A 110845-nucleotide genomic window follows, 5' to 3' on the forward strand; every position below is an offset into this window, starting at 1 on the left:
CGCTCGTCGTCGCGGTGCTCTCGCGCTTCTTCCGCATCCGACTGAAGACGCAGTGGGGCTGGGTGACGTACACGGTGCTCGTCTCCCCCGTCGTGCTGGTTGTTCTCGGACTGGTCGAGGGGGTGGTCATCCGCTCCCCGCTGTTCGAGGGCGCCGCGGGGCTGTTTCTCGCGGTGTTCGTCGGCGTCCCGCTCGCGCTGGGGTTCACCATCGACCTGCTGTACGTTCCCCCGCCCGAGGAGTACGACCTCCCGGCGACGGAGTGAGGCCCCGCCCGACTACCCGTCAGACCGGTTGTCGCTCCGTCGCGCCTCGTCGATCCACGCGGGCGGCGCCGCCGCGGTGTCGTTCGTCGTCACGCGGAAGCGTTCGACCGTCCGCGCGGTGACGCGGCCGTCGCCGGAGCCGTACGTCGCGACGTAGCGCAGTTCGTACTCGCCGACGACGCCGTCGTCGGTGACGTACGCGACGACGCTGACGTCCTCTATCGGTCGCCGACCGGAGCGGGCGAGCCGGTCGTGCCGAGCGCTGAGCACGTACAGCCGCTCGGCGCCGACCGAGATCGTATCGGAGAGCCGGAGGTTCGTCCCGTCGAACGCGGCGAACAACACTCCCTCGCCGCTGTCGTCGACGCTCGCGACCGCCGGCGGCTGGCCCGGGACGACCTGGTAGCTGACGGCGCCGTCGTCGTCGACCGTCCGGAGGGCGGTGACGCTCCCGTTGGTCCAGAACGCGAACGCGCGGATCGGCGGGGTGGTCTCCCCGGGCGGGGAGCCGCGTTGCACGTAATCGAATCCGAGTCTGTCGCCGGCACTCTCGGTGACGCTGCGGCGCGTCGAGAGCACGGTGCCGTTCGCGGCGGTGACGGTTCGTCGGAACCGAACGGTCGAGTTCACGCCGCGCAGCGCCCGGTCGTGGGCGGTCGCGAGCGTCGCCACGTCGACGCCGGTGACGGCCACGCCCGGCGGGTAGTCGGGCTCGGGAGTCGGCGTCGGCGAGGCCGTCGGCGTGTTCGCGAGCGCGGGGTTCACGGTCCGGCCGCCCGCGCCGCCGCCGGGCGCGGCGCCGCAGCCGGCGAGGACGACGGCGACGGCGAGGACGAGCGCGGCGGCGGCGCGGTGCATTACCGTCGGCACGTGCGCGGGGCGGATAAGTCCGGGCGTGCCAGCGACCGGCGACCCGTGCCGACCACGACGCCCCGGATTGTCAGCCGGACGCGCTGTCGGCGTCGCCGTCGCCGCCGGTTCCCGTCCCGCCGTCGGCAGTCGCGTTCGCCAGCGCGCGATCGACCCACTCCGGCCGGGGGACGGTCGTCGATCCGACGGCGGTTGTCCGGAGTTCGACCCTGACGACGCCGGGGTCGCCGCCGAGGAACACCTCGTACCGGAGCGTCAGCGACCGAACGACGCCGTCGGCGCCGATGCGCGCGCGGAGACGGACCTTCCGTCGGTCGGGGAGCCCGGCGCGTTCGAGCCGGCCCGCCGTGGCTCGAAGGACGGTCACGCTCCCGGCGTCGGTCGGCTCGGTGCCGGCGTAGACAGGGTCGGTGTCGAGGAAGGCGGCGTACAGCCAGGCACCGCCGGTCGGGTCGAGCCCCGCCGGAACCCCCGGGTCGTTCGGGTGTCCCTCCAGGCGAACGGCGCCCTCCCAGCCGACGCGACGACTCGCGGCGGCGGTGGCGTTGGTCCAGTGACTCGACGTGAGGCGGTCGTCGCCGCGGAGGCGTTCGACCGTCGACAGCGTCCGCGAGCCGGACACGAGCACGCGGGCGCGGCTCCGCTCGACGGTGCCGTTCGGTCCGGAGACGGTCCGTGTGATCGTGACGGTCCACGAGTCGTTCGCCAGCGCCGCGCGGTGGGCGTCGATGACGCGCTCGATGTCGACCCCGTCGCGGTCGACGCCGGCAGGGAACCCGCCCGGGGGCGTCGACGCCGCCGTCGGCGTGTTCGCGAGTGCGGGGTTCACGGTCCGCCCGTCGCCGTCGCCGCCGGGCGCGGCGCCGCAGCCGGCGAGCACGAGGAGGAGCGCGAGCGCGACGGCCGCGGGGCCGCGGCGCCGGCGGACCGAGCCACGCTCGCAGGCGAACACGCCAGTACCACGGGTCGAGTGGGCAAAAACGAAGGGGTGGGTGGCGTCGCCGGGATCGCCCCGATCCTCGCGCGGTCGCCTCAGTCACGGTCGCCGTCGCGGTGCGCGTCGACGAGCCGCGCGACGGCGTCCTCGACGGCATCGATCACCGCCTCGGGGGAGCGACCGGCGTCGACGCGGACGAACCGCTCGGGCTCGGCGTCGATGAGCCGCTCGTAGTTCGACTGCACCTCCGCCAGGAAGGCGGTTCGCTCGTACTTGTCGGTCGCGCCGGCGCGCGCGGCGGCGGTCTCCGGGTCGACGTCGAGGTAGATGGTCGCGTCGGGCTCGCGCGTGAACGCCCCGTGGACGCCGCGGATATACTCCAGGGGCCGGGCGAGGTCGGCGTCGGCGAGCATCGCCGCCTGGTACGCGTACCGGGAGTCCGTGTAGCGGTCGGAGATCACGAGATCGCCGTCGGCCAGCGCGGGGCGGATCACGCGCGAGAGATGATCGGCGTGGTCGGCGATGTAGAGGAACAACTCGGCCAGCGGGTCAGCGTCCTCCTTGGCGATTGACCGGTAGACGGCGTCGCCGTACCACGAGTCGGTCGGCTCGCGGGTGAACGTCGCCTCGGGGTACGCCGGCCGGAGCGCCTCCCAGGCGGTGGTCTTCCCGCTCCCGTCGAGCCCTTCGAGCGTGAGGAGCATCTGTCGGTCGTGACTGGTCCCGCCGGGGATTTACCGCTACCGCTTGCGCGCGACCCGCCGGTCGCCGTGCGGCCCCGTAGCGGTCCGGCTCCACGTCATTCCCGCGGCATCCGATGTCGCCTGTCGCGTCGCGTCACACGACGTACGTCGTCACGAGGAGGAAGACGCCGGCGGCGACGGCCGCGATCAGCGCCACCCGCCACGCGATGCTGAGGACGATCCGGCCGACGAACAGGACGACCAGAAACCCCATCAGCGCGAGGAACACGGTTCCCAAGGTCGAGTCGAGCGGTCCGGGAAGTTGCAGGAGCGCGGTCGAGGCGGCGAGCGTGAGGGTCTCCAGGGCGAGCATGCCACCGCCTTCTCACCCGACTGTGGTATCCCTTTCCCTCACGTGTCGGACAATCGAAACGAACTGCGATGTCGACTCCGCGGTGCCGGGCGTCGAGGGCGTCCTCCGCGTCTGTGCCTCTCACGATCCCGGAACACCGATGCCGTCCCCCGGTTCCGCGGTCGTCCCCGCACGTGATCACTTTCACTCCGGTCTGAACACGCTTATACTGCCGCTCGTATAACGTCGATACGGACCCGATCAGACCCGTTCAGACTCACACCGGTAAGCTGCGCCTACATCAAGCGAGTTTGAACTAGCACAAACCGACCGGAACCCACGCCGTTTATTTGCGTGGCTCCGGTACCGAACGTCCGTCCGAACCTACAATGAAACGCCACGACACCCACACCCACGTCTGCCGATTCGGCGGTCTTACCGAGGAGGAACGCGACGAATGAGTCGCGCCGACCTCGACGCCGACGAGCTCGAACTGCCGATCAAACGAACCGAGGGCGACACGCTCGAAGACCGCCTCACCTCCAACGCCTACGACAACATCCTGCCCGCCCGCTACCTCCGCAAGGACGCGGACGGCAACCCCGACGAGACGCAGGAGGAGCTGTTCGAGCGCGTCGGCCGTAACGTCGCGCTCGCGGAGGCGGTCTACGAGGCCGACGAGCCGGTCACCGTCACGCCCGCCCAACTCAAGCCCGACCACCCCCGGCGGGACGAACTCGCCGAGGAGGTCTTCGGGAAGGGCGTCACCGCCACCGACGAGGGCTCCGAGACCGAGCTGACCGTCTACAACGTCAACAAGTTCGCCTACGAGACGGTCGTCCCCGAGCTCCCCGACGACGTGCGCGACCACGTCGAGGAGACCGCCGACGAGTTCCAAGAGCTGATGGAGCGGCTCTCCTTCATGCCGAACTCGCCGACGCTGATGAACGCCGGCGACGAACTCCAGCAGCTCTCCGCGTGTTTCGTCGACTCGCCGGACGACGACATCGACGACATCCACCAGACCGCCAAGGAGGCCGCGCAGGTCTTCCAGTCCGGCGGCGGGATGGGGTACGCGTTCTGGAAGCTCCGCCCGTACGGCGACGCGGTCGGTAGTACCGGAGGGATCGCCTCCGGACCGATCACGTTCATGCGGACCTTCGACCAGATGTGCGAGACGATCGCGCAGGGCGGCGCCCGACGCGGCGCCCAGATGGGCGTCATGCGCGTCTCGCACCCGGACGTGATCCAGTTCATCCACGCGAAGAACAAGGACGTGAGCCTCGCGAACACGCTCCGGCTCAACGACCCCGACGACTTCACGCACACGTCGTTCGCGGACGCGCTGGACGAGGCGCGCGAGCTCATCGACGACGACGGCAAGGTGCCCAAGCACCTCCGCAACGCCGTCGAGGGTCACCTCTCGAACTTCAACATCTCCGTCGGCGTCACCGACGACTTCATGAAGGCGCTCCAGAACGGTGAAGAGTTCACGTTCACTAACCCCCGAACCGAGGAGCCCCACGTCGCCACCCCCGAGACGAAGGAACTGTACGAGATGTTCGGCCTCGGCGAGCACGTCGAGGTCGGCGAGACCCTGTCGGTGCCGGCCGCGGACCTGTGGGAGCACATCGTCGAGGGTGCCCACGAGAACGGCGAGCCCGGCGTCGTCTACCTCGAACGGATCAACAAGCTCCACAGCTTCGACGTCGAAGAAAATCCCGAGCACAGAATTCTTGCAACAAATCCCTGTGGCGAGCAGCCGTTGGAAGAGTACGAGGCCTGTAACCTCGGGCACATCAACCTCTCCACGCTCGCGGACCTGGACGCGCCCGACTGGCGCGTCTGGTCGGCCGAGCACGGCGACGAGTACGACTCTGAGTCCGCGGCCGTCGAGGCGTTCCTCGAGGACGCCATCGACTGGGCGGAGTTCGACTACCGCATCGAGATGGGGACGCGCTTCCTCGAGAACGTCGTCACCATGTCGGACTTCCCGGTGCCGAAGATCGAGGAGAAGGTCCGCGACATGCGGAAGATCGGCCTCGGCGTGATGGGCCTGGCGCAGCTGTACATCCAGCTCGGCGTCCGCTACGGCTCCGAGACCGGCAACCTGATCGCCGAGGAGCTGATGACCCACATCAACCACGGGTCGAAGGCCGCCAGCCACGACCTCGCGGAGGAGCGCGGGGTCTTCAACGACTGGGAGGACTCGAAGTACGCCGATCCCGTCCGCTACGCCGACTGGTTCGAGCAGTACGTCGGCGAGGACCCCGAAGACTGGGCGGATGGCTACCCGATCCGCAACCACAACACGACGACCATCGCCCCGACGGGCACCACGTCGATGGTGGGCAACACCACCGGCGGCTGCGAGCCCATCTACAACGTCGCCTACTACAAGAACGTCTCCGACGACGTGCAGGGCGACGAGATGCTCGTCGAGTTCGACGACTACTTCCTGCGCACGCTGGAGGCGAACGACATCGACGTCGACGCCGTGAAAGCGGAGGCACAGGAGCAGATGGCGAGCAACGAGTTCGACGGCGTCGACGGGCTGGAGACCGTCCCGGACGCCATCGGTGAGCTGTTCGTCGTCACCGGCGACCTCACTGCGAAGGACCACGCGGGCGTGCAGGTCGCCTGCCAGACGGGCGTCGACTCGGCCATCTCGAAGACGGTCAACGCGCCGAACGACTCCACGCTCGAGGACGCACAGGAGGTCTTCGAGTACATCTACGAGCACGGCGGCAAGGGCGTCACCTACTACCGCGACGGCACCCGCTCGAAACAGGTGCTCACCACCCGCGCCGACAACACGGAGTTCGCCGACGAGAGCGAGGCCGCCGAGGCGCTCGTCGAGCAGATCACCGACGTGTTCGGCGGCATCGAGGGCTTCCTCGACAACGAAGACGTGCAGGCCGCCCTCGACGAGGAGGTCTCCGAGCTGCTGGAGGCCGCCGACGAGCGGACCATCAACATCGACTACACCGAGAAGCGCGCCCGTCCGGACTCCCTGCGCGGGGTCACCCAGCTCATCGAGACCGGCTACGGGAAGATGTACATCACCATCAACGAGGACCCCGAGACCGGCGAGCCGTTCGAGCTGTTCGCCAACATCGGCCACTCGGGCGGCTTCACGAACTCCTTCACGGAGTCGCTGGCGAAGGTCATCTCGACGGCGCTGCGCTCGGGCGTCGACCCGCGCGAGATCGTCGACGAGCTGCAGGGCACCCGCAGCCCCAAGATCGCCTGGGACAAGGGCGAGCAGATCCAGTCGATCCCGGACGCGATCGGCACGGCGATGCGCCGCTACCTCGACGACGAGGTGGAGAAGGGCTACCCCGAGCAGACGAGCCTCGACGAGGTCGGCACCGACGCCGACGCCGTCTCCGGCCCCGAGGCCGACGGCGGCGCCGCAGTCGACGCGAGCGCGGACGCGACCGCGCCCGGGCCCGAGGACGCCGGCGACGTCGAGCAGACGACCGACGCGGTGGACGAACTCATCGCCAACGGCGAGTCGCCCGAATGTCCCGACTGCGGCAGCATGACGCTGTACTACTCCGAGGGCTGCAAAACCTGCGAGAGTTGCGGGTGGAGCGAGTGCTGAGTGAGCGTTAAGCCGGGATTAAGCGCCAACCCTTCCGATATTCTCTTTCGCGCGTCGCTGGAGACCGAGCAACTGCTATTCTCGTCCGGCGCGTACCGATCGGGCACGCCTACCGCGGAGACAAATGGTGTCGAGACGTACTACGAGCGCCGCGGCGACGGCCCGCCGGTCGTGTTCGTCCACGGGGCGGCCGTCGACCACACGCAGTGGGCGCCGCAGTTCGACGCGCTCGGCCTCCACCGACCCGTCGTCTGCGGGCTGTCGATGGGCGGGTGCATCGCGATGACGTACGCCGCGCGGTACCCCGACGGGCTGTCGGGACTCGTGCTCGCGGACACCTTCGGTCCGGTGCCGCTCACCCTCGGCGAGCGCCTCCAGCGCGCGGCGCTTCGGCTCACGGTCCCGCCCGCGCGGCTGCTCGGATACCAGCGCGTCGAGCGCGCGATGGTGTGGCTCCAGGAACGCGTCTCCGGCGAGGGCGTCGGCGGCGACTACGACCGGATCGAGGCGATCCGGGAGTCCGGGCCGCTGCTGGCGACCGAGGAGTTGGCGAAGGTGATCCGGGCGCTGTCGACGTTCCACCGGACCGAACTCGACTACGCGGGAATCGCCGTCCCGACGCTCCTGCTGTACGGCGAACACGAGGCGACGTTCGTCCGCCGGCAGATGCACAGCCTCGCGGTGGTGCTTCCGCACGCGACCCTGCTGGTCGTCCCGGACGCAGGCCACGCGTCGAACCTCGACAACGAGGCGTTCGTCGACGGCGCAATTCGCGGTCACCTCCGGCGCCTGTGGCCCGAACACGACCCGAGCCACGAGGGCGCGGCTCCGCCGCCGTCGAGGCCGGACGCCGGCGACTGAGCCGCCTGCGGCCACGACGGGACGCGCGGTCGCTTCGGTCGAACCGACCCGGCTCTCGGGCGCGGTCAAACGTTCGGCGTCGACGGCCGCTGCCGGGGCGAGTCGGCTGCGGAGTCGACGACGGGGAACCGCACGACGACCGTGGTTCCCCTGTCCGTGTCGTCGACGGTCACCGACCCGCCAGACGCCTCGACGATCCGGCTGATCAGCCACAGCCCCAGGCCGTTGGCCTCGTCGAGCGACCGCTCGTCTCCCACGAGGACCGCCCGGTCGACCGCGGAGAGCCCCGGCCCGTCGTCGGCGACGCGGAGGTCGACGGTCGAGCCGTCGTCGGCGACCTCGACGCGCACGTCGAGGAAAGGAGAGTCGGCGTCGGCGTGTTCGATCGCGTTCTCAATCAGGTTGTCGACGGCCGACGGGAACACCGAGACGGCGGCGATCGTGACCGGCGACTCCGGAATCCGCACGTCGAGCCGCACCTCGGGGTGTTCGGCCCTGACCTGCTCTACCCGTTGGCGAACCACGGTCGCCAGGTCGAACCGCCGTACGGCCGGTTCACCGTCCGCGAGCGTCTCGGCGAGCGCGGCCTGTTCGGTCACCTCGATCATCCCGTCGGTTCGCGCGGACAGCACGTCCAGTGCGTCCCGCACGGCCGGCGAGGCGTCCTCGTCGAGTTCCTCCCGAAGCAGGCGCAGGTAGCCGTCGATCACCGAGATGTCATTCCGGAGGTCGTGCCGCAACACCCGGTTGAGCACCTCGACGCGCCGCTCGGCCGCCCGGCGCTCGGTGATGTCCCTGAACACGAGCACGGTCGCGTTCGTGCCCTCGAGCGACCCAACCGAGGTGGTGAACGTCCGGCGCACGGACGCGCTCGCGTCGTCGGCACCGGTCGGCGTCCCCCGCGCCGGCTCCGTCGTCGCGTCGTCCGACCCGGAGGATCCGACCGACCTCGCGGGCTCGTCCACGTCCAGCGCGACGGTCACGTCGTCCGTACCGCGGCCCGGACAACGCCTGACTACCTCGACGAGGTCCGGCTGCGACCGGAACACCTTCTTGACCGGGCGGCCGATGGGGTCCCGGTCTGCGAACAGCCGCGCGGCCGCCGCGTTCGCCGCCCGAACCGTCCCGTCGCCGTCGACGATCACCACCGGGTCGGAGAGGTGGGCAACGATGTGGTCTTGTGCGACCGCGATCGAGTCGAGGAGCCGATAGCGGGTGATCGCGACGCCGGTGAGGACCGTGGTCACCGAGAACAGCACCGGCGTGAAGTCGATCGGCGGGCCGCTGGCGGGCCGGGCCGCGATGCTCGCCACGCCGGCGATCATCGGCAGCAGACCGGCCCCGAAGACCGCGAGACGGCGCGACCGGGTGACCCCGGTCGAGCGACGCCAGCTGCGCGCGAGCCGCCAGAGGACGTACGTGTTCACCGCGAACGACCACAGGAGGAACAGCCCGAACCCGATCCCGGGCGTCACCGTCGACCGGACAACCTCACCCGTGGTGAGCGTCACGTCGGCGTAGATCAGTTTGTGGGCGGGGTTCGAGACCGCGAGCAGGGCGAACGCCAGCGGGACGCCGGAGACGACCGGGATCCGCCGGCGCGTGAGCCAGCGGTCGTCCCCGGCGACCGCGAACGCGAAGACCGGCCACGACGCCCCGACGAGCCCCGTCCCCAGCCAGAGGAGGTCGTTGAACGCGAGGATCACCGGGAGGGTCGACGCCCGCAGCTGGAGCGCGTACGACCACGACCACAGCGTCGCGCCGAGAGACAAGCCGAGGAAGCCGACGACCTCCGGCCCGCCGAGCGACACCGGCCGCCGCCACAGCACGAGCAGCAGCATGCCCGCCGAGGCGGCGCCGCCGAGCACCAGCAGCGGGACGACAACGGAGATGAGTGTCATGTGAGTCGAGGTACGTCAGTCGGTTCGAAGGTGTCCGTCGAAGCGGTTCCCGATGGCGTGGTGACGTATACACCTCTCTCACGGGTGCCGAATTTAAAAATAACGTCCGATCCCGCCCCGCCACCCGCCCGGGGGCGGCAAACGAGACCGAGCGCGACCGTGTCGGCGACGACGCCGGCGATGGCGTCGGCGAAGGCTGTCCGTCGAAGCCGACAGCAACATCTGTTCGGGTGCGGCAGTTTATCAGGGCGGACGCCGACCCCGAGGTATGAGCAAGCAGGAGCCGTCGGAGCGCGACCGCGCCGACGACGCCGGCGACGACGCCGCGGACGCGGACGCGTTCGCCGGCGAGAAAGACGAGTCCCTTCGAAGTCGCGAGGTGACGGCGGGCGCCGAGCGCGCCCCGCACCGCGCGATGTTCCGCGCGATGGGGTACGACGATCAGGACCTCTCCTCGCCGATGGTCGGGATCCCGAACCCCGCAGCCGACATCACGCCGTGTAACGTCCACCTCGACGACGTGGCCGACGCCGCCCGAGAGGGGATCGAGGACGCGGAGGGGATGCCCATCGAGTTCGGGACGGTCACCATCTCCGACGCCATCTCGATGGGGACCGAGGGGATGAAAGCGAGCCTCGTCTCCCGCGAGGTGATCGCCGACTCGGTGGAGTTGGTCTCGTTCGGCGAGCGCATGGACGCGCTCGTGACGGTCGCGGGCTGCGACAAAAATCTCCCAGGCATGCTGATGGCGTCGATTCGGACTGACCTGCCGTCGGTGTTCCTGTACGGCGGGTCGATCAAGCCCGGCGAGCACGAGGGCCGCGACGTGACCGTCCAGAACGTCTTCGAGGGCGTCGGCACCTACGCCGAGGGCGACATGAGCGCCGAGGAACTCGACGACATGGAGCGCCACGCCTGCCCCGGCGCGGGCTCGTGCGGCGGGATGTTCACCGCGAACACGATGGCGAGCATCTCGGAGGCGCTCGGAATGGCGCCGCTGGGCTCCGCCTCGCCGATGGCCGAGTCGGAGGAGCGCTACGACGTGGCCGAGCACGCGGGCGAACTCGCGCTGGAGTGCGTCCGCGAGGACCGCCGCCCCTCGGACATCCTCTCGAAAGAGTCGTTCGAGAACGCCATCGCGGTGCAGGTGGCGATGGGCGGGTCGACGAACGCCGTGCTCCACTTGCTCGCGCTCGCCGCCGAGGCCGACATCGACTTGGAGATCACCGAGTTCGACAAGATCTCGCGGCGCACCCCCAAGATCGCGAACCTCCAGCCTGGCGGCACGCGCGTCATGCAGGACCTGGACGCCGTCGGGGGCGTCCCCGTCGTGATCCGCCGCCTGATCGAGGGCGGCTACATGCACGGCGACGCCATGACGGTGACCGGGCGGACGATGGCCGAGGAGATCGCCCGCTTGGAGGAGACGGGCCAGATCCCCGCGGACGACGACATCGACGCGGACTTCCTGTACAGCGTCGACGAGCCGTACAGCGAGGAGGGCGCGATCAAGATCCTGACCGGGAATCTCGCGCCCGACGGCGCCGTCCTGAAGGTGACCGGCGACGACGCGTTCCACCACGAGGGCCCCGCCCGCGTGTTCGAGGCCGAGGAAGACGCCATGGAGTACGTCCAGTCGGGCGAGATCGAGTCGGGCGACGTGATCGTCATTCGCAACGAGGGCCCCCGCGGCGGCCCCGGGATGCGCGAGATGCTCGGCGTCACCGCCGCCGTCGTCGGCGCGGGCCACGAGGACGACGTGGCGCTGCTCACGGACGGCCGCTTCTCGGGGGCCACGCGCGGGCCGATGGTCGGTCACGTCGCCCCCGAGGCCGTCGAGGGCGGCCCGATCGGCCTCGTCGAGGACGGCGACACGGTGACGGTGGACATCCCGAATCGCGACCTCTCGGTCGACGTGGGCGACGAGGAACTCGACGCGCGCGCGAACGCGTATGAGGCGCCGGAGCCGCAGTACGCCGGCGGCGTGTTCGCGAAGTTCGCTCGCGACTTCGGCAGCGCCGCCAACGGCGCCGTCACGAACCCGAAGGCGAAACGGGACTGATCGGTCGGGGGAATACCCGACGGTGCGGTCTTCGGTCGAACCACGATCGACCCGACGCACTCGCTGCTTGCCGTCCGACTCGCGGAACGATTCAAGTGGTAGAGGGCCGTACGAACGGTGTGTGCTCCGCAGGTGACCGATCCGGGCGGCCCGACGGGGCCGACCGACCAGCGTTGGGAGGCGGACCTCCTGAGAGGGGATCGTCCGGCGACGACCGGAGCGAGGGACGGACCCGCGCCGCCTCTCCGTCGGCCGGTGGCGCACGCGTGAGCGGTCGTGACCGCGGCGTCGAGTCCGCCATGCTGATCCCGGGATTGCTTTTGACGATCGCGCTCCAAGCGGTGTCCTGGATCGCCCTCGACTGGGGCGGAGTGATCGGGTTCGTCCCCGGGGTACTCTCGTCGGTGCTCGCGATCGGCGGCGGCTTCGCCCTCACCGCGCTGTACTTCAGACACTCGACGGTGGCTCCCGTCGTTAAGTGACCCCGGATCACTCCTCGCGCCCCGCTCGGCCGTCGCCGTGCAGCGTCTCGTGAACGCCGAGCACCACCGCCGGCACGACGATCATGAACAGGTGTTCCTCCAGCGGGATCCCAAGCAGCTCGATCCCCGTCCGCATCGGGATCGAGAACACGCCCACCTTCAGGGTGTACCAGTCCCAGACGTACGCGATCGGGTAGACGGCGGCCACGGTGCGCGCGGCGCGCCACTGCGCGGCCCTCCCTGCACGGACGAGCAGCACGGCCGCCGCCGCGCCGAACAGTGCCTCCGTCGCGAGGTAGGTGTACGGCCCGAACGTGGTCACGTCCGGGAGTGCGACGCCCGCGCCCGCCAACGGCCGGAAGAAGACGGCCACGAGCAGGCCCGCGAGGAACAGGTACGCGCCCCTGACGAGCAGCATCGTCGCCGTCGCCGCGTCCTTCCGAACCGCGACGGCGACGACGGCGCCGAACGCGAGACTGGCGGCGGGAGCGCTCGGCGGCAACACCCCGGTGAGCGTCAACGGGACGACCGCGAACACCCCGACCGCGAGGGCGCCGACCGCGAGTCGCCTGGCTCGCTCGGGACCGAGCGCGACGGCGACAGTTCGCTTGTCGATGGAGCGGTCGTAGTCGTAGTCTTGGGTGTCATCGACGATCTTCACGCCCGCGAGCGTGACGACGAGCACGAGCGTCAGCGCCAGCGGCGCGACTGCGAGTGACCCCGTCTGCGCCGCGTATCCCCCGAGGAGACACAGGCCGATGCCGACGGGGTAGCCGAGTGTCGTCGTCACCGGGTTCGTGTCGAACTGCGGGGCGTGGAGGTAGCCGATGAGCCACATCGGCACAGCGACGGCGACCGCGAGGGGCGCGGCCGCCGGTTCCGCGAGGAGGGCCACGCCTGCGAGGCACGCGAGGAAGCCGACGGTCGCGCCCGCGAGGCCGAGACGACAGCCGCGCTCGGTCATCGGGTGGTCGTCGTCCTCGCCGCGGCGGTGGAAGTCCACGTAGCCGTCCTTCACGTGGGCGGTGTAGACGGCGAAGAACGCCGCGCCAGCGTACACGAGCGCGACCGTCGGCTCGAAGTCCCCGGCCAACGCCGCGCCGAACAGCGCCGTCGCCACGGGCGGGAGCATGAACACGGGGTGGACCTGCGATGCGTACGCTCGCGCGACGGCCGCCGGGCCGCGCCCGTGCCGGGCGATTGCCATGAGGTGTCATGGTACTATTACAAAATAAAGCACCCGTCGGATCCCGCGCCTCGGCATTCGAGCGGTCGCGGTGAAGCAGACGGACAGAGGGGCGCTCGGTCAGCGCCGATCGCGGAGCAGGAGGGCGCCGGCGAGCAGGCCGAACGACCCGGCCGCGAGGATCGATTGCGGCGGGAACCGGCTGGACTGGCCCGAGAGATCGGGGTTCGGCGACGAATCGCACGTCTCTACGGTTCCCTCGGTCGCGTTGTCGTAGGTGACCGTGCAGGTCTGCCCGCCTGTACCGACGACCGCGCCGGAGACGGTGTAGGTTCCCGACGACCACTCGGCCTCGACGGGCTCGCTCGGGTCGTTGTCTTTGAACGCGGTTGCGGTCATCGTCGTGCCGTCGGCGTCATCTTCGGGCGCGAACGAGGTTCCCGTCCACTCCCACCGCACGAACGGCGTTCCGCCGTTGGGGCACTCAGTAGCGCCGGCACCGCCGGACCCGATCGCTTCGGCTCCTGGATCCTGCGTGCAGAGGATCACGAAGCTGATCGCGGACCGTCTGTCGGGCGTGTCTGTCGTTGTGGTGGTCGTTGTTGTAGTCGTAGTCGTAGTGGTCGTAGTCGTTATTGTCGGAGTTGGCGTCGCGGTCGGCGTCGGCGTGGGCGTCGGCGTTGCCGTGGGTGTCGGAGTTGGCGTGGGCGTCGCGGTAGGAGTCGGCGTCGGAGTTGCGGTTGGTGTAGCAGTCGGGGTTGCGGTCGGCGTCGCAGTGGGCGTAGCTGTAGGAGTGGGAGTCTTGGTGGGTTTCTCGGTCGGTGTCTCGGTCGGGGTATTCGTCGGTTTCTCAGTGGGTGTCGGCGTGGCTGGTGGTTCGGCTGTTTCAACCGCACACCGACCGTTGACGATGTAACCGGCGCCCGACTGGTTCTCGCCGTAGCCGGGCGCACCGATGAAGATGTCTTCGCGCTCGTCACCCGAGGTATCGTTGACGCCGGTGACGGTCCAGCCCGCGCGGTCGCCGGCGGACTCGCCGACGAACGTGGCGTCGGCCTTATCCAGACTGCGCGCTCCGTCTAGCTGCCCGCCGTACACGAGGTAGGCCGCGCCGGAGTTGTTCCCGGTCGAATCGTTGTACGGCGCCCCGACGAGGACGTCGTCGTAGTCGTCACAGTTCACGTCACCGGAACCGGCGGCCGCGACGTCCCAGCCGGCCTTGTCGCCGGCATCGACGCCTCGAAGCGTCACGCCTGCCTCGTCGAGGCGCTCGTCGTCGTCGATGGGACCTGCGACGAGGTAGGCGGCGCCGGAGTTGTTCCCGGACGAGTCGCTGTACGGCGCGTCGACGATGATGTCGTCGTAGCCGTCAGCGTCCGTGTCGCCCGCGCTGGCGACCGACCAGCCGGCGTGGTCGCCCCGCGCGATGCCGGCGAGCCGGACGCCCTCGGTGACGGAGGCGTTCGAGTTGCCCTCTGCGTCGAGCACATAGGCCGCCCCCGCGCCCGGCCCGGTGGAGTTGTTCGAGGGCGCTCCGATCACCAGATCCGCGTCGTCGTCCCCGTCCGTATCGCCGGCGCTCGCCACGTCGAACCCCGCGAGGTCGCCCGCGCCTGCGCCGCCGAACGTCCGATCGGCCACGTCCGCGAGCGTGTCCGGCTCCGCTGGCGGCTGGATGCCGTCCGCGAGCGTGTTGCTAACGAGATAGACCACCCCGGCGTTCGTACCCCGCTAATTGTCGTTGCGCGGCGCCCCTACCAGCAGCGCGTCGACATCGGCAGCCGCACCGGTGCCGTCGTCGCTATCGCTGTCCGCCTCCGTGACGGGGAGCGACGCGACCGGGAACCCGACCATGTCCCCTTCGCCGACACCGGTCAGTATCGCGTCAGCCTCGGCCAAGAGATTGGCCGTCCCGGAGCGTTCGGTCTCGTTCGACAGCAGCAGGTACACCGCGCCGACGTCCTCGGCCGCGCTGTCGTTCTCGGGTGCGCCGACGGCGATGTCGCCGTCGCCGTCGAACTCGCCGGCAGTAACCGCGAAGCCGGCCCGATCACCGGCGACGCCGAGGAGGCGTGCGTCAGCCTCGCTCACGTTCAGCGTTCCCTCGGGGACGGGCCCGTAAAACACGTACGCCGCTCCACTGTCGTTCCCGTTCGTGTCGTTCGAGGGTGCCTCGATGAGGAGGTCCGTCTGGCCGTCGCCGTTCAGATCAGCCTCACCGCGGGCCGCGTACGCGAGCGAATCGTTCCTCGCCCCGACGAACTTCGTGGCTCGCCCCGACGAACTTCGTGGCTCGCCCCGACGAACTTCGTGGCCGCGTCGCCCACGTTGATCGTTCCTCGCAGTGGTCCGGTCTGGCTCAGCCCGCGAGCGTCGGTCCGTCCCGGCGTCGACACCGCGCTCGATGACGGGCCCGCTCCCGAGTCGGCCTCGCCGATCGATTCTGAACCGTGTGTCACGTTCGAAGCGGCGTCCGTTGCCGCGGTCGACCCCGCGTCGGGTGTCGTGACCCCGCTGCCGAACGTCACCACGGCGCCGACGTTACCGATCATCAGCAACGAGAGCACCACGGCGAGCATCGCGCGTCGCTGTCGAACGTCCTCCAGTGTCATACCGGAGGGTCGCTACCGATTTAAATTGTTATATTTGAGCTGTTATTTATCTAGTACGGATATGTTTCGGCACCTGCGCTAGTAGTGTCCTGAAACAAATGATTCTCGCTGCGGACGCCTTACCTCGACCGACGGCTCTGGACGGTCTTCGCGGCAGTAGGGAGTTCTTTGAGACCGTAGTATACGAATGGTGTCATTTTCCAACGGGTACCTCGCCCAATTCCGAGCGAGACGCGACCGTGCTCGATAAGCGGCGGTCAGGGACGGTACCGTACGAGACCCGGGAAATCGAACCACTTTCGCTTTCTACCGTACTGGTTCCGGGGTGAACCGCCAGTAATCGGCAGGCAACAGTTTGAGAAGTGGGACCGCCGAGTGGGTAACCCGCCTTCTTCAACTACAATCCAACTAAGTTCAAGCTCTGAAAATGCAGTTTCTATCATAGGCCCGCCTCCCTGATCTCATCCCGACGGCGAGCCAGCTCCTCGTCGAGATTCGGTTTGTCGTAGTACGCTCTGATCGTATCCGGCAGCGCGTCGACACGCCCTGCGACCTTCTGGATCCGAACCCCCCGATTCCGAAGGTCAGTGATCCGTCCCGTCCGAATCGGATGCGGACTCAACGCCGACGGGCACTTGCTCTCGTGACCGTGCTCCAAGTACAGGCACGTCGCCGGATCCTCGTCGTGCGGACAGCCGCCCCGGAAACACGGGTGCGTGAGATTGTACGAAGTCCGCCGGAACGTCGACGAAGTCGGCCGGCCGAACTTCGACGTGAACAACGGCGAGCGGCCAAAATCGTCCTCAACGTCTTTCCGGTGCTCACGAATGTAGTCGCGAAGCACCTCGACCGTCGTCTCGTTGAGAACGTTCAATCGCTCGCCCGTGAGGCCGTTCTTCAGCCGCGTCTCCGACTCCTCACGACTGACGAACTGAACCGTGCCCTCCTCCGGATCGAAGTCCTCGACATCCAGCGCCCGAAGCCCAGAGATCCGCGCGCCCGTATCCCACATCGTGAGGAACAGGGCGTGATCTCGTGTCGCGTACCGGAACTTCTCAAGGTGATCGAGGATCGCGTGAACGCGCTCCCGGCTGATCATCAAGTCGCTCGACACCTCCCCCTTCGTAAGCGAGGGGATGTGAGCCGAGAACTTCTCGACGAGCGCCGGCTCGACGGCCTCGAGCGCGACGCCGTAGCTCATGAACTGCCGGACCGTCCGGAGTTCGTTCTTCATCGACGTGTTGTTCAGCGCCGTCGCGCGGTGGTCCCTGTACGCCTTGATGTCGCGACCGTCGACGACGTTCAGGTTCAGGATATCCTCCGACTCCAGCCACTGAACGAACTGCCGGACGCGACGCCTGTACGAGTGAGCAGTACTCCCCGACGTGTCCGACTCGATCACGTCGAGCCACTCCTCCATCGCCTGTCGCGGCGTGATCGGTTGGAGGTCTCCCCGGCCAACCGACGATGCGTCGAAACTCATCGCGACCCCTCGAAGCGACCGCTCTCGTCTCGAAGCACGTCGCGATCTCCGTGGCGCTCCGCGGCGGCACCGGATGGTTCGACCGACTTCGGACGATGCGGACACCGTCCGTCAGCCACACCGTAGGAGCGACCCTTCCACCTGCAGTGGCCCAACTCCCGACCGTCGGGGGTGATCGTAATCCACCGCCGACAGACGCGGCACTTGATGTCGCCACGTCGCTTCGGGGGTGACGACTCACGCAACAGGTGTGCCGGGAGATCGTCGAGGACCTCGCCAGGGGAGCGCGGAACGGTGCTCACTGCTTCTCACCCTCCTCGTGGCGCGGCAGAACGTACGCGGAGTGTCCCGTCGTCTCGCGGTGGCTCTTCACCTTCGTCTCGGCGGCGGGTTCGCCGCGGAACCCACCGAGGCGACCGCACGCGTCGTCGCACCAGGCGACGTACTCGACTTCGTCGGGATCGGGTTCGCCGCCGTCAGCGACGAGCCGCTCGCACGACGCCCGGCAACCTTTCACCGCCGCGATCTCGGCGGCCACGTCGCGGAACCACTCGCGGGCGAACTCGGCTGTGCCCGCGGAGCCGATCGCGATCGACACCTCGAACGCACGCCGCGCCGACTTACGCTCCTCGCGCAGCTCGGCGAGATCGTCGTCGACCACGTCAGATCACCTCGTAGTCCGCGGCGCCGCACTCGCCGCACCAGGCCATGTACACCACGTCGAGGCGGTCGCCCGGCTCGCACGGGTCTTCCCGCACGACAGGACGGCACGCGCTGTACTCCTGCCCGTCACAGCCGTCCGCGTGCAGGTCGTGCAGCAGGCCGCGGAACTCGGAGCCGTTTCGACTCACCGCTCGTCACCTCCGTCACCGTCGACGAACAGGTCGTCAAGCGTTCCCTCGTCGTCGGTGTCGGTCGGTTCGACGCCGAGGTCTGCCGTGTAGGTCTCGATCTCGTCGACGAGGAGGTCGAGCGCCTCCTCGATCGAGTCCTTCGAGCGGATGGACCCGTGACGCGTCGTGATCGACGAGACGAGGTTCTGGTAGATCGCGTCGTCCTCTTTGAGGACCTCGATGCCCTGCGCGAGCCGGCGGTACTTCGCGGCCTTCTGGAACGCCGCGGAGTTCAGCACCGCCTCGATTTCCTCCTCGGACAGCTCCTCGACCGAGAAATCGCTCACGCCGACTCACCTCCGGTGCGACGACAGTTTGCGCGGTGGCGCGCGATCCCGAGCGGGGTGCGCCGCTTCGCGCCGCACTCGCACTCGAAGCCGCCGTCGACGGCGCGGTGTTCCAGGCGCCCGCCGTCGGCGATCGCGCGTCTTGACTCCTCGGCGTCCTCGAACTCCTCGAGGCGGTACGACCCGACCCGGCAGCCGCACGGGGTGGCGCGGTGGTCGTCCGGGCCGCGCGTCGTGATGAACAGGACCAGCTCGCCGCACTTCGGACAGTACCGCAGTCTGTCGGCGTTCACGCGGAGTCACCCCCGACGACTGCGTCGGCGAGCAGGTCGATCCGTTCGCGGAGCAGGTGGTAGCCGACCTCGGTCAGTTCGTACTCGTTCGTGCGCTTGTCGAGTTCGGACTTCTCGATCAGCCCGTACTCGGCGAGGTCGTCGAGCGCCGGGTAAAGCCGGCCGTGATTGATCTCTGTTTCGTAGAGGTCCTGCAGGACGCGTTTGATCGCAAGCCCGTAGGACGTCTCCTCGTCGCCCTGAAGCCGGGCGATAGCGTAGAGGACGTTCCCCTCGAACGCGGTGAGGTCGGTCCATCGCGGGTAGTTACTCTCGGTACACTTTTTCGACTGCGTGGATTGACTAGACATTGCTCTGGTCGTGTTGTGGAGCGCGCGCTCTGCGCGTGGTCTGCGGGCGATTCAGGGTGACCCTCGCCGCGACGCCCTCGTCTTTGGAAGGGTGAGGGGCGTCGCGGTTGGTCAGGTCACTCGCGGGACGAGAGACTCGTCGAGGAGGCGGCGGTGCGTCCGGTCGTGCGGGGCCTTCAAGTCGCCCCGGCGTGCATTTCGACATGGGTCTCGTACCTGGATTACGGGACCACACGCGGACTGGTGCTCTAACACCGAGTCCGCTTCTCACGACACCGCGTTCGGCAGCGGCGCGTGTTCGTCCCGTAACAGGTCCTGTGAACGGGGGCCACTTAGTTGTACTGCTCAAAGCAGTTGGAGCACTCAATCCATTATTTCGGTGATACTTTGTCGGAGAGGGATTACCGGACTTGTAATGGCTGGCCGGAAGGAAACGGTGTCCGACGAGGAGATCTTGCAGATATTCCTCAACTCCGGTGAGCACATCATGACCACCAGAGAGGTGTCTGATGCTCTCGGATTCTCTCTTGAAGGTACCCGAAATCGTCTTTACCCCCTTGCTGACCAAGGACTTCTTGCTCAGAAGAAGGTCGGGAACAGCCCTGCGTGGTGGCTCACGGACGCTGGCCGGGAGTTTCTCGCCGAGTCGGAGTAGCTGTACGAGCACGCATCGTCAGCGTAGAGCGTTTCGGTGATAAGGCAGAGCCTTGGGCGGAGTGAAAGTAGAAGTTCACCCATTTGTAACTAGTCAATAAGATTCTATGGAACTATTTTAGTCCGCAAAGTCGCCTAACCGCTGATTCTGCTGGGTAAATCTGAAGATAGTTTTGTCTTCCTTGTAACCTCCCTGTGATCCGGTCCTCTTCGCGACAACTCTATCACACTCTTCCAAGTGCTGTAGAGCATCTCTACAATGGCTCTTTACCAGATCCGTGCTCGTATAGGCGTATTCAATCAGATACTCGTAACTGTGTTCCATTCCTTCAAATTCTTCGTAGAGATGATCAGCAAACTCTACTGACTTCTGGTCGTCCTCATTACCTCCATTCGTAGCATCGAACAGTGTCATCTGTTCATTTTCATACTTGTAGTGGTCCGGACCAAGGTACGCAAATAGATCGCTGTCACCCTCGTTGAACATGACGTCTTTCATAGCTCTGAGTCCACGGAAGTGGTTCGAGGCAAAAATCAGGTAGTAGACGGTGACATTCTTATCTGGATGCTTCATTTGGAACGGAAAGACGTACTCAACTCCTGCTTCTTCCCGTAGTTGTGAAACGTACAGATGCAGTAGTTCCTTCTCTTGGTCCCTTCTATCTTCTATGTCTCTGATATATTTCCAACTATCACTACCAAATGCACGTGTAATTGTATCTGCCTTTTCGTCGTCATTCACGAATCTACGAATCTTGTCCACCATGAAATTGAAGAATACTTCATCTCCCGAGTCGCGGATGTTCATAATCTCTGATATAGTTTGGAAAGGAGTTCCCTTGTACCCAAATGGGTCAATGAAAACAAGACTCGGGAGGTGTCGGTACTTACTACTGGTCAGAATATCCAGAGCAATGTCTTCGAATTTCCCATTATAGAACTCGGTGCCAATCTTGTCCGGATTTCCACAATTCTGTTTCTCTTCATTCACTTCCTGTTTCAGGACTTCAAAATTTGTAGGATTTAGCTCATTAAGTGTACAATGAAATTTATCAATTTGGTCTAAATGCCTATTGGCCACGTCAATTGCCAGAAGGGGAGATCCAGGTTCACCGTCTTTGTACCGTCCTCTTCCCGCAAATCCGTCGAAGTAGTGAACTTCCGGATTCGTACTACCTAGGATTCTGGTCCATATAACGAGATATTTCCGGAGAATCCGATGCTTCACTTCCGTATGTTCCCTCATCTCCCATTTTTCAATGTTATCATCATCTAATGGCATAGAAAGATTGCTTAGAGATGACAATCGGTCCCACCTACATTACTTTGCCGACTAGTTAGAATTGAACCACCATTCTCCGAGCGAACGATTATAGGAACTGTGCGAATATGGTGGCAACAATGAAGAATAATAGGTCTGCCAACCGTGGTTTGACACTGCGCAGATCCGGTTCAGAGAGTGGCGATAGTTCCGGATATTCGCTATTTGGGGATGAAGGGAAACATCTCGATGAAGTATCTGGGTTACCTCAATTGAAAGATCTGAGAGAGATGAGCCGAGACTACGGTGAGGCCTTAGAAAGGGTAGATATATTGAATTCTGATCTGAGTTGTTCCAGTTGTTCAGATGAGATTCAGGACAGATTCAGTGCGACTTCAGACAGTCATCTTTTGTGCTGGGACTGTGCGATGGAGCGTGTTGAAGAAGTTGATCAACGGGGTGTGACTCACACAACTGATCCCACCAAGGCTGTCTTGTCGAACTCTGCCCTCCACCACAAGAATCTCTGCAACTACGTTATCAACGTCGCAACCGGCTGTACCCACGGTTGCAAATTCTGCTACGTCCCCAGTACGCCGAACATCAAGACTCGCGGTAAGATGCTCAAGGAGCAAGCAGGAGTGGAAAGCGGACAGAAAGAGTGGGGCAGCTATCTCCTCTACCGCGACGACCTTCCAGAACGCCTCGCTCGGAAACTCGACCGCAAGCGGAAGTGGGAGGAAACCGAAGATGGCCGCGGCGTCGTGATGATCTCCAGCGGAACGGACTGCTATCAGGATCGCCGCGCCGCTCAGATCACCCGAGAGTGCGTCATCGAGCTAGTCAACCACGGACGTCCGGTTCGTATCCTCACGCGGAGCCCGGCAGTAGTCCGCGATATCGACGTCTTCCAGGCGGCCGACGGCTACGTTACCGTCGGGTCCTCGATCCCTTGCCTCGACGACGAGTTGGTCCGGTCCATCGAGCCAGGAGCGCCCGCGCCGACGGCCCGCCTGAACGCCCTCGAAGAGATCAGTAACGCCGGAGTCCCGGTCTACGTCTCGATGTCGCCAACCTATCCGACACAGGATCGGGAGGACCTCCGAGCACTGCTCACCGAGTTCAAGGAACGACTCGACCCGGACGTGGTGTTCCACGAGCCGATCAACCCCCGTGGCGGGAACTTCCAGATGACCGTCCAAGCCGCGCGCGATGCCGGACAGACAGAACTCGCGGACGAACTCGACAAGCTCCGCGACCGTGAGAACTGGATCGAGTACTCGAAAGAGCAGCTCCTCGCGGTTCGCGATATCGGCGAGGACATCGGCGTCCCAATCCATCTGTGGCCAGACAAGGAGTTCATCAAGCACGCTGGGGAAGATTCGGAGTTCTTCCGTCAGGAGCGGGAGAAGATGGACTCACCGGAGGATTACCCGAAGCCTCCGGCTCCCGTCTAACGGTTCGGTTGGCTACTTCCACTTCCACCGTGGATGGCGGAGTTCTATTTATGTAGAGCGTGTAGCAAACGGTAGAGATGAGCGTGCGCCTTGACACGAAGCGCGACCCTGACGGCGGGTGGTACGACCGCTACGTCGAACTCGTCGACGATGAGGGTCGCGTCGTCAAGGAGTTCGGAAAGAACCCGACGCTCAACGAGCTCCGCGAGGCAGAGCGCGAATACGGCGAGCGAATCAACCTCTGGCAGCAGGGCCTGATTTGTTCCGATTGCGGGAACCAGATCAACGAGCGATTTAGTGCCGACCTCGAGGGGAATCTACTCTGTTGGGATTGCGCTTCTGAGGAGGATAGTTCAGACCAGTCCGGTCTCCGAGTCAATGCGGACCCAACGAAATCGGTCCTCAGCGAGTCCAAGCTCTACGAAAAGAGCCTCTGCGACTACGTGATCAACGTCGCGACAGGATGCCGTCACGGCTGCAAGTTCTGCTATGTACCGAGTACCCCTGCTATCCAGAACAGAGAGGAGATGCTGGGAGACAAGGCCGGCGTCGAGGACGGACAACAAGAGTGGGGTAGCTACCTCCTCTATCGCGACGATCTCCCAGAGCGACTGAACGAAGGGCTGCAGGACAATCCGTGGGAAGATTGGGACAAGACTGACCGAGGTCGTGGCGTCGTGATGCTCTCAAGCGGAACCGACTGCTACCAGGACAAACGGGCAGCACAGATCACGAGATCGTGTGTTCACGAACTCGTCAGTAACGACGTTCCCGTACGGATTCTGACTCGCAGCCCGAATCTGCTCCGAGATATGGACTTGTTCCGCAAGGCAGGAGAGTACGTCACAGTCGGCATGTCGATACCGTCTTTCGACGACGAGTTGGTACGAGCGATGGAACCGAATGCCCCGCCACCAATGCAGCGTTGGAAGGCGCTTGAGAAGCTCTCGAAGAATCAAGTACGCCGATTCGTATCCTTCTCACCGACGTACCCAACGATGGACGAAGAGGAGATCCACGAGGCGCTTTCGTGGTTCTCCGCTCTCGGCCCGGAAGTCGTGTTCCATGAACCGATCAATCCTCGCGGAGCCAACTTCGAGATGTGCGTCGAGGCAGCTGAGAATGCCGGGCGGCAGCAACTCGCCGACGATCTACGCTCGATGGAGGATGAAAGCATCTGGAAGGAATATGCCTTAGAGCATATCAAACTGGTCAGAGACTGCGCCCGGCGGTTCGACAATATCCAAATACATTCGTGGCCAAGTAGGGACTTGGTTCGAGCAACCAAGGGCGAGACGCGGAGTTGGCTGCTTACACTTCGTGAGGAGGTCTCACCAGAGCAACACCCTCAATAATTGATAATTCAACGCACACCAAAGAAGTGAGCACACACAATTCGGGATTTAGAGGAGTCAAGCCCTTTATTTATGGATACTCTCGAATCAGAGCGACCAGATATTGACGCACGCCTGCGCCAGTTCCTTCGTCCGCGTGTCAATGTTCTCCCCAGACCACTCGTCGTAGTCTTCCCCAACCGCCTTCGTCATCTCGTACTCGGACGTTGAGTACACGTCCTTCTTGTTCTCGAAGGGGTCCGCGCCGATCGACGCGTTTCGGTCAGGTTCGAGCAGCGTGAGATTGCCCAGTCGGTCACGGACCTGAGTGAACTCTCCTTCGGTCATGTCCAACTGTACGGGCCACGCGCTGTACTTCTTCGCGCTGAACGCGGCGCGAGGCGCGATGTGTTCTCGCTCCGGCTCCGAGAAATCGACCTGTGACCCGTCGTAATAGTCCTCTTCGATACGGATCAGCATGTACTTCGTCTGGTCGTTCAGCCGCATCCGCTTGTTCTCCAAGCTCGTCCGGAATTCGCCGTCGCTCGGCCATCGATCGGTGAACAAATCACGGAGTTCATCTGCGACTTCACTCTCATCGTCGAAGCACTCCGAGCAGGCTCGCGAGTAGATCCGGTCGATCTCGCCACCAGTCGGGTAGTTCGCCGCCTTCCAGCGGATGACGAACGCCTCGAGGACTCGTAGGGCTTCCATCACCCGGTTCGCGGAATCGAGCTCGTCGATGATCCGCAGGAGGATAGTGCGGGCTTGGGTGATGCTGAGCATCTCGAGGTCGTCCAGCTTGTCGTTCACTGCCGCGTTCCCGTTGGAATCGTACTTACTGACGGAGTGGTCGATGAGATCCGAGTAGATCGACGCGCTCCGCAACATGTCGGCGACGTACTCCTCAAGAGAGATACCTGCCTTGTCCAGTTTGTTATCGACGATATCTTGGAAGGTGTCGTAGAGCTTGTAGTCCGAAACGTCACCGTCGTGGTCGGGCTCCGAAGCCGACATGATGTAGTGCCGGAAGAACCGACTCGGTTTGGAAAGCTTTGGTACGATCTGCTCAACGATCGCCTCCCAGTCGTCACGAATCCGATCGTAATCGATGGAGGGATCCGTTGCCGCCGTGCTGAACACGTAGTTCTTCATCAAGTCGACTGCGGAGAGTTCGAGGCCACGATCGTTGAGTGTCTCGAACAGCCTGAAGGCCGACTGCTCACCGTCGGTCGTTATCGAGACTGCGGTGACGCTCCGGAGCAGTTTATTGCGTATCTCGTTGATCTCCTCGGCATCCAAGCTATCCATCTTGTTTGCGTAGAATTGGAAGCCTTCTTTCAGGTTCGAGTCACTCACTTTGTCGAACCGTTGATCGAGGACCGCCCGGTAATCGTCGTTATCGAACTTACTCAAGCTTAGATTGGGATATCGAGCGGTATCGATATCCTCCTGCCAGAGGTATTTGTCGTTTATTGAGTCCGCTTGTTTCTCCAGATCCTCGTTGAGGTACTTCTGGCGCATCACTGCTAGGATCAACGAGATCGTCGTCAGCCGTTGCTGACCGTCGACCACCTCTAATTGGTCGAGGTCGTTGAGACCTTGGCTGCGTTCGATGAGTACGATCGAACCTACAAAATGAGTGTCTCCTTCTTCGATCGCTTGGATGTCGGACCACAGCGCAGCCCACTGTTCTTCGTTCCATGCGTACCGCCGCTGGTAGTCGGGAACGGTGTACCGATATTGCCGCGTGAGGATACTCTCGATCCGGTCTTCAGTGGCAGTCAACCCAATACCGCTACTCATTGATGGCTTGAAACAGTAATTTCACTAATATCATGCGATAACGAATTTGGTATTGAACGTCGGTGAGTCTTAACCAGAACTATTCATTCACCGCCTCCTCCACGATAGCGATCTCTTCGTCGGTCAGGCCGTAGAGTTCGTAGACAATCTCGTCGATTAGGTCGTCGGTGCGTTCGATCTGCTCCTCGAGTTCCTCGGCACGGGCCTTCGTCTCCTTGTAGCTCTCCAGTCCGTCGCGTACGTCGTCGACGTCCGGGAGCGTGAGCGCACGGAGCCGGTCGACGAGCGAGTTCGTCTTCGTCGCGGTCTCGCGGAAGTTCGCAAAGCCGCCAGCTTCGTCTACGGCGACCGGGACGAAGTGCTCGATCAGATCTGCCTCCATCTCGGTGAGGTCGGTGATGCGAAGCGCCGGCAGAGATTCGGTCTCGGTGTAGCCCCACTGATCGGTCTCGTAGGCGTCCTCGTCGTCGGGTTTGTACCGGGCAGTCAGGCTGATCTGGATCGTGCTGTCGGACTCACGGATTACGTCTACTTGACCAACACGGAGGTTCGGCTTCTGCTCAGCAGTTTCTTGCAGAATAGAGTCAGCTGCGTTCTGTGGGGGCTGAGTGAGGCCAATACCCGAGATTACTGGGCCGTCAGAGTACGTACCGAGGTGATCTAACAGGAAGAGGTTCAATGAATCTAGATCACTGTGAAGGTCGATCATCTCCTCGGCCAGCAGGGGTAAGATGTCGCCCGAATGGCCAAGGAGGTAGTCTCGATCGAAGACCTCTGTTACTTGAGATCCATTCATAAAATCGTCGTAATGAGACTCAAAGACACTCGGATCGAACGAATCTGTGTTTTTCTCTGGGGGTAGCGGGATCGAGAATGGATTTAGGTAGTCTGTCTTGAAAGTGAAATATCCTCCCCGGAGCGCGTATCCAGTGTTTTTGAGGAAGAACCACAAAACCTCAGTGTTGATGATCGGAAGCAGATACTTCTCATCAATGACGTCGTCCTCCGTTTTGACGCCGTAGACCTTCGTTTTATGATATAACCCATCTGGATCGTAAGTGAAGTTCGTCCCGTAGCTAATCTCTGGCGTTACGATTTTTTCTTCAGCAAATTCTGTGAGATTCTTCGGGTAGACGTAGTCGTACCAGCCTTCACGGTCCATCTTTCCGTTTTCACGGGCTCGAATCTTCGCTTCGTGCGCTTTGAGATATTCATAGAGTCGCGGATACGACTCACGAAGGGTATCCTCATCAACGAAATTTGTGACGAGTTCACCTCCTTCTTCGGTTAGCTTGTACGGGAATATTACGAAGTACTTCGGGTCGAGCGGCTCGTATCTATGTACGTCTTCGCCTTTTAATAAGGGCTTCAGCAGTTCCGCTTCAACAGTCCATTCTTCGCCATCTTCCTGGCTTCGGACTGTTATCAGATCTCCATTACGCTCCTCAATCTTTTCCAGCAGATAGATTGAATCCCCGCTCGTAACCAAGCCTTGGTATATGCGGTCCGTGACCTGTTCTAGGTTTGGTCCAGACTGATCGATTTTTCTAAGAATCGCTTCCGTCTCTGCATCACGGAAGATCCAAGGCGATTCGTTATACTCAGCAGGGATTTCCCGAAACACCGGCTTGCCACCCCCGACCAAGTCCTCGGGTTTGACTTCTGCGTATTTGAAACTCTCCTGCCCGCTCTTGGTCAAGAATACCATACAGGTATAGACTGAAGCTCCTTCGAAGACCTGTTCGTGCTCGAAAGAGACGATTTCGTAGAGTGAATTACGCTCTGAGAGGTACTTCCTAAGACCTGTTCCGAAGTCACTCTGGAAGAACTTATGAGGTTCAATGTACCCGAGCTTCCCTCGGTCTGAGAGCAACTGCTGACCCTTCTCTGTGAAATTCGCGTAGATATCGAAGTTCCCGGTAGCAGATTCGTACTTTTCAGTGAAGTATGATGCCTGCTTCGGTGTGTGCTCGCGGAGGGATTGAATTCTGATGTATGGAGGATTCCCAACGATCGCATTAAATCCAGCATCACTACGCCTCTCGCCATCTTCTCCGAAGAAAACCTCTGGATACTCTAGTTCCCAGTGGAAGAAGTTCTCCTCTTCCGCCATCGTCTGCGCTGTCTTGAACCAGTCCCCCTCGCGCAACTCATCCCACTCACCTTCGTCTTCGATCGCGCCGGCCATCACCTCATATACGTCCTCGAATCCCTCGTAAGCGTCGCTCGGGATGTCCAACCCAAACTGCTCCGCCGTATGCACGTTCGCCAACTCGAACAGCCGCCCGTACAGCGGGTCGTCGCGGATCTCCTCGTACAGATCCTCCATCGACTTGATGTCCTCGTACTGTTCGTTGTCGGTAGCGAGCAGGTCGGCCATGAGGTCCATCACGTGTTCGAGCGTGCGCTGACGGGCCTGGGCGGCGACCTGAAACAGCGTGATTTGTCCGTCCTCCTCGTCTCCGCCGTCGTCCGAGAGGGCCTCCGTGATATCCGACCCAACCAGTGAGTTCCCGTCCTTGAGGTGGTGGTCGAGGAACGCGAGCGGCTTCTCCTCCGCGAGCGTCTCAAGCCACATCGACAGCTTCGCCAGCTCGACGGCCATCCCGTTGATGTCGACACCGTAGATGCACTCGCGAGAGACGCGCCGCCGGACCTCCTGCTCGTCGAAGACGTCGGTCGTCTCGTCGACTTCACGGGCCCGCCGCGCAACGTGGTTCCCGAGGTAGCCTGTCGCCTTCGTGAGGAAGTGCCCCGACCCCATCGCCGGGTCAAGAACCGTGAGGTCCGTCACGCGTTCGATGAACGCCTCGACGTACCGCTCGGTCCCCTCGCGGATCCCGCGACTCGCGAGGTCCTGTTCGATGTCCTCGATCAGCGGGTCAATCGTCTCCTCGACGATGTACGTCACGACGTAGTCGGGCGTGTAGTACGCGCCTGTGGCCTTCCGCTCGCCGTCGTCGTTCACCACGTACAGTTCGCCCTCGTTGACCGTCTCGATCGCGTCGTCATCCACCTCGCTGGACAGTTTCCAAACCTGTCCGCCATCTTCGGCGACGGCAGCGTAGTCCTCCGGCGCGATCCGGAATTCGTGCTCAAGTAGCCCCTCGTAGATGGTTCCGAGGTGTCGCGTGTCCAAGTCGGCGTAGTCCGCCGGGACACGTCCGTCTTCGCTCTCAGAGTCGGTCGTCCCGACTTGGTAGATGACCTCGGCGATGTACCGGTTCGAGACCTCGTACTCCGTGAGGTACGCGTGCTCGTCGGGGTCGAACAGTCCCCCGTTGTACGGCGGGATGCTCAGGGCTTCCTCACCAGCGTCGACGAGACTGAACAGGTCCTCGAGTTGGCTCCACATCGAGGTCGAGTACTCGCTGTACTCGTCGAACCGCTTCCCCTCGTCCTCGACCTGGGTCACGATCTCTTGGCGGAGGACGTCGAGGCTGAAGTTCTCGTCGTACTCCTGTCGCTTCCCCGGGTCGTTGGGACTGATCAGACCGCGAGACTCGGCGTACAGTACGAACATCAGCCGATACAGCAGGACCAGCGATTGCTCCTTCAGTTCTTCTAGGGCCTCTTCGCGGTCTGAACCTGTCTTCGGATTGATGCCGAGATCGTTCGACTCGACGAAGCCCTCCCCGAGGATTCGGAGCGCGGTGAAGACGTTATCTTGGAGATCTTCGCCGAGTTCTTGCGCGGCCGTCTCGGACTCGTTCCAGACTTCGTCGAGGAACGAGGTTCCCGAGATCTCATGGAACGCCTCTGGCCGGAAGAATACGTAAAAGTATTTGAATTGCTCAAGACTCCCGGATTCGAGCAGCTCAGGAAGATCGACCTCGTAGTACGTCTCAGTCTGGTAGTCTTTGGTCCCGTAGAGTCGCCACTTCCGGCCGTTCGTCAGGATACCCCACCGGAGCTGGTCGGGCGTCCGTTCGAGGTAGTACTTGACTTGGTGGGACGCATCGCGGTACTGTCGCTGGACGCCGAATTCCTCGTCGAAGTCGGCATCCCACTGCTTGGCCTCCAGCAGCGAAGACGCTCGGGCGAACGTCGCGTTGTACATACCGTCCTGCTGCATCTCCATCGCTTCCCGGCGGGTCTCGGGCGAGTCGAATAGTACCCTGTCGATGCGGCCGTTCGTTTCTGGAAGGGGTGTTTCCTCAACTGTGTCGTGTCCGAGTCCCCGGAGAACCTTGTCTATCCACTGGCTCAGGAGGGTGCTCTCGTTGTAACCACCCACCAGCGATTTCTCGTCTTCCCACAGGGTTTGGAGTGCCTGGAACGCTGCTTCCGCTTCCTCGTCGCAGTCCCACGCGTCGCGGTCGGCGACACGCTCATCAAGATAGTAGCCGGAGAAGAGGCTCGAATTCCGGTATGGCTCCGGGCCGAGCGTAGCTTGACTCATTTGTTACTCTGTACCCGTTATTCTACATTCATGAATTGAGGGGGTTTACTCAATTGTCACTGGACTGTTGACCACCAGTGGACAATTCCTACAACTGTTACACGTGAATGGGGGATATCTCTCTGTTACTCCCCACGCCACTGATGCCGTGGGTGAGCCCAATCCCACGATCCAAGATCAACCCCGTCGAAGTACTCACCCAGCCCCGCATAGCGGATCTCCTCGGGAGCCTCCCGACGGAGATCGCCGACGCCGTCCGTATCGAACCGGGCTGCGACGACGTGGTTCCAGAAGTAATCCCAGTAGAGCGCGACCTCGCAGTCGTTGACGAGTCCGAGTAGTTCGAAGCGGCCTTCGTCGGCGTCGGTGAGGTGCCGGGTCATCGCGACCGCGTCGCTCGGTGACCGGCACTCGGCGAGCGTCCACGCCAGTTCGCCCTTGATGTGTGTGAATGCCCGGTTGTCTTCCGTCGTCGTCTTCGACATCGAGTGATCGACGGGGCGGGGAGATGATAGGGGCGAGCCATGGACGCGCGGTGGAAGTGGTCGGTGTGCAGTTCGTATATCGGCTGTTTCACTGCCCCCTACACCGGCTCTTCGCCGTGTACGTCGCGGTAGGGGCCGGCGGAAGTGATCAGCCGGACTTCGTCACGACTCAACAACTCGCGGTCCTTCGCGTCCCGAAGTTCGTGAAACACGCCGTCGACGCCCTTCTGGCGTGCGCACTCACAGCACCAGAAGTGGTTGTTCGTCGCTTCCCAGTTTCGGTGCCCTCGAGGACAGGTGTATCGCCACCGGTCGATCTGGTCGTCGAGGTTGATCTCGCGCATTCTACGTCGAGACGACGCACGAGTCCCACAAGAGGGCGAGCCATGGGCGGAGTGGAAGTGAAAGTGAAACCGACTCCCTACGCAGTCTCCGGGTCGAAGTTCATCAGCAGATTCTCACGCGCCACTTTCGTGCTTCCTGAAACGCCGTTTCCGAGGAATCGCTTCTCGTCGCGACCGACGAGGTGGAGTCCGTCGACGTTCTCCGGGAGTTCGTCATACGAGCAGATGCATCGACCGTCGAGCGTTTTGATCTGCTGGACGAGCTCCTCGTGGTCGATATCGGAAACTGGGTACGCGTCTTCTGACCCGACGTACGGCGGATCGCAGTAGAACACCGTCTCCGGCTGGTCGTACTTGTCGAACACCTCGCTCCAGTCGAGCGACTCGACGACGACGTCCTCGAATCGCTCGGCGAACTCGTGGAGCCGGTCGACCTTGTTCGAGTAGCTGAGCGCCTGGTTGCTGACCTTGCTCGTTCCGAACCCACCCGGGTCGCTGCACTTCGCCCCGAACTGCGAGTAGCGGAGGTAGAAGAACCGTCCTGCTCGCTCGACGTCGTCGAGGGGGCGGTACCCGCGGAAGAACAGTTCTGCCCACCGACCGTGGATCTCACGCGAGTACGGGACTGCTTCGAGCCACTCGACCAGCTCCGCTCGCTGCTCGCGTAGGGTTTCGAAGAAGTGGACGAGGTCGCCGTCCTTGTCGTTGTAGACCTCGACGGTACTCGTGCTCGGATCCTTGTTCACGAGGACGCCGGCGGCGCCGCCGAACACGGTAACGAAGCACTCGTGCTCTGGGACATGACTGAGGATCCACGAGGCGAATCGGGACTTTCCACCAGGGTACGGGAAAACCGCATCCGGCATCACGCGCACCTCGCTATCGAATCGGTAGCTGTGCTTGCGCTTTGGATTTCGTTGCCCCGTTGTCGTCGGCCACGTAGTGCCATACTCAGAGCCGCCCGACGCCCAAGGAAAGCAGTGAGCCTTGGGCGGAGTCAAAGTGAACGTGAGCGACTTCAATGGTGTGTGGTGGGGAACACCTCCTTGGAGGGAACCTCGAGGATCGGGGTTCTGGTACGACCGCACCGCGATCGCCCCGGAGATCACCCGATCCTCGAAACTGAACACTGACTCACCGCGCAAGCGACGCGCCGGTGTTCAGTTCGGCGTGATCTACTCCTCAGCGAGGACGTACGCGCCGTCGATCCCGGGATGCTCCTCGACGACACCCTCGACGAGCAGATCGCCGAGAGCGTGCTTCACGTGGACCTCGTCGTACTCGTCGGCAAGCGCGTCGACGAGTCGCTCCTTCGTTCGCGAACCCGGCTGTTCGAGGTTTTCGATGATCGCGTCGCGGACAGATCGGTCGGTCATGTTCAATTTTCACCAGAGTTCTTCGGCCTCGGCGTCGAGCTGTGTCCCCGCGTACTGCAGGTAGTCGTTCGCGCTCGACAGGTCGGCGTGGCCCATCGTCTGGCGGATGTACTGCGGCGTCGCCCCTCGTGCGGCGATGAGCGTCCCGTAGGTGTGCCGGAGGACGTGCGGCGTGACCTTCTTCCGGAGGTCGGTCTCGGCGGCGACACGTTTCACGCGGTTCGTCACGGTCTGGCGGGTCGCGTCGTACGCTTCGTGATACGAGAAGTAGTCGCGCAGCCGCCGCACTGTTCCGGGATGCTTCAGCGGGATCGTCCGCGCGGAGTGCTCGGTCTTGGGCGACCAGTCGCCTTCAGCGGGTGGCACGCGGAGGCGTTCGGCCTGCCAGTCGATCCAGTCGTCGCGGAGGTGCGCGAGTTCGTTCGCTCGGAGTCCGGTGTGAGCGAGCGTGTAGATCGTCACTTGGTGGTCGAGATCATGCTCGTCGGCGGTGTCGAGGAGGTCGTCGAGCTCGGGTTCGGTGAGTGGTTCTCTTGTCCACGCCATGACTGACAGTAAAACGAGTTTCCAGCGAGACGTAAATACGGCCCGTGCGGAGGGGGTGAGTACAGTCGGATTTGACAGTCCCCCGTCTCTGTAAAACCGGAGTGATGCATTCTTTTTCGGCCAGATACATTAGACGGTAATTGATCCTAATTATATGAACCGCTCTGATGGACTTGGGCCAATACCGGTTATTACATTTGTGGGTGGTGTTTCCGCGTTGGTTGCTGTCGTTTTGGCAACGGAGTATGGAGAAATCGGACTCTCAGGTCTCGATATTGTCGTCGGGATTTCACTAACCAGCGCACTGGTACTCTTGTATAGGAGGCAATCTATTCTACAACAGAATCAGAACGATCTACAGCGGACTCAAACTGAGGTACTGAAATCTCAGCGAAAGATGGAAGATGCCAAAATCAGGCCAGAATTAGTAGTCGAGGATTATAGTTTTAAAAATAATGACTACGTGAGCATATTAGTATCGAACTATGGCGATGGAATTGCTACTAATCTCAATTTATGGACCTGTTTTGCGATACCTGAGATGGATCTGGACTTGTGCAAGCCAACAGGTGTTACATTCTCTCGACAATCCGGTCGCAATTCTTCATTAGTCAGAGATGGTAGTGCAATTGAAAAGCAACAACCAACGGTTAAGTTCTCATCAGAGGCACGGCTACTCGACCCGTTTGATGACGACCGAGAAAAGAAACTTCGCCGAGTAGTTGAATCAGTTCTCAAAGATCAAAATACCGGTGACTCTACTAGGGTTTTCATAAAACTATTTCTCGAATATGAAGATATTCTCGGGAGAAAATACCTCATTCCAATTTTTGACCAAGGTGCTGCTAAGTACAAAGATTGTGGAAAGAATCTGAGTTCTGTTTCCATGGTAAGCTTGGACGGTACTGTTCGAGATTATGACTGGGGCGTCGAACAGGGATTCTTCCCTTCAATGAGAGAGATGGTAGAACAGGAAGTAAATACAGATCAAGGATGGGAAGACTGGTCAAAAATATGATCCAGTAAAATAGGGTCCATCGTCAGAACGTCTAAAATATTCAGTCCGCCGTCTGCGTCCGCCCGAACGCGTCCTGCTGCATGAGCCGCTGCGCGGCGAGTCGCTCGACGACCTCCGTCTCTTCGGCGTCGGGAACGATCCCGTCGTCGACGAGTCGAATCAGGTAGACGCGCCGCCCGAGCCGGTCAACCACGAGGTTCTGCTGCTCGGGAATCTCACCGTCGTCGAGGACACCGTCGCGTTCGAGTCCATCTTTCGGGAGCGTCACGAGCCCGCTGCCACTCCGTCGCTGCAGTGTTTGCATAGTCTATCCCACCTCACTATCGCATATAAACGGCCCGTGCGTACCCATAGCGACACCACGCGGTACCCGTTCTGCTGAGGTTCTAGTGCGGTGGTCAGGACAGCCGCAGTATCGGCCGCCCCTACCGGCCGAATCAAGAATGGGATCGGAAACCCCGCCGCCCGTCCCGGGTGGCACTGACGACGGTTTCGAGGAGCATCGTATCAAGCGTCCCCGCGAGCCGGGGCTCGACCTCACGGTCGGCGACGTGGCACGCGTCGACGAGCACGTCGACGATCTCGTCGGGAGGCGAGCGTGAGCGAGTGTCCGTGGCCCGGCTGCGACGAGCTGCCGACCGTGACCGTCGTCGAGCCGCCCGAAGGCGACGACGCGGTCGCGGCCGGTACGACCGGTGCGCCGGCCGGCCGCTACTGTCCCGAGCACGCCCAGCGCGTCCGCGACGGCGACGCGTGGGATCTCGACGAGACCGAGCGCAAGGTCGTCGAGACGGATGTCGAGTGGATCTCGGGCACTGAGACAGAGGTCGCCGATGACTGACGGCCAGGTCCGCGTCCGCGAGGGCGGCGAAGAAGCGGTCGTCGACGCGCCGTCGCTGAACGGTGCGATCGAGGTCGACCTCGATGCAGGGCCGACCGGCGGCTCGACGGTGTTCGTCCCGGCTGAGACGGCGACACTCCACCGCGAGGAGATGGACGCCGATGACGAGCCGAGCGAGGCGCGCACCGACGGCGGGGCGTCCGCCGTTACGGACCGCGTCACCGTCCGCGGGACGGGTCTCTCCGAGGACCACGCCTTCGCCGCCCTGGTCGCGGGGGTGGTGTGCCTCCTCGCTGGCGTGAGCGGCTCAGGTGCGGCCGCAGCAGGCGCGATCGTCGGCGGTCTCGGACTGATGTACCTCGGTGGTCGGGCGTACTTCACGCTCCGAGCGACGGGAGGCGATGATGCGTAACCGGCGCGACTCGTCACCGGCACAGACAGACGGACAGGGCGTTCTCCGGCCCGAACACGGGGATACCAACTGATGACTGACGACAACACAACCGGACTGCTGAGTCGAATCACACCCAACTCACTCAAGGGCGCCCTGCTGGCCGGGCTGCTCCTGCTGTCGGTCGCGGCGGGCGGCGTGGTCGCGGCGACCGAGCTGGCGGACAAGACCGTCTCGGTGAACGACGACACCGAGCGGGTGTACCTCGAAGTGACGAACACGTCGAGTGAGAACCTGAACTACACGGTGTACGGGATCGCCGACGGTATCACCACCCAGGAGTACAGCGGGCAGATCTCGGCGGCGGCGAACGACACGACGCGCAAAGAGTTCGCAGTCAATGCGACCACCTACGACTCCTACCGCGTGGTCGTGACCGAGAACGCGAACCTCTCGGGGAACGAGACTGCGGAGACCATCGAGATCGGCACGACCGTGAGCCAGTCGGCGACGAACGACAGTAGCGGCGGGGCGATCTTCGGCGGCGGTGGCGGCGGGCTGCTCACGCCACTGAACATCCTGCTGGGCGTGCTGGCGGTGGCGGCCGGGTGGCTGGTCGGCCTGTTCGACCCGATCAAAAAGCGGATCACGGGGTGACGCCGGATGGCAACCCTAAGTCTCGGTGACGGGTCGGGGACGGGCATCCTCTCGGGGATGGTCACGTACCTGAGCCAGCCAAACGCGAGCGCGGCCCGCGTGATCACGTCGGTGATCCTCGGAACGATCAGCGCGCCGTTTCTGGCGTTCGCGAACATCGTCCAGGCGATCGGGTCGTTCTTCGCGGCGCCGTTCCGCGGCGGCGGGGAGGCGATCTCGGCGCTCCTGTCGGCGTTGTTCACGGCGCCGGCTGACCTGGTCACCGCGAGCGCGACAGTGACACAGAACGCCCTTGAGACAGTGTTGGGCGAGTCGCTGGCTGGGTTCCTTGCGCTCCCGATCGCCGTCGGAGTGGTGATGCTGTCGCTGTACTTCGTCACGCTGTACCTGCGCGAGGACGAGACGGGTGACACGATCCCGGGCCTTCCGTTCGACGTGCCGACGGACTGGCTGGGCGCCGAGGAGGAGGCGACACCGGACGAATGACCGCACGACCGACCCCTACAGATGCGGGGGTGGTCGGGCGGTGAGCGACGGCTTTCTGAGTACGTTCCTGAACACGACCGACTCAGGCGGCAAGTACACGGTCGTGAACGCGGCGAACCCGGTCAACTGGACGCGGACAGCCCAGGCGATCGTCCTGTCGATCGTCGGTGGTGTGTATGCGGGGGTAACCACCGTCATCGATTCGATCGGGGATGCTGAGGTGCGCCTGATTGAGGCGGCGACCTCGTTCATCGGGTCGGTGTCGCTCGTCTCCGGTTCGGGGCCGATCGTCGAGGGGCCGGGCGGCGTCACAACCGATCTGGGCGCGACGGTCGCCAGCGAGGGCCTGCTGGGCGCGTTGTTCGGACCACTGCTGGAAGCGTTCACAGGCGCGTGGTCGTACAACGTCGCGCAGTTCGGCGTGTTCGCGCTCCCGATCAACGTCGGACTGACGCTCGTACTCGTGTACATCGTGGCCGTCGGCTCGAAGAAGGCAGGCGAGCGCCTGCTGGGGGGCTCGTGACATGGCGAGTTGGGAGCTCCCCGGCGGCGGGATCAGCTGGGGCGACGATTCTGACATGACCGACTCGACAACGGACTCGACGACAACGAGCACGAGCCTCGACAGCGTGAAGGGCGTGCTGCTGACGTTCGGGCGGAACCCGCTGGGGTTCATCCTGGGCGCGGTGCTACAGCCGATATTCGCGGGCCTGGATGCGGGCGTGCTCGCGATCCTCGACCTGCTGTCGACAGTGTACGAGGGCTCGGGACCGGGGACGGAGGGCCTGCTCGGCATCGCCGACGTGCCGGTCGTGCTCGCGGACCTGCTGATCGACGCGGGCGATCTGATCGGCGGCGGGCTGCTCACGGCGGTGCGGACGGTCGTCGAGGCCGTCGTCGGCCCGGCCGCCGACGGTGGCCCAGTCGGGCTGATCCTGCTGGCGCTCGCGTTCGTGGTAGCGTTGAACCTCTACACGGGCACGATCCGGAAACTCGTCCTGATCGCGATCGACGCGATCCCGGGCGGGGGAGGGCTGACGCGATGAGCGTTCGCGAGTGGGTCGCGAACCCGATCCGCGCGGGCACCGCGGCGGCCAGCTCGGTGCTGGCGATCTTCCACGCGGAGATCGTCGTGACGGTGCTGGCGTTCGGCTGGGCGAACCTTCAGCAGTGGTTCTACATGGCGAGTTTGCTCGTCGCGAGCCACCAGGCGTTCCCGGTTTCCCAGCAGCAGGCGAGTACGATCCTCGCCGTGTTGGGCGCTCTCCTCCTGCTGAAACTGCTCGTACGGGCGGCGAATCGCATCAAAACGAAACTGAACGACAACTCATGATCGACGACACGACAGGCGGACGGCGGACGGATCGCGCGCACAGTACTGCGGACGCACGCGGAGGTGAGGAGCCGTGCCGGGCGTGACGCTCGAAGTCGTGCTCGGGTGGGTGATCCTCGCGCAGGTGGGGTACATCCTGGGCGAGTACACGTCGGTGTTCAATCGGCTGTGGGGGACGATGCGCCTCGCAGGCGGCGGCATGAAACGGGCGAAGGGCAAGCCCGCCCGAGAGGGCGTGCTAGCGCTCGGGAGCTTCGGCGCCGGTCTCTGGGCTGGCGGGTTCGTCTGGGCGTGGGTCGGGTCGCTGCTGGGCGGGATCGCGCTCGGGCTCGGCGGCGGCGCCCTGCTGGGGCTCTCGCTGCAGCAGGCGGCAGTCGTGGCGCTGGTGTTCGTCGTCGCGGCGCTGGCGGCGAGCTCGGCGGCGGCCGACGACATGGAGGACGACGACTGAGTCATGCAGATCAACGTCTCGGATCGGGGCGCGCTCCTCCTGACGCTGCTCGCGGTCGCGGTGGTCGCGATCGTGGTCTATCCGGAGGCGACGCGCTCGATGATCGACGCGGTGCTCGGGGTGATCTCGGCGTGAAGCTCCCGACGGGCGACCGGTCGAAGGGGGCACTCGGCGGCGCGATCGCGGTTGGTGTAACCGAGATCTCGGTCGGACTGGATAGCGCGGCGGCCGCCGCGGGCGACGTGCTCCAGCGAGTGCTCGGGGGCCTGCCGTGGCTCGGTGACGCGGTCGCGACGGTGACTCCGCTGGCAATGCGGACTGCGGAGGTGGCGGTGTGAGCGATGAGATCTCACTGCGCGTTGAGCAGTCGCGCTCAAAACTGCCAGCGGCAGTCACGATCCCGACACTCGGGGGAATCGCGTTGGTGTCCTTCGCGGTCTCGCTCCACGAGCTGGCGTACAGCGCGCCGGTGTACACGCCGCTCGAAGGCGCCGCAGTGGTAACGTCGCTGTTCGGTGCTCTCGCAGCCGGGGTACTGGCGTACGCTGAAGCGTGGCACGCGGACGTGGGGCGACGATGAGCCAGTCGGCGATCACGCTGCGCGAGCGCTACCAGCTGTATCGAGACGGGTATGAGTTCAGGGACGTGCCCGATGACGCCGACCTAAGTAGGGTCGACGAGCTGTGGGGCGGACTCGCTGCTGCGCTGGCGGGTGCTGCTATCACGGCTGTTCCAGCCACGATCGCGCTGTTGCTCACAGCCTCGTTTAGCGATACGGTCCGAATGATCGTGATGACTCTCGCCGCAGGCGTTGTGCTGTTCAGCGACACGGCGGCGGCACCGGCACACGCGTTCGCCGATCACATCGCGGGCATCCCCGTCCGCACGGACACTCTGGATGAGGTGGACAGATGAAACGCGGTGTCGCGGTGGCTGTCACCGCGTTTCTCGTCGTGAGCGCAGTCGCGCCGGCCGTGGCGGCCGCCGTCGGTGCTCCGTCGGGCGGGTCGGCGACAGTCTCGACGAGCCCGATCGTCGCGCAGCAGTCGGCGAACAACTCGACGACGCCAACTGAACCGACGTGGGAACCGCCGGGGCCGTTCTCGTATCGCGAGCTGACGACGGGCGGCACCCACGACGCGGACGCGCCGCCCGCAGCGCGCTCGCTGGGGATGGGCGGCATCATCCTCCGGTACGTGCCGGTGAGCCCGCTGCAGACGAGCGCGCAGCCGCTCAAAAGCGGCCAGCGCCTCGAAACCGACTATATCCAGGCGTACACGGCGACGTACGGCGACGCAGTCGGCGAGTACCAGTTCGTCGTCGTGTTCTGGGAGAAACAGACGAAGCGCGTGAACGGCACGACCGTCTCGTACGCGGCGAACCAGTCGGTCCAGCGGATTTCTTTCCAGACCTCGGAAGGATATGCCACGAGCCAACTCAAGTTGCGGTCGCACTTCGAAGACTCGGTGCGGGCGACCGCGTGGATCGAGCACAACGGCGAGCGCGTCCAAGGCGCCCGGTGGCTGTTCAGCCACCGCTCGAACCCGCTGACGGCGTCGCCGGCGTACCCGATCAACGGGAAGGGCGACATCTGGCGGTGGGCGTCGGTGAACCTGATCCTGCCGGCGCTGGCGGGGACGCTCGTCTCCGGGGCGACGGCTCGGCACGTGCTCGACCGCGTGGTCGTGAGCGCGCAGAAAAGCGAGATCTTCTGGGGCGTGTCGCTGGCGCTCGTGATCGCGGCGGCGGTCGGCGTTGCCACGTGGCAGACGGCGGTCGTGCTGGCGAACGCACCGTTCGTCGTGGGGATCCTGATGGGCGCGGTCGCGTTCCCGGTGATGCTGTCGCTGCGGGACGCGGACGTGACGCAAGCAGGGTTCTTCCGGCGCGAGGTGCACAACGACGCGGTTTCGCCGGGCGGCGAGGGGCGTCCGGGGACGCGCCGCGTGTCGAACACGCTCAAGGACGTGATCGAGCACGACGACACGCTGTACGCGCCGGCGAAGTCGATCCGGTCGATGCTGGCACGCTATTGGGCGGCTCCGGCCTCGGTGCCGGTCGAGGAGATGCGCTCGTACGACAGCGGCGACGGCGACCTCGGGCGGCTGTTCGAGGTGGACCCGGAGTCGGACAAGGTGCTCAAGCACACACCCGCCCGCCTGACGTTCGCGCCGACGGTCCTCCGAGAGGTCGACGACGACGAGCTGGCGGACGCGCCAGAGGGCGGGATCGCCGCGGTGCCGAAGGCGATCTCGGTGCAACTGTCGAACCTCGCCACGCGCATCAACTGGCGGTTCGTGACGATCGCACTGGGCGGCGGGGCGGTCGTGTACGGGGTCGGCATGGCGGTGTTCAACGCACCGCTGATCGCCGGGGGCGCGGCGCTGCTTCCGGCGCTCGTCGGAGGCACCGAGGCGCGCGACGGGCGCCTCGACGTGGACTGGGGACCGACGCACTACGAGGACGTGCGGGCGATCGTCGCGACGGAGCGCGACGAGTACAAAGACCGGTCGACGTACGACGCGCTGCTGGAGGCGATCACGGAGATCGAGTTCGACCAGCACAAGCGCGCGCTGCAGTTCGCCGACAAACTGCGGTCGCAGGCGCAGGAACTGAGCGACGAGACACACGGCGGGCCGCCGGTCGCCGACGACGCGGCGTCGGAGCCGTCGACGGGGGTGGCCGATGACTGAGGCTGTCGGCGCGCTTGGCGACCCGGTGAGCGACGACGGGCACCACGCGCTGCAGTGGCTCGGCGACGGTGAGGAACAGTCACACCGGTCGTTCGCGGCGGCGCTGGACGGGCTGCGCGCCCAGCAGCGCCACCTGCAGCGCTCGCTGGAAGCCGGGTTCGCGAGTCGGCGCGAGGTGCTCGAATGGTCCCACGCGGTCGACGTGGTCGCGGCGGGCCAGACGCCAGACGAGTGGCACTTCGAGTTGCTGACCGACCGGTGGGAGGTGGCGTGCCTACTGGAAGACGACGACGCTCGCGCGGCGGTGTCGGCGGATGTGCCTGACGCCCGCGGGCGCCGGAGCGTCCGCCAGCGGGTCCGCAGTCGCGTGCTCACGCCGTCGTACCAACGTGCGCTGTCGACCCTCCGCGAGCGCGTGGGCGAGAACACGGACGAGGAGGGCGTTCAGAACGCGACGACGATGCGATGGGTCGGTGCCCGGCCGCGACTCCACCAGCGGGCGGTCGAGCAGCACCGGGCGCTGCGGACGGCACTGTCGGACGGCCGGATCACAGGGTACGCGGCGGTCGCGGACTGGGCGGAGGAGATCGTGCACGTGACCGAGGGCCACGTCGACGACGAGTTCGCGGCACGTGCGACCGCGCGGTCGGGTGACTGGTATCATGCCCTGGTGAACGGGCCGTCGGTCCGGCTGGAGTGGTTGCTCGCCCAGGAGGTCCTGCCGGCGATGAACGACCTGCTCGCGACGGTCGCGACGGATGCGAACGAGCGGGCGATGGACACGGTCCGGGTGCGGGAGGAGCCCCCGAGCGGATGACCCGGAGTCTCGATCTCGAGGAGCTGCGGTCGGCGCGTGCGAAAGAGCAGCAAAAGAGCACGCTCACCGACCTGCCGGAGGATCCGTCGCTGTTCGAGCGTGTCCAGGCGGCGGCTGTCGAGGACGATGTCGACGGCGAGGATCTTCAGAAACTGACGACCGAGTTCGTCGACGAGCGCCTGGGGAAGCTCACGAAGCTGGCATCGTTCGCGGCGGCAGACCTCCCGATATCGACGGACGGGATGACCGAGCGAGAGGAGGCCCTCGTTCGCGACCTCGAGGCGCTGCTGGTCGAGTACCGTGAGGAGGTCATCCCGGTCGAAGAACCGGACGCGCAACTGTCGGACTTCAGCGAGGTGGCCGATGCGTAGCGAGGGCGACTTCGTGGAGCAGTTCAGCGAGTACTTCCGCTGGGAGATCGGCGGCGACGTGGCGCTGCTGGCCCAGCAGTACCCGGATCGGCAGTCGCTGACGGTCGACTGGACGGACTTCGCGCGGTGGAACCCGCATATGGCCGAGGACGTTCTCGACCGGCCGGGCGACTATCACGAGTCGGTCGAGGAGGGGCTGCGGACGACGCCGCTCCCCGTCGATAACGCGCTGGGCAAGGTCACGGTCCGGTGGCAGAATCTCCCCGACTCGCACACGACATCGCCCGGTGAGTTCTCACCGACCGAGCGACAGGGCGACCTGCTCGCGCTCGAGGGCCAGGTCGCAAAGCGCACCCAAATGAAGCCGAGACTCGTCGAGGCGGCGTTCGAGTGCCAGCGCTGCGGGACGATGACGTACATCCTGCAGGAGATCGGCGGGTACCGCGAGCCGTTCGAGTGTCAGGGTTGCGAGAAGCAGGGGCCGTTCCGGGTCCACAAGGACGAGTCGACGTACCGCGACTACCAGAAGCTCCTCCTCGAGAACCCCGCCAGCGCCGCGTCGGGCGGCGATACGGCGGACATGGTGGTGCACCTACTGGGGGATCTCGCAGGCCACGCGTCGATCGAGGACTGCCAGGACATCGTGATCGTCGGCGAACTGGAGTTCCGCGGAGGCGGGCCGACGCCCGACCCGCAGGTCGAGGCGAACTCGATCGAGGCGAGCGCGACCGACGTCCACGACGTCGAGTTCTCCGAGGCCGAGCGCGACCTGTTCGAGCGGCTTCGCGAGCGTCCGGAGTCGTTCGACGTGGACGCGCCGAACCCGACGACTGCGGACGTGCTCATGGAAGCGGCGGCACCGAAGTTCGTCGCCGGGTCCCACCCACGCGACCGTCAGGTCGTCCGCGGGATCGTCATGCAGTTGGTCGGCGCGTCGACGTTCGACGCTTCCGACGGGAGCCACTACCGTGGCGACCTGCACGTCCTCCTCCCGGGCGACCCGGGGACGGGGAAATCGGTGCTGGCGAAGTGGGTCGCCGCGGTGGCGCCGCGGTCGGCGTTCGCCAGCGGCGAGCGCGTCAGCGGTCCGGGGCTCACGGCCGCTGCGGTGAAGGACGACTTCAGCGACGGTGGGTTCTCGATCGAGCCGGGCACGCTAGTGCGGGCGCACGGGGGGATCGCGGTCGTCGACGAGCTGGACAAGGCCGGCGAGGGCGCGATCTCGAAGATGCACTCGGCGCTGGCCGACCAGATCGTCCCGATCTCGCTGGCGGGCCAGTCGATGACGCTTCCCGCTGAGTGCGGGCTGCTGGGCGTCGCGAACCCGACGGGCGGCCACTTCACGGGCGGCGAGTCGCTCGTCGATGCGCTCCCGCTCGAGTCGCCGCTGCTGTCGCGGTTCGACCTGATCTTCCAGATGCGGTCGAAACAGGACCGCGACCACGTTCGGGAGCTGTCGGAGTCGATGATGCGGACGTGGGCGGCGGCGCTGAAAGACGAGCGCGGGGACGCCCTGGACGACGACGAACGCCAGGAGATCGAGGGCATCCTCTCGCTCGAGGAGTACCACGCGGTGCTCCTGCGCGCCCGGCAACTCGACCCGGTGCCGACCGAGGAGGCGATCGAGGCGCTGTCGGAGTGGTTCGCCGAGCAGAAGCTGGCGCTCCCGGACCGGTACGGAGATGCGCTGGCGAACGCGGACGGTGACTATGCCGGACCGCCGATGCCGGTCACGGCGCGGAAGCTGGGCGCTGCGCGGCGTGTCGCCCAGGCGAGCGCGCGGGCGAACCTGCGCGAGACGATGACGCTCGAAGACGTAGAGCACGCGAAAGAACTGGTGAGTCGGTCGCTCGGCGACCTCGATATCCCGATCGTGTACAACGGCGGGGTCGGGGGCGGAGCGGTGACGGCTCGCGACGAAACTGAACTCACAGGAGTTACATCATAATGTCACGAGGAGACGAAGATCCGGACGGAACAGGCTACGTGGAGGAGACGCTGCAGGGCGTCCCGATCGTGCGGGGATACCGCGCGCCACAGTACTACACGAGCGACGCGGAGGAGATGCGCACGCGGTTCAACGTGCCGACGTTCGACGCGGAAGCGTTCGGTCAGCGCGAGGGCGCGGCCGTGTCGGGCGTGTACCCGGACATGCTACTCCACGTCGAGGACCCGGCCGCCGAGGGTGTCCCGTCGACGGTGAACTCGCCGAAGGCGAGCCTCACGATGGTCGAGGCCCCGAAGGGGTCCGGAAAATCGACGCTGATCGACCAGTGGGCGGCCTACCAGATGGAAGAAAACGACGAGCGGATCGTCAGGAACGGGCGACAGCAGTCGTCAGACTGGCGGCGCGTCGCCGACTGGGCGACGATCTGGCTTCCCGAGGGCGTCGAGGTGAACGGCCGGTGGCTCGAGGCGACCGACGCGGCGCCACCCGACCCCGAGGAGATCGCGCGGGCGGTGCGCTACTACGAGGATGTCGGCGATCTCGTCGAGCAGCTGCAGGACTATCCACGTGGTACGTACAACGTCGTGTACCCGGATCCGTTCTTCCGCGGCTGCGAGCAGGCGCTCGCGCGCGCGGACACGACGGTGAAGCAGCCGGAGTTCGTGCCGAAATCGGAGCCGGACCCGACGCCGGCGACGCATTGGTGGTTCGGGTTCCTCGCCGAGCGCGTGCTGAACGGCCTGCGCGTGGACGCCGACGGCCAGCGCAACTGGATGACGGTTCACCTCGACGAGTTCGGGATGTTCGCCCCGGAGTCGGCGCCCGGCGGCGCGGAGGGCCATTACACGTACGAGTGCGTGAAGATCATGGCCGACATCGCGAAGGAATCCCGCAGCGCGGGCTGCTCGCTGATCGGCTACACGCACAACGAGGAGGACGTCCACAACCACTGGCTGAAAGAGTTCGACTACTGGGCGGAGCTGGCGAACGGCGAGCGGTCGAACCGGACGGTGAAATCGGAGGCGCCCAAGCCGTTCCGCGACATCCCGATGAACCACGACCTGCTGTCGTCGCGTCCCCGCGGGTACGGGCTCGTGTACAACGGCTCGCGGTTCTCGGAATTCCGCTGGACGGATCTCGGCTACCCGCTGGGGCTGCCGGAGTTTCAGTTCCGCCTGGGCGTCCCCGAGAGCGTCACGGTCTCCTCGGAAGCGAACGGAACGATGCTGACCGAGCAGATCTCGGTGGCGACCGACGAGAGCGGGTCGCCGACGCTGCTGCAGGAGTACCGCGCGGCCGGCGGCGCGGTCCACGAACTCCGGGTGCTCGCACCGGGCTCGGGCGTGATCGACGTGAGCGGCGAGCGGCCGGAGGTGATCGAGGCGCTCGCAAGTCCCTACGAGGGCGCGTTCCCGGAGCAGCCGGTCGACGAGACGGAGTCGGCGTTCCACATCGTGTACGAGCGCTCCGACGGCGTGTCGCTGGTGGCGGCGAAGATCCCGAAGGCTGCGGCGCTCGCGACGAACTCGGAGGTGCCGGCCGATGACTGATCAAACCCGTGGACCAGCACGCTGGTTGCTTTTTATCCCGGTGGCGCGGTCCGGGGCCGCGGCGGCCGCGCGGCGGCCGATCGGCGATAACTGGCAGAAATCGGATGTCAGGCACACGCGCGTTTCAGGAGACGAGGGTACAACCGGGGGGGAGGCTGAATCGGGTGTGGAGGTGGTCGCGTGAACCGCGACGACGTGCCGCTCGACGAAGGCCAGGTGAAGATCGTCGGCCTGATCGCGGCGTTGGTGGTCTCGGCGGCGCTCGGGCCGATGCTGTTCATGCCGTCGCCGGACGCGCCGGATCGCGCAGCGAACGCCTCAAGCGGGACGGTCGTGACGCCGACTCCCGCGCCTGCGGACACCGGCGACAGTGGCGGCCTCGAAGAACTGTCGACCGGTCGCTCACCGCCTGACGACCTCTCGCGGCTGGGCAACGTGCCGAAGTCGCACACGCAAGCCGGCGAGCAGGTGCCGACCCCGCCGGTCGCGGCGTCGGCAGGCGCTCAGACGCTGCGGGTCGAGGCGACGGTCGTCGACGGCGAACCCGCGCTGAACCTCACCGACACGCGCAACCACGACGGCCGGTGGGTGTCGGTGCCGACCGCGTGGTTCGAGCAGGTGTACGGGACCGTTCCTGAGGTCGCGCGCATCGCGAACAGCGAGTCGGGCGCGGTGTACACGGAGCCGGTGACAATCCGCGGCGGACAGGCGGTGTTCTGGACGCGCGGGTACTCGACGAACACGGTCACGTTCGGCGGGGAACTGCTGATCAGCGACGATCCCGCCGTCGACGGAACGACCCACACGTACGACATCACGAACCTGGCGAGCGCGTCGGAGCCGACAGGCACGCTGACAGGCGTGGTGAATACGGAGACGGAGTCGCACTCGGGCACCGGACTGGCGACGAACGATGTGCTCGGGCTGTCGGTGGCGGGGAACCTCGCCCCGTCGAACGCGGAAGTGACGTTTGAGGGCCGCGCGACGACGTTCGGCGAGGTGCGCGAGGGCTACGATGTGGCCTCGGGCTCGACGACGAGCGTGTCAGTCGCAGGCGACACGGCGCCGGTGAACGCGACGGTCACGTTCTACGGGAGCGGCTCATCGAGCAGCAACACGATCTCGGCGACGACGGTCGGCGACGGCCACCAGCAGTCGTTCGACGTGGAGGGGTCGCTGTCGCCGTCGGGCGAGTCGGTCGTGTTCCGCGGGGTGACGCAAACGGGCTCGACGTACACGCCCAGCGGGACGGGCGACGGCTCGATCACGGTTAACGGGAACGTAGCGCCGTACGGGCCGGCGAGCGGGTCGGAGCCGTCGATCCAGTTCACGGGTCGTGAGACGACGACCGCGCGGACGGTGAGCGTGACAAGTGTAAGCGACGGATCGACCACGTCGTTCACAATCGACGGGAACCTCGCGCCGACCGGCGAGTCTGTGACGTTCTCGGGAGAGACAACAACCTCAAGCGGGGATCAATCGTGGTCGGGCGTCGGAGACGGGCAGATCCTCAGCGTCTCAAACCCCGGGAATATCGAACCGACCGGTCCGGTGAGTTCCGAACCGGAGGTAGTGGTAACGGCACCTCAGAATAGACAGCCATTGTACGACCTCGGGGACGGAACGACCGAAGCGGATGGTTTCGTCTTCTATACGGGATACACCGAAGATTCTCAACACACTTTCGACGTGTCGACAACCGAGACGCTGTATTCGTTCACGGTTCCGGGGGTTGACAGCCTATCGAGTAGCTGTTCGGCGACGGTGTGGGTCAATACCGGCGATCTCGCCGACTCAACACCGATGGAGGGGACGAAACAAGGAACGTGGAATGTCGGGACAAACCCAACGTATGTGTTCCCGTCTCCGATCGACGTTTCCTCGGTGTCGACCGTCACGATCGAATTGGGGGAGTCGACGTGTAGCTATCGAGGTGCGCAAGACGACAGCGCCTCGTCCGCGTATTTCGCAACTACGGGGACGAAAGTCAATTCCTACTCGAACGCGATAATCAATCCTTCCCCAAGTTCGGTGATTGTTACCGCAGATACAGGTCAGACGGCCGACTTTGGGGCCGTCTCCGCTGGCACTTCCGAGTCGGAAGGGATCGATCTATCCGCGTCGACATTATCCCTCACCGTGCAAACGTCGACCGGGGTGGACATCGTCTTAACAAAAACTGATCGGACCGCGACAGAGGATCCAAGCATCGACGTAGACGGCGACGGCACCGCCGAAGCGTCGGTATCGGGGATCCTCACGGAAGGACAGACGGTGACTGACTCGTCAGTCGACGTATCGACAGGGTCGCACACGGCGACGACAACCACGAACACCGGATCTATCGTCTCGTGGGACTTCTCGTTCGACGAGCGCACGGCCACACAGAACCCGGCCGTCGACGTGACTGGCGACGGCACGACGGACGCGAGCTACTCGGGGATCCTCACCGGCGGCGAGTCGGTCACGGTGCCGCTGTCTGCGCTGTCGAGCGGCTCGACGACACTCGACACGTCGACGGCGGTCGGGCCGCAACCGTCGTGGACGGTCACCTACGACGCGCGGATCGCAACCGAAGATCCGTCACTCGCACTCGACGGCACGACGATCGCGAGCCATTCGGGCATCCTCGCGGACGGCGAGACGGTGACGCTTACGAACTTCGACGTGTCGACGGGGTCACACACGCTGACGCTGTCGACGGCGGGCGGGTCGGTGACGAGCTACGACCTGTCGCTGACGAACAACTCTGGCTCGAAGAACCCGCAGATCGACATCGGCGGCGACGGGTCGACGGACGCGATCTACGACGGGACGCTGCAGTCGGGTGAGACTGCGACTGTCTCCCTGCCGGGGCTCTCCGTCGGGTCGAACACGCTGGTGTTCGGCGGGAGTGGATCGGCGTACGACTACCGGATCGAGTTCGAGCGCGTCGAGCACGCCGAGACACCGTCGATCGACGTGACCGGCGACGGCACACCGGATGCACAGTACAACGGGACGCTGGCGCCGGGCGAGTCGGCGACCGTGTCGCTGGCGAATCTGTCCACGTCCTCAAGCGCGGCAGTCGTCTCGGTCGCGGACGGCGGCCGCGTCGACGCGACGCTCACGTTCACCGAGCGGACCGGTAGCGCGGGCGCCGGGCTGACGCTGAACGACGCGACGAACACAACCTCGGGTGTCCTCACGGCCGCCGAGACGCGGACGGTGACGTTCAACGTCTCGTCCGCGCTCGTGGAGGGGACGAACTCGCTGACGGTCGAGCTGGCCGACGAGGCACTGTCGGCGGACGCGCCGCAGATGTCGGTGGACGTAGAGTACGGCCACGAGATGACCGAGCGGAAGTCGGTCTCGTATCAAGCGGAGGGTCTCTCCGAGCGGTACAACGTCTCGTTCACGACGAGCGCGTATCGCAACGAGACGACGCTGACGATCGACCACGCGGAGACGGTCGTGTCGATGCGCTCGCTCGATTATCGCATCAACGAGTCGGGCGGCTGGGCTGCCGTCCCAGACGGGAACTACACGCTGACCGGCACCGAGCTGACGATCGACGCGGACGCGCTCACGCCGACGAGCGGCGTGCCGGAGGACACGACCATCGAGATCCGGTCGGTCGCCTCGAAGGTGCGAGCGCACAACGCCGAGATCACGGTGACGCGCACGACCGACATCGGGAGCGACCTGAACTCTCGCGTCCGGTTCGACACGTGGGGCTCGTCGTCGTGGCTGGGCGTGTCCAACACGTCCGAGGGCCAACTGCTCCACTACGCGGTCAACGAGTCGTACTCGGACGAGTCCGAGTACGCTGAGATCGACGGCGGCGGTGCCCAACGGCTGTACTTCCCGTACGCGAGCACGGGGAGCGAGGTCACACTGCGGACGCTCCCGGTGGCGCTGGGCGTCGATCACAACACCGTCGAGGTGACAGTCCCCGAATCGATCGCCAACGCGTCGAGCCCGCTGTTCTACCTACGCCCGGGGAGCGTAACGGGCGACCCGGTGACCGTCGAGTACGTCGGCGCCGACAGCGGCGTGTGGTACGGCGTCTTCGACGAGTCCGAGTCAGCGCGCCTCGACCGCGCGGAAGGTGGAGCGACGATGACGATCCCACGCGACGACGTGGGGCTGGTCGCCGTTCGCGAGAGCGTTGCGCCGGCGAAGGACACGAGCGGCGTCGGCGGTGGGATCTTCGCGGCGGTCCGCGGCGGGAACCTGCTCTCGCTGCTCGTGCTGTTTGGCGGCGTCGCCGGGCTCGTGATCGCCGGCCGGGCACCGAGTCGGGCACGGGCGAGCGTCGACGGCCTTGCGGGCGCGCTTGGCGGCTTAGTCGGGCGCATCCCTCGCGTCGGTGACACACTCGGCGACCTCGTCGAGCGCGGCGTCGAGACGGCTGGCAACGCCTATGTGAGCGTCGGGTCGAACAACCTGTTGACGGCGGCCGTCGGCGGTGCCGTGCTCGTGTCGGCGCTGCAGGTCGGCCTGATCGACCTGGGCGCGGAGACGGCGGCGATGCTGGGCCTCGCGGGGATCGCGGTCGCGACGCTGGTGCTACTCCGACAGTTCGACGCGTTCTCGCCGGGGCGGTGGATCGGCATCGTCGCGGTGTCGGCCGTGATCGCGCTGCAGGGCCTGGGCGAGGGCGACCTGCTGACGGCGCTGGTGAACTCGGATGCGTTCATCCTCGTGGTGTTGATCCTCGGGTACGCTGTGTACTCGCTGGTCCAAGAGTACCGCGCGAACAACAACCCGAACGACGACCGGCCGCAGATCGTCATCGACGCGGGTGGTGACAACCAGTGAGCATCGTGTTCGGGACGCTGGGCCAGTACCTCGGCCCGGAGGCGCTGGCGCTCGCGGGGATCGCCTACGGCGTGTACAAGTTCCGCCGGCTGCGGTCGCTGCTGGGCGGCGCGGTCGCGATCGCGGGGACGGCCGGGTCGCTGGCGATCGGCTCGCTCGTGACGATCGGCGTAGGGATATTGCTGGGGTGGTGGGACCCAAACCTCGCGCAGATCGCCGGCGACGTGACCGGCGCGGGCGGGGCCGCGTGGGACGTGCTCACCGGGCCGGTGTGGTCGTTCGTTGAGGAGTACGTATGAACGAGGTCGAACTGTGGCACTCTTGTCGCTGCTTGCTTCGGCGGCTATATATCGATCGAGACCGCGGCCGGCTCTCGACGCGGATCCGGGTCGCCCTCGGCGACCTCCATCTCGACGGCCCGTGGACGACCGAGGAAGTCGTTTTCGGCGAGAACGGAGGAAATCTGGCGAACAGTCCGTTCGCCAACTCCGATTTCGTCGACAACCACCTCGACAGTGAGTGACTCCGAGCGTCAGAACGCGACACTTCAGATCCGAACGGGTGCATCCTCTCAGCAGAAATTCAGGGATACGTGTAGCGGTCGACGACATCGCCGTCGGCATCGACCAGCGTCGCCGTATCGCCGCCGTTGTTCCAGATCGCGGTTTCGGAGCCCCAGTACAACTCGGTTGCCGTGTCCTCCCCGGAACCGGTGTAGATGTACAGTTGCTCGCCGTCCGAGAGTGTTACGCCGTCGGGGATCGTGTAGGTGTGGCCTGCCTCGTCGGAGAGTTGCCATCCTGAGAGGTCAACCGTCGGCCCTTCGTGTTCGATGACGACGTACTCGCCGTTCGGGTTCTCGTTGTCGTTCCCGTCGGCGTCGGCGTGGATGAACGCGATCTTCGTCTCCGGTTCCGGAGTCGGTGTTGCGGTTGGCGTCGCTGTTGGCGTTGGTGTTGCCGTCGGCGTTGGCACAGCGGTCGGTGGCGGCGTCGGAGATTCAGTAGGGGTCACCGTCGACCGGAGCGGTTCCGCCGTCTCAGGAATTGGTGTTGCCGTAGCCACCGGGACGTCGGATGTGTCCTCTGATCCAGCGTCCGAAGGTGCTGGTGGGAGTAGGTAGGACCCAGAGAGAAACAGCAGGAGGAAAACGATCGCCATCACCGGACCGCGCAGTTTCTCTTCGTCAGCACGGGGATTTCTGTCGAGCGACCAGATGTACTTGCGGACTGGGTTGAGGAGGACTCCTCCGGCGGCGACGAACAAGAGGCCGCCGACGATACCCCGCAATCCATCACCGAAGCGAGCGACGCCCCCCAGAACGAGCACCACCGCAAACGCCCACCGTGCCAATCTAAGTTTCCGACCCATTGGGTTCAGATACCACCCAAATGTCATTATTCTGCCTGTCCGGATATCGACGTTGCGGCGATTCTATTCTCCGGTGCCGTTGCGGAACAGTAAGGGAGTCGGGTCAGGTCGCCCCATGCGAGGCGGTCATTGGTGAGCAGTTGACGCCGGCGATCAAGGAGGAGGTCGCTCTCGGAAGGCGACGACTCACTTGGAGCACTCGAAGTGCTGGTAGCCGTGAAGGGATTCGAGAAGGAGACAGTGAAAAGCACTGCACGACTGATGGACCTTGATCCAGAAGCCCTCGAATCGGTGGCAGAACGGTTGATAGAGGCCAATTCGGGAGGTGAATTCGATGGAGAGTCAGTAGATACGATCGTATCTGGCGTCGAAGAGATGATCGGAGAGTAGTCACACGACCGCTTCCATCGGTTCCACGGAGGAACTGCGGACATACCGGACCTTCTCAGCGCCCCGGCCGCCTCGTCGGTCGAGGAACCCGTTCTCGGCGATCACGGTGAGGTGTTGGCGAACTGTCCGCTCGCCCGCACCAGTCTCCTCGACGATCTCCTCGACGGTGAACGGTTCCGACCGACGGAGTGCGACGATCCAGATCCGGTCGGTGATACTCGATTCGGGCATGAGCCGAGTGACGAAGCCCCGTCACTTAGTCGTGTCGCACATATCTGCAAAGCGTTGCGAAAATTCGCGCGCCGCCTGCGGCGGTGCGGGGGGTATTTTGTTGTCCCCCCGTAGGGGGGTGCCCTGAGGCACACTCCCTCAGGGGTGTTGCCCGCCCGCTGCGAATGCCGGCCCGCCACTCTTGTTGCGCTACTCGGAACTTATCTGCTACCGGACAGAAAACCAGCCGTTTCTGTCGCGCGACGGCGGAAAAAGGGGGTACTGGGTAGTGATGCCTCTCACGAGGACCGCTTCAGCCGGGGATCTCGAACTCGGGGCGCGCGTGCTCCTCGATGTCGATGTCGAAGCCGGCGATCTCGACGGCGGTCTGGATCTGTTCGGCGGACCACGTCGAGCCAGCGCGGATCATCCTCCGCACGTCCTCGACGGTCTCGTACACGTCCTGTCCCTCGAAGGTGCGCGCGAGGCGCTCGACGGCCTCCGAGCGGGCCTGCTGGGCGTCGTGCTGTAGCAGCGTGTTCGCCTCGGCGACGCGCTCGTTGCCGTAGTCGTCGTCCCAGCGGACGCGACCGGGGAAGTGACCGGGCGCGTTCCCCGAGTCCTTCCAGGCGCGGAACCCGTCCTGCACGACCTCGGCGGCGTTGACGGCGCTGGCGACACCTTCGTCGGGATGCGGGAGACACGAACCGAGCTGCAGTTCGGCACCGTCGTCAGCGACGCGGGCGCCCCACTTCTCGCGCCAGGACTCGAACACGTCGCCGGAGGGTCGCTCGTACGCGTCTGCTTCGAGGATCGACTCGGTGTGACGGAGACTGTGCTCGACGCTCGTTTTCACGTCGGTGACGGTACGCCCGATGATCTCCTCGAACTTCTCGCGGAGGTGCTGAGAGGCGAACGTGATCGTCCCCTGCTGGGACTCGACGGCGTCGCCCATCCGCTTGAGCCACCGGTACACGGTGGTCTCACTCGTTTCGCTCTCCTCGGCGAGGTCGTCGTAGTGAGCGCGGCCGCCGTCGGAGACGAGCTGCTCGGTGAGCGACTCGTCGGCGGGCGTCATGCGAGAGAACGCCCGCACGAGCATCGACTCCTGCGAGCGCTCGATCTGCGGCGTCGGGTCGTCGTGTAGGTCGAGATCGCGCGGCGTCTCCGCTGGCGAGAAGTGCCAGTCCTCGACGAACGTCGACGCGCTGTCGTTCGAAGATCCGAGTGAACTCGGCGCGATCGGGACGCCGGCCCAGGTGAGGATGTTGACGAGGCGTTCTTCGAGCTCCTCGACGAGCGCGTGCCGACGGTCCCATGCGACGGTCTCGCGGTTGATGCGGATGTCGGACATTTTCCGCTGAAACAGTAGCCCGAACTTTGGGTGGTACAGCGGGTCGTCGGGGTCGGAGTGCTTGTGCTCGGGGTCGTAGCACTTCGCCTGCGTGCCGAGTCCGTGACTGGGGATCATCGACGACGCGGCGTCGGCGTGAGAGACGAGGCGGAACATGGCGCCGCCGTTCTCACCGTTGTCCCAGAAGTACGCACCCTTCGAGGTGTCCTGCGTCGACAGCAGCATCGCGAGCTGGTGGAGGGCACCACCCATCCGCGTGAGCTTCTCACCGAGCGACCGCGAGAGCCGCACGTATCGCTCGTGGACGGAGACGTTACTCGTCGACAGCGGGCGCGTGAAGTACTCGCTCGACCAGTCGTCATCGAGCGCGTTCGCGAGCGCCTGGCAGGCGCACCGGAGCCAGTGCGGGTACTCGTCGAGTTCGAGATTTGAGCCCTGAATATTGACGTTGAATCCGGTGTCGGGCTGGTCCGCGTGGTCGAACGGCGACGAGATCGCGGCCCCGGTCTCGACGTGTGTCATGCCGGCGAAGCGTGGCCGGACGTGGAAGTGCGCCGACCGCTCGCCGGCACCCTCGACCTGAATCCGGGGCTGCCACATGGGCTTGTCCTGCGGGAGATCGAACTCTGCCCGGGGCGCGATCTTCCCCGCGTGGTTGCCGTCGTCGTCGGTGCCGTAGTACAGCGAGACCTCGACGGACTCGCGCGAGTCGTCGTCGGCCGGGTCGGCCTCGGAAACCGGGTGCGGCTCGACGCCGTCGAGCCACGGGAACCGCGCGTCGAAGGACGTGCCGCCGTCGAACGCGCGGATGAACCGACAGAGTGCCCAGTACGGCGCCATGTTGTCGGCGAGTGAGCCCTGCGTCGCGTAGTTCAGGTTGATGCGAGCCTCGTGAGGGCACGTCCGGATGATCCCCGCGTCGGGGTTCTGGCGCGTCGCCACGCTCACACACCTCCGTCGTCGCCGAGGAGCCGCCGACAGGACGGACACGCGTCGACGCCGGCAGCAGTACGTTCGACGCCGTCGACGGCACCACAGCCGCGACAGACGCCTTCACGGTCGCTCACCATTGGGCCACCCCGTCAACGCGTGCGAGCCCGTGCGGACGGGCCTCGACGACCTCGGCCTCCGTCCACGTCGACGGGACGCGGTCGACATCGCCGGAGCGGACCTCGTGGCGTACGTCGGTCCCAACGTCCTCGATCGCGGCGACGACGACGCGGTGCTCGACGACGGCGCCGCGCAGGTCGTAGCTCGTGTACGGCGACTCGGACCACTCGGCGATCACGAGTTCGTCGGGGCTCACCGCTGCTCACCTCCGCTGGCGGCCAGCCGCTGCTGCTCGGTCTCGCGGTGGATGTGGTCGGCCCGGAAGACGGTCGCGCGGCGCGAGAGCACGTCGAGGACCGACCCGGGAACGTCGCCGAAGACGAAGACGTGGGAGGCGAACGGTGCGCTCTCGTCACCGTCTCCGAACGCGAGTCGCGAGTCGAGCATCGCGACGGCGTCGGCGTGCTCAACGGCTAACTGCCACCAGTCGGTACTGCTGTCACCCTTCACGAGATAGCAGATCGACTCGACCGCGGGACGCTGTAGCTCGGAGACGACCTTCGGCGTCCACTCGTCCATCGCGGAGTACGGCGGGTTCAGCCACACGTCGCCGTGCCACGGCTGGGCGAGTCCGTCGTCCTCCTCGGTGAACGCCTCGTCGGCGATCGGAGAGCGCTCGGCGCCGGCAGCGGCGTCGAGGTCGAATCCGTCGACAGCCTCGGCCAGCGGACGGACGAACTCGGGCGGCGTCGACCACTCGTCGGTCTCCGAGCTGGTGAACGGATCGAGGACGTGGCGATCGTCGCCGTCGCCGTCGTCTCCGTCCGTGGGAACATCGACGAGCGTCGGATCGAACTCCGTTCCTCCGTCGGTGACGAGCCGGTGCTGTGTCTTCCGGTCGACGACGAGAACCACGTCGGGCTTTTGAACTCGCTGGAACAGGTGAACCGACTCGCGCTCAAAAGCGTCGTTCGCTTGGAGCCCTACGCTATTCCATCCGATGGACAGCACCCGACCCCCCGGCGCCGTGAGCTCGGCGAGAGTGGCGCGCGCCTTCCAGATACCGCCGGAGGGTCCGCGTCCGATCGTGTTTCCGTTGTAGTGCTCTTCCGCCTGTTCGGAGTCGAACGGCGGATCGAAGACGATCGTGTCGAACGACTCAGCCGACAGGTGTTCTTCGAGTTCCCGAACGTCGTGATGAGAATCCGCGTCGCGGCCGACGTCGAGGTCGTTACGGTGGACCTCGCCGTCGTGGTTGAGCTTCGTCTTCCCGGCGCACGCATTGAGAACGCGGCCCGAGAGCATCGACTCGACGACACGGCGAACCTGCGGCGCCTGGAACGTCCACGGGCCGAGCGCGATCGGCGTGCCGTCCGGGTGCTTCCCGCCGATCGTGTGGAGCGCGAACGGATACTGTCGGCCGTGCCGAAGACCCAGCTCGTCTTTACCACCGTCGGTGATCAGCGTTGACTGCTCGGTGTTCGCGGAGTCGACGCGATCGCCGAGCCACGACATCTGCTCGCCGATCCCCCCCAGATCCAACTCCTGGAAGGGGAAGGTGACGACGGGGTCGATCCCAGCGTGGAACGTCTCGCGGCCCCGGAGCGGGTCGACGTATGAGCGCCCTGCGAGCACGACGATCTCGTCGCCGGCCTCGGTGACGCCGAGCCACTCGATCAGTTCCATCCCGATGCGGTGCGCCAGCTCGTCGAGCGCGTCGCCGTCGAGGTCGTCGATGTGGGTCTCGTAGGGATCGAGTTCGGCGTCGGGCTCGACGAGGCCGTGCTCGGCCGAGAGGATCGCCCACTCGTCGCCGACGGTCTCGGCGTACTCGCGCTTCTTCGCGAAGTACGTCGACGTGTACAGATCGCGGGCCTCGGAGCGCTCGTCGCGCTTCGCGGCGCCGCAGCCGACAAGGACGTACTTAGTCATCCGACGGCACCTCCTGCTCGCCGAACGTCGCCAGCGACGGAGCATCGCCGGTGAGCGCTTCGTTGACGAGTGCCCGTGCGAGATTCACCGGGACGGCGTTCCCGATCTGAGCCGTCCGCGACGCCTTCGTGTCGCCGACGAACTCGTAGTCCGCGGGGAATCCCTGTGATGCGGCGAGTTCCCGCGGCTGCAGCATCCGGTAGCGGAGCCCGAGCCCGAGTGGCGAGAGGTCGGGAACGCACAGGGCGTGCCGGTCCTTCGTCGTGACCGTTGGGAGTGGCTCGTCGACGGGCGCGGAGTCGCTGTTGCCGTAGTACTCGACGAGGAACGGCGAGATGAGGTGGCCGTCGTGGTTGCTCGCCGTCACCGTGTGCAGCGGCCGGTCGTTGGCGACGTACGTCGCGTTCGTGTGTAGGCCACCGCGCGGCAGGTTTCGCGGCTTCACGAACGGCTGCGCCTCGATGAAGTGGACGGCGCCCCGCGTCGCGATCGTCGGCACCGGCTCGCGGTCGGCGTCGAGCGCCCGCGCATTCGACTGCTGACCCATCACCATGCGCGTGCCGCCGTCGACGGCGGCGGTCCCGGTCGATGAAACGAGGAACGGTTCGTCGCGATCGGCGAGCGCGTCTTCAAGATCGTCGACCGGAACGATATCGTCCTGCAGCCGCTCGATGTCGGCCGGCACGAGGTCGGCGACGACATCAGCGTACGCCGCCACCTCCTCGCTGCAGTGGTCGCGGAGTCCCTGCGCGATCCGCTGCATGGTATTGTTCGAGAGCGGCCGCGAACGCGTCCAGATCGAGGAACCGCGATCGGTCCAGTCGATGATCTCCGCGGCGGGCCGCCACGGAGCACGGTCGTCGTCGGGAGCCGGAGCGCGAGCGTGCGTCGGCTCGGGATGCGTGGCGCGGTGACCGCGGCGCGCGACGACGAACAACCGCCGGCGAGAAGTCGCGTCACCGTAGTCGGCCGCGTTCAGCACGTCGTGGCTGACCGAGTAGCCGAGCGAGTGGATCACGTCGACCCACGCCTCGAACGTCTCGCCGTTGCGGGTCGGTCGGCCGTCGTCGTCGATCGGTCCCCAACTACGGAGTTCGGGGACGTTCTCGACGAGGACAGCGTCGGGCTGCGTCTTCTGGATCCAGTCGACGACGTGCCACGGACTCGCCCGGCGCTGCTCGGAGACGGGTTTCCCGCCGCGCGCCGAGGAGAAGTGCGTACACTCGGGGCCGGCGACGAGCAGGTCCACGTCGTCGCCGCCGACGACGGCCGGCGGGTGCAGCTCCTCAACCTTCGCGTTGTGATGCTCGGCCCAGGGGTGGTTCCGCTTGTGTGTCGCGATCGCGTCGTCGTCGTGGTTGACCGCGATCAGACGCACGTCGTAACCGAGATCCTCGCACTCCAGCGCGAGGCCGTGGCTGAATCCACCCGCGCCACAGAACAGGTCGATCGCGGTGAGAGGTGCGTCGCTCACCGCGACTCACCTCCCTCGAAGTCAGCGGTCCAGGCGAGTTCGGCGACGGCGTACTCAACGGCACCGGGTTCGATCCCAACGAGCCGCCGTTCGAGCGCGGTCTCGAAGGACTCACGCCCGCCGACACGCCGCACGAGTTCAGCGTAGTACGGGCCCTCGATCGTAGCAAGCGGGGCGACACTGGTGATCTCGATGAACCACTCAAACTCGGCGTCGCGAAGCCCGACTTCGGTGCGGGTGTCGTCGCACATCGGCTCGTTGCGCTCGAAGCCGTCGGGGATCTCGAACGAGGGAATCGGGTGGCTGTCCTCGCGAGCAGCCTCACGAAGTTCACGACCGACGCCGACCGGCATGATCTCGGCGCTGCCACTCACCGTTGCTCACCCCCGTCGGTCTCGACGCGATCAGCGCCGTCGAAGACCTCGTGCCACCCTTCGACTTCGTCTGCAGGGTCGTATACGCGAGCGACGACTGTAGTCTCGATTGACCCGTCGTCGGCCACATCGATTCGTTCGAGCCTGTTCTCGCCGGTGTGGTCGTAGGTGTGGGAGAACTGCGTGCCGCACCCCCGACACACGAGCACGTCGTCGCGCTCGTAGTACAGGTCTCCGTGACAGTCGGGATCAGTGCATCCCTGAAACGCACCGTCGGAGTAGTCGTCCGCATCGGAAACGGTGACGAGCGGGATACTCACTGTCCGTCACCTCCGTCAGTCCGCGCTGCTCCGACGCGCGCGCCAGTGTTCCGGGCGGGCTGGTCAACAGGGTCGACGCGCGAGGTAACGGTCTTCCCGGCGGCGCTGCCGCGACTGATTCGCGGCATCGAATCGCAGGCGGGACAGCGGTGAACGTCGCCGTCTCCGTCGCCGAAGACGGCGGCGAAGCGCTCGGTGACGTGCGCGCCGCAGTTGCGGCAACCAGTATCGGCCCGGTCGGTGTCGAGTCGGGCCGTCACAGCCCCCACCCCGACGCCGTCTGGTGGCAGTTACACTGTGCCGGATGGTTTGTATCAGAAAGGTGATGGGACCGCCGAGATTCGAACTCAGGTCCTACGGACCCCATCCGCAGAGGATACCACTACCCTACGGTCCCGCACTCGGGTAAAAACGAGCGTCGGGGTTAAGCGCTTCGTTTCGGCGACCCGATTCAGTCATGCGATCGTGGCCCATCACGTCCCTCGACGGGGCGGTAGCCACGTGGTTTCGCGCTCGCCCTCGTGGTCGTCGCCACCGAGCTTGGGCGCCGCGCGCGCGACCCGAACAACGACGAGGAGCCACCCGACGGAGACGGCGACGACCGCCGCGGTGAGGCCGACGATCGACGCGATCCCGACGAGGTAGTGCTCGAACTCGTGGAGCGCCGGGCCGGCGGACGCGACGTACCACGCGAACGCCGCCGGCGGCCCGAGGGCAAACAGCGTGCCGAAGAGGCGTCTTGTCCAGCGGGCGAGCGGCGACAGCAGGGCAGCCGCGCGACCGGCGAGTTCGCGGAGGGCGCTCGTGCTCACAGCGGGGTCACCGTTCTCGTGGTTATCGACGACGTCGCGTAGGCGTTGCGGCGCCGTCGGCCGTCGACCGTGGCCCGTTCGATCGCCTCACTTGTCCAGCTCCCGTGGGACCACGAGGTCGCCGTCGTCGCGGACGGCCATACTCGCGACCGGCTTCCCCTCGTAGCCGGCCAGCCCCTCGGCGCGGCCGATGACGTAGCCGTCGTGTTCGCTCTCGACGGTCTCGACCACGTCGCCGTGGGGGGTCACCACGTCGGCGACGGCGTCGCCGGCCTCGACCGTCTCCCCGACGCCGACGCGGTGCCGGATCAGGCCCGCCCCCTCCAAGCGTGGGCCGACGAAGCGGCGCACGGGGTACTCGACCGGCGCGTCCGGCACGTCACCGCCCGCGCTCGCGTCCGCCTCGATCACGCCCGCAGGCGCCGACGCGAGCAGTCCGAACTCGACCGCGGCGGCGATGACGCCGGCGACGCCCGCCGCACGGGCGTCCTCCTCGACGACGCTGTGCCCGCCCAACTCGACGGTGACGGCGGGGACCCCAGCAGTGTTGAGCGCGGCGCCGGCGGTCGAGCGCTGGAGCGACTGTTCGACGTACTCCTCGGCGGGGTACTCGGTGAGAACGGGGAGCCCGAGCGTCGCCGCGAGCCGATCCAGATCCTCGGCCAGCGCCTCGGCCTCCGCTTCGGTGCGCTGCTTGCCGTACAGCACCCGGTCGCGGATAGTGAACGGCATCGATCCCACCTGCGCGGTGTGGCAGTCGACGAACAGGTCCGCGGAGTCCGACAGCACTTCGAACAGCCGGGTGTCGATCAGCTCCTGGGTCTCGGGTGGGCGAGATCCCTCGCGCTCGGTGTCCGGGAAGTAGCGGTTCGGGTCCTCGCCGCCGTAGTAGGAGGTCCGCTCGTTGCGGCGGAGGCCGGCCGGATTGACGACGGGGACGACGACGACGGCGCCCGCGAGGGCGCCGTCTCGGTTCGCGTTGGCGAACGCCGCGGCGGCGTCCTGTGCGACCGCGACGCCGGTCGCCTCGTCACCGTGGACGCCGCCGGTGACCCAGAAGACTGGGCCGCCGGTGGCGCCGTTGATCACGGCGACGGGGAGTCGCTCGCTCCCACCGGTCGGGAGGTTGGTCGCGTGGATCCAGCCGTCGGCACGCTCGCCGGGGGCGGCCCTCGCGGAGCCGACCTTGAGTGCATCGTCCATGCGCCTGGCTGGCGCCGCGGGTCGAAAAAGGTCCGAGCACCGGCAGGCGGTGCGGACGCTGGTCGGCCGCCGGACGCGAGACCCGGGCGCGCTCGTATTCAGACCAGTACGCGCTCCAACTCGACGACCTCGCCGGATCCCGCGTCGGGGTCGCCGACGAGGGTCCCGAGACACACCGCGGAGCCGTTTGGCGTGTAACACGCGAGCAGGTCGCCCTCGACGGGCGCGCGGGCGCCGACCTCGCCGCTCGCGAGTACGCCGGGCGCGTACACTGGCGCCCCGTTCGCGACCTGACGGGCGGCCGACTCGGCGATCGTGAGCGACGGGAGCCCGGTCAGCGCCTCCTCGGCCGGGCGCAGCACCGTCCGGATCAGCGATTCGTCCGGCTCGCCGTCTGCGGTGTCTTCACCGTCGGCGAAGGCGACGCCGTCGACGAGGTCGTGCAGGGTGTGGAGGTCGCGGTCGTCGAAGGGGTCGGTGGCGGTGCGCCGGAGGTGACCCATGTGGCCGCCGGTGCCGAGTGCGAGCCCCACGTCGTGACACAACTTCCGGACGTACGTCCCCGACTCACAGCGGATCTGCAAGAGCACCTGCCGCTCCGTGCGGTCGAGCACGTCGAGGTCGTACACCTCGCGGGTGCGCAGCTCCCGCTTGACGGCGGATTTTCGTGGCGGCTTCTGGTACACCTCGCCCTCGAACTCGCGCACGACGCGGTCGAGGTCGGTCGGGGCCGTGCCGTGGAGTTCCAGCACGGCGACGTACCCCTTTTCGCCCTTGAGGAACACCTGCGCCATCCGAGTCGCGTCGCCCGTCAGGGTGGGGAGACAGCCCGTGACCTTCGGGTCGAGCGTGCCCGAGTGGGCTGCGCGGTCGACGCCGAGGGCGTCGCGGACCCAGCCGGCGACCTGGTGGGCCGACGGCCCCGCGGGCTTGTCGAGGTTGACGACGCCGAACGCGCGGAGGTCGTCGACCGAACGCTGTTCGGGCGCCGGGCGCATGGTCAGAAGTCGTAGTCGACGCCCTCGACGGGGATCTTCCCCTCGTCGGTGTCGGGATCGTACGAGTCGATGGCGGTGGTGAGCATCCCGAGCATGCCCTCAGGCGACCAGCGGGCCGTGTTGTACACCAGGTCGTAGATGCTCAGGTTGTCGATGTGGATGTTGTAGTACTCGCGGTAGCGCTTCGCCTCGCTGCTCTCCCGGCGGCGCGTCTCCTCGATCACCTGATCGAGGGGCTTCTCCTCGCGGTCGGTGATCCGTTCGCAGCGGACATCGAGCGGCGCGTCGAGCCAGATGCGGAGATCCGCGTGGTCGCCCGCGAGCCACCCGGCCAGGCGTGACTCCAGCAGCACGTCGTCGCGCTCGACGGCGACATCGCGCAGGCGGCGGTCAAGGTCGCGGTCGATCTGGTCATCCTCCTCGGCGAGTTCGTTGAACTCGACGGGCGTCATGTCGCGCTCGGCGGCGAGTTCGCGGAAGATGTCGCCGCCGGAGACGTGTTCGAGGTCGAACGCCTCCGCGAGCGCGGCGGCGGTGGTGCTCTTCCCGCTTCCCGGCGGGCCGGAGACCGTTAGCAACATAGCGATACTCGGCCCGACGCGGTCAAAAAGGCGTCCATGTCTCTCGCGGTGTGTGGCGCGCTCGCGTGGGTCGCGACCGCCGCGAGTGGACGAACCGACGAACGACTCGTCGTCACCTCACCGCACGTCGCCCGCGTCGGGCGCGTCGCCGACCGAATCGGTGACCGCCGACTCGTCCTCGCTGCTCGACGCGCCCCGGCGCTCGCAAACCGCCTCCGGCGTGATCCGCTCGGCGTCCTCGCGGGCGCGCTCGAACCGCTCGCGGGCCCACGCGACGGCCTCGGCCGCATCGTTGACCGCGACGCCGCCGACGCCGGTGTCGGTGTAGACGACGATCCCGGCCTCGTCGTCGCCGTCGTCGTGCGCGGCGACCCAGAGCCCGAACGTGATCTCCAGCGGGGCACAGAAGAACTCGAAGGCGCCCTCGCGGAGGTCGGCCGCGAGTCGCTCCCCGCGGCGGTCGATCAGATGATCCAACACGGCGGGCGTGACGACCATCCGCGGCACCGCGCCGCCGGCGGTCGCCTCGTCGTCGAAGGTGTCGAGGTGGCCCGTCAGCGCCGCGGGCGCGACGCCGTACACCGCCTCCGCGTTTCGGACCGACTCGAAGAGCCGATCGACGACGCCGTCGGGAACGTTCGGGTCCGGCTCGCTGATCGACGCGCCGGCGAGGAACCGTCCGTCAAGCGGCGTCTCCTCCGGCAACGCGTCGAACAGTGGCTCGCCCCGCGCGAGGCCGTCGAGTCGGGCCCGGTAGCGGTCGTGCGCGTCGAGCGCGTTCCTCCCCAGGGTGGTCGCCCGGACGCCGCCGTCGGCCCGCTCGGCGAGCCCGGCGTCGGACAGTTCCCGGACGCTGCGATCGAGCGTCGTCCGCGGCACGCCGAGCTCGTCGACGAGCGTCCGTTTCCGGACGGGGCCGTCACGCAGCGCCGCGAGGATGTCGCGCCGCTTCGCGATCACCCCCGCGATCTCCGTCGCGTCGCCGGTCGTCATTCGTCGGCGAAACGGACGGCCGGCTGATGTGTGTTCCGCTTACCGGACCGTCCACCTGACGGTGGGAACGTCCCCGGACGGTGGAGTAATTACGGGGGGTCCAGTAGGGTCGATCGCCTCGGGGATCGGTCCCCGACTGCTCGGCCCTCCACGCAGCGGCGCCGGATCGCCTCCCCCTCAAGCACCCGACCCGCTGTCGCCGACGACCGCTCCGCCGTTCTCGCCGAGGCGCTCGTTCGCTCCCTGCGGTCGCTCACTCGCGCCTCGCTAGCCCCGCGAGGTGTCCCGCCTCCTCGACGACGATCTCCTCGCTCCCGAGGCGCGCGGCGTTCTCGCTCCCGGGGAGACAGAAGACGGGCACGCCGCCGGCGACGCCGGCGGTCGCGCGCGTCCCGACGACCATCGTCCCGATCTCCTCGCGGCTCATCGACCGGAACAGCTCCCCGAACCCCGGAAGCTCCTTGTCGAACAGCGGCGCCACCGCCTCGACGGTCACGTCGTCGGGGGTGACGCCCGTCCCGCCGGTCGTCACCACGCAGTCCACGTCGTCGCGGTCGACCAGCCGATCGACGGTTCCCTGCACCCCGTCGAACTCGTCGCCGATGACCTCGCGGACGACCACCTCGTCGCCGGCCGCCTCGACGGCCGCCCGGATCGCGTCGCCGGCGGGGTCGTCCTCGTGGCCCCGCGACGAGGAGACCGTCACCACCGCGTAGCCAAGGTGGTCGACATCGTGCGCGTGGTGCTCGTGGTCGTCGTGGGCGTGGGCGCCGCCGTCGTGGCCGCCGCTGTGGTCGTGGTGGTCGTGTTCGTGGCCGTCGCTGTGGTCGTGGTGGTCGTGTTCGTGGCCGCCGCTGTGGTCGTGACCGCCGTCGTTGCCGTGATCGCCGCCCCCGTGGTCGTGACGCTCGCTCATGCCGGCGTCTACCGCCCGCGATCGCTTCAACCCCGGGCACGCCGGTCAGGCGCTCGTGACGCCGTCGGCGACGAGCCGGACGCCGACGACGAGCCCGCCGAGCGCGAGGGCGACGAGGCCGCCGACGAGGAACCCGACGCCGGCGACCCACACGGCCACGGAGCCCATCCCCGAGGTGAGGAACGCGAGCCCGAACGCCAGCGCGACGCCAAACAACGAGGCGGCCGCGCCGCCGGCGACGAGCCGGTGCGTGCTCGACCGGTCCGCGAGGGGACCCACGCGGAGCCGGCCCTCGCCCGCGGGAAGCCCGTAGCCGACGACGCTGACGGTGCCGGCGACGGCGGTCCCGAGCAGGGCGAACGCGAACGCGAACCCCGAGGGGACGCCGTCTCCCGTCGCGGGGGGCGCCTGGAGCCCGAGCACGAACGCGGCGACGGCCACGTGCCCCGCGAGTCCGGCGGCGACGACGGCGACGCGGAGGGCGGCGAGGAAGGCAGGCCAGTTCACTGCCGACGCCCGTTCGCGACCGACGATGGGCTTTGTGGTGGCCGCCTACTCCGCCTCGTCGCCGTCCGGGTCGAACAGGTCCTCGATCCGGCACTCGAAGAACGCCGCGAGCGCGAACGCGAGTTCAAGCGACGGGTCGTATCGCCCCCGCTCGATGCTGTTGATCGTCTGGCGGGTGACGCCGACCTCCTCGGCCAGCCCCGCCTGGCTCAGCCCCCGCTCCTCGCGGCGGGCGCGCACGTCGTTGTTCATCGCGTCCAGCTGACCCACCCGTACGCGACCGCGAACACGACGAACAGCCCGACGTAGCCGTACAGCACGCCCTCGACGAACGGCGGCGCGTCGTAGACCCCGAGCGCGCCCAGCGTTCGCGCGCCGGAGGCGCCGAGGACGAGGACGACCGCGGCCGCGACGAGCGTCAGGGTGCTCGCACGACGCTCCAGTTCGGCGTCGCGCTCGTCGAACAGCTGCACGGGGCTGAACTGCCACACCGCGAGGAACCCGACGATTCCGACCCAGTAGGCCGCCTCGGCGGCGACGGGGTACGAGAGGAGCCTGAGCGCGACGTTCGCGGCCACGCCGAGGCCGACGGAGCCGAACAGCAGCCGCCGGTAGCGCCGACGCGTGGAGACGGTCGACGTCCCGCCGGGCCCGCCACCGGAACCGACGCCGATCCCGGTCATCGGCGTCCACCCGTCGGTGCCGAGTCGTCTCGCGCTCCTGTGCTTCCTGTCCATCGAGCTGCGGTCGTGTCGACCGTCATGTCTCACACCGAGCTGTAAAGCTCGCTTTACAGTAAAGGAAACTTTACACAACTACTTATAGCTGTCGCCACCGGCGCCGCCCGACGGATCGCCGTGAGGCAAGAGTTTACTCCCCACGCGTGGCAGGTGGGAACACGCATGCAGGCAGTCCAGTTCTCGGAGCACGGCGACCGCGACGTGATCGAGTACGGCGACTTCCCGGACCCCGACCCGGACCGCGGTGAGGTGCTCGTCGAGGTGAAGGCGGGGGCGCTCAACCACCTCGACATCTGGACCCGAAAGGGCCTCCCGGGGGTCGACTTGGAGATGCCGCACATCCCCGGCTCCGACGCCGCGGGCGTCGTCGTCGGGACGGGCGAGGGCGTCACCCGGTTCGAGGAGGGCGACCACGTCGCGGTCACCGCGGGCGTCTCCTGTGGCGACTGCGAGTTCTGTCGCCACGGCGAGGAGTCCCAGTGTGTCCGCTTCTCGATCATCGGCGAGCACCAGCGCGGCGTCCACTCCGAACTCGCGGCGGTGCCCGAGGGCAACCTCGTGGCGGTCCCGGACCACGTCGACTGGGAGGTCGCCGGCTCCGCGTCGCTGGTGTTCCAGACCGCCTGGCGGATGCTGCTCTCGCAGGGGGAGCTCGGTCCCAGCGAGTCGGTGCTCGTGCTCGGCGCCTCCGGCGGCGTCGGCCACGCGGCCGTCCAGATCGCCGACTACGTCGGGGCGGAGGTGTACGCGACCGCCTCGACCGAGGAGAAACTCAGCTACGCCGAGGACTGCGGCGCCGACCACGTCATCAACTACGAGGAGGACAACTTCGCTGGCGAGATCCGCGACATGACGGGGCGGCGCGGCGTCGACATGGTCGTCGACCACATCGGGGCAGCGACCTGGCACGATTCGCTCAAGTCGCTCGCGAAGGGCGGCCGGGTCGTCACCTGCGGAGCCACCACCGGGGGGCGCCCCGAGACGGACATCAACCGCATCTTCTGGAACCAGCTCAAGGTGATCGGCTCGACGATGGCGACCCCCGGCGAGGTCGACGACGTGCTCGAACTCGTCTGGGACGGCACCTTCGAGCCGCGGGTCCGCGAGACGCTTCCGATGAGCGAGGCCGCGCGTGCCCACGAGATGATCGAGAATCGAGAAGGCTTTGGCAAGGTGGTGGTACGTCCGGACAGTGAGCTCTGAGGAGTCGAACACAGGGGAAAGCCGCGTGGTCAACACCGGCGGCGGCTACGAGCGCGTTGACGCCGACGGGTCAAACGCGAACGCGGGTGCCGGCGACCCCGGGAACGCCGACGCCTCAGCCGGCGACCCCGAGCCCGGCGGGACCGCGGACGACGACCTCGGCCGCGCGGGCTGGGTCCTCGTCGCGGTCGTCGTGGTCGCGTTCCTTGTCGTTCCGGGGGCTATCTACCTCCGGCCGACGGCGCCGGGCGAACTCGGCTTCGGCTTCCTCGCGTCGATGCTCGTCCTGCCGTTCGTCCCGGCGCTGCTGTTGGGCGTGACGGCGGTGTGGAGCCTCGTCGCCGGCGGCAACCGATGACCGGCTCTGCGGCGTCCGCGCTCGACCGCGTCTCAGCGTGTCGGTATCCGTTTGATTCCCGTGTGCCCGTCTCGAACTGATTGACGACTCTCTCGCGAGCGACCTCCGAAGCGGGTGCGGCGACGCCCTTCGCGCCGTCGGCACCTGCGACGGCGACGGCTCCCGGGTCCACTCCCTCCGCGACGATGTCGACGCCCGACTCGACGCCGCCGACCTCGACGAGATTCGCGAGGTGCCGACGGACGCCGGTACGGGCGTTCTCGTGAGCGTCGACCGCGGCCTGGAGGGATCGGTCGACGCGGTCGTCGACCGGTGTCGGGCCGCGCTGGAGCAGCCGTCGCGGACGACCCCCGGTCCCGACGGCGGGCTGACACGGCCGGTACGCTTTGGCCCGCCGAGCGCGTACGACCGTGCGAGATGACCACTTCGCTCAGCGCGGCGACCGACCCCGACACGCTCCCGCGGGACGTTCCGGGCGAGGCCACGTTCGTCGAGGCGAACGGACGGACGTTCCACGTCGTCGAGGCCGGCCCCGAGGGCGGCGACCTCGTTCTCCTGCTCCACGGCTTCCCCGAGTTCTGGTACGGCTGGCACGATCAGATCCGACCGCTTGTCAACGAGGGCTACCGCGTCGTCGTCCCGGACCAGCGCGGCTACAACCGCAGCGAGCGTCCCGGTCGGGTCCGCGACTACCGGATCGAGGCGCTCTCGGCGGACGTGACCGGGCTAATCGACGCGTACGACCGCGAGACCGCGGCGGTCGTCGGTCACGACTGGGGCGGCGTCGTCGGCTGGTGGACGGCGCTGCACTCCCCCGGGCGGCTGTCGTCGTTCGTCGCCGTCAACGCCCCGCACCCGACGGTGATCCGGCAGACGCTGACGAGCGACCCGGCCCAACTGCTCCGCTCGGGGTACGCCGCGTTCTTCCAACTGCCGAAGGTGCCCGAGGCGCTGACGCGGGCGGCCAACTGGCGGCTCCCGGTGGCGATGATGCGCGAGTCGTCGATGCCGGGGACGTTCTCGACGCAGGATTTCGACCGGTACCGCGCCGCCTGGCGAAAGGAGGGCGCGTTCACTGCGATGCTGAACTGGTACCGCGCGGCCGCGCGCCGGCGACCCGAGCCGGAGGCCGACGAGGTCGCGGTTCCCACGCGGCTGATCTGGGGCGTCCACGACCAGTTCCTCAAACACCGGATGGCGTACGACTCGGTCGACCACTGTGCGGACGGCCGGATCACGAACATCCAGGAGGCGACCCACTGGGTCCACCACGAACAGCCGGTGAAGGTCGCGGACGTGATCTGTGACGAGCTGGCCTGATCGACGGCGACTACGAGTCGCCGTCTCGCTCGTCGCTGACACCGATCGCGACGCCGCCGCCGTCGTCCCAGCCCCGGCGTTCGCGGTCGCCGCGGCGGGACCCGTCGCCGCTCGCGTCGCCGCCGGTCTGGGTCACCGCGCCCGGCATCATCGCGCCGGCGGATCCGGATTCGTCGGCGCCCGGATCCGCGGCCTGACGCTCTTTCATGCTCTGGCGGGTGAACTGCGGCTGCGCGCGGATCCCGCGCTTGTTCTTCGTGAACGAGCGGTACAAGAAGAACACCATCGGCAGCGTGGCGACGATGATGACGACGGAGACGTACACGTCGACGAGCTCGCTGCCGAACGAGTAGATGATCGCCGCCGAGAGACCGCCCACGGCCGTCAGGATGGAGTAGGCGATGCGCTTGGCGAGTCGATCGAGCACGTCGTTGTCGTCTTCTAGCGTGACGTTGACGGCGAGGTCCTCGCGCTGAACGGTGTCGAGCACGTCGTCGAGCTTCGGCGGGACGGTGAACAGGGCCCGGGCGGTGTCGCGGGTCTGGTCTGCGGCGTCGCCGGCGAGCCGGCGGGCCGTGTCCTCCAGGTACCCCTCCTCGGAGAGGTATTCGGTGGCGACCTCGATGAAGTCGAAGTTCGGGTCGAGCGTCACGCAGACGCCCTCGACGACGGTGGCGACGCGGAGCACGAGCGCCATGTTCTGCGGGAGCCGAAGCGGGAAGTCGTAGATGGTCGACTCCACCTGCTCGATCACCTGCTGGACGCGGTACTGCTCGATGTCTTCCCCGCGCACGTCGGCGATGGCTAGTTCCATCACGTCGGCCATCACCTTCCGGTCGGCCTCCGGCGACAGCGTCCCCATCTCGACGAGCGCGTCGAGGATGGCGTCGATGTCCTGGTTGGCGACGGCGATGTAGAAGTCGATGATCTTCTCTTGGATGAACGGGTCGACCCGGCCGGACATCCCGAAGTCGTAGAAGATGATCTTTCCCTCCGGGGTGACCGAGAGGTTCCCCGGATGGGGGTCGGCGTGGAAGACGCCGTCCTCGGCGATCATCTGGAGGTACGCCCGCTGGAGCGTCGTCGCCAGTTCGGTGCGGTCGATCCCCATCGCGTCGAGGGCGGCCGTGTCGGAGATCTTCGTTCCCGGGATGTACTCCATCGTGAGCACGCGCGGGCCGGAGGCGGCCGCGACGGGCTCGGGGATCACGATCCGGTCGCTGTCCTCGAAGTTCGCCCGGATCTCCCGGAGCACGCGCTGCTCGCGCGAGTAGTCCATCTCCTGGTGGATCGTCTTGTCGAACTCCTCCGCGAGGTTGTCCAGCGAGAACGCCTGCCCCTGGCCGACGAACCGCGACAGCAGCGGCAGCGACCACTTGATGATCCGGAGGTCGGCCTCGACGAGCTCCTCGATCCCGGGGCGGCGGACCTTCACCGCGACCTCCTGTCCCTCGTAGGTGGCCACGTACACCTGCCCGAGGCTTGCCCCCGAGATGGGGTCGGTGTCGAACTCGTCGAACACCTCCTCGATGGGACCGAGTTCGTCTTCGATCACGTGCCTGGACTCCGCCCACGGTGCCGGCGGCACGTCGTCCTGCAGCGACGACAGCACCTCGATGTAGGAGGCCGGAAGCACGTCCGGCCGGGTCGAGAGGATCTGGCCGAGCTTGATGAACGTCGGGCCGAGCGTGAGCAGCGTATCGAGCAGCACCTCCGCCCGCTTGAGGCGCATCTCGTGGGTCACCTCGCGGGAGCCGCCGAGGACGACGAACCGCTTTCGATCGCGGAGGTACGCCCAGATCAGCGGCAGGAACCGGTAGACGACGAGGGGGAACCGTCGGTACGCGCGCAGTGAGACCAGCGTCACCACCCGGATTACGCGTCCGTGACGGTGATCTCGTGTTCGGGTGCGGCCGCGCGCTTGGGGAGACGCACCGAGAGCACGCCCCCGTCCATCTCCGCGTCGCTCCCCTCGTGGGTCGCGTCCGGCGGCAGGGGGACCTCCGCGTCGAGGAACAGGGGGCGGTCCTCCTCGATGTAGCTGAACTCGGACTCGGGCGCCTTCTCGCGGCGTGCCTCGATGTGGAGGCGTCCGCGTTCGAGGCTCACGTCGGTCGTCTCGGCGCTGGCGCCGGGCAGGTCGACGACGAGCATGTACGCGTCGTCGCTCTCCAGCAGGTCGGCGAACACCGGCTCGGGGAGATCTCTGAGCGCCTCGCGTAGCTTCGACATAAACGGTGTAAGGGACGGCGCGTCGAAAAAGGCCGCGGTGGCGGCGGCGGTCGTGCGTGTGTGTCTCTCCCGTGGATTTTTATGCGCGCGGCCGCTCCACCCGGGTATGACAGACGGGAGCACGGAGTCGGAGCCGGCGGACGCGGGCGACCCCGCGCTCGCGGCGATGGGCGCGACCGGGACGCCGGTGCGGGTCGAACCTGACGCGGCGGTCGTCTCTGTCCGGACCCCGGTGCCGCCGGACCTCCACGACGAGGCGACGCCGACGTTCCGCCCGGTCGCGGCGGCCCGAGCGGTCGGCGGCCGCCTCCGGCGGCTGGTCGGCCACGACGACCGATCGGACGCCGGTCGGAGCGACTAAACCGGCGTTTTGACCGGACCCGTCACGCCTCCGGGACCGGGACGAACGACTGGCGGCCTTTTTACTCCGGACGCGCAAGGACTGCGTATGAGCCACGACCGCACGCGCGCCGGATTCAAAGACCGGACCCGGGTCGCCGATGCACGCGAGCGACTGCTCTCGGTCGCCGACCCGCACGGCCGCACCGAGACGGTCCCGCTGACGGCCGCCGACGGGCGCGCCGTCGCCGAGGCGACGACGGCGCCGACGCCGGTGCCAGGGTACGACCGCGCCGCGATGGACGGCTGGGCCGTCCGCGCCGAGGACACGTTCGGCGCCTCCACCCGCTCGCCAGCCGTCCTGTTCGCCGAGGACGAGGAGGCCGGCCCCGAGGGCGCCGTCCGCGTCCACACCGGGAGTGAGCTCCCGCCGGGGGCGAACGCGGTGGTCAAAATCGAACGCGCCGACGAGGTGGGCGACGAGGTGGAGGTGTTCGACGCCGTCGCCGAGGGGGAGAACGTCGGCCCGACCGGCGAGGACGTGGCCGAGGGGCAGACGCTGTACGAGCCGCCGCACCGCCTCCGCCCCTCGGACCTGGGACTGCTGAAGTCGGTCGGCACGGACGAGGTCGCGGTCGCCGAGCGTCCCGGCGTCTCGGTGATCCCGACCGGTGAGGAGCTGGTGCAGGCCGACCCCGACCCCGGCGAGGTCATCGAGACCAACGGCCTCACGGTCTCTCGACTCGCCGAGCGCTGGGGCGCCGACGCCACCTACCGCGACATCGTCACCGACGACGAGGACGCCCTCCGCGAGGCCGTCGAGCGCGACCTCGACCACGACGCGATCGTCACCACCGGGGGATCCTCCGTCGGCGAGCGGGACCTGATCCCCGAGGTGATCGACGAGATCGGCGAGGTGCTGGTCCACGGCGTCGCCCTCAAGCCGGGCCACCCCGTCGCGCTGGGCGTCGTCGAGGAGACGCCCGTGATCATGCTGCCGGGCTATCCCGTCGCGTGCATCGTCAATGCCGTCCAGTTCCTCCGTCCCGTGGTCCGGGAACTCGGCTCGCTCCCGCACGACCCGCACCCGACGCGGCGGGCGACGCTGACGCGGAAGGTGTCCTCCGAGCCGGGTGTGCGGACGTTCGCCCGGGTGAAACTGGACCCGACCGACGGCCGCGGCGCCGACACGGACGGGGCGAGCGATATCGCCCGCGACGGCGACGGGCCCGCATTCGAGGCCACCCCGACGCGCGCCTCCGGGTCGGGGATGCTCTCGTCAGTCGCGCTGGCGGACGGCTGGGTCGTCGTCCCCGAGTCCCGGGAGGGACTCGACGCCGGCGAGGCCGTCGACGTGGAGCTGTGGGAGGTGACCGAATGAGCGACCGCCGGGAGTTCCGCGACCTCGCGGAGCCCGAGGAGGCCCGCGAGGCGATCGCCTCGCTCGATCTGGCGCCCGACCCGGAGACGGTCCCCCTGGAGGAGGCTCGCGGCCGCGTGCTCGCCGAGCGCGTCGACGCCGACTTGGACGTGCCCGGCTTCGACCGCGCGTCGATGGACGGCTACGCGGTGCGTGCGCGCGACACCTTCGGCGCTGACGAGGCCGACCCCGCGACGCTGGAGCTGGTCGGTGCGGTCCACGCCGGCGCCGAACCCGACGTGACCGTCGAGCGGGGCACCTGCGCCGAGATCTCTACTGGAGCGGTCATGCCCGACGGCGCGGATGCGGTCGTGATGGTTGAGCGGACCAGCGAGGTGGTCGCCGACGGCGAGGAGGACGCGGCCGCAGACGCGATCGCGATCCGTACCTCTGTCGCGCCCGGTGATCACGTCATGTTCGCGGGCGCCGACATCGCCGCCGGCGGCCGCGCGCTCGGGCCGGGCACGGAGGTCACGCCCCGCGAGATCGGCCTGCTGTCGGCGCTCGGCGTCGACGAGGTGCCGGTCCGCGGGAAGCCGACGGTCGGCATCGTCTCTACGGGCGACGAGCTCGTCCGGCCCGGGGAGGACCTCCACAGCGAGCGCGGACAGATCTACGACGTGAACAGCTACACCATCGCCGCGGGCGTCGAGGAGGCCGGCGGCGAGGCCGTCCTCTATCCACACGCCGGCGACGACTACGACGAGATGGAGCGCCTGCTCGTCGAGGCCAGCGAGGAGTGCGATCTGGTGCTCTCCTCGGGGTCGACCTCCGCCTCCGCCGTCGACGTGATCTACCGCGTCATCGAGGACAGGGGGGAGCTCCTGCTCCACGGCGTCTCGGTCAAGCCGGGGAAGCCGATGCTCGTCGGCGGAGTTGGCGACTCGGCGTACGTCGGCCTCCCGGGGTACCCCGTCTCGGCGCTGACTATTTTCCGCACGTTCGTCGCGCCCGCGATACGCCGGGCTGCGGGCAAGCCGGAGCCGCGCACCGCGACGGTGAGCGGTCGGATGGCCCAGCAGGAGCGCTACTCGGAGGGACGCATGCGACTGATGCCCGCGGGGCTGACGGAGGACGGTTCGGAGGACACGCTCGTGTACCCCGTCGACAAGGGGTCGGGCGCGACGACGAGCCTCGTCGAAGCCGACGGCGTCGTCGTCGTCCACCCGGACACCGAATACCTCGCCGCGGGCGAGGAGGTGGAGGTGCAGTTGTTCTCCCCGGAGGTGCGCGCGCCGACGCTGTTCGCCGTCGGTGAGGACGACCCCGCGCTCTCGCGCCTGCTCGACCGCGTCGACCGACCGCGCTATCTCGCGATCGGGTCCCGGGAGGGGCTGCGACGCCTGCGCGACGGCGTCCCCGACGCGGCCGTCGTCGCGGGCGATCCGGACCGCGACCCGGTCGCGTCGCTCGACCCCACCGGCGACGAGGAGGCGGTCCCCGCCGAGCCGATCGGCGAGTGGACGCGCGAGTGGGGGCTGATCGTCCCCGCCGGCAACCCTGAGGACGTGACCGGGCTCGCGGACTTGATCGACCGCGACCTCCGGTTCGTGAACCGCGACGGCAACGCGGGACTGCGGACCACGCTCGCGAACGCGCTGGCGGACGTGGCCGGAGAGCGCGGGACGACGCGCCGGGCGGTGACCGAGGCGATCGACGGGTTCGAGCGCGCGGTGCGCGCCCACGAGTCGCCGGCGCGGCGCGTGCTCGCCGGCGACGCGGACGCGGGGCTCGGCCTCCGGGCAACGGCCGAGCGACTTGACACCGGGTTCGTCCCGCTGGGCACCCAGCCGGTCCGCACGTACGCGAACCCCGACCGCGGCGACAAGCCCGGCGTCGTCGCGCTGCGCGAGGCGATCGACGAGGGAGACGACGTGTTCGACGCGCTCGCGGGCTACGGGCGCTGAGTCGGTCGAACGAAAAGCGACGAGCCGCGGTCGATCGGTGGCGATGCAGTCGGACGGCGGCCCTGCGGCGTTACGGCGTCGGCGCGGCCTTCTGGAGGGCGGTCTCGGCGATGTTTCCGCCGTAGTCGGCCGAGCGAGAGACGGAGTCGACGATGAGCCCGAGCAGTTGCGCGCGGGCGGGGTCGAGATCGCGCAGCTGTTCGTCTATCTCGCGGGCGCGCTGATCGACACCCAGCACCGCGCCGCGGGCGTCGTTCGCCTGCGTCGTCGCCTCGGCGCTGTCCTCGGCGAACAGCGCCTCCATCGCCAGGTCGACGACCTCGCGGGCGTCCTCGCCGAGCGCCTGCAGCGCCTCGATGAACTCCGCCGGGAGCACCTCCTGCACGCCTTCCTCCGGCGCCGGGACCGCTCCGCCCACCGCGTCGGCTTCCTCGCTCCCCAACAGTTCCAAGGAGAGGTGGGCGATCTTCGTCGCGTGGTCGGCGACCCGTTCGAGCTGTCGCGCGCTGGAGTGGTAGTCGAAGCACACCTCTCGCGAGAGGCCGATGTCCTCGGCGGCCTTCGGCGTGCGCAGCGTCGCGCGGAAGATGCGCGAGACGACCATGTACAGGCGATCGACGTCGTCGTCGCGCTGGATCACGTCCAGCGCCATGTCCTCGTCGCCCTCGGTGAGCGCGTCGACGGCGTCCTCGAGCATCGAGACGGCGATGAGCCGCATCCGGGTGACGGCGTTGTGGATCGACAGCTCCGAGGAGTCGAGCAGGTCGCGGATGACGACGCGGTCGCGCGTCTCCTCGAGCACCTCCAGCCCGACGAGGCTCTGGACAGAGTCGCGGATGGTGCGGCGCTGGTCGTTCGTGATCCGGGGGGCCTCCAGCGCGATGATGTCGAAGCCGGAGACGTACATCGTCATCACCGCGCGAGTGAGCTGATCGCCGGAGAGGTCGGCGATCTCGAGGGTTCCCTCCGTGCGCTCCTCCTCGCTCACCGGCGTGAGAAACAGGGAGTCGCCCTCGGGGTAGAACTCGACCTCGGTCCCCGCGCTGACGCCGTTATCCGTCGCCCACTCTTTGGGGATCGATACCGTGTACGTCGATCCGCCGGTCACCTGCACTTTCCGTGTCTCGACCATCGTCTCCGGATCGGCGCGTACGGATGTTAAATCTGCTGATGATCTATATACTTGAATTAAGAGAGCGCGATAGCGACCGCTCACTGCGCGTGCGCGGCCGACAGATAACCCTTTAGAGTCGACGAATACAGGCACCTGCCTGGGAGGAACACGGATAGCTCCCGGTTACCGCTCGTCCAATGGTGGTAAATAGGACTATATACTTATATTTTCTAAACCGATCGGACGCCGCGCGACCCGCCGGCGTGCGGTGGCGGCTACGGTTCTCCGTGATCCCGCTGGGTCGCCGCGTCGGAATCGTCGTCGACGAAGCCCTCGAGTTTGCCCGCGGCGGCGACGAGTCGCCCGAGGAGCGCGTCGATCAGCCACAGGACGATCGCTCCGCCGAGCGAGATCGCGAGCAGAGTGGGGAGATCCACGATCGAGCGCGTGTACCACGGGGACCGAGGTGAACGTTGATATGTGCCCTCTGGACCGCTCGGTAGCGGTGTTCGGTTCCGCGCGTCAGCGCGTGCGGGCGTCTCCCACGCGAGTGGTTAATATCGGTACATATCGATATAAAGCTGACAGTTCGCTATTGCTCGCCGCGTACCGATCGTACACGAACATACCGCTCATAGCAACGTCCTTTGAACAACCCTCCGTGAAACCACGTGATGTCAGGTGCAAGCACTCGGGCGGAGACTGGATTCAGGAGCGATTTCGACTTCACCACGTTGATCACCCTCGCGGGGATGACCGCGGTCATCTTCCTCGGCGGGCTGTTCATCACCGAGGCGGTCGGGGAGATCCCCCCGGACATCGATTTCAAGCCGTTCTTCATCGTGTACGCCATCATGTTCTTCGTCCCGTGGGGCACGCCGACCATCTCGGTCGCGGTCGGCGGCGGCCTCGGCGAAGCCATCGGTGACGTGATCGAGGGGTACGAGGTCGACGACCCCTTCGGGCTGGCCGGCTACGTCGTCGGCTTCACCGTCGCCGGCTACCTGATGAAGGACGCCGAGGGCGATGACTACGTCACGCTCTCGATCGCGGCGGTCGTGGGCGCGCTTGTTCAGATCCTCATCGAGGGGCTCGGCATCCTCGTCATCTCGGGCGAGTCACTCTCGGTGTACGCGACCGTCGTCGCCGGCAACACCGTCACCCACGGCATCGTCCTCGGGCTCATCCCGCTCATCCCGACGGTCGCGGCCCTCGAGGGACGCGTCGAGCGGTTCATGGGCGAGGCGGCGAAGTCGACCGCCGACTGATCTGACTGTCGGACCCGGACGACCGACCACCCTCCATCACCGAGCCATCACACGAAATCACCACCCGCCGTCCGCGTGGCGCGGAACGCGCCACGCGGCTGCCCTCTCGTTCATACGACCCACCCATGATCCACGCTGCGGACCTCAGATTACAGTACCCGACGAGAAGCGATCCGACCCTACAGGGCGTCTCGTTCACCGTCGACGACGGCGAGACGCTCGGCGTCGTCGGCGCCGTGGAGTCGGGCAAGACCTCGCTCTCGATGGCGCTCGCCGGCTTCGCGCCCACCGTGACCGGCGGAACCCTCGATGGCGAGTTGCAGGTCGCGGGAGCCGACCCGCGCGAGGACGACGACGACACCCGCCTCGGCATGGTGTTCGAAGACTACAGCTCTCAGCTGACACAGGTCCACGTCGTCGACGAGGTGATGGTCCCGCTGCTCTCGCGGGGGCTCGGCCGTGAGGCCGCCCGCGAGCGCGCGAGCGAGGTCCTCGATCGGGTTCGCCTGTCCGGCTACGAGGACCGCCGCACCTGGGAGCTGTCGGGCGGCGAACAGCAGCGCGTCGCCATCGCGGCCGCCCTCGCGATGGACGCCGAGGCGCTCGTGTTCGACACGGCCACGCGCGCGCTTGACCCCGCGGGGCGCGAGGAGGTGTCGAACATCGTCTCATCGCTGCGCGGGGAGAAGCCGCTGGTGTTGACGGTGACGGACCCGGCGGAACTGGTCGGCCTGTGCGACCGCGTGCTCGTGTTGAACGACGGCGAGCGCGAGGCGTTCGGCCCGGCCGAGGAGATCCTCAGAGACGCGGACCTCCTCGACCGCGTCGGCGTGCGGCCGCCGACGCCGCTGCGGGCGGCGCGCCGGCTCGGCATGGACGCCTCGCCGATCACCGTCGGCGAGTTCTCGAACGCCGTCGCCGACGGCGCGCGGATGAGCCGGGGACTGACGGACACGGGAACGAGCGAGCTGTCGGTGGAGGGAGCGTCCGGGAGCGACACCGACCTGATCGACGGTCCGGAGGCGAACGAAGCGGAGCCGACGAAACCCGCGGTCGACGGCGGCGCGACGGCAGACGGGGGCGAGAAGCCGCTGTTGTCAGTCGAGGACCTCCGGTTCAGCTACCGCGAGGAGCCCGCGATCGACGGGATCGACCTCTCGGTGGAGGCCGGCGAGGTCCACGCGCTGGTGGGCGGCAACGGCGCCGGCAAGAGCACGCTCGTGGAACTGATCGTCGGCCTGCTTGACCCCGACGAGGGGGAGATCCGGATCGACGGCGAGCCGACCGCGGGGCGGACGGCGGCGGCGGTCGGCGAGACGGTCGCGCTGTCGTTCCAGAACCCCGACGAACAGCTGAGCAAGCGGACCGTCGAGGAGGAGATCCGGTTCCCGCTGGAGGAGCGGCAGTACGACCGCGGCTGGCTCCCGTTCGGCGGCGAGCAGCGCTACGACGACTCCTACATCGACGAGCGCGTCGAGGCAGCCCGCGAGCGGACCGGTCTCGGCGAGGACCTCCTCGACGAGGACCCGACGTTCCTCCCGCAGGGGTACCGCCGGCTCGCGGCGATCGCCTCGGCGATCGCGCCGGACCCGGACGTGGTGATCCTCGACGAACCGGCCGCCGGGCTCGACGCCGAGGGGTACGACCTGATGGAGGAGGCGATCGCCCACCTCGCGGACGACGGGAAGGCGGTCTTGGTGATCGAACACGACATGGACTTCGTCAGCGAGGTCTCTGACCGGGTGACGCTGCTGAGCGACGGGACCGTGGCCGCCCGCGGACCCCCGTCGACGGTGTTCGACGCCTCCCGGTGGGACGAGCTCCGTGCCGAGCACATCAGACCACCCCGGGCCGCCGAGCTCGCCGAGTGTCTCGACGTCCGCGCGCTCACGCTCGACTCGCTCGTCGACCGGGCCGGCGGCGCGATGGAGGTGCACGAATGAGATCCGTCCCCGTCGTCTACAACGACTACGACACGTTCCTCCACCGCCGCGACCCGCGGGTGAAGCTGCTCGCGTTCGCGGCGCTGGTGCTTTTCCTGTACGTCGCGCCGACGTGGCACTGGATGATCGCCATGTTCGGCATCGGCGTCGGGCTCGCGATCGTCGCGCGTGTCAACCCCAAGTGGCTGCTCGCGCTCGCCGCCCTCCAGATCCCGAACATCCTGGGGTTCGTCGCCTTCCCGGCAATCGAGCGCGTGCTCGCGGGGAGGGGCGCCTTCGCGGGCGACTTCGGCTTCGGGCTGAAGCTGGCGTTCTCGTTCCCCGCCGCGCTGTTCGTCAGCGCGAGCCTGTTCACGACGATGCGCGAGACGGAGATCACCGACGGCCTCCGGGGACTGGGCGTCCCGGAGTTCGTCTGCTTCACCTTCGAGTACGCGTTCCTGCTGCTGTACACGGTCTTCGCCGATATCCTCCGGATCGCCGACGGGCTCAAACTCAAGGGCGTCGCCATCGAGACCCGCAACCCGCTGAGGATGGCCCGGAACCTGCCGAAGCTGGGGGTTCCGGCAATCATCACGGTGTTCCGTCGCTCGACCACGATGATGGCGGTGCTCCGGATGCGGGGGTACCCGCTCGACGACCTCCAGGAGTCGCGCACGCCGTTCAAGTTCGACTTCGGCGACGCCGCGCTGCTGGCGTTCGCGGTCGGCGTGCTCGCGGTCACGGCGGGCGTCAACTTCGGTCTCTGGCGGGTCCCCGTGCTCCCTGCCTCCTGATTCCCCCCGACACGTCTTCTCGCCTCATTTTCCTCTCTTCGCCTCGCCTCCTCTCGCCCTGAAACCGCGTCGACGCCGACGCTACGAAGAGTCGGTGTCCGCGACGACCGCCTCGTCGTCTTCCGTCCCGTCGACGGCTCCCGCCTCCGCGTCCGCGACGAGCGACCAGTCGTCCGGGAGGTACGCCGCGTGAAACAGTCGGTAGGCGATCAACAGCCCGCCCGTCGCGACCGCCAGCGCCCAGAACAGCCGGCCTTCTCCCGGGACCACCGATCCGGGGACGGCGACGACGAGAAACGTCGACAGCAGGAGCACGAACAGGGTCCAACTCGCGGCGAGGCGCGTCCGCGCCGTCGGCGTCAGCCGCGTCTCTCTGAGGCGGTCGATCCGAGCGACAGTGATGACGAGCATCGCGGCGACGACGAGTCCGATGCCGACCCACGTGACCGGAGTCAGCGAGGCGAACAGTCCGATCGCGACGATCACCAACCCGACCGTCCGTGCCGTCGACACTCGGCGCAACAGCCGCTCGCGTTCCATTGTGGATTGCTCGCCCGACTGCACGGATAAGTGCTCCGGGAATCCGACGCTCACGGTCGTTCTCGCGCCCGATACTCGCCCCGTCAGACTCATACGTCTATGTACGCGAATTGATCACATGCTCGGATCCACACCCTCACCGATGCTCGACGCCGCAGCCCCCGTGATGGTCGCCTTCCTCGTGTTCGCCGGTCTCGCATTCGGCGATCGAGTCGCGGCCGTCGTCTCGTCCATCGACACCGACGAGTCGCTCACCGACTGGGAGTCACAGTAGCAACGCAAACCCTTACCTCCCGGGACGCGGGAGTCGTGGGTATGCCACGGAAACAGTATCAAGAACGTCTCGAAGGCCTCCGCGAGGACGTGCTCTACATGAGCGAGATCGTCGCCGAACGGCTCCGCATGGGCATGAACGCCCTCGGTGACAAGGACGATGAGCTCGCCCGCCGCGTCATCGAGGAGGACGCAGAGGTGAACCAGCTGTATCTCGACCTCGAACAAGACTGCATCGACCTGCTCGCCCTCCAACAGCCGGTCGCCGGCGATCTCCGATTCATCGCGGCGTCGTTCAAGATCATCACCGACCTCGAGCGCATCGGCGACCTCGCGACGAATCTCGGCGAGTACACGCTTCAGGCCGAACGCGACGTGTTCCCGGACGTCGACGTGCAGCGAATCGGCGACGCGACCCTAGAGATGCTCGACGACGCGATGACCGCGTACGCGGAGGAGGACGTTGACGCCTGCTATGCGGTCGCCGACGCCGACGACGAGGTCGATAGGCTGTGCGAGGACGCCAGCGCCGCGGTGATGCGGGAACTACTCGAACGCGAGGGGGTCGACGCCGAGGATGTCGACGACATGATGGCGGATGTCTCCCGGCTCCTGCTCACCATCCGCGACCTCGAACGGGTGGGTGACCACGCGGTCAACATCGCCGCGCGGACGGTGTACATGGTCGAGAACGACGACGAGCTTATTTACTAACCGACCACTTTTCACGGGGGCCTCGCGCCCTCCGGGCGCTCGACCCCCGCCAAAACCCGTCGATGATCAAAAGGCCGCTCGCTCGGGCCTGCCGGCCCTCGCTCGCGGAACAATCGCTAGTGCGAACCGCAACCGCAGGCGACCAACTAATTGTGTCTCCCGAGAATGTTGTCAGAACTCTATTTCGGGTAGTTCCGGATGAAACAACTGCTCAATAAGGGCTGCCCACCCACCTTTTGCTGCGCTCGGAGCCTCCGGCTCCTCGCTTGCAAAATGTGGATCAAAAGCACTGCATCACCCCCTCAGCGCGGCGAAGCCGCGCTTCGAGGGTTCCTTGGCCCGCTCGCTCGCGGTGGGTGAACGACCTGTATCTATCGCTGACCGTCTCTCCTCCCAGAGCGATCCCAAGTAGAACAAATCGGAGGTCCGGACTGGGGGAAAGCATCCGCGAGCGGAGCGAGCGGTTCACCGGACCCGACCGAAGGGAGGGTCCGGCCTTTTGACATGAACGGGTTTTCGCCGAGCGGTTCCCGCAGCGCTCGCCGGAGGCGAGCGCGAGGATACCCGAGGCGAAAAGAGGTTCGTTATTGGAAACCGACTCGCCCGCCGCGGTCGGTGCGGAGGCTGTCGGTGCCGCCGCCCTTGAACTGCTCTTCGATGTCCGCGTAGTAGCTCATGATCTCGTCGGTGATGGTCGGCCGGACCGCCTCCATCGCCTGCTCGAAGTGGCGCATGTTCACGTCCTCGGCGTCGTCGTCTTCCCGAAGCGCCTGGATGGCGGCCTCCCGGGCGATCGACTCCAGATCCGAGCCGACGTAGCCCTCGGTTCGCTCGGCGAGTTCGCGGAGGCTCACGTCCGCCGACAGCGGCGTGTCGCCGGTGTGGATCTTGAGGATCTGCTCGCGCCCCTCCACGTCGGGCTGGCCGATCATCACGAGCCGGTCGAACCGGCCCGAGCGGATGAGCGCGGGGTCGATCATGTCCGGACGGTTCGTCGCGCCGATCACCATGACGTTCTCCATCTCCTCCAGCCCGTCGAGTTCGGTGAGGAGCTGGTTCACCACGCGCTCGGAGACGTTGTTCCCCATCTCCTGGCCGCGGCTCGGCGCCAGCGAGTCCAGCTCGTCGAAGAAGATGACCGTCGGAGCCACCTGCCGAGCCTTCCGGAACGTCTGGCGGATCGCCTTCTCGGACTCGCCGACCCACTTACTGAGCAGCTGCGGGCCGCGCACGGAGATGAAGTTTGCGTTCGTCTCGTTGGCGACGGCCTTCGCCATCAGCGTCTTCCCGGTGCCGGGCGGGCCGTACAGGAGCACGCCCTTCGGCGCCTCGACCCCCATCCGCTCGAACTTCTCCGGCGTCGTCAGCGGCCACTCGACGGCCTCCTTCACCTGCTGTTGGGCGTCGTCGAGCCCCCCCACGTCCTCCCAGGTGATCTTCGGCAGCTCGACGAGCACCTCCCGCATCGCCGAGGGCTCCACCTCGGCGAGCGCGCCCTGGAAGTCGTTGCGCTTGACGATCATCCGGTCGATGAGGCTCGGTGGGATGTCCTCCTCGTCCAGATCGATCTCCGGGAGGTACCGCCGCAGCGCCTTCATCGCGGCCTCTTTGGTCAGGCTCTCGATGTCGGCGCCGACGAAGCCGTGCGTCTCGTCGGCCAGGCGGTCGAGGTTCACGTCGTCCGACAGGGGCATTCCGCGGGTGTGGATCTGGAGGATCTCCTTGCGGCCGACCTCGTCGGGGACGCCGATCTCGATCTCGCGGTCGAATCGGCCCGGGCGCCGGAGGGCCGGGTCGACAGAGTCGACGCGGTTCGTTGCGGCGATGACGATCACCTGCCCGCGCGTCTCTAGGCCGTCCATCATCGTCAGCAACTGGGCGACGACGCGCCGTTCGACTTCGCCGGTCACGTCCTCGCGCTTGGGCGCGATCGAGTCCAGTTCGTCGATAAAGATGATCGACGGGGAGTCGTCTTTCGCGTCCTCGAAAATCTCACGGAGCTGTTGTTCGGACTCGCCGTAGTACTTCGAGATGATCTCTGGACCGGCGATGGAGAAGAACGACGCGCTGGTCTCGTTGGCGACGGCCTTCGCCAGAAGGGTCTTTCCGGTGCCGGGCGGGCCGTGGAGGAGGACGCCCTGGGGCGGCTCGATCCCCAGCTTCTTGAAGATCTGGGGGTGTTTCATCGGCAGTTCGACCATCTCGCGGACGCGCTGGATCTCCGACTGGAGGCCGCCGATATCTTCGTAGGTGATGCCGCCGCCGGTCTTCTCGAACCCGGAGATGGGCTCCTCGCGGAGTTCGACCTCGGTGTCCTCGGTGATGAGACAGACGCCCTCGGGGTCGGTGTCGACGGCGATGAGCGGGATCGCCTGCCCCGGCGAGCGCATGAACGGGTGGTTCGTGGAGGACATCACGGGGACGATGTCGCGCTCGACGACCGGCCGCTTGAGGATCTGACGCTTCACCATGCCGGCGGCGTCGGAGCCGAACTGCACCGACGCCTCCTCGGGCGGCGCGAGCGTCAGCGACTCGGCCTTCTTCGCTTCCGCCTTCCGGATAGTGACGCGCTCGCCGATGCCGACGTCGGCGTTCTGGCGCGTGAAGCCGTCGATGCGGACCGTGTCGGTGTTCCAGTCCTGCCGGTCGGCGCGCCAGACCTTCGCGGCGGTGGTCTCGGCGCCCTCGATCTCGATGATGTCGCCCGGGGAGAGCTTCAGGTGCAGCAGGGTGTCCGGGTCGAGGCGAGCGATTCCTCGGCCGGAGTCGTTCGGGTACGCCTTCGCGACTTCGAGTTGGACTTCATTCATGATGGGGTTGACTGGTGTTCGTTCGAAATACGTCCGTTCGGACGGCTGTTAAGCCCTCCGTTGCGCGCCGTGACGCCGGAACGTGAGAACTCCGGATCCGCGGCGCGGACGCAAGACGTGCTAATCACTTGCACGATACGGGGGCCGGCCTGAAAACACCACCGCCGACGGCGATCGATCCGGTCGGCCCACGGGTCGGGCGATCCCAGCGCTCCCGGGACCGTGGCGGTAGCCACTTCACCGCCCGCCGCGATCGGTCGACCATGCGAACGATCGCCTTCGACGGCCGGATGGGTGCCGCCGGCGACATGATTCTCGGCGCGCTCGTCGCCGCCGGCGCCGACCCCGACGTGCTCGCGCCCGTAGAGGACGCGCTCCCGGTGCGCTACGAGTTCGAGTCGACCGAGCGGAACGGCATCGCGAGCACACGCGCTCGGGTCAGACACCTCGGTGGAGACGGCGACGCTGGAGGCAACGCCGACGCCGGTGACCACGGTCACGGGGGACACAGCCACGGCGAGGGACACGGCCACAGCCACGATGACGGCCACAGCCACAACCACGGTGAGGACCATGATCACGAGCACACCGCCGAAGGACACGGCCCGCAGCGCACCTACGCGGAGGTCGTGGCGGTCGTCGAGGGGCTGGATCTCTCCGAGTCGGTCAGGGCGGATGCGCTCGCGACGTTCGAGATCCTCGGCGAGGCGGAGTCGTCGGTCCACGGCACCGACCTCGACGACACCCACTTCCACGAGGTCGGCGCCGACGACGCCATCGCGGACGTGGTCGGGGCGTGCCTGCTGTTCGAGGACCTCGACCCCGACCGCGTGGTGACGACGCCGCTCGCGACCGGGGGCGGCGAGGTCGACTTCAGCCACGGCGTCTACCCGGTTCCCGTCCCCGCCGTCGTCGAGATCGCCGAGCGCGCCGACTGGTCGCTGCGCGGCGGCCCCGTCGACGCGGAACTGCTCACGCCGACGGGCGCGGCGATCCTCGCACACCGCGCCGAGGGCGTCGAGCGACTCCCCTCGCTCCGCGTCGAGGGCTCTGGCTACGGCGCCGGCGGGTGGACGTTCCCCGACCGCCCGAACGTCCTGCGGGTCGTCGTCGGCGAGGACGAGCGATCGGGGCTCGCCCGCGACGACGTGGCCGTGTTGGAGACGAACCTCGACGACGCCGCGCCGGAGGTGCTCGGGGGTCTGCAGGAGACGCTCGCCGACGCGGGCGCACGCGACGTGTCGATCCTCCCGGCGACGATGAAGAAGTCGCGTCCCGGCCACCTCGTGAAAGTGATCTGCAAGCCCGAGGACGCCGACCGCGTCGCCCGACGCCTCGCCGAGGAGACCGGCACGCTCGGGATCCGCGAGGGGGGCGCGAGCCACCGCTGGACCGCCGACCGTTGCTTCGAGACGGTCGAACTGACACTGGGCGAGGCCGGCGACACACACGAGATCCCCGTGAAGATCGCCAGCGACGCTGACGGTGCCGTCTACGACGTGAGCGCCGAGTACGACGATGCGGCGGCCGCCGCACGCGAGGCCGGCCTCCCGGTTCGCGAGGTGCTCGGACGTGCGGAAGCGGTCGCACGGGAACGGCTCGCGGCGGAGACCGCCGACGGATGACTGTAGAGGTCGATGAGCGAGGCGCACGGATGAGCGACGCCGATCGCTACGCCTGCGACAACTGCGGGGCGGCCTTCGACGCGGACGAGGCGACGCGGACGACGACGGTGGGCGACCTCGACAGCGAGACGTGGCAGACGCTGTGCTGTCCGAACTACGGTGCGCGGGTGAAGACGGTGTTCGTCGGTCGGGACTGAGGCTGTTCGTCGGCCGAGACTGAGGCCCGCCGGATATTGGATTCTCCCTGTTGATAATCAGATGGCTACTGTTAACCGGCGGATCGGAAACGTCGACTTATATGACTGGCAGTGGAGGGCCCGGGGCGGGCGCCCGACTCGTCCCGGACGCGATCAGACGGGGGATCACGCGGAAGTTCGCGACCGTACTATTGCTCATCGTCGTCGCCATCGGAGCCGTCGGCGCGTACGCGGTGGTCGACACCACGGATCGGATGCACGAGAGCGTCGAGGGCGAGTTGTCGGCGGCGACATCGCTGGAGGCGGCGAAACTCTCAGAGTGGATCGGAAACCGAAAGACTGCGACCCGAATGATCTCGGAGTACCAGGATGTCCGCGAGGGGAACACTGCAAAGATCGACTCGGTGTTCATCGCCGAACTCCGGGCGCTTCCGACGGACATCCACGCGATACACTACGTCGACACGAGTGAGGGCCGCGTTCTCGCGTCGAGCGAACGGTCCCTGGAGGGCGCCTCGCTGGCTGCGGCTCGCGTCTCATGGGTGACAGACGCGTCGCCCGCCTCCGCCGACCGGACCGCCGTCTCCTCGGTGTTCCAGACGGACGCCGGCACGATGATCGGCTTCGTCAGCCCCGTGCCGTCCGCGCCGGACCGCGCGGTCGTGCTCGTCGCCAACGTCGCACAGATCGCCGACGGGTTCCGCGAACCGATCGAGGGCGGGTTCACGCAGGTCGTCGACAAGGACGGAATCATCCTAATGGCCGAGACTCCCGGCGCGATCGGCCGCCCGTATCTCGGGGCGACCAGCGACTCGTTCCAGCGGGCGCTCGACAGCAACGAGGTCGTCACCGACGACGCGGCCGTCGAGGATTCGATGGACACCCAGCTGGTCGTCTCGTACGCCCGAGTCCCCGGGACGACGTGGGTGATTGCGTCGCACGCTCCCGCGGACAACGCCTTCGCGCTCGCGTCGTCGGTCCGATCGAACATCCTCCTGTTGATCGCGACCGCCCTCGTCGGATTCCTCACGGCCGGCGTGCTCATCGCCAAGCCGACCGGGGACGCCCTCGACGACCTGAGCGACCGCGCCCGGGCGCTCGGCTCGGGCGATCTGGACGTGTCGGTGTCGACGGACCGGATCGACGAGATCGGCACCCTGTACGGCGCCTTCGGCGAGATGCGCGACGACCTCGCCAACCGGATCGACGAGGCGAACGCCGAGCGCGAGCGGGCCGCGAACGCGCGTGCCGAGGCGGAGGCGCTCGCGGACTCGCTGGAGCGGCGCGCCGACGACTACGGTACTGCGATGGAGCGCGCCGCAGACGGCGACCTCACGGTCAGACTCGACGAGGCCGCCGACAACGAGGCGCTCGAAGAGATCGCCCGCTCGTTCAACCGAATGGTCGACGACCTCGAGAGGACCGTCGGAACCGTCCGCGCGTTCGCCGACGAGGCCGACGAGCGCGCCGTGGCCGTCGCCGCCGGCGCCGACCAAATCGAGGACGCGAGCGCGTCGGTCAGCAGCGCGATGACAGACGTGGCCGGCGCCAGCGACGAGCAGGCCGAGCGGCTGGACGAGGTCAGCGGCGAGATGAGCGGGCTCTCGGCCACCGTCGAGGAGATCGCCGCGACCGCCGCGGACGTGTCCGCGCTCTCCGCTGAGGCCGCCGAGGGCGCCGGCGACGCCGGCGACGCCGCCCAAGACGCCCTCGATGCGTTCGCCACGGTCGCCGAGCACACCGACCGGACCGCCGAGGAGGTCGACCGCGTCGCCGAGGAGATGGCCGAGATCACCGAGGTCGTCGACCTGATCGACGGCATCGCCGAGCAGACGAACCTGCTGGCGCTCAATGCCTCCATCGAGGCCGCCCGGGCGGGCAGCGAGGGCGACGGCTTCGCCGTCGTCGCCGAGGAAGTGAAGAGCCTCGCCGAGGAGGCGAGCGAGGCGACCGACGAGATCGGCGCGCGGATCGAGACGCTCCGCGAGACGTCGATCGCGGCGGCCGACGACATGGCGACGACCGAAGCGGTCGTGGAGGATGGCGTCGAGGTCGTCGAGGAGGCGCTCGACGAGGTCGAGACGGTGGGCGAGCGGATCGAGGACGCCAACGACGGCGTCGAGTCGATCGACGCGGCCACCGACGACCAGGCGGCCACCACCGAGGAGGTCGTGACGATGGCCGAGGAGGTCGCCGAGATCGGCGAGCGAACCAGCGCCGATGTCGACAGCGCCGCCGCGTCCGCCCAAGAGCAGACCGCCGCAGTCACCGAGGTGAGCGCGTCCGCCGAGACGCTCTCCGAGCGCGTCGAGGAACTCCGCGCGCTCGTCGACCGGTTCGACGTGTCGCCGACCGCGGGCGCAGCCGCGGACGCCGCCGCCGGCGCCGCACCCGGCGGCGACACTTCCGGCGTCGCGATGACCGACGGCGACGGCTTCGTGTTCGGCGACGACCCCGACAGTTCCGTCGGCGGCGACGACTGACCGCCGTTCGGTCGCGGCGGGCGCTGCCGCCCGCACTCGGGAGGTTTTTGCGTGGTGACGACCCACCACTGCCCGTGTCCGAGTTCCTGACGACCGGCAGTGACGCCCTGGACGACCTGCTCGGCGGCGGCATCGAGCGGGGCGTCGTCACCCAACTGTACGGCCCGCCGGCGTCGGGCAAGACGAACCTCGCGCTGACGGCGGCCGCAGAGGTCGCGGGCGACGGCGGCTCCGTCCTCTACATCGACACCGAGGACCTCTCGATGACGCGGTTTCGCGACATCGCGGAGGCCCGCTCCGACGAGCCGATCGAACAGGTCGCCGGGCGTCTCGTCGTCAGCGAGGCGATGAGCTTCGCCGAGCAGGGCGAGGCGGTGAAAGACGCCTCGGAGCTGTCCGACGGCGTCGATCTGATCGTCCTCGACTCAGCGACCGGCTTCTACCGCCTCGAGCGCACCGAGGACTCCCGCGGCGGCGAATCGGTCCGCGAGGTCGCCAGGCACGTCACCCACCTGCTGTCGCTGGCGCGCAAACACGACCTCGCGGTCGTGATCACGAACCAGGTGTTCACCGACCCCGACACCGACCGCGACCGGCCGCTCGGCGGCAACACTCTGGAGCACTGGACGGGCGTGATCCTGCGGCTGGAGCGCTTCCGCGGCGGCAACCGACGGGCGACGCTGGAGAAGCACCGCTCGCAGCCGGCCGGGGAGTCCGCGCGCTTCCGGATCACCGGCGCCGGCGTCGAGGACGCCGAAGACCGGTGACGACGGGTGTCCCTCCGCCCTCGGCGTTGACGCGGTGCGTCCCGACCGCGTTGTCCCCGCGGACGGCCGCGAGGGGGCGTGAGGTTCGATTCGAGCGATTCAAGTAGCCGCACGGGGTTTTACCCGCTATGAAAGACCAGAGCGGACGCAGGAAGCGCAAGCGGACCGGCGGCCTCCGACGACCCTCCAGCAACAAGAAGCGACACGAACTGGGTCGCGAGCCAGCCGAGACGACCGTCGGCGAGCCCCGGTTCCGCGTCATCGACTCGCGCGGCACCAACGAGAAGACCCGCGCGCTCTCGACGAACGTCGCGCAGGTCGCCACCGGCGAGGAGACCGTCGAGGCCGACATCGAGGGCGTCGAGGAGAACCCCTCGAACGTGAACTACGTCCGCCGGAACATCATCACGAAGGGCGCCGTCATCGCCACCAGCGAGGGCGAGGCGCGCGTCACCTCGCGACCCGGCCAGACCGGTCAGGTCAACGCCGTTCTCGTCGACGAGTAACGACGCGCTCGCGCTCATCGCCGTTTTTTCCCGGTTCGTGGGTGCCGTCTCTCCGTCACAGCGGCGCGATCCGTCGCCGGCCGACGGCGACCGGCACCCGCCTCGTGTGCTCGCGTCCCGCCAGCGAGACGGTCGAACGCATGGAGCGGGGCGCGACCGCGACGAGGTCGGCGAACCGGACCGTCGGCTCACGCCGTGCGGTCCCGTCGGGGTCGGCGACCACGGTGTGATCGACGGTGATCACGGTGCCGAATGCGAGGTGTCGAACCCCTCGACCGACGCCGTCGAGGGAGTCTCCGGCACCGTCGATCCGACGGTCGATCGCCGGGAGGACGGCCTTCGCGCCGACCGCGGCGCACGCGCGCTCGGCCCACCGCTCGAACGGCTCGACCGTGTCGCTGTACCGGACGGTGTCCGACTCCGGGCGATACTCGACCGACTCGCGGGACACCGCTTGTTCGGTCGTGATCGGGGCTCCCCTAGCGCGGCGGAGCTCGGGGTCGGCGGCGATGTCCGCCCTCGTCGCGTCTGCGACGGCGACGCCGCCGCCAAGCAGCGCGCCACCGCCCGCGACGGCGCCGAGGAACGTCCGTCGGTTCATGCGCGTCAGATCGGCCGGGAACGCCATAACCGCCGCGGAGACGCAAACGCCCGTTTGAGCGACTGTCCGTCCGTTCGGGGGCTCACCCGCTCCCGGGGAGCGGACAGAGGCTCGCGGTGAACGCCACCACGTCGTCGGTCTCGTTTCGCGCGCCGTGCACGTCGCCGCGCTCGTGGAGGACGACTCCCGGCGCGGCGACCGCCCCCGCCTCGCCGTCGCGGACGACGGTCACCTCGCCGTCGAGCACGTGGAAGACGTTCGTGCTGTCGGCGTGCTCGTGCGGGTCGAGTTCAGCGCCGGGGCCGAGCGCGAACAGTTTCACGAGCACGTCGTCGGTGACGACGAGCTCGGCGGTCTCGACCGCGCCCTCGTCGGGGTCGAGGCCGTCGAGCGCGTCCGCGAGGAGTTCGAGTGCCATGGAGCCTCCTCGCCGTCGGGGGGTAAAAAGCGATCTGGCGCTCGTCGTCCCCGTCGGAATCTCACCACGGCGACGCCGCGCTCGCGAGAAGCCGTCCCGTTTGAGTGGATCGCGGCGCGGCGCCGCCGCGTCTCGACGATCCGACCGCGGCCGACCCAGTGCGGTCGGCCCGGTCGTCGACCGTCCCGTCGCGCCTCTCTCACCCTCCGTCCGGGGGTACGGGGGCCCCCGGTCGCGTGTGTCAGGCTGCCGGCGTGCGTGCCGGTGTCGTATCGCACTGCACCGCCGAGTCGATCGGTCCCCGAAGGAACCGTCCGTCGGCGCGGTCGCGGTCCGTCGACGCGCTCGGTGCCGAACGCGTCAGATCGTGCCGCGTCCGTTCGTGCGTCGATCGCAACTGCGGTCGGCTGATTGCGGCTTACCGACCGTCGTTGCCGCGGGCGCCCTCGTCGTCATCCTCGTCGTCTTCCGCTTCCTCTTCGTCATCGTCATCGTCGTCATCGTCGTCATCGTCGCTGTTCGGACCGACGTCCTCGGGAGGACCGCGACGGTCGTCGTCGGTCTCGTTCCCGTCGTCACTGTCGTCGCTCGGACCGACATCCTCGGGCGGGCCACGGCGGTCGTCGTCGGTCTCGTTCCCGTCGTCACCGTCGGGACCGACGCCGGCGGGCGGACCGCGCTCGCCGTCGGAGGCGTTCCCGGCGACTGAGCTGACCGCCTCGCCGAGCGTGCTGGCGTTCGTCTCGCCGCTCAGGAACGCGTTGATCGCGGCGACGACGGCCTTCGCGTTCTCAGAGGCGTCGGAGGGCAGGGCGATCGCGGGCCCGCGACGGTCGGTCTCGTTTTCGTCAGTCTCGTTCTCCTCCGCCTCCTCGACATCGGCCTCGAACTCGGCCTCCACGACGGTCACCGAGCCGTTCTCGAACGCGAGTTCGACCTCGCCGGAGACGTTCTCCCCGGTCACGTCGAGTTCGACCTCGTCGGTCTCGGAGTCGTTCACGTCGAACGTGACCGCGCCCTCGGCGTCAGTGGTGCCGACGAGCGCGTCGTCCCGGGCGACCGACAGCCCCTCGACGCCGCTTCCGTTCGCGGTCACGGTGAACGTCACCGTCCCGTTGTCGTAGGACGCGTCGGCCTCGTACTCGTCGACGGAGGCGTCGGTCGCGGCGGTCGTCGTCCCTGTTCCGGTACTCGTCGCGGCCGCGCCCACGCCGGCGCTCACGAGGAGCGTGGCAAGGGCGACCGCGAGCAGCTTTTTCGCGCTCATCACGTCCCCACCCTGTTACCCCGAGATAATGAAGGGGGTCAACGACGAACTCGATTTCCGGGATTTGAAGCCCTGTAAAGCCCAATTAAACCCGATTAAGACCGCTCGACGACCGTTTGTTTTGCATTGGGACGTGTGTGACCATTCGGCGCCCGGGCACGGATCACCTGCTGTCTCTCGTCGCGTCGCGGCTCACGCGTCGGCGACAAGCTCGTCGGCGACGACCGCCGCCGAGAGCAGGTCGGGATCGACCGCCAGATCGGTCTGTCCCTTCGCGAACTCCGGCAGCGTCTCGGTCGCATAGACGATCGCGCGCACGTCGGGATTGCGCTCCTTCGCGACGGCGATGCCCGTTGCCTCGGTCAGGTCGGTGAGGACGAACAGGGCCGCGTCGTCGATCCCGGCGTCGTCGAGCGTGCCGCCGGTGACGGCGCCGTCGATGTGGGAGACGGCAACGTCGTGGGATTCGAGTTCGCCGGCGAGGTCTTCGGCGTCGGGTCCGGCGACGATGGCGGAGATGTCGGCCATGACCGAAGGAAGTCCGGTAGCGGGGATAAGCTTCGTGTCTCGGCGTCGACGGAGGGAGATCCCGGCGGGCCCGCCCGATCGGAGCGCCGAGCCGCGTCCCTCGCCGACCGGAGCCTCACTCGTATTCGATCGTCGCGGGCGGCTTGTGCGTCACGTCGTACACCACCCGAGCCACGTCGTCGTTCTCGCCGGTGATCCGCGACTGGATGCGCTGGAGCGTCTCCCAGGGGAGGTTCTGCGCCCGCGCGGTCATCCCGTCGCGGCTCTCGACCGAGCGGACGGAGACGACCCAGCCGTGGACGCGGTTGTCGCCCTTCACGCCGGTCGCTTTCCCGATGACGGCGGCGAACGCCTGCCACGGCTCGTGTTCCGCGACCTCCTCCTCGACGATGTGGCACGACTCGCGGGCCACCTTCAGCTTCTCCTCGGTGATCTCGCCGATGATGCGGACGGCGAGTCCGGGACCGGGGAACGGCATGCGCTCGGAGATCACGGCCTCCAGGTCGAGCGCGCGGGCGACCTCGCGAACCTCGTCCTTGTAGAGGTCGCGAACCGGCTCGACGATTCCCTCGAAGTCGACCACGTCGGGCAGGCCGCCGACGTTGTGGTGGGATTTGATGTTCCCCTCGCTTTCGATACGGTCGGGGTAGATCGTCCCCTGCACGAGGTACTCCGCGTCCGTCTCGTTCGCCTCGCGCTCGAACTCCCGGATGAACTGCTCGCCGATGACGTGGCGCTTCTCCTCGGGGTCGGTGACGCCCGCGAGCGCGTCGAGGAAGCGGTCCTGCGCCTCGACGACCTCCAGCGACTCCATGAAGGAGAACGTCTCGCGGATCTGGTCGGTCTCGCCTTTGCGCATCAGGCCGGTGTCGACGTACACAGGGGTGAGCTGCTCGCCGATGGCGCGGTAGGTGATCGCCGCCGCGACCGACGAGTCGACGCCCCCCGAGAGGGCGATGATCGCGTTCGCGTCGCCCACGGCCTCCTTGATCTCCGTCGTCGCTTCGTCGATGAACTCGTCGACGTTCACCATCAGGCGGTCACCTCCTCGTCGGCGACGGCGTCGCGTTCGTCCGTCGACTCCGCCACGTCCGAATCCGTCTCATCGAGAACCGCATCAAGGAGGCCGACGAACGGCGGCGAGGCGCGATCAGGGCGCGAACGGAACTCGGGGTGGAACTGTGTGCCGACGAAGTACGGGTGGTCGTCGCGTTCGAGGATCTCCATACGCGGTCCTGCGCGCCCCGAGAAGACGAGTCCGTCGGTCTCCAGCTCGTCGATGTAGTTCGGGTTCACCTCGTAGCGGTGGCGGTGACGCTCCGTACAGGAGTCGGCACCGTAGATTCGCTCGGCGAGCGTGCCGGGCTCGATCTCCGTCTCGTGGGCGCCCAGGCGCATCGTGCCGCCCATGTCCTCCTCGTCGTGCTGGTCGGGCAGCAGGTCGATGACGGGGTACGGGGTCTCCGGCTCGAACTCTGCGGAGTCGGCGTCCGTCCAGCCGAGGACGTTGCGGGCGTGTTCGACGACGGCCATCTGAAAGCCTAGGCAGAGGCCGAGGAACGGAACGTCGTGCTCGCGGGCGTAGCGCACCGCCTCGACTTTCCCCTCGGTGCCGCGGGAGCCGAAGCCGCCGGGGACAACGATGCCGCCGGCCGATTCGAGGCGGTTCGCGTGGGCGCCGTCGGCCTCGTCGGCGTCGACCCAGACGACGTTCACGTCGACGCCGTGTTCGAGCCCGGCGTGTTTGAGCGCCTCATGGACGCTCATGTACGCGTCCTCCAAGTCGTACTTGCCGACGAGGGCGATGTCGACCTCACTGGTGCGCTCTCGCGTGACGAGATCGCGCCAGGTGTTCTCGCGCTCGGCCGGCGGCAGCGCCTCGTCGGTCAGGTCGAGCCGCTCCATCACGTACTCGTCGAGCCCCTCCTCCTCGACGGTGAGCGGGACGTGGTACACGTCCTCCACGTCGGGGTTCGAAAAGACGGCCTCCGTCGGTACGTCACAAAAGAGCGCGATCTTCTCTTTCGTCTCGGGGTCGAGTTCGTCGTCACAGCGCCCCACGAGGATATCCGGCTGGAGCCCGATCGAGCGCAGTTCCTTCACGGAGTGTTGCGTCGGCTTCGTCTTCTGCTCGCCGTTCTTCGAGTACGGGACGAGCGTGACGTGGGTGAGGAGGATGTCCTCGTCGTCCTCCTCGTGAGCGAACTGCCTGAGGGCTTCGAGGTAGGGCATCCCCTCGATGTCGCCGACGGTGCCGCCGATCTCGACGAGACAGATATCGGTCCCCTCGGCAGCCTCGCGGATCCGCCGCTTGATGTCGTCGGTGACGTGCGGGATGACCTGCACCGTCTTCCCGAGGTAGTCGCCGGCGCGCTCCTTCTCGATGACGTGCTGGTACGTCTTGCCCGTCGTGACGTTGTGGTCGGAGGTCATGTCGACGCCGAGGAAGCGCTCGTAGTTCCCCAAGTCGAGGTCGACCTCGCCGCCATCCTTCAGGACGTACACCTCGCCGTGCTGGTACGGGTTCATTGTCCCCGCGTCGACGTTCAGGTACGGGTCGATCTTGACGGCGGTCACGTCGAAGCCGGCGTTGGCCAGCAGCCGCCCCGTCGAGGCGGCGGTGATCCCCTTCCCCAGGCCGGACATCACCCCGCCCGTAACGAAAATGAACTTGCGACCCAGCGACGGGTCGTACCCCGTTTGTTCAGTCGGCATACTGAGCGTGCGGCAGGCCCGTGGAAAACCGTTTCGGAGCCGTCGTCCGGGCCGCTCGCGCTCGCGGGCGACCCGCCCGACAGCGTCGGGATGTTCGGCCGTCGACAGCGATCCCGCAACTCACTCCTCTGTGATCCCGCGGATGTCGCCGGCGCGCTCGCCCGCGACGAACTGGCCCGCGCCCTGGGTGCGCCGGGTGACGACCGCCACTCGGAGGACGTAACTCGCGACGAGGACGAACGGGAGAAAGGCGAGTGTCTCGATGCCCGCGACGACGAGGTGGCTGTCGGGTATACCGTTCAAGAAGTGGAGCACGACCGCCAGCGCAGCCGTCGTCGGCACCATCGTGACTACGAGGTCCCGCGAGAGCCGAGCGAACTCGTCGCGGAGGTACAGCGTCTTGAAGTACTCCCTCGCGGTCGCGAAGTACTGCAACAACCGGAGCAGGTCGTCGATCCGGTCGTCGGCTCCCTCGCCGTGGTCGTCGCCGTACTCTCCGCGAATGCGCCGGAGATCGTTGATCTGGCGGTCCTGGTCGTAGTCCATCACCGCGCGGAACTGCGCGAACGTGTCCGTCACGTCCGCCAGCCGCTCGTTCGTCTCGCCGGTCTCGACTGCCAACCGGTCGACGTACGAGCCGAACGCCTCGCGGATGTCCGCGTCCGCTGCCGCGAGGTCGTCCTCCAGTTCCCGCGCCCGCGCGAGGATGTCGCCCGACAGCAGGCGGACCAACCCCGTCGCGTCGGCGGGGACGTGGTCGTCGTCGACCACCGATTCGAGGTTGCGTCGGTACTCCACCACGCTCTGAATCCGACCGAACTGCTGCCCCCAGCGGGTTCTGCTCTTGCGAGACGAACAGCGAATTGACCGAAACGACGATCGAAAACAAGAGGAGATTTCCCGACAGCAGTGCCGTCACGAGCGGAACCGTCGTGTGCCGTTGAGCAAGCGCCTCCCCGGCCTGCGGGACGACCCGGTGGAAGAACACGTGGCCGAGAGGCCCCGCGAGGAGGAACCCCGCCGCGAGGGCGGCGACGGTGAGCACCCGCCGGTCGCCGTCGAGCGCGATCCGCCGCCACAGGCGTTCACCCGGGTCGCGGCGCGGGTCGGCCGCGGGGGACCCGCCGTCACCGGAGTCTCCGGACTCCACCGAGCCGCGAGACCCCGGCACCGACCCGCTCGTGTCGTTCATGTTCCAGCGTATGGAGGCACCCACAAGAAGTCTCGGCCGGCCGGACGGGACGCCTTCTTCGCGCCCGCCGCCGTTCGCCCGGGCCGCCTCCTGGTCGGAGGGTCGTTCCGTCCGCACCTTTAGGTTCGTTCCGCCCCTATGTCGGTGCATGCGCATTGCAGTCGCCGGCGGCACCGGCTTCATCGGGACGCACCTCTGTACGGAACTCGACCAGCGCGGCCACGAGGTGGTGGCGCTCGCCCGCGACCCGTCCGGCGCCGGACTCCCCGACGGGGTGATCACGAAGGCGGCCGACGCGACCGACCGCGACTCGCTCGCGGGCGCCGTCGAGGACGCCGACGCGGTCGTGAACCTCGTCGCCCTGTCGCCGCTGTTCAAGCCCGACGGCGGCGACGAGATGCACGAGCGGGTCCACCTTCGGGGGACGGAGAACCTCGTCGCGGTCGCAGAGGACGCGGGCGTCAATCGGTTCCTCCAGATGTCCGCCCTCGGCGCCGATCCCGACGGCACCACCCACTACATCCGCGCGAAGGGACGGGCCGAGGAGGTCGTCCGCGAGAGTCCCCTCGAACACGTGATCGCCCGCCCGTCGGTCGTCTTCGGCGAGGGCGGCGAGTTCGTCTACTTCACCAAGCGCCTGAAGGAGATCTTCGCGCCGGGCGTTCCGGTGTACCCGCTGCCCGGCGGCGGTCGCAACCGCTTTCAGCCGATCTGGGTGGGCGACCTGGTCCCGATGCTCGCCGACGCCATCTCCGACGCCGAACACGCCGACCAGACGTACGAGTTCGGCGGGCCCGACGTGCTCTCGCTGCGCGAGATCTCCGAGATGGTGTTCGAGTCCGAGGGCACGTCGATCACGGTCGTCCCGCTCCCGATGGGACTCGCGAAAGTCGGGCTCAGCGTCCTCGGGTCGGTCGGCTTCCCGATGGGCAGCGACCAGTACCGCTCGCTGCAGTTCGATAACGTCGTCTCCGAGAACAACGTCGGGGCGTTCGGCGTCGCCGAGGCGGACCTGAAGCCGTTCGATGAGTACCTGCGTAGCACGACGGGACAGGAGGGGCCAGACGCGACCGCGGCCGCCTGACAGACGGGTTTACCGCGTGTCTGCGGCTCTGTCGTCTCGGGTCGGCCACCCACCGCCCCGCGACCGCTCGCGCCAGAGACACGTCCGCGCGCCGCCGACGGAAACGGTCTACACACGAGACGGCTCGGACGAACGGGATAAAAGTGTCACCCTGTCGTCTCGTTTGGCGCTGTTCCGATACGGTTACATGCTGGCGATCGCGCCCTGGTATTGCGGTTTTCGGACGTGTGAGCGGCGCGGAAACTCTCGTGAGTGATAGCCCCATCAGAAGGTTTATCACCGCGCTCTCTCTGAATCTGGCGTAATGAGGAGGGGAGACGTATGAAACTGGCACTCATCGGATTCGGTCAGGCGGGGGGGAAGATCGTCGATAAATTCGTCCAATACGACCAGCGAACGGGGAGCGACATCGTCCGTGCGGCGGTCGCAGTCAACACGGCGAAGGCGGACCTCATGGGGCTGGAGGAGATCCCGAAGGACCAGCGGGTGCTCATCGGGCAGTCCCGCGTCAAGGGCCACGGGGTCGGTGCGGACAACGAGCTCGGCGCGGAGGTCGCTGAGGAAGACATCGACGAGGTGCAGGGGGCTATCGACTCGATCCCGGTCCACGAGGTCGACGCGTTCCTCGTCATCGCCGGGCTCGGCGGCGGCACCGGCTCGGGCGGCGCGCCGGTGCTCGCGAAGCACCTGAAGCGCATCTACACCGAACCCGTCTACGGGCTGGGCGTGCTGCCCGGCTCTGACGAGGGTGGCATCTACACGCTGAACGCAGCGCGCTCGTTCCAGACGTTCGTCCGTGAGGTGGACAACCTCATGGTGTTCGACAACGACGCGTGGCGCAAGACCGGGGAGTCCGTCTCGGGCGGCTACGACGAGATCAACGAGGAGATCGTCAAGCGGTTCGGCATCCTCTTCGGCGCGGGAGAGATCGACCAGGGCCAGGAAGTCGCCGAGTCCGTCGTCGACTCCAGCGAGATTATCAACACGCTATCGGGCGGCGGCGTCTCGACGGTCGGCTACGCCAGCGAAGAGGTCGAAGAGAGCGCCGGCGGCGGCGGGCTGCTGTCGCGGCTCACCGGCGACGCCGGCGACGACGACCTCGACACCGCCCACACGACCAATCGCATCACCTCACTCGTTCGCAAGGCGGCGCTGGGCCGGCTCACGCTTCCCTGCGAGATCGAGGGCTCCGAGCGCGCGCTGCTGGTCATGGCGGGGCCGCCCGAGCATCTCAACCGCAAGGGGATCGAGCGCGGCCGCAAGTGGCTCGAAGAGCAGACCGGCTCGATGGAGGTCCGCGGCGGCGACTACCCCGTCAGCGGCTCCGGATTCGTCGCGAGCGTGATCCTCCTGTCGGGCGTCACGAACGTTCCGCGGATCAAGGAGCTCCAGCAGGTCGCCATCGAGGCGCAGGACAACATCGACGACATCCAACAGGAGAGCCAGGACAACCTCGACAGCCTCATCAGCGATGACGAGGACGAACTTGAGTCGCTGTTCTGAGCTCACTGCGGTCCTCGCGGTTCTCGCCCTCCTCGTCGCGGCGGTCGCGCCGGCGGCGGCGGTGTCGGTCGAGCAGACCGACGTGCCCGAGACGGGCGAGGTGGACTCGCAGGTGACGGCGACGGTGACGCTGACAGAGCTGTACGGGACCTACGAGACGTGGCAGCTCGCCGGGCAGACCGGACTGCAGAACGTGACCTGGACCGTGACGTTCGTCAATCAGGCCGGCAACCAGATCCGCCAGGAGTCGTACGACGGCCAGAACTTCACCGGCGCGACCGTCGACATCGACGAGGGGACCGCCGAGGTTCGCGTTCGCGTGACCGGCACTGTCCCGGCCATCGAGGAGTACAGCTACGACCCGCAGCAGTCGTTCACGCTACTGGCGCTGGACCAGACCCGCGAGGGCGGCACCTCGACCGACCTGGCGAGCGTCTCGGCGACTCACTACACCGCCGACAGTCGGGAGGCCCGTCAGGCGCTCCAGTCGGCCAGCGCGGCGATCGACGCCGCCGGCAACCCGGCAGAGGCCCGAGAGACGTTCCAAAGCGCAGTGAGCGCGTACAACGCTGGTAATTTCGACAACGCGATCCGCCTCGCGAACAACGCCGAGGAGGAGGCCGCGCAGGCGCAGAGCTCCCAGCAGCGCACCCAGCTCATCCTCTACGGAGTCGGGGCGCTCGTCGTCCTCGGCGTCCTCGGGGGCGGCGCCGTGCTGTTCCTCCGCAGTCGCGGCGACGGCTACGACAAGCTCGGCTGAACAGCCCGTCGAACCCCACTTCTCGTGACCGATCACGTCGACGCGCTCGTTCCGTTCGCACCCGACCGCCCGAAGACGCGGCTCTCTGACACGCTGTCGCCCGCCGAGCGACGCGCGTTCGCGGGGGCGATGCTGTCGGACGTGCTCGCGGCGCTTGCAGGGGCGGGCTTCGCGCCGCGACTCCTCACCACCGAGGCGACCGGCCGCGACGTGTCCGAGACGGTCGACGATCGGCCGCTCACTGAGGCGGTGAACGCCGCCCGCGACGTGCACGGTCCCGCCCCGGAGTCGCCGCTGGCAGTGGTGATGGCGGATCTGGCGCTCGCGACACCGCGGGCGCTCGCGCGCCTGCGCGGTCGCGACGACGCCGGCGACCGTATCGCCGGCGTGACGATCGCGCCGGGTCGCGCCGGCGGGACGAACGCGCTGGTGGTTCGTCACCCCGAGTTCCGCGTCGACTACCACGGCGCCTCGTACCTCGATCACCTCCGCGTCGCCCGCGATATCGGCGCGAGCGTCCGCGAGGTTGACTCCCGGCGGCTCGCGACCGACATCGACGAGCGCGCGGACCTGGCGGAGGTGCTGATCTCGGGCGAGGGCGCCGCTCGCGACTGGCTGGTCGACGCCGGGTTCGAACTCGACACCGGCGACGGGCGGGTCTCGATCGCGCGAACCGGATAGCGCCGGGCTCGTTCGCGCGAGCGCGGAGGTCTCCGGCGCGGCCTACTCGATGTCGAGACTCGTCACCATCGCCTTCGCAGCGTTCAGTTCGTCCTCGTTGACGCCGTGGCCCATCCCCTCGTAGATGCGCTCGTCCACCTCGGCACCCAGATCCCTGAGCGCCTCGGTCGTCTCTTTCACGCGCTCCAGCGGAATGTGCGGGTCCACGTCCGAGCAGCCGAGGAACGCGGGGGTGCCGTCGAGGTCGCCGTCGTACTCGCGCGGCGTCCCCTCGGGGCCGATGAGCCCGCCGGAGAACGCGACGAGGCCGCCGAAGCGGTCGGCGTTGCGGGCGATCCACTCCGAGGAGAGACACGCCCCCTGCGAGAAGCCGAGCAGGAGCACGTTCTCGCGGCCGACGGCGTCGGCGGCCGCGTCGACGACGCTCCCGACGAACTCCAGGGCGGAGTCGAGGTGCGGCTGGTTCTTCGTCGTTTCCTCCATGAACGAGTGCGGGTACCAGGTGTTCCGATCGGCTGAGGGCGCGAGGTAGGCGATCGAGTCGGTGCCGAACTCGCCTGCCATCCCGAGGATGCTGTGGGCGGTCGCACCGCGGCCGTGAACCATCACGACGGCCGCGTTCGCCTCGTCCAACTCGGCGCCGCTGTGGCGGACGGGTCGGCCGCCGTGGGGGCCGTTGACGCCCGTGGTGTCGATGTCGGTCATGGTCGGACGGTGGGGTGGGGGCGAGGTATCGGTTGTGGTGGCGGAACCTCGCGACGGGCGCCGCCGGCGGCGACGCCGTCGGCGAGGCGTGGTCCCGACCGACTCGCTTTTGTCCCTCCATCGGCGACTCCACGGCGTGTTCCCGGGCGCCGCGGAGTACGACATCGACGTGACGGTCGCCGACGAGGAGGTCGAGCGCCTGCTGTTGGTCGGTCCCGGGGACGTGGCAGCCGCCTCCGAGTTGACGTTCGCGCGGAACGTGTTCGTCCCGTTGACGACCGCCTGCCGGTACACCTGCACATACTGTACGTACTACGACGTGCCCGGCGAGGCGAGCCTCCTGTCGCCCGAGGAGGTGCGCGAGCGGTGTCGGGTCGGCGCCGACGCCGGCTGCACCGAGGCGCTGTTCACCTTTGGTGACAAGCCCGACGGCCGATACACCGCGATCCACGACCAGCTATCCGAGTGGGGGTACGACTCCGTCGTCGACTACCACGAGCGGGCCTGCGAGATTGCCCTGGAGGAGGGGTTGCTGCCGCACTCGAACCCTGGCGACCTCACAGAGGCCGAGTTCCGTCGCCTCCGCGGCGTGAACGCCTCGATGGGCGTGATGCTGGAGACGACCGCCGACGTGGCCGCACACGCGGGCGGTCGTCGCAAGACGCCTGGACAGCGGCTGAACACGCTCCGCGCGGCCGGCGAGGCCCGAGTGCCGTTCACGACGGGGATCCTCGTCGGGATCGGCGAGGACTGGGCGGACCGAGCGGAGTCGCTGCTCGCGATCCGCGAGCTACACGAGCGGTACGGGCACGTGCAAGAGGTGATCGTCCAGCCAGTCGTCCCGAACGAGCGGTCCGACTTCGACGCCCCGTCCACGGCGACGATGCGACGGGTGACCGCGATGGCCCGCGCCGCCCTCCCCGCGGAGGTGTCGGTGCAGTCCCCGCCGAACCTCGCGCCCGTCTGCGACCTGCTCGACTGCGGCGTCGACGATCTGGGCGGCGTCTCCCCGGTGACGGACGACTACATCAACCCCGACTACGCGTGGCCCGCGCTGTCGGAACTGCGGGAGATCGCCGACGCCGGCGGCGTTCCACTGCACGAGCGGCTCCCGACCCACGAGCGGTACCTCCCCGCGGAGCGCCGCCGCGACGGGTTCGACGGCGAGGCCGCTTCGGGGTCGTGGCTCCACGGACAGATCCCGGATGCGATCGCCGACGAGGGAGTTCACGGCGAGCGCTTCCGCGCGGTCGCCCGGCGCGAAGGCCCGCTGTCGACGGCGCCGGACGACGGACCGCCGTCCCCATGAGGTTCGACTGGCCAGCAAGTTCTTACCCGATAGCGACCAAGCCAGCGACGATTGATGCACTCTGTCGTGTTGCAGACGACCATCGATGGCCTGGTCGACGCGTTCGCCGGCTACCTGACGAACGCGATCGGGTTCCTCGTCGGCTTCGTCGCGACGTACCTCGTTGGTCGGTTCGTGCTGGTCCCGCTCGTCCGGCGGGTGTTGGACCGCCGCGGCTTCGACCGGACGGTGTTGAGCCTCGTGGACAGCGTGATGGGCGCGCTCGTCGTCGTCTTCGCGCTGTCGATCGGGTTCATGAGCGCCGGCTTCCCGCGGTTCCTGACGGCGGCGGCGACGCTCGGGGGCGCGCTCGCGCTGGCGGTCGGCTTCGCCGCGCAGGACCTGGTCGGGAACTTCGTCGCCGGCGTGTTCATCATCAAGGACAAGCCGTTCGAGGTGGGTGACTGGATCGAGTGGAACGGCAACGCCGGGCGCGTCGAGGACATCGACCTGCGCGTCTCGCGCGTCCGGACGTTCGACAACGAGCGCGTCACCGTCCCGAACGGCGACCTCGCGAACAACGCGATCACCAACCCCGTCGCCTACGACACGCTCCGCCAGAAGTTCGTCTTCGGCATCGGCTACGACGACGACATCGATCACGCGACCGACTGCATTCTCGAAGAGGCCGAAGGGATCGACGGGATCCTCGACGACCCGGCGCCCTCGGTACGCGTCACCGAACTCGGCGACTCGGCGGTCGGGCTCCAGAGCCGCTTTTGGATCGACGAGCCCGACCGCTCGGACTTCGTACGCGTCCGCTCGGCGTACGTGCAGGCGGTGAAAGAGCGGTTCGACGAGGAGGGCATCGACATGCCGTACGTCCACCGCCAGCTCACCGGCGAGGTGGAGGTGCTGGAGTCGGTCGCCGACGACGGTGACGCCTCCGCCGCCGCCGAGAACTGATCCGCTCAACAACGCGCGCTCGGCGCTCGCTTCCGTTTCTCCCCCGACTCTCTCCGGGAGGTCGTGCAGGAACGTCTGGAACTCGGCGGTCCGCCCGTCCGGGTCGGCGGCGAAGAACTTAGCTGTCGTAGCGCTCGTTCACGTGCGGGTCCTCGCGCGCGTCGTCGTCGACGCGGTCGTGCGCGGCGTCGATCCCGGCTCTGTCCGGGTAGACGAACGTGATGGTCCCTTCCGTCCCGGTCGAGGCGTCTCCGTCGCCGCGATGGTCGCAGAAGCCGAACCGGAAGCCGCCGCGTTCGAGGATCGTACAGCCCGGCTGTTCGAGCCACACGTCCGCGTCGGCGGCCTCGCGGTACCAGTCGACGACGCGCTCGCGGTTCGCGGTGCGGAAGCAGACGATTCCGTCGGGCCGTGACATGGTTCCCCCCACAGTCGGCGGTGAGGAATCAGCTTCGGGCGAGGCTGTGGAGCGACTCGTCCGGCCGCCTCCCGCTCACTCGCGCGCGTCCTCGATGACCGCTCGGAACGACTCGGCGCGCTCGGTGATGGCGTCGAACTCGCCCGCCTCGACGAGCTCGCGGTCGACGAGCGCGGAGCCGGCGCCGACGCAGACGGCGCCCGCCTCGATGTAGTCGCCGGCGTTGTCGGGGGAGACGCCGCCGGTGGGCATGATCTCCAACTGGCCGAGCGGGCCCTTCAGTGCGGCGACGTGGTCGGGGCCGACGGTCTTGGCGGGGAACACCTTCACGACCTCGGCGCCGGCCTCGTACGCCTCGACGGCCTCGGTCGGCGTCATCACGCCGGGGGCGCACAGCACGCCGTAGCGGTTGCACGTCTCCACGACGCCCTCGTCGAAGGAGGGCGAGACGACGAACGCCGCGCCGGCCGCGATGGCCGCGCGGGCCGTCTCGCTGTCGAGAACGGTGCCGGCGCCGACGAGCGCGTCGTCGCCGAGTTCCTCGGACAGGGTCGCGATCATCTTGGTCGCGCCGGCGGTGTCGGCCGTGACCTCCAGCGCCGTCACGCCGCCGGCGACGAGCGCCTCCGCGGTGTCGACGACCGTCTCGGGCTCGGCGCCGCGCATGACCGCGACGACTCCCGACTCCCGCATCGTTGCGAACGCGTCTGTAGTACTCATGTACGAGTGAACTTCGCGCCGGAGAATAAAGCCGGCGGGTGCGCGGTCGAGCCAGCCGAGCGGGTGAACGACGTCTCGGGACTCACCGGAGCGTCGGGGCATGTTCTACCTGTGTGATAATTCATTTATTCGCCAGGTGGTTCCTCGGGGTGTGGACCCGGACGAACACCCGTCGCGTCGGACGTTCGAACTGCTAGCCAACGAGATCAGGCTGCGCATCATCACGGCGCTGGGCGACGCGAGCGGCGAGGACGGGTACGCGTCGCTCGCGTTCTCCGACCTCCGCGAGGCGACGGGCGTCGAGGACAGCGGGAAGTTCACTTACCACCTCAAGCAGCTGATCGGGGAGTTCGTCGAAGAGACCGAGCCGGGATACAGCCTGACGCTCTCGGGAATTCGGGCGTATCAGGCCGTCGTCGGGCATCAGGCGGAGGGTGATGTCGTCATCGAGCCGTTCGACATTCCGGGCGAGTGCCCGACCTGCGGCGGTCAGCGCCGGGCGTGGTACGAGAACGGTCGTGGACACGTCGGCTGTGGCGACTGCGGCGAGACCGAGTTCCGCTACCCGGTCGACGCGAGGCACGTCGACCCCGAGGACGTCGAGTCGCTGCTTGACGCGATGCACGCGCAGTGCCTTCGCGACTACGGCTCCATGATCTGGGGAATCTGCCCGTACTGCGGCGGGACCGCTGCGACCGAACTCCGGTTCGAGGCCGACCACTGGGAGGAGACAGGGATGATCGACGACGACGCGCTCGTCCACGGCGCCTGCGAGTCGTGTTCGTGGTTCTTCTACGCGAACCTCGCGGCGGTGTTGCGCCTCGAGGAGCCGGTGCAGGCGTTTTTCGCTGCCCGCGGGGTCGACATCTGGTCGGAGTACCTGTGGACCGACCACATCGACTGGATCGTTGACGCGGTCGATGTCGACCCGGTTCGGGTCCGCGGCCACTTCGCGCACGACGGCGATCACCTCTCGGTCGTGGTCGACGGCGACGTGCGGCTCATCGAGGCGAGAACGATCGAATCCGTGTGACCGGGATCGACGCTTCGGGGTCCGCTTCCGACCGTCCTACTCCCCGCGCGGCACCGCGACCGCGCCGACGCCGAACGCGACGACCGCCAGCGCCGCGAGGATCGCGAGGTTCGCGGCCGCGCCAAGTCCCGCGAGCCCGTCGCCCTCGGGCGCCGCGAAGGTGAGCGCGCGGACGCCCCGCGAGAAGTACGTGAGCGGCGAGAGGTTCACGACCGGGAGGAACCACTCGGGGAGGAGGTCGGGCGAGACGAACGTGTCCGAGAGGAACAGCAGGGGCAGCGCCACCGAGTTCGACGCGGCGATGACGCCGTCCTGCGAGTCCGACACCCGACCGAGCACGGCGCCGACCCCGCAGAACAGCACGACCGCGAGGGCGACGAGCGGGACCAGCAAGAGCAGATCCACCGACACCGGGATCCGCGCGCCGGTGACGAGCGTCACGAGCGCGAACACGAGCAGCGAGGCGACGCCGATGACGCCGACGTTGACGAGCGTGTGCGCCAGCAGCCACTCGCCGCGCGTCAGCGGGGTCGTCGCCAGCTTCTCGAACCGGTGGCCGTCGCGGTGGCGGGCGATCTCCGAGCCGACCCGCGACAGCGGCGTGAACAGCACCACGGTCGCGAGGTACCCCGGGAGGTAGTACGCGTCGGGCTGGGCGAACAGCCCGCCGCCGCCCGGCTGCGTCCGCACGAGCACGCCGAAGATGAGCACCAACAGCAGCGGAAAAAAGAACGTGAAGATCACCGCCGTCCGGCGGCGGAGGAACGACCGCGTCGCCGCGGCGGTCTCCGCGCGAATCCGCCCGACGCGACTCACCGCTCCGCCTCCGCGGTCGCGGCGGTGGTCGCGTCTCCGCGCTCGATTCCGGTCCTGTCCCCGTCACCGCCGACCGCGCTGGCTCCCGGCGTGGCCGCGCCTTCGAACTCCTCACCGGTGAGCCGGAGGTACACGTCCTCCAGCGTCGGCTCGGTCCACGTGAGCGACTCGTAGCCGACGCCGGCATCGGCGAGCGCGGCCACGGCGTCGCCGAGTTCCGCGGGGGACACGTCGCCGACGACGAGTTCGTCGGCGCCGACCTCGACCCCGAATCCGGCCGCGCGAAGCGGCTCGGCGCCGGCTTCGATCTCGGGACCGGAGACGACGAGTCGCGCGGGGCCGCCGTGATCGGCGACGAGCTCCGCGGGCGTGCCGACGGCGACCAGCTCCCCCCCGCGCAGCAGGCCGACGCGGTCCGCGAGCCGCTCCACCTCCTCCATCGAGTGGCTCGTCAGGAAGACGGTCACGCCGCTGTCAGCTAGCGCGTCGAGCAGGTCCCACAGCGCGCGCCGGCCGGCCGGGTCGATGCCGGTGGTCGGCTCGTCGAGGAACAGCACGTCGGGGTCGTTCACGAGCGCGGTGGCGACGCACGCGCGGCGTTTCTGGCCGCCCGAGAGGTTCTCGTACCAAGTGTCTGCGTCGGCGTCGGCCGCCAGCCCGACGTCCGCGAGCACGTCGTCGACGGGTCGCGACTCGTCGTACAGACCGCCGTAGTAGGCGACGAGTTCGCGCGCGGTGAGCCGCGCCGGCGGGCCGAACTCCTGCGGGAGCAGGCCGACTCTCGACCGGTCGGAGTCGCCCGCGGGCTCGCCGATCAGTTCGAGGGTGCCCTCGGCGTCGACGGTGCCCGTGAGCGCGCGCACGAGCGTCGTCTTCCCGGCGCCGTTCGGCCCGATGAGGCCGAACACCTCTCCCTCCCGTACGTCCAGCGAGACGCCGTCGAGCGCGACCGCCCCGTCGTACGACTTGCGGGCGTCGACCGCGCGGACGACCGTCGCGTCGTTCATACCGCTCGGTCGGGGCGTCGCCGAAGTAAGGGTGCCGAAGGCGGCGTCGCGATCGGTCGCTCTGGCGGTCGGTCCGAGGATCAGTGGGTCCGGGGACCGATCCCGAACGGCTCCGCGCACGGGCGGCGTCGCACGCGGGCACCGCCGGCACCGCCGACCGGTTCACCGCGAGGGGAGCGGCGCGTACGTCGTCGCGGGGGCGCCATCGCCCCGCCGGGCGCCCCTCGCGTCGGCGCCGCTCCGGGTTCGACCGGCGGTGACGCCGGGCGCGACGCCCGGGCCGGTGCCCGCGCAGACGCCGTGCAGACAGACGCCGGTCCCGGCGAGGAGTCGGACGACAGCGAAGGCGACGAGGAGCGCCCCGACCGGGTTCTCGGCGACGCCGAGGGCGGCGGCCCACTCGGTCGCCGTCCGGTGCACCGGCAGCGATAACGGCGCGGAGACGGCCGTGGCGGCGCCCGCGATCCCCGCCGAGCGACCGGAGGCGACGAGTCGCATACGAGTTGCTTGAGGTGCCAGTTCCGAGAACTAAAGCGTTGGGACCGCTCCGACGCGGCCGGAACCGCCGCTGATGCCGTACCGGGACCGTCAGCGGTTCACACTCCGGGGGAACCGCTTTTAGCGTCGGTCAGAAAATCGTCGACCCAGCTGTGAGCGATGAGCCCGCAGACGCCGTTGATCCGCACGCTCAGCGCGTCGCCGTCCGCGAGGGGTACGACGCGATGGCCGACGACTACCGGCGCGAGCGGGACGCGTCGACCCCGCCAGAGGCACCGCTCGTCGAGTCGTTCCTCTCGGACCCCGAGCCCGGTGCGAGGCTGCTCGACGCCGGCTGCGGACAGGAGACGCCGGTGTTGACCCGCGCCGCCGCCGGCGTGGACGCGGTCGGGATCGACCTCTCGGCGGGGCAACTCGACATCGCGGCCGAGCGAACCGGCGCGGCGCTCGTCCGCGGCGACCTCACCCGGCTCCCGCTGGCCGACGGCGTCGTCGACGCGGTCACCGCCCTCCATTCGGTCATTCACGTCCCGCTGGCCGAGCACCCCGTCGTGTATCGGGAGTTCGCCCGCGTCCTCCGTCCCGGGGGTCGCCTCTACGTCACGGCCGCGACCGACGAGGACGGCTGGGCCGGCGCCAACCCCGACTGGCTCGACTCCGGCGAGCTGATGGCGTGGTCGTTCCCCGGGATCGACGAGACACGCGAACGGCTCCGCGCGGCCGGCTTCGAGGTGACGGCCGAGCGCACGCTCGGGGACACCGTCTCTGACGACGCCGACGGGGGGTCGTGGATGCACCTGTTCGCGCGCCTGGAATCGACGTGAGCCGGCCGGCGATCCCCCGACGCTCCCTCGCACGCGTCGGGTCGCTCGCCGCCGGGGAGTCCGGCGGAGCTAGCTGAGCAGATCGACGCCCGGCCGCCACCACAGCAGCCCGACGGTCGCGACGAACACGAGCGTCGAGGGACCGTAGCCGACCCCGGAAACCGCGGCGGCGACGAACGCGCCGCCGCCGACGATCGACGCCGCCGCGCCCGCCAAGATCGGCAGCGAGCACGACAGACACGAGAACAAGCCGACGATCCCCGCGACGCCCGCGCCCGCCGCGTCGACGACCGCGCCGTACAGCAGGTACGCTAGCGCGGCGTAGCCGAGCACCTTCGCGGGCATGAGCACGGCCGCGGCGACGCCGACGTTGACGATGAGCGCCGGTCCCCACCCCGGCGGAAGCAGCGCGAGCTCGACGCCGGGCGTCGTTCGCGGCGGCGCCACGCCCACAACGCCGCCGAAGACCGCAAGCAACAGCGCGTAGCCGACGGCGACCGCGAGCGCGCGGCGACGCTCGCGGTCGCCCCCGAGCCTCGGCGGTCGGTAGCGCGCGAAGACGGTGATCGCGACGTTCACCCAGATCAGTCCGTACAGTGTGAACAGCGGCGAGGTGAGCGTGACGCCGGTGAGCGCGAAGTACGCGACGACCGCCGCGAGTTCGACGTTGATCGTGAGCGCTCCGACCAGCAGGTCGCGACGAGTGATCGGGAGGTCGACGCCGCCGACGGAGAACGTGCGCGTGCTCATTGGTTGGGTGGAAGTTCCGGCCTGAGAACGATCACAGCGCGAGCGCGTCGACGACGACGGCCAGCAGCACGACGCCGAGGTAGGCGTTCGACGCGTGGAACGCCCGGAAGGCCGCCGCCTCGTCGCGCTCGTAGTGGAGACGGACGATCGTCCATAGGAACACGGCGCCGCCGGTGACGCCGGCGAGCGCGTACAGCCAGTCGAGGCGGCCGAGGCCGACCATCGCGGCGGCGACGGCCAGGGTCGCCCCGAAGTACCAGACGATGTGGCGCCGGGTGGCCGTCTCGCCGCGCACGACCGGCATCATCGGGAAACCGCCGCGCTCGTAGTCGTCTTTGTACGCCAGCGCGAGGTTGTAGAAGTGCGCCGGCGTCCACAGGAAGATGAGCGCCGCCAGCGCCAGCCCGCCGAGGCCGACCTCGCCGGTCACGGCGGCCCAGCCGATGAGCGCGGGGAGCGCGCCGGCGGCGCCGCCGATGACGGTGTTCTGGACGGTGTTCGGTTTCAACACGAGTGTGTACACCACCGAGTAGAACACGATCGCGACGAAGCCCAGCACCGCCGCGAGGAGGTTCACCCACGCGAACAGGCCGACCGAGGCGGCAGTGAGCAGCAGGCCGAACGCGACGGCGTTGCGCACCGACACCAGATCGACCGCGAGCGGACGGTCGCTCGTGCGCTGCATCCGGCGGTCGATGTCGCGTTCGAGCACGTGGTTGAATGTCCCGGATGCGCCGATCGAGAGCGCGCCGCCCGCGAGCGTCGCAGCGACGACCGGAACGGACAGTCCCGTCCCGCCGGCGAGCGCCATCGCCGCGCTGGCGACGAGACACAGCAGCCACATCAGCCGCGGCTTCATCAGTCGGAAGTACGCCGCGGCCGTGAGCCGCGCGCGGCGGGGCGGGTTCGCGCGCCAGGACGGAATCTCCGGGCGCGGACCGGGGTCCAGCGGCTCCTCGGCGGACTCGGGTCCGCCGGGGCCGACCGCGGGGTCGTCGTCTGGGTCGCCGGTTCGGTCCTCGAGCTCCCAGGCGAGCGCGGCGAGCAGCCCGAAGAACACGAGGAGCCCGCCGGCGAGATGGACCGCCGACAGCGTCACCGCGGTGCCGGCGACCGTCGCGAGCGTCTCCCGGCCGCCGATCGCGACGTACGCGCCGAGCAGCGACTGGACCGGATACAGGAGAAACGAGGCGACGAGCGCGGCCGCGACCCGGCGGCTCGGTCGAGCGCGCCAGGCGGCGACGCCCGTCACGAGTACGAGCACGCCGACGACGGCCGCGACGGCGCGATGGCCGATCGCGACCCAGCCGGCGCCCGCCGTCGGCAGCTCGAATCCGTTCCCGCAGGCCGGCCACGACGCGCACGCCGCAGCGGCGTCGGTGACGGCCGTGGTCGCACCCACCACCAACAGCAGGTACACCCCCATCGCGCTGGCCGCGAGTAGCGGCGGGAACCGCTTCGACATCACTGGCGATGCTTGCCGCCGGGCGCATATCAACCCCGCGTTTTCCGCGTTCTCTCCCCGGATCGATCTCGTGAGAGAAGGCCTCGCTATCCGGTGGTTCGAGCGACAACAGTAGGTATTTACGTGGCCTGGGCCAAGCGCGGGTAATGACGCGTACGCGATTGGGGAGCCTGCTAGTCGGGCTTGTTGGCCTGGCGCTGTTCGCGACGCCGGTCGCGGCACAGCCGTCCACGACGGCGGGGCTGATCAACAGCCTGAACGGAAAGTTACTGTACGTCGCGGTCCCGGTCACGCTGTTCGTCGAGATCATGCTCATCTACGCGGTGTTGAAGTTCAGAAACAACGATGAGCCGGCGCCGACGCGTGAGAACCGGCGCCTGGAAGTCACCTGGACGGTCGCGACGGCGATCATCCTCTTGTTCGTCGGCGTCGCCTCC

At 67.3% G+C, this 110845-nt stretch carries 120 protein-coding genes, 1 tRNA gene and 1 pseudogene (2 of these 122 cut by a window edge); 57 read left to right on the forward strand and 65 right to left on the reverse strand.

All coding sequences use genetic code 11. From position 1 onward, the window contains the following. Positions 1–266: the 3' portion of a hypothetical protein gene (locus BUE16_RS04935; protein ID WP_073307308.1), read on the forward strand. 52 nt of this gene lie to the left of the window's left edge; the window shows 266 of its 318 coding nt (coding positions 53–318); its start codon lies off the left edge, out of view; the stop codon is at positions 264–266. A 12-nt stretch (positions 267–278) separates the two neighbouring features. On the opposite strand, the gene BUE16_RS04940 is transcribed toward BUE16_RS04935, so the two are convergent. The 4 genes from BUE16_RS04940 to BUE16_RS04955 all read right to left on the reverse strand — a co-directional run bounded on the left by BUE16_RS04940 (position 279) and on the right by BUE16_RS04955 (position 3129). Next, the gene (locus tag BUE16_RS04940; protein WP_073307309.1) at positions 279–1124 is read right to left on the reverse strand and encodes a DUF7537 family lipoprotein; all 846 of its coding nucleotides are present in this window, start codon (positions 1122–1124) and stop codon (positions 279–281) included. Between the two features lie 82 nt (positions 1125–1206). After that, positions 1207–2088, reverse strand: a complete 882-nt coding sequence (locus BUE16_RS04945) for a DUF7537 family lipoprotein (protein ID WP_073307310.1) — start codon at positions 2086–2088, stop codon at positions 1207–1209. 80 nt (positions 2089–2168) lie between these two features. Beyond that, a complete protein-coding gene (gene tmk, locus BUE16_RS04950) occupies positions 2169–2777 on the reverse strand; it encodes a dTMP kinase (RefSeq protein WP_073307311.1) in 609 nt (202 codons plus the stop codon). A 133-nt stretch (positions 2778–2910) separates the two neighbouring features. Continuing rightward, entirely contained in the window at positions 2911–3129 is a 219-nt protein-coding gene (locus tag BUE16_RS04955; RefSeq protein WP_073307312.1) for a hypothetical protein, read from the reverse strand. A 436-nt stretch (positions 3130–3565) separates the two neighbouring features. Between BUE16_RS04955 and BUE16_RS04960 the strand changes: the two genes are divergently transcribed. Both BUE16_RS04960 and BUE16_RS04965 read left to right on the forward strand, forming a co-directional pair. Beyond that, entirely contained in the window at positions 3566–6715 is a 3150-nt protein-coding gene (locus BUE16_RS04960) for an adenosylcobalamin-dependent ribonucleoside-diphosphate reductase (RefSeq protein ID WP_073307313.1), read from the forward strand. Then, positions 6716–7576 (forward strand): alpha/beta fold hydrolase, encoded by an 861-nt coding sequence (locus tag BUE16_RS04965; protein WP_234972328.1) that lies wholly within the window; start codon positions 6716–6718, stop codon positions 7574–7576. Positions 7577–7641: 65 nt separating this feature from the next. Here BUE16_RS04965 and BUE16_RS04970 read toward each other — a convergent pair whose 3' ends face one another. Next, on the reverse strand, positions 7642–9477 hold the full coding sequence (locus tag BUE16_RS04970; protein ID WP_073307314.1) for a sensor histidine kinase: 1836 nt from the start codon (positions 9475–9477) through the stop codon (positions 7642–7644). A 268-nt stretch (positions 9478–9745) separates the two neighbouring features. Here BUE16_RS04970 and ilvD point away from each other — a divergent pair, with 268 nt between their 5' ends. Both ilvD and BUE16_RS04980 read left to right on the forward strand, forming a co-directional pair. After that, complete coding sequence (ilvD, locus tag BUE16_RS04975; protein ID WP_073307315.1) at positions 9746–11539, forward strand: dihydroxy-acid dehydratase; 1794 nt, start codon at positions 9746–9748, stop codon at positions 11537–11539. 266 nt (positions 11540–11805) lie between these two features. After that, entirely contained in the window at positions 11806–12021 is a 216-nt protein-coding gene (locus tag BUE16_RS04980; protein ID WP_143165368.1) for a hypothetical protein, read from the forward strand. Positions 12022–12028: 7 nt separating this feature from the next. Here BUE16_RS04980 and BUE16_RS04985 read toward each other — a convergent pair whose 3' ends face one another. The 10 genes and pseudogenes from BUE16_RS04985 to BUE16_RS05035 form a co-directional block, all read right to left on the reverse strand. Continuing rightward, positions 12029–13228 (reverse strand): lycopene cyclase domain-containing protein, encoded by a 1200-nt coding sequence (locus tag BUE16_RS04985; RefSeq protein WP_073307317.1) that lies wholly within the window; start codon positions 13226–13228, stop codon positions 12029–12031. 99 nt (positions 13229–13327) lie between these two features. Next, the gene (locus BUE16_RS16265) at positions 13328–14920 is read right to left on the reverse strand and encodes an integrin alpha (RefSeq protein WP_143165369.1); all 1593 of its coding nucleotides are present in this window, start codon (positions 14918–14920) and stop codon (positions 13328–13330) included. An 18-nt stretch (positions 14921–14938) separates the two neighbouring features. Next, positions 14939–15298: a hypothetical protein gene (locus tag BUE16_RS17130; protein ID WP_143165370.1), complete on the reverse strand. Its 360-nt coding sequence runs from the start codon at positions 15296–15298 to the stop codon at positions 14939–14941. A gap of 42 nt (positions 15299–15340) precedes the next feature. After that, a pseudogene (locus BUE16_RS17480) lies at positions 15341–15649 on the reverse strand (hypothetical protein); the annotation flags it as partial. A 609-nt stretch (positions 15650–16258) separates the two neighbouring features. Beyond that, positions 16259–17302, reverse strand: coding sequence for a tyrosine-type recombinase/integrase (locus tag BUE16_RS05010; RefSeq protein WP_073307320.1), 1044 nt, complete (start codon positions 17300–17302; stop codon positions 16259–16261). A gap of 298 nt (positions 17303–17600) precedes the next feature. Continuing rightward, on the reverse strand, positions 17601–17963 hold the full coding sequence (locus tag BUE16_RS05015) for a hypothetical protein (protein ID WP_073307321.1): 363 nt from the start codon (positions 17961–17963) through the stop codon (positions 17601–17603). A 1-nt stretch (position 17964) separates the two neighbouring features. After that, the gene (locus tag BUE16_RS05020; RefSeq protein ID WP_073307322.1) at positions 17965–18153 is read right to left on the reverse strand and encodes a hypothetical protein; all 189 of its coding nucleotides are present in this window, start codon (positions 18151–18153) and stop codon (positions 17965–17967) included. Continuing rightward, complete coding sequence (locus tag BUE16_RS05025; RefSeq protein ID WP_073307323.1) at positions 18150–18482, reverse strand: hypothetical protein; 333 nt, start codon at positions 18480–18482, stop codon at positions 18150–18152. Before BUE16_RS05025 ends, BUE16_RS05020 begins: the two co-directional genes overlap by 4 nt. Beyond that, positions 18479–18775: a hypothetical protein gene (locus tag BUE16_RS05030; RefSeq protein ID WP_073307324.1), complete on the reverse strand. Its 297-nt coding sequence runs from the start codon at positions 18773–18775 to the stop codon at positions 18479–18481. Before BUE16_RS05030 ends, BUE16_RS05025 begins: the two co-directional genes overlap by 4 nt. Beyond that, the gene (locus tag BUE16_RS05035; RefSeq protein WP_073307325.1) at positions 18772–19125 is read right to left on the reverse strand and encodes a helix-turn-helix transcriptional regulator; all 354 of its coding nucleotides are present in this window, start codon (positions 19123–19125) and stop codon (positions 18772–18774) included. The genes BUE16_RS05030 and BUE16_RS05035 overlap by 4 nt, the downstream gene beginning before the upstream one ends. A 415-nt stretch (positions 19126–19540) precedes the next feature. Here BUE16_RS05035 and BUE16_RS05040 point away from each other — a divergent pair, with 415 nt between their 5' ends. Next, the gene (locus BUE16_RS05040) at positions 19541–19780 is read left to right on the forward strand and encodes a hypothetical protein (RefSeq protein WP_073307326.1); all 240 of its coding nucleotides are present in this window, start codon (positions 19541–19543) and stop codon (positions 19778–19780) included. 117 nt (positions 19781–19897) lie between these two features. On the opposite strand, the gene BUE16_RS05045 is transcribed toward BUE16_RS05040, so the two are convergent. Beyond that, the gene (locus tag BUE16_RS05045) at positions 19898–21061 is read right to left on the reverse strand and encodes a three-Cys-motif partner protein TcmP (RefSeq protein WP_073307327.1); all 1164 of its coding nucleotides are present in this window, start codon (positions 21059–21061) and stop codon (positions 19898–19900) included. A gap of 440 nt (positions 21062–21501) precedes the next feature. On the opposite strand from BUE16_RS05045, the gene BUE16_RS05050 reads away from it, so the two are divergent. After that, a complete protein-coding gene (locus tag BUE16_RS05050; RefSeq protein ID WP_234972329.1) occupies positions 21502–22497 on the forward strand; it encodes an SPL family radical SAM protein in 996 nt (331 codons plus the stop codon). A 77-nt stretch (positions 22498–22574) separates the two neighbouring features. Then, positions 22575–23852, forward strand: a complete 1278-nt coding sequence (locus BUE16_RS05055) for an SPL family radical SAM protein (protein WP_143165371.1) — start codon at positions 22575–22577, stop codon at positions 23850–23852. 87 nt (positions 23853–23939) lie between these two features. On the opposite strand, the gene BUE16_RS05060 is transcribed toward BUE16_RS05055, so the two are convergent. The 7 genes from BUE16_RS05060 to BUE16_RS05090 form a co-directional block, all read right to left on the reverse strand. Then, positions 23940–25637, reverse strand: a complete 1698-nt coding sequence (locus BUE16_RS05060; RefSeq protein ID WP_073307328.1) for a DUF262 domain-containing protein — start codon at positions 25635–25637, stop codon at positions 23940–23942. A gap of 79 nt (positions 25638–25716) precedes the next feature. Then, positions 25717–30039, reverse strand: a complete 4323-nt coding sequence (locus BUE16_RS05065) for an Eco57I restriction-modification methylase domain-containing protein (protein WP_073307329.1) — start codon at positions 30037–30039, stop codon at positions 25717–25719. A gap of 125 nt (positions 30040–30164) precedes the next feature. Next, positions 30165–30524 carry a hypothetical protein gene (locus BUE16_RS05070; RefSeq protein WP_073307330.1) on the reverse strand — a complete coding sequence of 120 codons (360 nt, stop codon included), beginning with the start codon at positions 30522–30524 and terminating at the stop codon, positions 30165–30167. A 98-nt stretch (positions 30525–30622) separates the two neighbouring features. Next, positions 30623–30868: a hypothetical protein gene (locus BUE16_RS05075; protein ID WP_073307331.1), complete on the reverse strand. Its 246-nt coding sequence runs from the start codon at positions 30866–30868 to the stop codon at positions 30623–30625. A gap of 77 nt (positions 30869–30945) precedes the next feature. Further along, entirely contained in the window at positions 30946–31734 is a 789-nt protein-coding gene (locus BUE16_RS05080) for a DNA adenine methylase (protein WP_073307332.1), read from the reverse strand. A 309-nt stretch (positions 31735–32043) separates the two neighbouring features. Continuing rightward, positions 32044–32244, reverse strand: a complete 201-nt coding sequence (locus BUE16_RS05085; protein ID WP_073307333.1) for a hypothetical protein — start codon at positions 32242–32244, stop codon at positions 32044–32046. Between the two features lie 9 nt (positions 32245–32253). Continuing rightward, positions 32254–32790, reverse strand: a complete 537-nt coding sequence (locus tag BUE16_RS05090) for a tyrosine-type recombinase/integrase (RefSeq protein ID WP_073307334.1) — start codon at positions 32788–32790, stop codon at positions 32254–32256. A 154-nt stretch (positions 32791–32944) separates the two neighbouring features. On the opposite strand from BUE16_RS05090, the gene BUE16_RS16280 reads away from it, so the two are divergent. Continuing rightward, entirely contained in the window at positions 32945–33808 is an 864-nt protein-coding gene (locus BUE16_RS16280; protein WP_143165372.1) for a hypothetical protein, read from the forward strand. Between the two features lie 40 nt (positions 33809–33848). Here BUE16_RS16280 and BUE16_RS05095 read toward each other — a convergent pair whose 3' ends face one another. Then, entirely contained in the window at positions 33849–34112 is a 264-nt protein-coding gene (locus BUE16_RS05095) for a hypothetical protein (RefSeq protein WP_073307335.1), read from the reverse strand. A gap of 139 nt (positions 34113–34251) precedes the next feature. Between BUE16_RS05095 and BUE16_RS16615 the strand changes: the two genes are divergently transcribed. The 21 genes from BUE16_RS16615 to BUE16_RS05185 all read left to right on the forward strand — a co-directional run bounded on the left by BUE16_RS16615 (position 34252) and on the right by BUE16_RS05185 (position 50672). Further along, positions 34252–34410 carry a hypothetical protein gene (locus BUE16_RS16615; RefSeq protein ID WP_159435732.1) on the forward strand — a complete coding sequence of 53 codons (159 nt, stop codon included), beginning with the start codon at positions 34252–34254 and terminating at the stop codon, positions 34408–34410. After that, positions 34407–34649: a hypothetical protein gene (locus tag BUE16_RS05100; RefSeq protein ID WP_073307336.1), complete on the forward strand. Its 243-nt coding sequence runs from the start codon at positions 34407–34409 to the stop codon at positions 34647–34649. The genes BUE16_RS16615 and BUE16_RS05100 overlap by 4 nt, the downstream gene beginning before the upstream one ends. Then, positions 34642–35061, forward strand: a complete 420-nt coding sequence (locus BUE16_RS05105) for a hypothetical protein (protein WP_073307337.1) — start codon at positions 34642–34644, stop codon at positions 35059–35061. Before BUE16_RS05100 ends, BUE16_RS05105 begins: the two co-directional genes overlap by 8 nt. A gap of 72 nt (positions 35062–35133) precedes the next feature. Continuing rightward, a complete protein-coding gene (locus BUE16_RS05110; protein WP_234972330.1) occupies positions 35134–35697 on the forward strand; it encodes a hypothetical protein in 564 nt (187 codons plus the stop codon). Positions 35698–35703: 6 nt separating this feature from the next. After that, entirely contained in the window at positions 35704–36183 is a 480-nt protein-coding gene (locus BUE16_RS05115) for a hypothetical protein (protein WP_073307338.1), read from the forward strand. Positions 36184–36223: 40 nt separating this feature from the next. Continuing rightward, entirely contained in the window at positions 36224–36706 is a 483-nt protein-coding gene (locus BUE16_RS05120; RefSeq protein ID WP_073307339.1) for a hypothetical protein, read from the forward strand. A 1-nt stretch (position 36707) separates the two neighbouring features. Continuing rightward, complete coding sequence (locus BUE16_RS05125; protein ID WP_079991502.1) at positions 36708–37229, forward strand: hypothetical protein; 522 nt, start codon at positions 36708–36710, stop codon at positions 37227–37229. After that, positions 37226–37516: a hypothetical protein gene (locus BUE16_RS05130; protein ID WP_073307340.1), complete on the forward strand. Its 291-nt coding sequence runs from the start codon at positions 37226–37228 to the stop codon at positions 37514–37516. Before BUE16_RS05125 ends, BUE16_RS05130 begins: the two co-directional genes overlap by 4 nt. A 73-nt stretch (positions 37517–37589) precedes the next feature. Beyond that, positions 37590–37967 (forward strand): hypothetical protein, encoded by a 378-nt coding sequence (locus tag BUE16_RS05135; RefSeq protein ID WP_073307341.1) that lies wholly within the window; start codon positions 37590–37592, stop codon positions 37965–37967. A 3-nt stretch (positions 37968–37970) separates the two neighbouring features. Then, entirely contained in the window at positions 37971–38102 is a 132-nt protein-coding gene (locus BUE16_RS17315) for a hypothetical protein (protein WP_268762477.1), read from the forward strand. Next, a complete protein-coding gene (locus tag BUE16_RS05140) occupies positions 38099–38305 on the forward strand; it encodes a hypothetical protein (protein ID WP_073307342.1) in 207 nt (68 codons plus the stop codon). The genes BUE16_RS17315 and BUE16_RS05140 overlap by 4 nt, the downstream gene beginning before the upstream one ends. After that, on the forward strand, positions 38302–38547 hold the full coding sequence (locus tag BUE16_RS16285) for a hypothetical protein (RefSeq protein WP_143165374.1): 246 nt from the start codon (positions 38302–38304) through the stop codon (positions 38545–38547). The genes BUE16_RS05140 and BUE16_RS16285 overlap by 4 nt, the downstream gene beginning before the upstream one ends. After that, entirely contained in the window at positions 38544–38882 is a 339-nt protein-coding gene (locus tag BUE16_RS05145) for a hypothetical protein (RefSeq protein ID WP_073307343.1), read from the forward strand. The genes BUE16_RS16285 and BUE16_RS05145 overlap by 4 nt, the downstream gene beginning before the upstream one ends. Beyond that, the gene (locus BUE16_RS05150; protein ID WP_073307344.1) at positions 38879–40660 is read left to right on the forward strand and encodes a hypothetical protein; all 1782 of its coding nucleotides are present in this window, start codon (positions 38879–38881) and stop codon (positions 40658–40660) included. Before BUE16_RS05145 ends, BUE16_RS05150 begins: the two co-directional genes overlap by 4 nt. Beyond that, complete coding sequence (locus BUE16_RS05155; RefSeq protein WP_073307345.1) at positions 40653–41477, forward strand: hypothetical protein; 825 nt, start codon at positions 40653–40655, stop codon at positions 41475–41477. The genes BUE16_RS05150 and BUE16_RS05155 overlap by 8 nt, the downstream gene beginning before the upstream one ends. Continuing rightward, positions 41474–41848 carry a hypothetical protein gene (locus BUE16_RS05160; protein ID WP_073307346.1) on the forward strand — a complete coding sequence of 125 codons (375 nt, stop codon included), beginning with the start codon at positions 41474–41476 and terminating at the stop codon, positions 41846–41848. The genes BUE16_RS05155 and BUE16_RS05160 overlap by 4 nt, the downstream gene beginning before the upstream one ends. Continuing rightward, positions 41841–43796, forward strand: coding sequence for an ATP-binding protein (locus BUE16_RS05165; RefSeq protein WP_073307347.1), 1956 nt, complete (start codon positions 41841–41843; stop codon positions 43794–43796). Before BUE16_RS05160 ends, BUE16_RS05165 begins: the two co-directional genes overlap by 8 nt. After that, the gene (locus BUE16_RS05170; protein WP_073307348.1) at positions 43796–45346 is read left to right on the forward strand and encodes a hypothetical protein; all 1551 of its coding nucleotides are present in this window, start codon (positions 43796–43798) and stop codon (positions 45344–45346) included. The genes BUE16_RS05165 and BUE16_RS05170 overlap by 1 nt, the downstream gene beginning before the upstream one ends. Before the next feature lie 180 nt (positions 45347–45526). Then, a complete protein-coding gene (locus BUE16_RS17135; RefSeq protein WP_143165375.1) occupies positions 45527–50149 on the forward strand; it encodes a beta strand repeat-containing protein in 4623 nt (1540 codons plus the stop codon). Beyond that, positions 50146–50448 carry a hypothetical protein gene (locus BUE16_RS05180; protein WP_073307349.1) on the forward strand — a complete coding sequence of 101 codons (303 nt, stop codon included), beginning with the start codon at positions 50146–50148 and terminating at the stop codon, positions 50446–50448. The genes BUE16_RS17135 and BUE16_RS05180 overlap by 4 nt, the downstream gene beginning before the upstream one ends. Next, positions 50445–50672: a hypothetical protein gene (locus BUE16_RS05185; protein WP_073307350.1), complete on the forward strand. Its 228-nt coding sequence runs from the start codon at positions 50445–50447 to the stop codon at positions 50670–50672. The genes BUE16_RS05180 and BUE16_RS05185 overlap by 4 nt, the downstream gene beginning before the upstream one ends. Before the next feature lie 59 nt (positions 50673–50731). Here BUE16_RS05185 and BUE16_RS16015 read toward each other — a convergent pair whose 3' ends face one another. After that, a complete protein-coding gene (locus BUE16_RS16015) occupies positions 50732–51481 on the reverse strand; it encodes a lamin tail domain-containing protein (protein ID WP_200778376.1) in 750 nt (249 codons plus the stop codon). 255 nt (positions 51482–51736) lie between these two features. Between BUE16_RS16015 and BUE16_RS16620 the strand changes: the two genes are divergently transcribed. Then, positions 51737–51910 (forward strand): hypothetical protein, encoded by a 174-nt coding sequence (locus BUE16_RS16620; protein ID WP_159435733.1) that lies wholly within the window; start codon positions 51737–51739, stop codon positions 51908–51910. Here BUE16_RS16620 and BUE16_RS05200 read toward each other — a convergent pair whose 3' ends face one another. The 19 genes from BUE16_RS05200 to BUE16_RS05290 form a co-directional block, all read right to left on the reverse strand. Further along, positions 51911–52141, reverse strand: coding sequence for a helix-turn-helix domain-containing protein (locus BUE16_RS05200; protein WP_073307353.1), 231 nt, complete (start codon positions 52139–52141; stop codon positions 51911–51913). Positions 52142–52433: 292 nt separating this feature from the next. Then, positions 52434–54416 (reverse strand): DUF7845 domain-containing protein, encoded by a 1983-nt coding sequence (locus BUE16_RS05205; RefSeq protein WP_159435734.1) that lies wholly within the window; start codon positions 54414–54416, stop codon positions 52434–52436. A gap of 2 nt (positions 54417–54418) precedes the next feature. Beyond that, positions 54419–54544 (reverse strand): hypothetical protein, encoded by a 126-nt coding sequence (locus BUE16_RS17320; RefSeq protein WP_268762478.1) that lies wholly within the window; start codon positions 54542–54544, stop codon positions 54419–54421. Beyond that, the gene (locus BUE16_RS05210; RefSeq protein WP_143165376.1) at positions 54538–54780 is read right to left on the reverse strand and encodes a hypothetical protein; all 243 of its coding nucleotides are present in this window, start codon (positions 54778–54780) and stop codon (positions 54538–54540) included. Before BUE16_RS05210 ends, BUE16_RS17320 begins: the two co-directional genes overlap by 7 nt. Continuing rightward, on the reverse strand, positions 54777–56456 hold the full coding sequence (locus BUE16_RS16020; RefSeq protein ID WP_079991504.1) for a DNA N-6-adenine-methyltransferase: 1680 nt from the start codon (positions 56454–56456) through the stop codon (positions 54777–54779). Before BUE16_RS16020 ends, BUE16_RS05210 begins: the two co-directional genes overlap by 4 nt. After that, on the reverse strand, positions 56449–57930 hold the full coding sequence (locus BUE16_RS05225) for a DNA cytosine methyltransferase (protein ID WP_073307356.1): 1482 nt from the start codon (positions 57928–57930) through the stop codon (positions 56449–56451). The genes BUE16_RS16020 and BUE16_RS05225 overlap by 8 nt, the downstream gene beginning before the upstream one ends. Further along, positions 57927–58304 (reverse strand): hypothetical protein, encoded by a 378-nt coding sequence (locus BUE16_RS05230; RefSeq protein WP_073307357.1) that lies wholly within the window; start codon positions 58302–58304, stop codon positions 57927–57929. The genes BUE16_RS05225 and BUE16_RS05230 overlap by 4 nt, the downstream gene beginning before the upstream one ends. Next, positions 58301–58624: a hypothetical protein gene (locus BUE16_RS05235; RefSeq protein WP_073307358.1), complete on the reverse strand. Its 324-nt coding sequence runs from the start codon at positions 58622–58624 to the stop codon at positions 58301–58303. Before BUE16_RS05235 ends, BUE16_RS05230 begins: the two co-directional genes overlap by 4 nt. Then, the gene (locus BUE16_RS17550; protein ID WP_449404987.1) at positions 58621–58893 is read right to left on the reverse strand and encodes a DUF7563 family protein; all 273 of its coding nucleotides are present in this window, start codon (positions 58891–58893) and stop codon (positions 58621–58623) included. Before BUE16_RS17550 ends, BUE16_RS05235 begins: the two co-directional genes overlap by 4 nt. A gap of 57 nt (positions 58894–58950) precedes the next feature. Further along, positions 58951–59021, reverse strand: a tRNA-Pro gene (locus BUE16_RS05245). A gap of 76 nt (positions 59022–59097) precedes the next feature. Continuing rightward, positions 59098–59436, reverse strand: a complete 339-nt coding sequence (locus BUE16_RS05250; protein ID WP_073307360.1) for a hypothetical protein — start codon at positions 59434–59436, stop codon at positions 59098–59100. Between the two features lie 87 nt (positions 59437–59523). Continuing rightward, complete coding sequence (locus BUE16_RS05255; RefSeq protein ID WP_073307361.1) at positions 59524–60639, reverse strand: succinylglutamate desuccinylase/aspartoacylase family protein; 1116 nt, start codon at positions 60637–60639, stop codon at positions 59524–59526. Between the two features lie 98 nt (positions 60640–60737). Next, entirely contained in the window at positions 60738–61637 is a 900-nt protein-coding gene (locus tag BUE16_RS05260) for an RNA-guided pseudouridylation complex pseudouridine synthase subunit Cbf5 (RefSeq protein ID WP_073307362.1), read from the reverse strand. Between the two features lie 2 nt (positions 61638–61639). Further along, positions 61640–62218: a (d)CMP kinase gene (gene cmk / locus BUE16_RS05265; RefSeq protein ID WP_073307363.1), complete on the reverse strand. Its 579-nt coding sequence runs from the start codon at positions 62216–62218 to the stop codon at positions 61640–61642. Positions 62219–62335: 117 nt separating this feature from the next. Then, a complete protein-coding gene (locus tag BUE16_RS16630; RefSeq protein ID WP_073307364.1) occupies positions 62336–63211 on the reverse strand; it encodes a helix-turn-helix transcriptional regulator in 876 nt (291 codons plus the stop codon). A 253-nt stretch (positions 63212–63464) separates the two neighbouring features. Beyond that, complete coding sequence (locus tag BUE16_RS05275) at positions 63465–64127, reverse strand: MogA/MoaB family molybdenum cofactor biosynthesis protein (RefSeq protein ID WP_073307365.1); 663 nt, start codon at positions 64125–64127, stop codon at positions 63465–63467. Positions 64128–64172: 45 nt separating this feature from the next. Beyond that, positions 64173–64634: a hypothetical protein gene (locus BUE16_RS05280; protein WP_073307366.1), complete on the reverse strand. Its 462-nt coding sequence runs from the start codon at positions 64632–64634 to the stop codon at positions 64173–64175. A gap of 45 nt (positions 64635–64679) precedes the next feature. Beyond that, positions 64680–64886: a helix-turn-helix transcriptional regulator gene (locus tag BUE16_RS05285; RefSeq protein WP_073307667.1), complete on the reverse strand. Its 207-nt coding sequence runs from the start codon at positions 64884–64886 to the stop codon at positions 64680–64682. Next, positions 64883–65317 carry a DUF2178 domain-containing protein gene (locus BUE16_RS05290; protein ID WP_073307669.1) on the reverse strand — a complete coding sequence of 145 codons (435 nt, stop codon included), beginning with the start codon at positions 65315–65317 and terminating at the stop codon, positions 64883–64885. Before BUE16_RS05290 ends, BUE16_RS05285 begins: the two co-directional genes overlap by 4 nt. Positions 65318–65536: 219 nt before the next feature. Here BUE16_RS05290 and BUE16_RS05295 point away from each other — a divergent pair, with 219 nt between their 5' ends. The 4 genes from BUE16_RS05295 (at position 65537) to BUE16_RS05310 (ending at position 68255) form a co-directional block, all read left to right on the forward strand. Beyond that, complete coding sequence (locus BUE16_RS05295; RefSeq protein WP_073307367.1) at positions 65537–66577, forward strand: zinc-binding dehydrogenase; 1041 nt, start codon at positions 65537–65539, stop codon at positions 66575–66577. Then, positions 66567–66935 carry a hypothetical protein gene (locus BUE16_RS05300; protein ID WP_073307368.1) on the forward strand — a complete coding sequence of 123 codons (369 nt, stop codon included), beginning with the start codon at positions 66567–66569 and terminating at the stop codon, positions 66933–66935. The genes BUE16_RS05295 and BUE16_RS05300 overlap by 11 nt, the downstream gene beginning before the upstream one ends. A 232-nt stretch (positions 66936–67167) precedes the next feature. After that, positions 67168–67356 carry a hypothetical protein gene (locus tag BUE16_RS05305; protein WP_073307369.1) on the forward strand — a complete coding sequence of 63 codons (189 nt, stop codon included), beginning with the start codon at positions 67168–67170 and terminating at the stop codon, positions 67354–67356. Then, on the forward strand, positions 67353–68255 hold the full coding sequence (locus BUE16_RS05310) for an alpha/beta fold hydrolase (protein ID WP_073307370.1): 903 nt from the start codon (positions 67353–67355) through the stop codon (positions 68253–68255). Before BUE16_RS05305 ends, BUE16_RS05310 begins: the two co-directional genes overlap by 4 nt. Before the next feature lie 10 nt (positions 68256–68265). On the opposite strand, the gene BUE16_RS05315 is transcribed toward BUE16_RS05310, so the two are convergent. Together BUE16_RS05315 and BUE16_RS05320 are read right to left on the reverse strand one after the other, a co-directional pair. Beyond that, positions 68266–70125 (reverse strand): ABC1 kinase family protein, encoded by a 1860-nt coding sequence (locus BUE16_RS05315; protein WP_079991505.1) that lies wholly within the window; start codon positions 70123–70125, stop codon positions 68266–68268. A 5-nt stretch (positions 70126–70130) separates the two neighbouring features. Next, positions 70131–70487 carry an Hsp20/alpha crystallin family protein gene (locus tag BUE16_RS05320; RefSeq protein WP_073307371.1) on the reverse strand — a complete coding sequence of 119 codons (357 nt, stop codon included), beginning with the start codon at positions 70485–70487 and terminating at the stop codon, positions 70131–70133. 106 nt (positions 70488–70593) lie between these two features. Between BUE16_RS05320 and BUE16_RS05325 the strand changes: the two genes are divergently transcribed. From BUE16_RS05325 to BUE16_RS05335, 3 genes are all read left to right on the forward strand, one after another. Continuing rightward, positions 70594–70848, forward strand: coding sequence for a hypothetical protein (locus BUE16_RS05325; RefSeq protein WP_073307372.1), 255 nt, complete (start codon positions 70594–70596; stop codon positions 70846–70848). A gap of 87 nt (positions 70849–70935) precedes the next feature. After that, positions 70936–72207 (forward strand): molybdopterin molybdotransferase MoeA, encoded by a 1272-nt coding sequence (locus tag BUE16_RS05330; RefSeq protein WP_073307373.1) that lies wholly within the window; start codon positions 70936–70938, stop codon positions 72205–72207. Further along, positions 72204–74153 (forward strand): molybdopterin biosynthesis protein, encoded by a 1950-nt coding sequence (locus tag BUE16_RS05335; protein WP_073307374.1) that lies wholly within the window; start codon positions 72204–72206, stop codon positions 74151–74153. The genes BUE16_RS05330 and BUE16_RS05335 overlap by 4 nt, the downstream gene beginning before the upstream one ends. A gap of 70 nt (positions 74154–74223) precedes the next feature. Here the strand turns inward: BUE16_RS05335 and BUE16_RS05340 are convergent, their stop codons facing one another. Both BUE16_RS05340 and BUE16_RS16635 read right to left on the reverse strand, forming a co-directional pair. Beyond that, a complete protein-coding gene (locus tag BUE16_RS05340) occupies positions 74224–75285 on the reverse strand; it encodes a phosphate uptake regulator PhoU (RefSeq protein WP_073307375.1) in 1062 nt (353 codons plus the stop codon). Positions 75286–75542: 257 nt separating this feature from the next. Further along, positions 75543–75704 (reverse strand): hypothetical protein, encoded by a 162-nt coding sequence (locus BUE16_RS16635; protein ID WP_159435736.1) that lies wholly within the window; start codon positions 75702–75704, stop codon positions 75543–75545. 237 nt (positions 75705–75941) lie between these two features. Between BUE16_RS16635 and BUE16_RS05345 the strand changes: the two genes are divergently transcribed. The 3 genes from BUE16_RS05345 to BUE16_RS05355 all read left to right on the forward strand — a co-directional run bounded on the left by BUE16_RS05345 (position 75942) and on the right by BUE16_RS05355 (position 79254). Then, positions 75942–76535, forward strand: coding sequence for a hypothetical protein (locus tag BUE16_RS05345; protein ID WP_143165377.1), 594 nt, complete (start codon positions 75942–75944; stop codon positions 76533–76535). Positions 76536–76660: 125 nt separating this feature from the next. Then, positions 76661–78478 carry an ABC transporter ATP-binding protein gene (locus BUE16_RS05350; protein WP_073307377.1) on the forward strand — a complete coding sequence of 606 codons (1818 nt, stop codon included), beginning with the start codon at positions 76661–76663 and terminating at the stop codon, positions 78476–78478. Next, positions 78475–79254, forward strand: coding sequence for an energy-coupling factor transporter transmembrane component T family protein (locus BUE16_RS05355; RefSeq protein ID WP_073307378.1), 780 nt, complete (start codon positions 78475–78477; stop codon positions 79252–79254). The genes BUE16_RS05350 and BUE16_RS05355 overlap by 4 nt, the downstream gene beginning before the upstream one ends. An 81-nt stretch (positions 79255–79335) precedes the next feature. Here the strand turns inward: BUE16_RS05355 and BUE16_RS05360 are convergent, their stop codons facing one another. After that, on the reverse strand, positions 79336–79794 hold the full coding sequence (locus tag BUE16_RS05360; RefSeq protein WP_073307379.1) for a hypothetical protein: 459 nt from the start codon (positions 79792–79794) through the stop codon (positions 79336–79338). Positions 79795–79912: 118 nt separating this feature from the next. Here BUE16_RS05360 and BUE16_RS16640 point away from each other — a divergent pair, with 118 nt between their 5' ends. Together BUE16_RS16640 and phoU are read left to right on the forward strand one after the other, a co-directional pair. After that, on the forward strand, positions 79913–80068 hold the full coding sequence (locus BUE16_RS16640) for a hypothetical protein (protein WP_159435737.1): 156 nt from the start codon (positions 79913–79915) through the stop codon (positions 80066–80068). 41 nt (positions 80069–80109) lie between these two features. Next, the gene (gene phoU / locus BUE16_RS05365) at positions 80110–80781 is read left to right on the forward strand and encodes a phosphate signaling complex protein PhoU (RefSeq protein ID WP_073307380.1); all 672 of its coding nucleotides are present in this window, start codon (positions 80110–80112) and stop codon (positions 80779–80781) included. Positions 80782–81365: 584 nt separating this feature from the next. Here the strand turns inward: phoU and BUE16_RS05370 are convergent. Beyond that, the gene (locus tag BUE16_RS05370; protein ID WP_073307381.1) at positions 81366–83591 is read right to left on the reverse strand and encodes a CDC48 family AAA ATPase; all 2226 of its coding nucleotides are present in this window, start codon (positions 83589–83591) and stop codon (positions 81366–81368) included. A gap of 263 nt (positions 83592–83854) precedes the next feature. Between BUE16_RS05370 and larC the strand changes: the two genes are divergently transcribed. From larC to BUE16_RS05390, 5 genes are all read left to right on the forward strand, one after another. After that, positions 83855–85216, forward strand: coding sequence for a nickel pincer cofactor biosynthesis protein LarC (larC, locus tag BUE16_RS05375; RefSeq protein WP_073307382.1), 1362 nt, complete (start codon positions 83855–83857; stop codon positions 85214–85216). A 29-nt stretch (positions 85217–85245) separates the two neighbouring features. Next, positions 85246–85413: a hypothetical protein gene (locus BUE16_RS16885; protein WP_200778377.1), complete on the forward strand. Its 168-nt coding sequence runs from the start codon at positions 85246–85248 to the stop codon at positions 85411–85413. A 101-nt stretch (positions 85414–85514) separates the two neighbouring features. Continuing rightward, entirely contained in the window at positions 85515–87896 is a 2382-nt protein-coding gene (locus tag BUE16_RS05380; RefSeq protein ID WP_073307383.1) for a methyl-accepting chemotaxis protein, read from the forward strand. Positions 87897–87970: 74 nt separating this feature from the next. Next, positions 87971–88663, forward strand: coding sequence for a DNA repair and recombination protein RadB (radB, locus tag BUE16_RS05385; RefSeq protein ID WP_073307384.1), 693 nt, complete (start codon positions 87971–87973; stop codon positions 88661–88663). A 128-nt stretch (positions 88664–88791) separates the two neighbouring features. Beyond that, positions 88792–89169 carry a 30S ribosomal protein S8e gene (locus BUE16_RS05390; RefSeq protein WP_073307385.1) on the forward strand — a complete coding sequence of 126 codons (378 nt, stop codon included), beginning with the start codon at positions 88792–88794 and terminating at the stop codon, positions 89167–89169. A 55-nt stretch (positions 89170–89224) separates the two neighbouring features. Here the strand turns inward: BUE16_RS05390 and BUE16_RS05395 are convergent, their stop codons facing one another. The 7 genes from BUE16_RS05395 to BUE16_RS05425 all read right to left on the reverse strand — a co-directional run bounded on the left by BUE16_RS05395 (position 89225) and on the right by BUE16_RS05425 (position 95499). Continuing rightward, on the reverse strand, positions 89225–89770 hold the full coding sequence (locus tag BUE16_RS05395) for a hypothetical protein (protein ID WP_143165378.1): 546 nt from the start codon (positions 89768–89770) through the stop codon (positions 89225–89227). 82 nt (positions 89771–89852) lie between these two features. Continuing rightward, the gene (locus tag BUE16_RS05400; RefSeq protein WP_073307387.1) at positions 89853–90188 is read right to left on the reverse strand and encodes a cupin domain-containing protein; all 336 of its coding nucleotides are present in this window, start codon (positions 90186–90188) and stop codon (positions 89853–89855) included. Between the two features lie 418 nt (positions 90189–90606). Continuing rightward, positions 90607–91455: a hypothetical protein gene (locus tag BUE16_RS05405; protein ID WP_073307388.1), complete on the reverse strand. Its 849-nt coding sequence runs from the start codon at positions 91453–91455 to the stop codon at positions 90607–90609. Between the two features lie 192 nt (positions 91456–91647). Continuing rightward, positions 91648–91983 (reverse strand): DUF7126 family protein, encoded by a 336-nt coding sequence (locus BUE16_RS05410; protein WP_073307389.1) that lies wholly within the window; start codon positions 91981–91983, stop codon positions 91648–91650. Between the two features lie 115 nt (positions 91984–92098). Continuing rightward, the gene (gene guaA / locus BUE16_RS05415; protein ID WP_073307390.1) at positions 92099–93016 is read right to left on the reverse strand and encodes a glutamine-hydrolyzing GMP synthase; all 918 of its coding nucleotides are present in this window, start codon (positions 93014–93016) and stop codon (positions 92099–92101) included. After that, a complete protein-coding gene (gene pyrG / locus BUE16_RS05420) occupies positions 93016–94698 on the reverse strand; it encodes a glutamine hydrolyzing CTP synthase (RefSeq protein ID WP_073307391.1) in 1683 nt (560 codons plus the stop codon). Before pyrG ends, guaA begins: the two co-directional genes overlap by 1 nt. 120 nt (positions 94699–94818) lie before the next feature. Continuing rightward, a complete protein-coding gene (locus tag BUE16_RS05425; protein WP_159435738.1) occupies positions 94819–95499 on the reverse strand; it encodes a hypothetical protein in 681 nt (226 codons plus the stop codon). Between the two features lie 539 nt (positions 95500–96038). On the opposite strand from BUE16_RS05425, the gene BUE16_RS05430 reads away from it, so the two are divergent. The 4 genes from BUE16_RS05430 to cofC all read left to right on the forward strand — a co-directional run bounded on the left by BUE16_RS05430 (position 96039) and on the right by cofC (position 99918). Beyond that, a complete protein-coding gene (locus tag BUE16_RS05430; protein ID WP_073307393.1) occupies positions 96039–96974 on the forward strand; it encodes a complex I NDUFA9 subunit family protein in 936 nt (311 codons plus the stop codon). Positions 96975–97295: 321 nt separating this feature from the next. After that, positions 97296–98477 carry a tubulin/FtsZ family protein gene (locus tag BUE16_RS05435; protein WP_073307394.1) on the forward strand — a complete coding sequence of 394 codons (1182 nt, stop codon included), beginning with the start codon at positions 97296–97298 and terminating at the stop codon, positions 98475–98477. Beyond that, positions 98446–99237, forward strand: coding sequence for a hypothetical protein (locus tag BUE16_RS05440; protein ID WP_073307395.1), 792 nt, complete (start codon positions 98446–98448; stop codon positions 99235–99237). Before BUE16_RS05435 ends, BUE16_RS05440 begins: the two co-directional genes overlap by 32 nt. A gap of 24 nt (positions 99238–99261) precedes the next feature. After that, on the forward strand, positions 99262–99918 hold the full coding sequence (cofC, locus tag BUE16_RS05445; protein WP_073307396.1) for a 2-phospho-L-lactate guanylyltransferase: 657 nt from the start codon (positions 99262–99264) through the stop codon (positions 99916–99918). 42 nt (positions 99919–99960) lie between these two features. On the opposite strand, the gene BUE16_RS05450 is transcribed toward cofC, so the two are convergent. Further along, on the reverse strand, positions 99961–100623 hold the full coding sequence (locus BUE16_RS05450) for an alpha/beta hydrolase (protein WP_073307397.1): 663 nt from the start codon (positions 100621–100623) through the stop codon (positions 99961–99963). Between the two features lie 136 nt (positions 100624–100759). Between BUE16_RS05450 and cofG the strand changes: the two genes are divergently transcribed. Next, entirely contained in the window at positions 100760–101932 is a 1173-nt protein-coding gene (gene cofG / locus BUE16_RS05455) for a 7,8-didemethyl-8-hydroxy-5-deazariboflavin synthase subunit CofG (protein WP_073307398.1), read from the forward strand. Between the two features lie 54 nt (positions 101933–101986). Beyond that, entirely contained in the window at positions 101987–102877 is an 891-nt protein-coding gene (locus BUE16_RS05460) for a mechanosensitive ion channel family protein (protein WP_073307399.1), read from the forward strand. A 118-nt stretch (positions 102878–102995) separates the two neighbouring features. On the opposite strand, the gene BUE16_RS05465 is transcribed toward BUE16_RS05460, so the two are convergent. Both BUE16_RS05465 and BUE16_RS05470 read right to left on the reverse strand, forming a co-directional pair. Further along, positions 102996–103295, reverse strand: a complete 300-nt coding sequence (locus BUE16_RS05465; protein WP_073307400.1) for a hypothetical protein — start codon at positions 103293–103295, stop codon at positions 102996–102998. 75 nt (positions 103296–103370) lie between these two features. Next, complete coding sequence (locus BUE16_RS05470; RefSeq protein WP_073307401.1) at positions 103371–104015, reverse strand: bifunctional 4-hydroxy-2-oxoglutarate aldolase/2-dehydro-3-deoxy-phosphogluconate aldolase; 645 nt, start codon at positions 104013–104015, stop codon at positions 103371–103373. A 151-nt stretch (positions 104016–104166) separates the two neighbouring features. On the opposite strand from BUE16_RS05470, the gene BUE16_RS05475 reads away from it, so the two are divergent. Then, a complete protein-coding gene (locus BUE16_RS05475) occupies positions 104167–105048 on the forward strand; it encodes a winged helix-turn-helix domain-containing protein (protein ID WP_073307402.1) in 882 nt (293 codons plus the stop codon). Between the two features lie 36 nt (positions 105049–105084). Here BUE16_RS05475 and BUE16_RS05480 read toward each other — a convergent pair whose 3' ends face one another. From BUE16_RS05480 to BUE16_RS05490, 3 genes are all read right to left on the reverse strand, one after another. After that, complete coding sequence (locus tag BUE16_RS05480) at positions 105085–105864, reverse strand: ABC transporter permease (RefSeq protein ID WP_073307403.1); 780 nt, start codon at positions 105862–105864, stop codon at positions 105085–105087. Further along, entirely contained in the window at positions 105861–106871 is a 1011-nt protein-coding gene (locus BUE16_RS05485; protein WP_073307404.1) for an ABC transporter ATP-binding protein, read from the reverse strand. Before BUE16_RS05485 ends, BUE16_RS05480 begins: the two co-directional genes overlap by 4 nt. A gap of 162 nt (positions 106872–107033) precedes the next feature. Continuing rightward, positions 107034–107369: a hypothetical protein gene (locus tag BUE16_RS05490; protein WP_073307405.1), complete on the reverse strand. Its 336-nt coding sequence runs from the start codon at positions 107367–107369 to the stop codon at positions 107034–107036. Positions 107370–107521: 152 nt separating this feature from the next. Between BUE16_RS05490 and BUE16_RS05495 the strand changes: the two genes are divergently transcribed. Continuing rightward, the gene (locus BUE16_RS05495) at positions 107522–108193 is read left to right on the forward strand and encodes a class I SAM-dependent methyltransferase (RefSeq protein WP_234972331.1); all 672 of its coding nucleotides are present in this window, start codon (positions 107522–107524) and stop codon (positions 108191–108193) included. A gap of 69 nt (positions 108194–108262) precedes the next feature. Here the strand turns inward: BUE16_RS05495 and BUE16_RS05500 are convergent, their stop codons facing one another. Together BUE16_RS05500 and BUE16_RS05505 are read right to left on the reverse strand one after the other, a co-directional pair. After that, on the reverse strand, positions 108263–108943 hold the full coding sequence (locus BUE16_RS05500; protein ID WP_073307406.1) for a DUF7546 family protein: 681 nt from the start codon (positions 108941–108943) through the stop codon (positions 108263–108265). Between the two features lie 31 nt (positions 108944–108974). Further along, complete coding sequence (locus BUE16_RS05505) at positions 108975–110408, reverse strand: heme o synthase (protein ID WP_073307407.1); 1434 nt, start codon at positions 110406–110408, stop codon at positions 108975–108977. Positions 110409–110554: 146 nt separating this feature from the next. Between BUE16_RS05505 and coxB the strand changes: the two genes are divergently transcribed. After that, a protein-coding gene (gene coxB, locus BUE16_RS05510) for a cytochrome c oxidase subunit II (RefSeq protein WP_073307408.1) crosses the window boundary here: on the forward strand, positions 110555–110845 show its 5' portion. It continues 525 nt past the right edge of the window; the window shows 291 of its 816 coding nt (coding positions 1–291); its start codon is at positions 110555–110557; its stop codon lies off the right edge, out of view.

The organism is Halobaculum gomorrense, assembly GCF_900129775.1.
Taxonomy (GTDB): domain Archaea; phylum Halobacteriota; class Halobacteria; order Halobacteriales; family Haloferacaceae; genus Halobaculum; species Halobaculum gomorrense.

What these genes read in the sequence shown, in the direction of transcription:
- BUE16_RS04940 (WP_073307309.1), bottom strand. Translation starts at nt 1,124, where the DNA reads ATGCACCGCGCCGCCGCCGCGCTCGTCCTCGCCGTCGCCGTCGTCCTC.
- tmk (WP_073307311.1), bottom strand. Translation starts at nt 2,777, where the DNA reads ATGCTCCTCACGCTCGAAGGGCTCGACGGGAGCGGGAAGACCACCGCC.
- BUE16_RS04955 (WP_073307312.1), bottom strand. Translation starts at nt 3,129, where the DNA reads ATGCTCGCCCTGGAGACCCTCACGCTCGCCGCCTCGACCGCGCTCCTG.
- BUE16_RS04960 (WP_073307313.1), top strand. Translation starts at nt 3,566, where the DNA reads ATGAGTCGCGCCGACCTCGACGCCGACGAGCTCGAACTGCCGATCAAA.
- BUE16_RS04970 (WP_073307314.1), bottom strand. Translation starts at nt 9,477, where the DNA reads ATGACACTCATCTCCGTTGTCGTCCCGCTGCTGGTGCTCGGCGGCGCC.
- ilvD (WP_073307315.1), top strand. Translation starts at nt 9,746, where the DNA reads ATGAGCAAGCAGGAGCCGTCGGAGCGCGACCGCGCCGACGACGCCGGC.
- BUE16_RS04985 (WP_073307317.1), bottom strand. Translation starts at nt 13,228, where the DNA reads ATGGCAATCGCCCGGCACGGGCGCGGCCCGGCGGCCGTCGCGCGAGCG.
- BUE16_RS05010 (WP_073307320.1), bottom strand. Translation starts at nt 17,302, where the DNA reads ATGAGTTTCGACGCATCGTCGGTTGGCCGGGGAGACCTCCAACCGATC.
- BUE16_RS05035 (WP_073307325.1), bottom strand. Translation starts at nt 19,125, where the DNA reads ATGTCTAGTCAATCCACGCAGTCGAAAAAGTGTACCGAGAGTAACTAC.
- BUE16_RS05040 (WP_073307326.1), top strand. Translation starts at nt 19,541, where the DNA reads ATGGCTGGCCGGAAGGAAACGGTGTCCGACGAGGAGATCTTGCAGATA.
- BUE16_RS05045 (WP_073307327.1), bottom strand. Translation starts at nt 21,061, where the DNA reads ATGCCATTAGATGATGATAACATTGAAAAATGGGAGATGAGGGAACAT.
- BUE16_RS05055 (WP_143165371.1), top strand. Translation starts at nt 22,575, where the DNA reads ATGAGCGTGCGCCTTGACACGAAGCGCGACCCTGACGGCGGGTGGTAC.
- BUE16_RS05060 (WP_073307328.1), bottom strand. Translation starts at nt 25,637, where the DNA reads ATGAGTAGCGGTATTGGGTTGACTGCCACTGAAGACCGGATCGAGAGT.
- BUE16_RS05065 (WP_073307329.1), bottom strand. Translation starts at nt 30,039, where the DNA reads ATGAGTCAAGCTACGCTCGGCCCGGAGCCATACCGGAATTCGAGCCTC.
- BUE16_RS05070 (WP_073307330.1), bottom strand. Translation starts at nt 30,524, where the DNA reads ATGTCGAAGACGACGACGGAAGACAACCGGGCATTCACACACATCAAG.
- BUE16_RS05075 (WP_073307331.1), bottom strand. Translation starts at nt 30,868, where the DNA reads ATGCGCGAGATCAACCTCGACGACCAGATCGACCGGTGGCGATACACC.
- BUE16_RS05080 (WP_073307332.1), bottom strand. Translation starts at nt 31,734, where the DNA reads ATGCCGGATGCGGTTTTCCCGTACCCTGGTGGAAAGTCCCGATTCGCC.
- BUE16_RS05085 (WP_073307333.1), bottom strand. Translation starts at nt 32,244, where the DNA reads ATGACCGACCGATCTGTCCGCGACGCGATCATCGAAAACCTCGAACAG.
- BUE16_RS05090 (WP_073307334.1), bottom strand. Translation starts at nt 32,790, where the DNA reads ATGGCGTGGACAAGAGAACCACTCACCGAACCCGAGCTCGACGACCTC.
- BUE16_RS16280 (WP_143165372.1), top strand. Translation starts at nt 32,945, where the DNA reads ATGAACCGCTCTGATGGACTTGGGCCAATACCGGTTATTACATTTGTG.
- BUE16_RS05095 (WP_073307335.1), bottom strand. Translation starts at nt 34,112, where the DNA reads ATGCAAACACTGCAGCGACGGAGTGGCAGCGGGCTCGTGACGCTCCCG.
- BUE16_RS16615 (WP_159435732.1), top strand. Translation starts at nt 34,252, where the DNA reads ATGGGATCGGAAACCCCGCCGCCCGTCCCGGGTGGCACTGACGACGGT.
- BUE16_RS05105 (WP_073307337.1), top strand. Translation starts at nt 34,642, where the DNA reads ATGACTGACGGCCAGGTCCGCGTCCGCGAGGGCGGCGAAGAAGCGGTC.
- BUE16_RS05110 (WP_234972330.1), top strand. Translation starts at nt 35,134, where the DNA reads ATGACTGACGACAACACAACCGGACTGCTGAGTCGAATCACACCCAAC.
- BUE16_RS05115 (WP_073307338.1), top strand. Translation starts at nt 35,704, where the DNA reads ATGGCAACCCTAAGTCTCGGTGACGGGTCGGGGACGGGCATCCTCTCG.
- BUE16_RS05125 (WP_079991502.1), top strand. Translation starts at nt 36,708, where the DNA reads ATGGCGAGTTGGGAGCTCCCCGGCGGCGGGATCAGCTGGGGCGACGAT.
- BUE16_RS05130 (WP_073307340.1), top strand. Translation starts at nt 37,226, where the DNA reads ATGAGCGTTCGCGAGTGGGTCGCGAACCCGATCCGCGCGGGCACCGCG.
- BUE16_RS17315 (WP_268762477.1), top strand. Translation starts at nt 37,971, where the DNA reads ATGCAGATCAACGTCTCGGATCGGGGCGCGCTCCTCCTGACGCTGCTC.
- BUE16_RS05145 (WP_073307343.1), top strand. Translation starts at nt 38,544, where the DNA reads ATGAGCCAGTCGGCGATCACGCTGCGCGAGCGCTACCAGCTGTATCGA.
- BUE16_RS05150 (WP_073307344.1), top strand. Translation starts at nt 38,879, where the DNA reads ATGAAACGCGGTGTCGCGGTGGCTGTCACCGCGTTTCTCGTCGTGAGC.
- BUE16_RS05155 (WP_073307345.1), top strand. Translation starts at nt 40,653, where the DNA reads ATGACTGAGGCTGTCGGCGCGCTTGGCGACCCGGTGAGCGACGACGGG.
- BUE16_RS05160 (WP_073307346.1), top strand. Translation starts at nt 41,474, where the DNA reads ATGACCCGGAGTCTCGATCTCGAGGAGCTGCGGTCGGCGCGTGCGAAA.
- BUE16_RS05165 (WP_073307347.1), top strand. Translation starts at nt 41,841, where the DNA reads ATGCGTAGCGAGGGCGACTTCGTGGAGCAGTTCAGCGAGTACTTCCGC.
- BUE16_RS05170 (WP_073307348.1), top strand. Translation starts at nt 43,796, where the DNA reads ATGTCACGAGGAGACGAAGATCCGGACGGAACAGGCTACGTGGAGGAG.
- BUE16_RS05185 (WP_073307350.1), top strand. Translation starts at nt 50,445, where the DNA reads ATGAACGAGGTCGAACTGTGGCACTCTTGTCGCTGCTTGCTTCGGCGG.
- BUE16_RS05200 (WP_073307353.1), bottom strand. Translation starts at nt 52,141, where the DNA reads ATGCCCGAATCGAGTATCACCGACCGGATCTGGATCGTCGCACTCCGT.
- BUE16_RS17320 (WP_268762478.1), bottom strand. Translation starts at nt 54,544, where the DNA reads ATGGTGAGCGACCGTGAAGGCGTCTGTCGCGGCTGTGGTGCCGTCGAC.
- BUE16_RS16020 (WP_079991504.1), bottom strand. Translation starts at nt 56,456, where the DNA reads ATGACTAAGTACGTCCTTGTCGGCTGCGGCGCCGCGAAGCGCGACGAG.
- BUE16_RS05255 (WP_073307361.1), bottom strand. Translation starts at nt 60,639, where the DNA reads ATGGACGATGCACTCAAGGTCGGCTCCGCGAGGGCCGCCCCCGGCGAG.
- BUE16_RS05260 (WP_073307362.1), bottom strand. Translation starts at nt 61,637, where the DNA reads ATGCGCCCGGCGCCCGAACAGCGTTCGGTCGACGACCTCCGCGCGTTC.
- cmk (WP_073307363.1), bottom strand. Translation starts at nt 62,218, where the DNA reads ATGTTGCTAACGGTCTCCGGCCCGCCGGGAAGCGGGAAGAGCACCACC.
- BUE16_RS16630 (WP_073307364.1), bottom strand. Translation starts at nt 63,211, where the DNA reads ATGACGACCGGCGACGCGACGGAGATCGCGGGGGTGATCGCGAAGCGG.
- BUE16_RS05275 (WP_073307365.1), bottom strand. Translation starts at nt 64,127, where the DNA reads ATGAGCGAGCGTCACGACCACGGGGGCGGCGATCACGGCAACGACGGC.
- BUE16_RS05285 (WP_073307667.1), bottom strand. Translation starts at nt 64,886, where the DNA reads ATGAACAACGACGTGCGCGCCCGCCGCGAGGAGCGGGGGCTGAGCCAG.
- BUE16_RS05290 (WP_073307669.1), bottom strand. Translation starts at nt 65,317, where the DNA reads ATGACCGGGATCGGCGTCGGTTCCGGTGGCGGGCCCGGCGGGACGTCG.
- BUE16_RS05295 (WP_073307367.1), top strand. Translation starts at nt 65,537, where the DNA reads ATGCAGGCAGTCCAGTTCTCGGAGCACGGCGACCGCGACGTGATCGAG.
- BUE16_RS05310 (WP_073307370.1), top strand. Translation starts at nt 67,353, where the DNA reads ATGACCACTTCGCTCAGCGCGGCGACCGACCCCGACACGCTCCCGCGG.
- BUE16_RS05320 (WP_073307371.1), bottom strand. Translation starts at nt 70,487, where the DNA reads ATGTCGAAGCTACGCGAGGCGCTCAGAGATCTCCCCGAGCCGGTGTTC.
- BUE16_RS05325 (WP_073307372.1), top strand. Translation starts at nt 70,594, where the DNA reads ATGACAGACGGGAGCACGGAGTCGGAGCCGGCGGACGCGGGCGACCCC.
- BUE16_RS05330 (WP_073307373.1), top strand. Translation starts at nt 70,936, where the DNA reads ATGAGCCACGACCGCACGCGCGCCGGATTCAAAGACCGGACCCGGGTC.
- BUE16_RS05335 (WP_073307374.1), top strand. Translation starts at nt 72,204, where the DNA reads ATGAGCGACCGCCGGGAGTTCCGCGACCTCGCGGAGCCCGAGGAGGCC.
- BUE16_RS05340 (WP_073307375.1), bottom strand. Translation starts at nt 75,285, where the DNA reads ATGGTCGAGACACGGAAAGTGCAGGTGACCGGCGGATCGACGTACACG.
- BUE16_RS05345 (WP_143165377.1), top strand. Translation starts at nt 75,942, where the DNA reads ATGTCAGGTGCAAGCACTCGGGCGGAGACTGGATTCAGGAGCGATTTC.
- BUE16_RS05350 (WP_073307377.1), top strand. Translation starts at nt 76,661, where the DNA reads ATGATCCACGCTGCGGACCTCAGATTACAGTACCCGACGAGAAGCGAT.
- BUE16_RS05355 (WP_073307378.1), top strand. Translation starts at nt 78,475, where the DNA reads ATGAGATCCGTCCCCGTCGTCTACAACGACTACGACACGTTCCTCCAC.
- BUE16_RS05360 (WP_073307379.1), bottom strand. Translation starts at nt 79,794, where the DNA reads ATGGAACGCGAGCGGCTGTTGCGCCGAGTGTCGACGGCACGGACGGTC.
- BUE16_RS16640 (WP_159435737.1), top strand. Translation starts at nt 79,913, where the DNA reads ATGCTCGGATCCACACCCTCACCGATGCTCGACGCCGCAGCCCCCGTG.
- phoU (WP_073307380.1), top strand. Translation starts at nt 80,110, where the DNA reads ATGCCACGGAAACAGTATCAAGAACGTCTCGAAGGCCTCCGCGAGGAC.
- BUE16_RS05370 (WP_073307381.1), bottom strand. Translation starts at nt 83,591, where the DNA reads ATGAATGAAGTCCAACTCGAAGTCGCGAAGGCGTACCCGAACGACTCC.
- larC (WP_073307382.1), top strand. Translation starts at nt 83,855, where the DNA reads ATGCGAACGATCGCCTTCGACGGCCGGATGGGTGCCGCCGGCGACATG.
- BUE16_RS16885 (WP_200778377.1), top strand. Translation starts at nt 85,246, where the DNA reads ATGAGCGACGCCGATCGCTACGCCTGCGACAACTGCGGGGCGGCCTTC.
- BUE16_RS05380 (WP_073307383.1), top strand. Translation starts at nt 85,515, where the DNA reads ATGACTGGCAGTGGAGGGCCCGGGGCGGGCGCCCGACTCGTCCCGGAC.
- BUE16_RS05390 (WP_073307385.1), top strand. Translation starts at nt 88,792, where the DNA reads ATGAAAGACCAGAGCGGACGCAGGAAGCGCAAGCGGACCGGCGGCCTC.
- BUE16_RS05395 (WP_143165378.1), bottom strand. Translation starts at nt 89,770, where the DNA reads ATGAACCGACGGACGTTCCTCGGCGCCGTCGCGGGCGGTGGCGCGCTG.
- BUE16_RS05400 (WP_073307387.1), bottom strand. Translation starts at nt 90,188, where the DNA reads ATGGCACTCGAACTCCTCGCGGACGCGCTCGACGGCCTCGACCCCGAC.
- BUE16_RS05405 (WP_073307388.1), bottom strand. Translation starts at nt 91,455, where the DNA reads ATGAGCGCGAAAAAGCTGCTCGCGGTCGCCCTTGCCACGCTCCTCGTG.
- BUE16_RS05410 (WP_073307389.1), bottom strand. Translation starts at nt 91,983, where the DNA reads ATGGCCGACATCTCCGCCATCGTCGCCGGACCCGACGCCGAAGACCTC.
- guaA (WP_073307390.1), bottom strand. Translation starts at nt 93,016, where the DNA reads ATGGTGAACGTCGACGAGTTCATCGACGAAGCGACGACGGAGATCAAG.
- pyrG (WP_073307391.1), bottom strand. Translation starts at nt 94,698, where the DNA reads ATGCCGACTGAACAAACGGGGTACGACCCGTCGCTGGGTCGCAAGTTC.
- BUE16_RS05430 (WP_073307393.1), top strand. Translation starts at nt 96,039, where the DNA reads ATGCGCATTGCAGTCGCCGGCGGCACCGGCTTCATCGGGACGCACCTC.
- BUE16_RS05435 (WP_073307394.1), top strand. Translation starts at nt 97,296, where the DNA reads ATGAAACTGGCACTCATCGGATTCGGTCAGGCGGGGGGGAAGATCGTC.
- BUE16_RS05440 (WP_073307395.1), top strand. Translation starts at nt 98,446, where the DNA reads ATGACGAGGACGAACTTGAGTCGCTGTTCTGAGCTCACTGCGGTCCTC.
- BUE16_RS05450 (WP_073307397.1), bottom strand. Translation starts at nt 100,623, where the DNA reads ATGACCGACATCGACACCACGGGCGTCAACGGCCCCCACGGCGGCCGA.
- BUE16_RS05460 (WP_073307399.1), top strand. Translation starts at nt 101,987, where the DNA reads ATGCACTCTGTCGTGTTGCAGACGACCATCGATGGCCTGGTCGACGCG.
- BUE16_RS05465 (WP_073307400.1), bottom strand. Translation starts at nt 103,295, where the DNA reads ATGTCACGGCCCGACGGAATCGTCTGCTTCCGCACCGCGAACCGCGAG.
- BUE16_RS05470 (WP_073307401.1), bottom strand. Translation starts at nt 104,015, where the DNA reads ATGAGTACTACAGACGCGTTCGCAACGATGCGGGAGTCGGGAGTCGTC.
- BUE16_RS05485 (WP_073307404.1), bottom strand. Translation starts at nt 106,871, where the DNA reads ATGAACGACGCGACGGTCGTCCGCGCGGTCGACGCCCGCAAGTCGTAC.
- BUE16_RS05490 (WP_073307405.1), bottom strand. Translation starts at nt 107,369, where the DNA reads ATGCGACTCGTCGCCTCCGGTCGCTCGGCGGGGATCGCGGGCGCCGCC.
- BUE16_RS05500 (WP_073307406.1), bottom strand. Translation starts at nt 108,943, where the DNA reads ATGAGCACGCGCACGTTCTCCGTCGGCGGCGTCGACCTCCCGATCACT.
- BUE16_RS05505 (WP_073307407.1), bottom strand. Translation starts at nt 110,408, where the DNA reads ATGTCGAAGCGGTTCCCGCCGCTACTCGCGGCCAGCGCGATGGGGGTG.